Annotated in this window: 93 protein-coding genes and 7 pseudogenes (1 of these 100 running past the window's edge); 58 read left to right on the forward strand and 42 right to left on the reverse strand. The window is 70.8% G+C overall.

Annotated elements, in window-relative coordinates; genetic code table 11:
• Positions 1-378 precede the first annotated feature (378 nt).
• The 4 genes from ACFYP4_RS28615 (at position 379) to tpg (ACFYP4_RS28630) (ending at position 8,298) form a co-directional block, all read left to right on the forward strand.
• Positions 379-1,716, forward strand: coding sequence for a hypothetical protein (locus tag ACFYP4_RS28615; RefSeq protein ID WP_388789222.1), 1,338 nt, complete (start codon positions 379-381; stop codon positions 1,714-1,716).
• Entirely contained in the window at positions 1,713-4,388 is a 2,676-nt protein-coding gene (locus tag ACFYP4_RS28620; RefSeq protein WP_388789224.1) for a Helicase associated domain protein, read from the forward strand. Before ACFYP4_RS28615 ends, ACFYP4_RS28620 begins: the two co-directional genes overlap by 4 nt.
• Positions 4,389-4,521: 133 nt before the next feature.
• Positions 4,522-7,500, forward strand: a complete 2,979-nt coding sequence (locus tag ACFYP4_RS28625) for an NACHT domain-containing protein (RefSeq protein ID WP_388789226.1) — start codon at positions 4,522-4,524, stop codon at positions 7,498-7,500.
• Between the two features lie 240 nt (positions 7,501-7,740).
• The gene (gene tpg / locus ACFYP4_RS28630; RefSeq protein ID WP_388789228.1) at positions 7,741-8,298 is read left to right on the forward strand and encodes a telomere-protecting terminal protein Tpg; all 558 of its coding nucleotides are present in this window, start codon (positions 7,741-7,743) and stop codon (positions 8,296-8,298) included.
• 30 nt (positions 8,299-8,328) lie between these two features.
• On the opposite strand, the gene ACFYP4_RS28635 is transcribed toward tpg (ACFYP4_RS28630), so the two are convergent.
• The 4 genes and pseudogenes from ACFYP4_RS28635 to ACFYP4_RS28650 form a co-directional block, all read right to left on the reverse strand.
• Complete coding sequence (locus tag ACFYP4_RS28635) at positions 8,329-9,438, reverse strand: hypothetical protein (protein ID WP_388789230.1); 1,110 nt, start codon at positions 9,436-9,438, stop codon at positions 8,329-8,331.
• Between the two features lie 13 nt (positions 9,439-9,451).
• Positions 9,452-10,195 carry an AAA family ATPase gene (locus tag ACFYP4_RS28640; protein ID WP_388789232.1) on the reverse strand — a complete coding sequence of 248 codons (744 nt, stop codon included), beginning with the start codon at positions 10,193-10,195 and terminating at the stop codon, positions 9,452-9,454.
• A gap of 98 nt (positions 10,196-10,293) precedes the next feature.
• Positions 10,294-11,797, reverse strand: a pseudogene (locus ACFYP4_RS28645) (Mu transposase C-terminal domain-containing protein); the annotation flags it as partial.
• A 166-nt stretch (positions 11,798-11,963) separates the two neighbouring features.
• Entirely contained in the window at positions 11,964-13,196 is a 1,233-nt protein-coding gene (locus tag ACFYP4_RS28650) for an AAA family ATPase (RefSeq protein WP_388789235.1), read from the reverse strand.
• 727 nt (positions 13,197-13,923) lie between these two features.
• Here ACFYP4_RS28650 and ACFYP4_RS28655 point away from each other — a divergent pair.
• The 5 genes from ACFYP4_RS28655 to ACFYP4_RS28675 all read left to right on the forward strand — a co-directional run bounded on the left by ACFYP4_RS28655 (position 13,924) and on the right by ACFYP4_RS28675 (position 19,637).
• A complete protein-coding gene (locus ACFYP4_RS28655) occupies positions 13,924-14,952 on the forward strand; it encodes a TniQ family protein (RefSeq protein ID WP_388789238.1) in 1,029 nt (342 codons plus the stop codon).
• 109 nt (positions 14,953-15,061) lie between these two features.
• Complete coding sequence (locus tag ACFYP4_RS28660) at positions 15,062-15,925, forward strand: TnsA-like heteromeric transposase endonuclease subunit (protein WP_388789241.1); 864 nt, start codon at positions 15,062-15,064, stop codon at positions 15,923-15,925.
• The gene (locus ACFYP4_RS28665) at positions 15,922-17,814 is read left to right on the forward strand and encodes a Mu transposase C-terminal domain-containing protein (RefSeq protein ID WP_388789244.1); all 1,893 of its coding nucleotides are present in this window, start codon (positions 15,922-15,924) and stop codon (positions 17,812-17,814) included. The genes ACFYP4_RS28660 and ACFYP4_RS28665 overlap by 4 nt, the downstream gene beginning before the upstream one ends.
• 161 nt (positions 17,815-17,975) lie before the next feature.
• Positions 17,976-18,320 carry a hypothetical protein gene (locus ACFYP4_RS28670; protein ID WP_388789247.1) on the forward strand — a complete coding sequence of 115 codons (345 nt, stop codon included), beginning with the start codon at positions 17,976-17,978 and terminating at the stop codon, positions 18,318-18,320.
• Between the two features lie 846 nt (positions 18,321-19,166).
• Positions 19,167-19,637 carry a hypothetical protein gene (locus tag ACFYP4_RS28675; RefSeq protein ID WP_388789250.1) on the forward strand — a complete coding sequence of 157 codons (471 nt, stop codon included), beginning with the start codon at positions 19,167-19,169 and terminating at the stop codon, positions 19,635-19,637.
• Between the two features lie 861 nt (positions 19,638-20,498).
• On the opposite strand, the gene ACFYP4_RS28680 is transcribed toward ACFYP4_RS28675, so the two are convergent.
• The 5 genes from ACFYP4_RS28680 to ACFYP4_RS28700 all read right to left on the reverse strand — a co-directional run bounded on the left by ACFYP4_RS28680 (position 20,499) and on the right by ACFYP4_RS28700 (position 25,270).
• Complete coding sequence (locus ACFYP4_RS28680) at positions 20,499-21,707, reverse strand: hypothetical protein (RefSeq protein WP_388789253.1); 1,209 nt, start codon at positions 21,705-21,707, stop codon at positions 20,499-20,501.
• 333 nt (positions 21,708-22,040) lie between these two features.
• Positions 22,041-22,361, reverse strand: a complete 321-nt coding sequence (locus ACFYP4_RS28685) for a hypothetical protein (protein WP_388789256.1) — start codon at positions 22,359-22,361, stop codon at positions 22,041-22,043.
• A 258-nt stretch (positions 22,362-22,619) separates the two neighbouring features.
• On the reverse strand, positions 22,620-23,063 hold the full coding sequence (locus tag ACFYP4_RS28690; RefSeq protein ID WP_388789259.1) for a hypothetical protein: 444 nt from the start codon (positions 23,061-23,063) through the stop codon (positions 22,620-22,622).
• Positions 23,064-23,685: 622 nt separating this feature from the next.
• On the reverse strand, positions 23,686-24,762 hold the full coding sequence (locus tag ACFYP4_RS28695) for a helix-turn-helix transcriptional regulator (RefSeq protein WP_358853993.1): 1,077 nt from the start codon (positions 24,760-24,762) through the stop codon (positions 23,686-23,688).
• An 85-nt stretch (positions 24,763-24,847) separates the two neighbouring features.
• The gene (locus ACFYP4_RS28700) at positions 24,848-25,270 is read right to left on the reverse strand and encodes an ester cyclase (protein WP_388789262.1); all 423 of its coding nucleotides are present in this window, start codon (positions 25,268-25,270) and stop codon (positions 24,848-24,850) included.
• A 462-nt stretch (positions 25,271-25,732) separates the two neighbouring features.
• Here ACFYP4_RS28700 and ACFYP4_RS28705 point away from each other — a divergent pair, with 462 nt between their 5' ends.
• Positions 25,733-25,957: a hypothetical protein gene (locus ACFYP4_RS28705; RefSeq protein ID WP_388789265.1), complete on the forward strand. Its 225-nt coding sequence runs from the start codon at positions 25,733-25,735 to the stop codon at positions 25,955-25,957.
• Here ACFYP4_RS28705 and ACFYP4_RS28710 read toward each other — a convergent pair.
• Both ACFYP4_RS28710 and ACFYP4_RS28715 read right to left on the reverse strand, forming a co-directional pair.
• Positions 25,950-26,150: a cold-shock protein gene (locus ACFYP4_RS28710; RefSeq protein WP_358853990.1), complete on the reverse strand. Its 201-nt coding sequence runs from the start codon at positions 26,148-26,150 to the stop codon at positions 25,950-25,952. The genes ACFYP4_RS28705 and ACFYP4_RS28710 overlap by 8 nt on opposite strands.
• A gap of 368 nt (positions 26,151-26,518) precedes the next feature.
• Positions 26,519-26,722, reverse strand: coding sequence for a cold-shock protein (locus tag ACFYP4_RS28715; RefSeq protein WP_388789268.1), 204 nt, complete (start codon positions 26,720-26,722; stop codon positions 26,519-26,521).
• 462 nt (positions 26,723-27,184) lie between these two features.
• Here ACFYP4_RS28715 and ACFYP4_RS28720 point away from each other — a divergent pair.
• From ACFYP4_RS28720 to ACFYP4_RS28745, 6 genes and pseudogenes are all read left to right on the forward strand, one after another.
• Positions 27,185-27,493: pseudogene (locus ACFYP4_RS28720) on the forward strand (hypothetical protein); the annotation flags it as partial.
• A 53-nt stretch (positions 27,494-27,546) separates the two neighbouring features.
• Positions 27,547-28,068, forward strand: a complete 522-nt coding sequence (locus ACFYP4_RS28725; protein ID WP_388789271.1) for a hypothetical protein — start codon at positions 27,547-27,549, stop codon at positions 28,066-28,068.
• Between the two features lie 995 nt (positions 28,069-29,063).
• Positions 29,064-29,561, forward strand: a complete 498-nt coding sequence (locus ACFYP4_RS28730) for a hypothetical protein (RefSeq protein ID WP_358853989.1) — start codon at positions 29,064-29,066, stop codon at positions 29,559-29,561.
• 82 nt (positions 29,562-29,643) lie between these two features.
• Positions 29,644-30,147, forward strand: coding sequence for a hypothetical protein (locus tag ACFYP4_RS28735; RefSeq protein ID WP_388789274.1), 504 nt, complete (start codon positions 29,644-29,646; stop codon positions 30,145-30,147).
• 181 nt (positions 30,148-30,328) lie between these two features.
• Positions 30,329-31,846: an NlpC/P60 family protein gene (locus ACFYP4_RS28740; RefSeq protein WP_388789277.1), complete on the forward strand. Its 1,518-nt coding sequence runs from the start codon at positions 30,329-30,331 to the stop codon at positions 31,844-31,846.
• A 337-nt stretch (positions 31,847-32,183) separates the two neighbouring features.
• Complete coding sequence (locus ACFYP4_RS28745; protein WP_388789280.1) at positions 32,184-36,152, forward strand: helix-turn-helix domain-containing protein; 3,969 nt, start codon at positions 32,184-32,186, stop codon at positions 36,150-36,152.
• A gap of 141 nt (positions 36,153-36,293) precedes the next feature.
• Here the strand turns inward: ACFYP4_RS28745 and ACFYP4_RS28750 are convergent, their stop codons facing one another.
• On the reverse strand, positions 36,294-36,566 hold the full coding sequence (locus ACFYP4_RS28750; RefSeq protein WP_358853985.1) for a hypothetical protein: 273 nt from the start codon (positions 36,564-36,566) through the stop codon (positions 36,294-36,296).
• A 19-nt stretch (positions 36,567-36,585) separates the two neighbouring features.
• Positions 36,586-38,808, reverse strand: a complete 2,223-nt coding sequence (locus ACFYP4_RS28755) for a helix-turn-helix domain-containing protein (RefSeq protein ID WP_358853984.1) — start codon at positions 38,806-38,808, stop codon at positions 36,586-36,588.
• Positions 38,809-39,159: 351 nt separating this feature from the next.
• On the opposite strand from ACFYP4_RS28755, the gene ACFYP4_RS28760 reads away from it, so the two are divergent.
• Together ACFYP4_RS28760 and ACFYP4_RS28765 are read left to right on the forward strand one after the other, a co-directional pair.
• Positions 39,160-40,146: a ribosome-inactivating family protein gene (locus tag ACFYP4_RS28760; protein ID WP_358853983.1), complete on the forward strand. Its 987-nt coding sequence runs from the start codon at positions 39,160-39,162 to the stop codon at positions 40,144-40,146.
• Between the two features lie 158 nt (positions 40,147-40,304).
• Positions 40,305-40,799: a hypothetical protein gene (locus ACFYP4_RS28765; RefSeq protein ID WP_388789284.1), complete on the forward strand. Its 495-nt coding sequence runs from the start codon at positions 40,305-40,307 to the stop codon at positions 40,797-40,799.
• Positions 40,800-40,904: 105 nt separating this feature from the next.
• Here the strand turns inward: ACFYP4_RS28765 and ACFYP4_RS28770 are convergent, their stop codons facing one another.
• The 4 genes from ACFYP4_RS28770 to ACFYP4_RS28785 all read right to left on the reverse strand — a co-directional run bounded on the left by ACFYP4_RS28770 (position 40,905) and on the right by ACFYP4_RS28785 (position 46,349).
• Complete coding sequence (locus ACFYP4_RS28770; RefSeq protein ID WP_358850495.1) at positions 40,905-41,960, reverse strand: RNA polymerase subunit sigma-70; 1,056 nt, start codon at positions 41,958-41,960, stop codon at positions 40,905-40,907.
• Positions 41,914-42,657, reverse strand: a complete 744-nt coding sequence (locus tag ACFYP4_RS28775) for an SDR family oxidoreductase (protein ID WP_388789287.1) — start codon at positions 42,655-42,657, stop codon at positions 41,914-41,916. Before ACFYP4_RS28775 ends, ACFYP4_RS28770 begins: the two co-directional genes overlap by 47 nt.
• Positions 42,658-43,104: 447 nt before the next feature.
• Positions 43,105-43,257 carry a hypothetical protein gene (locus ACFYP4_RS28780; RefSeq protein WP_358850497.1) on the reverse strand — a complete coding sequence of 51 codons (153 nt, stop codon included), beginning with the start codon at positions 43,255-43,257 and terminating at the stop codon, positions 43,105-43,107.
• Between the two features lie 1,652 nt (positions 43,258-44,909).
• A complete protein-coding gene (locus ACFYP4_RS28785) occupies positions 44,910-46,349 on the reverse strand; it encodes a NucA/NucB deoxyribonuclease domain-containing protein (RefSeq protein ID WP_358850498.1) in 1,440 nt (479 codons plus the stop codon).
• Positions 46,350-46,571: 222 nt separating this feature from the next.
• On the opposite strand from ACFYP4_RS28785, the gene ACFYP4_RS28790 reads away from it, so the two are divergent.
• Together ACFYP4_RS28790 and ACFYP4_RS28795 are read left to right on the forward strand one after the other, a co-directional pair.
• Positions 46,572-47,177 carry an SMI1/KNR4 family protein gene (locus ACFYP4_RS28790; protein WP_358850499.1) on the forward strand — a complete coding sequence of 202 codons (606 nt, stop codon included), beginning with the start codon at positions 46,572-46,574 and terminating at the stop codon, positions 47,175-47,177.
• A gap of 367 nt (positions 47,178-47,544) precedes the next feature.
• Positions 47,545-48,003 (forward strand): annotated as a pseudogene (locus ACFYP4_RS28795) (IS5 family transposase); the annotation flags it as partial.
• 424 nt (positions 48,004-48,427) lie between these two features.
• Here the strand turns inward: ACFYP4_RS28795 and ACFYP4_RS28800 are convergent.
• Positions 48,428-48,733, reverse strand: a complete 306-nt coding sequence (locus tag ACFYP4_RS28800; RefSeq protein ID WP_358850500.1) for a hypothetical protein — start codon at positions 48,731-48,733, stop codon at positions 48,428-48,430.
• 663 nt (positions 48,734-49,396) lie between these two features.
• Here ACFYP4_RS28800 and ACFYP4_RS28805 point away from each other — a divergent pair.
• A pseudogene (locus ACFYP4_RS28805) lies at positions 49,397-49,576 on the forward strand (ADP-ribosylglycohydrolase family protein); the annotation flags it as partial.
• A gap of 23 nt (positions 49,577-49,599) precedes the next feature.
• Here the strand turns inward: ACFYP4_RS28805 and ACFYP4_RS28810 are convergent.
• On the reverse strand, positions 49,600-50,574 hold the full coding sequence (locus tag ACFYP4_RS28810) for an alpha/beta hydrolase family protein (RefSeq protein ID WP_388789292.1): 975 nt from the start codon (positions 50,572-50,574) through the stop codon (positions 49,600-49,602).
• A 167-nt stretch (positions 50,575-50,741) separates the two neighbouring features.
• Here ACFYP4_RS28810 and ACFYP4_RS28815 point away from each other — a divergent pair, with 167 nt between their 5' ends.
• Positions 50,742-51,338 (forward strand): TetR/AcrR family transcriptional regulator, encoded by a 597-nt coding sequence (locus ACFYP4_RS28815; RefSeq protein WP_358850502.1) that lies wholly within the window; start codon positions 50,742-50,744, stop codon positions 51,336-51,338.
• 74 nt (positions 51,339-51,412) lie between these two features.
• On the opposite strand, the gene ACFYP4_RS28820 is transcribed toward ACFYP4_RS28815, so the two are convergent.
• Both ACFYP4_RS28820 and ACFYP4_RS28825 read right to left on the reverse strand, forming a co-directional pair.
• The gene (locus ACFYP4_RS28820; protein ID WP_388789295.1) at positions 51,413-51,970 is read right to left on the reverse strand and encodes a hypothetical protein; all 558 of its coding nucleotides are present in this window, start codon (positions 51,968-51,970) and stop codon (positions 51,413-51,415) included.
• Positions 51,971-52,349: 379 nt separating this feature from the next.
• Positions 52,350-53,423, reverse strand: a complete 1,074-nt coding sequence (locus tag ACFYP4_RS28825; protein ID WP_388789298.1) for an alpha/beta hydrolase family protein — start codon at positions 53,421-53,423, stop codon at positions 52,350-52,352.
• 112 nt (positions 53,424-53,535) lie between these two features.
• On the opposite strand from ACFYP4_RS28825, the gene ACFYP4_RS28830 reads away from it, so the two are divergent.
• The 8 genes and pseudogenes from ACFYP4_RS28830 to ACFYP4_RS28865 all read left to right on the forward strand — a co-directional run bounded on the left by ACFYP4_RS28830 (position 53,536) and on the right by ACFYP4_RS28865 (position 58,444).
• The gene (locus tag ACFYP4_RS28830; protein ID WP_358850505.1) at positions 53,536-54,171 is read left to right on the forward strand and encodes a GNAT family N-acetyltransferase; all 636 of its coding nucleotides are present in this window, start codon (positions 53,536-53,538) and stop codon (positions 54,169-54,171) included.
• Positions 54,172-54,206: 35 nt separating this feature from the next.
• Entirely contained in the window at positions 54,207-55,055 is an 849-nt protein-coding gene (locus tag ACFYP4_RS28835) for a PaaX family transcriptional regulator C-terminal domain-containing protein (RefSeq protein ID WP_358850631.1), read from the forward strand.
• A 41-nt stretch (positions 55,056-55,096) separates the two neighbouring features.
• A pseudogene (locus ACFYP4_RS28840) lies at positions 55,097-55,724 on the forward strand (class I SAM-dependent methyltransferase); the annotation flags it as partial.
• A 233-nt stretch (positions 55,725-55,957) separates the two neighbouring features.
• Positions 55,958-56,638 (forward strand): adenosylcobinamide amidohydrolase, encoded by a 681-nt coding sequence (locus ACFYP4_RS28845; protein ID WP_388789301.1) that lies wholly within the window; start codon positions 55,958-55,960, stop codon positions 56,636-56,638.
• A 525-nt stretch (positions 56,639-57,163) separates the two neighbouring features.
• The gene (locus tag ACFYP4_RS28850) at positions 57,164-57,406 is read left to right on the forward strand and encodes a hypothetical protein (RefSeq protein ID WP_388789304.1); all 243 of its coding nucleotides are present in this window, start codon (positions 57,164-57,166) and stop codon (positions 57,404-57,406) included.
• Positions 57,407-57,414: 8 nt separating this feature from the next.
• Positions 57,415-57,870, forward strand: coding sequence for a hypothetical protein (locus ACFYP4_RS28855; protein WP_388789307.1), 456 nt, complete (start codon positions 57,415-57,417; stop codon positions 57,868-57,870).
• Positions 57,871-57,884: 14 nt separating this feature from the next.
• A complete protein-coding gene (locus ACFYP4_RS28860; protein WP_388789309.1) occupies positions 57,885-58,178 on the forward strand; it encodes a hypothetical protein in 294 nt (97 codons plus the stop codon).
• A complete protein-coding gene (locus ACFYP4_RS28865) occupies positions 58,082-58,444 on the forward strand; it encodes an FKBP-type peptidyl-prolyl cis-trans isomerase (RefSeq protein ID WP_388789312.1) in 363 nt (120 codons plus the stop codon). Before ACFYP4_RS28860 ends, ACFYP4_RS28865 begins: the two co-directional genes overlap by 97 nt.
• 82 nt (positions 58,445-58,526) lie before the next feature.
• Here the strand turns inward: ACFYP4_RS28865 and ACFYP4_RS28870 are convergent, their stop codons facing one another.
• The 4 genes from ACFYP4_RS28870 to ACFYP4_RS28885 form a co-directional block, all read right to left on the reverse strand.
• The gene (locus ACFYP4_RS28870; protein WP_388789315.1) at positions 58,527-59,099 is read right to left on the reverse strand and encodes a hypothetical protein; all 573 of its coding nucleotides are present in this window, start codon (positions 59,097-59,099) and stop codon (positions 58,527-58,529) included.
• 13 nt (positions 59,100-59,112) lie between these two features.
• Entirely contained in the window at positions 59,113-61,284 is a 2,172-nt protein-coding gene (locus tag ACFYP4_RS28875; RefSeq protein WP_388789317.1) for a DUF3289 family protein, read from the reverse strand.
• A gap of 338 nt (positions 61,285-61,622) precedes the next feature.
• The gene (locus ACFYP4_RS28880; RefSeq protein ID WP_388789320.1) at positions 61,623-62,621 is read right to left on the reverse strand and encodes a YdcF family protein; all 999 of its coding nucleotides are present in this window, start codon (positions 62,619-62,621) and stop codon (positions 61,623-61,625) included.
• Positions 62,622-62,975: 354 nt separating this feature from the next.
• Positions 62,976-63,710, reverse strand: a complete 735-nt coding sequence (locus ACFYP4_RS28885) for a D-Ala-D-Ala carboxypeptidase family metallohydrolase (protein ID WP_388789323.1) — start codon at positions 63,708-63,710, stop codon at positions 62,976-62,978.
• Between the two features lie 500 nt (positions 63,711-64,210).
• Between ACFYP4_RS28885 and ACFYP4_RS28890 the strand changes: the two genes are divergently transcribed.
• A complete protein-coding gene (locus ACFYP4_RS28890; RefSeq protein WP_388789326.1) occupies positions 64,211-65,776 on the forward strand; it encodes a carbohydrate-binding protein in 1,566 nt (521 codons plus the stop codon).
• Between the two features lie 234 nt (positions 65,777-66,010).
• Here ACFYP4_RS28890 and ACFYP4_RS28895 read toward each other — a convergent pair whose 3' ends face one another.
• A complete protein-coding gene (locus tag ACFYP4_RS28895; RefSeq protein ID WP_388789329.1) occupies positions 66,011-66,736 on the reverse strand; it encodes a dienelactone hydrolase family protein in 726 nt (241 codons plus the stop codon).
• Between the two features lie 121 nt (positions 66,737-66,857).
• Complete coding sequence (locus tag ACFYP4_RS28900; RefSeq protein WP_358850512.1) at positions 66,858-67,265, reverse strand: peptidase inhibitor family I36 protein; 408 nt, start codon at positions 67,263-67,265, stop codon at positions 66,858-66,860.
• Positions 67,266-67,765: 500 nt separating this feature from the next.
• On the opposite strand from ACFYP4_RS28900, the gene ACFYP4_RS28905 reads away from it, so the two are divergent.
• From ACFYP4_RS28905 to ACFYP4_RS28925, 5 genes and pseudogenes are all read left to right on the forward strand, one after another.
• Complete coding sequence (locus ACFYP4_RS28905; RefSeq protein WP_388789333.1) at positions 67,766-68,407, forward strand: RICIN domain-containing protein; 642 nt, start codon at positions 67,766-67,768, stop codon at positions 68,405-68,407.
• Between the two features lie 341 nt (positions 68,408-68,748).
• Entirely contained in the window at positions 68,749-70,506 is a 1,758-nt protein-coding gene (locus ACFYP4_RS28910; protein ID WP_388789336.1) for an aminotransferase class I/II-fold pyridoxal phosphate-dependent enzyme, read from the forward strand.
• Positions 70,503-71,306, forward strand: coding sequence for a phosphatidate cytidylyltransferase (locus ACFYP4_RS28915; RefSeq protein WP_358850515.1), 804 nt, complete (start codon positions 70,503-70,505; stop codon positions 71,304-71,306). The genes ACFYP4_RS28910 and ACFYP4_RS28915 overlap by 4 nt, the downstream gene beginning before the upstream one ends.
• Positions 71,306-71,515, forward strand: a pseudogene (locus tag ACFYP4_RS28920) (NAD(P)H-dependent oxidoreductase); the annotation flags it as partial. The gene ACFYP4_RS28915 and the pseudogene ACFYP4_RS28920, both read left to right, overlap by 1 nt.
• A gap of 190 nt (positions 71,516-71,705) precedes the next feature.
• Entirely contained in the window at positions 71,706-72,329 is a 624-nt protein-coding gene (locus ACFYP4_RS28925) for a hypothetical protein (protein ID WP_388789339.1), read from the forward strand.
• 51 nt (positions 72,330-72,380) lie between these two features.
• On the opposite strand, the pseudogene ACFYP4_RS28930 reads toward ACFYP4_RS28925, so the two are convergent.
• Positions 72,381-72,618, reverse strand: a pseudogene (locus tag ACFYP4_RS28930) (IS110 family transposase); the annotation flags it as partial.
• Positions 72,619-72,677: 59 nt separating this feature from the next.
• On the reverse strand, positions 72,678-73,091 hold the full coding sequence (locus tag ACFYP4_RS28935) for a MarR family winged helix-turn-helix transcriptional regulator (protein ID WP_358850517.1): 414 nt from the start codon (positions 73,089-73,091) through the stop codon (positions 72,678-72,680).
• Between the two features lie 54 nt (positions 73,092-73,145).
• Between ACFYP4_RS28935 and ACFYP4_RS28940 the strand changes: the two genes are divergently transcribed.
• Complete coding sequence (locus ACFYP4_RS28940) at positions 73,146-73,922, forward strand: alpha/beta fold hydrolase (protein ID WP_388789342.1); 777 nt, start codon at positions 73,146-73,148, stop codon at positions 73,920-73,922.
• Positions 73,923-73,976: 54 nt separating this feature from the next.
• Here the strand turns inward: ACFYP4_RS28940 and ACFYP4_RS28945 are convergent, their stop codons facing one another.
• The 4 genes from ACFYP4_RS28945 to ACFYP4_RS28960 form a co-directional block, all read right to left on the reverse strand.
• Positions 73,977-74,486, reverse strand: coding sequence for a hypothetical protein (locus tag ACFYP4_RS28945; RefSeq protein WP_358850519.1), 510 nt, complete (start codon positions 74,484-74,486; stop codon positions 73,977-73,979).
• Positions 74,487-75,033: 547 nt separating this feature from the next.
• Positions 75,034-75,504, reverse strand: coding sequence for a hypothetical protein (locus ACFYP4_RS28950; protein WP_358850520.1), 471 nt, complete (start codon positions 75,502-75,504; stop codon positions 75,034-75,036).
• 120 nt (positions 75,505-75,624) lie between these two features.
• Positions 75,625-75,963: a thioredoxin domain-containing protein gene (locus ACFYP4_RS28955; RefSeq protein ID WP_358850521.1), complete on the reverse strand. Its 339-nt coding sequence runs from the start codon at positions 75,961-75,963 to the stop codon at positions 75,625-75,627.
• A gap of 185 nt (positions 75,964-76,148) precedes the next feature.
• Positions 76,149-77,288, reverse strand: a complete 1,140-nt coding sequence (locus tag ACFYP4_RS28960) for a helix-turn-helix domain-containing protein (protein ID WP_358850522.1) — start codon at positions 77,286-77,288, stop codon at positions 76,149-76,151.
• Positions 77,289-77,374: 86 nt separating this feature from the next.
• Here ACFYP4_RS28960 and ACFYP4_RS28965 point away from each other — a divergent pair, with 86 nt between their 5' ends.
• Both ACFYP4_RS28965 and ACFYP4_RS28970 read left to right on the forward strand, forming a co-directional pair.
• Positions 77,375-78,430 (forward strand): ferredoxin reductase, encoded by a 1,056-nt coding sequence (locus tag ACFYP4_RS28965; protein WP_358850523.1) that lies wholly within the window; start codon positions 77,375-77,377, stop codon positions 78,428-78,430.
• A 7-nt stretch (positions 78,431-78,437) separates the two neighbouring features.
• The gene (locus tag ACFYP4_RS28970; protein WP_388789347.1) at positions 78,438-79,556 is read left to right on the forward strand and encodes a fatty acid desaturase family protein; all 1,119 of its coding nucleotides are present in this window, start codon (positions 78,438-78,440) and stop codon (positions 79,554-79,556) included.
• 231 nt (positions 79,557-79,787) lie between these two features.
• Here ACFYP4_RS28970 and ACFYP4_RS28975 read toward each other — a convergent pair whose 3' ends face one another.
• Positions 79,788-80,753, reverse strand: a complete 966-nt coding sequence (locus ACFYP4_RS28975; protein ID WP_358850525.1) for an ankyrin repeat domain-containing protein — start codon at positions 80,751-80,753, stop codon at positions 79,788-79,790.
• Between the two features lie 190 nt (positions 80,754-80,943).
• On the opposite strand from ACFYP4_RS28975, the gene tap reads away from it, so the two are divergent.
• Both tap and tpg (ACFYP4_RS28985) read left to right on the forward strand, forming a co-directional pair.
• Positions 80,944-83,199, forward strand: a complete 2,256-nt coding sequence (gene tap / locus ACFYP4_RS28980) for a telomere-associated protein Tap (protein ID WP_388789350.1) — start codon at positions 80,944-80,946, stop codon at positions 83,197-83,199.
• 15 nt (positions 83,200-83,214) lie between these two features.
• On the forward strand, positions 83,215-83,772 hold the full coding sequence (gene tpg, locus ACFYP4_RS28985) for a telomere-protecting terminal protein Tpg (protein WP_388789353.1): 558 nt from the start codon (positions 83,215-83,217) through the stop codon (positions 83,770-83,772).
• A 152-nt stretch (positions 83,773-83,924) separates the two neighbouring features.
• On the opposite strand, the gene ACFYP4_RS28990 is transcribed toward tpg (ACFYP4_RS28985), so the two are convergent.
• Positions 83,925-84,497: a VanZ family protein gene (locus ACFYP4_RS28990; protein WP_388789356.1), complete on the reverse strand. Its 573-nt coding sequence runs from the start codon at positions 84,495-84,497 to the stop codon at positions 83,925-83,927.
• A 188-nt stretch (positions 84,498-84,685) separates the two neighbouring features.
• Here ACFYP4_RS28990 and ACFYP4_RS28995 point away from each other — a divergent pair, with 188 nt between their 5' ends.
• The 3 genes from ACFYP4_RS28995 (at position 84,686) to ACFYP4_RS29005 (ending at position 91,011) form a co-directional block, all read left to right on the forward strand.
• Positions 84,686-88,891 (forward strand): amino acid adenylation domain-containing protein, encoded by a 4,206-nt coding sequence (locus tag ACFYP4_RS28995; protein WP_388789359.1) that lies wholly within the window; start codon positions 84,686-84,688, stop codon positions 88,889-88,891.
• 114 nt (positions 88,892-89,005) lie between these two features.
• Positions 89,006-90,040, forward strand: coding sequence for a DUF6215 domain-containing protein (locus ACFYP4_RS29000; protein WP_388789362.1), 1,035 nt, complete (start codon positions 89,006-89,008; stop codon positions 90,038-90,040).
• Between the two features lie 263 nt (positions 90,041-90,303).
• Entirely contained in the window at positions 90,304-91,011 is a 708-nt protein-coding gene (locus ACFYP4_RS29005) for a hypothetical protein (RefSeq protein WP_388789365.1), read from the forward strand.
• A 1-nt stretch (position 91,012) separates the two neighbouring features.
• Here the strand turns inward: ACFYP4_RS29005 and ACFYP4_RS29010 are convergent, their stop codons facing one another.
• Positions 91,013-92,041: a hypothetical protein gene (locus ACFYP4_RS29010; protein WP_388789368.1), complete on the reverse strand. Its 1,029-nt coding sequence runs from the start codon at positions 92,039-92,041 to the stop codon at positions 91,013-91,015.
• A gap of 60 nt (positions 92,042-92,101) precedes the next feature.
• Positions 92,102-92,245, reverse strand: coding sequence for a hypothetical protein (locus tag ACFYP4_RS29015; RefSeq protein WP_358850533.1), 144 nt, complete (start codon positions 92,243-92,245; stop codon positions 92,102-92,104).
• Between the two features lie 318 nt (positions 92,246-92,563).
• On the opposite strand from ACFYP4_RS29015, the gene ACFYP4_RS29020 reads away from it, so the two are divergent.
• Both ACFYP4_RS29020 and ACFYP4_RS29025 read left to right on the forward strand, forming a co-directional pair.
• Positions 92,564-93,556 carry an ArsR/SmtB family transcription factor gene (locus ACFYP4_RS29020; protein ID WP_388789371.1) on the forward strand — a complete coding sequence of 331 codons (993 nt, stop codon included), beginning with the start codon at positions 92,564-92,566 and terminating at the stop codon, positions 93,554-93,556.
• 144 nt (positions 93,557-93,700) lie between these two features.
• Positions 93,701-94,126 (forward strand): hypothetical protein, encoded by a 426-nt coding sequence (locus tag ACFYP4_RS29025; RefSeq protein WP_388789374.1) that lies wholly within the window; start codon positions 93,701-93,703, stop codon positions 94,124-94,126.
• A gap of 116 nt (positions 94,127-94,242) precedes the next feature.
• Here the strand turns inward: ACFYP4_RS29025 and ACFYP4_RS29030 are convergent, their stop codons facing one another.
• The 3 genes from ACFYP4_RS29030 to ACFYP4_RS29040 all read right to left on the reverse strand — a co-directional run bounded on the left by ACFYP4_RS29030 (position 94,243) and on the right by ACFYP4_RS29040 (position 98,323).
• Positions 94,243-95,448, reverse strand: coding sequence for a hypothetical protein (locus ACFYP4_RS29030; protein ID WP_358850536.1), 1,206 nt, complete (start codon positions 95,446-95,448; stop codon positions 94,243-94,245).
• 295 nt (positions 95,449-95,743) lie between these two features.
• The gene (locus ACFYP4_RS29035) at positions 95,744-97,015 is read right to left on the reverse strand and encodes a hypothetical protein (RefSeq protein WP_358850537.1); all 1,272 of its coding nucleotides are present in this window, start codon (positions 97,013-97,015) and stop codon (positions 95,744-95,746) included.
• Positions 97,016-97,210: 195 nt separating this feature from the next.
• A complete protein-coding gene (locus ACFYP4_RS29040; protein ID WP_358850538.1) occupies positions 97,211-98,323 on the reverse strand; it encodes a PAS domain-containing protein in 1,113 nt (370 codons plus the stop codon).
• 434 nt (positions 98,324-98,757) lie between these two features.
• Between ACFYP4_RS29040 and ACFYP4_RS29045 the strand changes: the two genes are divergently transcribed.
• Genes ACFYP4_RS29045 through ACFYP4_RS29055 form a run of 3 tightly spaced genes read left to right on the forward strand, consistent with a single transcriptional unit; the run spans position 98,758 to position 103,600 of the window.
• A complete protein-coding gene (locus ACFYP4_RS29045; RefSeq protein WP_358850539.1) occupies positions 98,758-100,131 on the forward strand; it encodes an ATP-grasp domain-containing protein in 1,374 nt (457 codons plus the stop codon).
• On the forward strand, positions 100,128-102,137 hold the full coding sequence (locus ACFYP4_RS29050; protein ID WP_358850540.1) for a PEP/pyruvate-binding domain-containing protein: 2,010 nt from the start codon (positions 100,128-100,130) through the stop codon (positions 102,135-102,137). Before ACFYP4_RS29045 ends, ACFYP4_RS29050 begins: the two co-directional genes overlap by 4 nt.
• Positions 102,134-103,600, forward strand: coding sequence for an MFS transporter (locus ACFYP4_RS29055; protein ID WP_388789380.1), 1,467 nt, complete (start codon positions 102,134-102,136; stop codon positions 103,598-103,600). The genes ACFYP4_RS29050 and ACFYP4_RS29055 overlap by 4 nt, the downstream gene beginning before the upstream one ends.
• Before the next feature lie 147 nt (positions 103,601-103,747).
• On the opposite strand, the gene ACFYP4_RS29060 is transcribed toward ACFYP4_RS29055, so the two are convergent.
• Positions 103,748-104,368, reverse strand: coding sequence for a hypothetical protein (locus ACFYP4_RS29060; protein ID WP_388789383.1), 621 nt, complete (start codon positions 104,366-104,368; stop codon positions 103,748-103,750).
• Positions 104,369-104,650: 282 nt separating this feature from the next.
• Between ACFYP4_RS29060 and ACFYP4_RS29065 the strand changes: the two genes are divergently transcribed.
• Both ACFYP4_RS29065 and ACFYP4_RS29070 read left to right on the forward strand, forming a co-directional pair.
• Positions 104,651-105,307 (forward strand): hypothetical protein, encoded by a 657-nt coding sequence (locus ACFYP4_RS29065; RefSeq protein WP_388789386.1) that lies wholly within the window; start codon positions 104,651-104,653, stop codon positions 105,305-105,307.
• 5 nt (positions 105,308-105,312) lie between these two features.
• Entirely contained in the window at positions 105,313-106,644 is a 1,332-nt protein-coding gene (locus tag ACFYP4_RS29070; RefSeq protein WP_388789389.1) for a tetratricopeptide repeat protein, read from the forward strand.
• Here the strand turns inward: ACFYP4_RS29070 and ACFYP4_RS29075 are convergent.
• Positions 106,619-108,067, reverse strand: a complete 1,449-nt coding sequence (locus tag ACFYP4_RS29075) for an FAD-linked oxidase C-terminal domain-containing protein (RefSeq protein WP_358850545.1) — start codon at positions 108,065-108,067, stop codon at positions 106,619-106,621. The two genes, ACFYP4_RS29070 and ACFYP4_RS29075, sit on opposite strands and share 26 nt — an antisense overlap.
• 162 nt (positions 108,068-108,229) lie before the next feature.
• Between ACFYP4_RS29075 and ACFYP4_RS29080 the strand changes: the two genes are divergently transcribed.
• From ACFYP4_RS29080 to ACFYP4_RS29110, 7 genes are all read left to right on the forward strand, one after another.
• On the forward strand, positions 108,230-109,249 hold the full coding sequence (locus ACFYP4_RS29080) for a beta-ketoacyl-ACP synthase III (protein WP_358850546.1): 1,020 nt from the start codon (positions 108,230-108,232) through the stop codon (positions 109,247-109,249).
• A 107-nt stretch (positions 109,250-109,356) separates the two neighbouring features.
• Complete coding sequence (locus tag ACFYP4_RS29085) at positions 109,357-109,596, forward strand: phosphopantetheine-binding protein (protein ID WP_358850547.1); 240 nt, start codon at positions 109,357-109,359, stop codon at positions 109,594-109,596.
• Positions 109,596-110,816 carry a beta-ketoacyl-ACP synthase II gene (locus ACFYP4_RS29090; protein WP_358850548.1) on the forward strand — a complete coding sequence of 407 codons (1,221 nt, stop codon included), beginning with the start codon at positions 109,596-109,598 and terminating at the stop codon, positions 110,814-110,816. The genes ACFYP4_RS29085 and ACFYP4_RS29090 overlap by 1 nt, the downstream gene beginning before the upstream one ends.
• Positions 110,817-110,847: 31 nt before the next feature.
• Positions 110,848-112,689, forward strand: a complete 1,842-nt coding sequence (locus ACFYP4_RS29095) for an acyl-CoA dehydrogenase (protein WP_388789394.1) — start codon at positions 110,848-110,850, stop codon at positions 112,687-112,689.
• Between the two features lie 5 nt (positions 112,690-112,694).
• Positions 112,695-113,117 carry a thioesterase family protein gene (locus tag ACFYP4_RS29100; RefSeq protein WP_358850550.1) on the forward strand — a complete coding sequence of 141 codons (423 nt, stop codon included), beginning with the start codon at positions 112,695-112,697 and terminating at the stop codon, positions 113,115-113,117.
• A gap of 1 nt (position 113,118) precedes the next feature.
• Positions 113,119-114,084, forward strand: coding sequence for a fumarylacetoacetate hydrolase family protein (locus ACFYP4_RS29105; RefSeq protein WP_388789397.1), 966 nt, complete (start codon positions 113,119-113,121; stop codon positions 114,082-114,084).
• A gap of 48 nt (positions 114,085-114,132) precedes the next feature.
• Positions 114,133-115,343, forward strand: partial view of an acyl-CoA carboxylase subunit beta gene (locus tag ACFYP4_RS29110; RefSeq protein WP_358850552.1) — the 5' portion only. 403 nt of this gene lie beyond the right edge of the window; only the first 1,211 of its 1,614 coding nucleotides appear in the window; it begins with the start codon at positions 114,133-114,135; its stop codon lies beyond the right edge, outside the window.

A 115,343-nucleotide genomic window follows, 5' to 3' on the forward strand; every position in this document is an offset into this window, starting at 1 on the left:
CCCCGCGGAGCGGGTACCACATCGCTGCGCGATGTGCAAGCGAACACCCCCGCTGCGCGGGGGTGTTGCGCTCCCGCTCCGCGGGAGCGCTGGCGGGCGGCTGCGCCGCCCGCTCACCCCTCTTGCTGCGCAAGAGGGGTGACGGTCCGTCCGCTGCGCTCCCGGACCGGCGGGACTGCGTCCCGCTACCAGGCTTCCGCTTCGCTCCAGCCTGGTCGGCGGGTCCGCTGCGCTCCCCCGCCTGACGGTCCTTCCGGCTGCGCCTCCAAACCCGTTGGGGCCCGCTGGCGCGGGCCGGGCTGGCTACGAGGGTGGGGGTCGCTCGTTCGTGTCGAGTTCTAGTGTACCGCGTGGCTCAGGTTGATGCACCATGTACCATTGGCAGAAACACGGGACACCCCCAACCATTCGGGCGGGGCCAGAAACCGGGGATACAACTTGAATTCGCTGAGTGTCGAAATGCGCCTGAAGGCGCGGGAGGAAATCCAGCGTGAGGTTACCGGATTGACGGCGGAGCAGATCCACGAGCGGTATGTGGCTGCGGGTGGCCTGGAAAATAGTGACGACCGGCCGAGGCCGCTCAGTACGGAGGAGCGGCTGGCGGCGGTCCGGCGGAACGAGCTGCGGCGCATCTGGGCCTTGATGGGCGGCACGGGGTGGGACGCCTACTCCTCCGAGAATGACGCCCGAGCAGACCGCTGGCGCCAGGCGCTGCGGGACCGTCAGGAAGGTGAGGGCGGTGGGGCGGTGGAGTCTGACTCCAGGCTGATCCGCTATCGGATCGTGACGCAGCGGACCGACCCGGCTCATCCCGGGGCCTCGGTGGTGACGAACTACACCTACGCGCGGTCCGTTGAGGAGGCCGTGGCAAAGGTGCGCCGGGCGAAGGAGAAGCCGGGTGGCCTGTACGGGGACCAGGGCTTGTACCGCGTTGTGGAGGCTGTCGAGGAGAGCCCGCAGAGCGAGGCGCGTCAACTGCAGGCCGCTCGCGGGCGGTTCCTCACTGCGGTCATGGACGCCGCTGTTGCCGCGCTGGACGACCAGTCGGCATCTGCCCGCCCGGAGCTGGTCGGTGTCCTGTCCGAGTTCTTCTTCGACACCGTCTTCACTCGAGCCATCGTCTCCTCCGACAGCGGAGAGGAGCACTCTCAGCTGTACGCCCGGGACGGGGAGGTCCTGTCCCGCCTGCTCCTGGCCCACTTCGCCCATCACGGCCTGGACCTGGTGGAAGCCGACGCCCGGCTCCCCGTGCGTCTGTTGGAAGCCGAAGGCCGGCGCCCCCGCGATGACGAGGACAGCGAGGCCCCGGCGGAGCTCATCGAGCAGGTCCTCGCCGTCTGCGAGCAGCACTACGCGGCCGTGACCGGCACCAGCTCGGAGCAGTGGGACAGGGAGGCGGCCCGGGAGCTCGTGGACGTCGCCCTGCGGACCGTGCGCATGGCGGAGCGGGAGACCTACCCGCAGGCGTTGGAGGCGTACCTGCACGAGCACCGGGCACGGCTGGAGCGGCTGTGGCGCCGCTACGGGCCCGGCGGCATGTTCGCGGGCGAGTTCGTGCTGATCGACCTGCCCGGGTTTCTGGCGCTGTGCGAGAGGATCGAGACGTCCCCGCTCTGGCTTGAAGGGATTTGGGCGAAGCATGGGCAGGAGGAAACCGCGCTCGAAAGGCTTCAGAACAGCTGGCTGTACGACACGGGGGAAAGGGACGGGCGATGAGCAGGATTCCGCTCAAGAAACACCAGGTCGATCAGAAATCTGCCTTTCGTAGGTGGGTGGGATTCCCTGCAAGGTCATCTGTACCCCCTCAGGGTGCCCGTGGCACGATCGTGTCAGCGACCGGCTCAGGCAAAACGATCATGGCTGCCGCGAGCGCGCTGGAGTGCTTCCCGGGCGGCCGGATCCTCGTCACGGTGCCGACCCTGGACCTGCTCGTGCAGACCGCCCAGGCGTGGCGGGCGGTGGGCCACCGCTCCCCCATGGTCGCCGTGTGCTCGCTGGAGAACGACCCGGTCCTGAACAGGCTGGGGGTACGAACCACTACCAACCCCATCCAGCTCGCCCTGTGGGCAGGGTCGGGGCCTGTGGTCGTGTTCGCCACGTACGCCTCTCTCGTGGACCGCGAGGACTTCGACGACCCGATGGGCCAGCGGAAGGTCCGCGGGCCGCTCGAGGCCGCTCTGGCAGGCGGAGAGAGCCTGTACGGACAGCAGATGGCAGGCTTCGACCTCGCGATCGTGGATGAGGCCCACGGAACCGCAGGTGATCTTGGCCGTCCGTGGGCGGCGATCCACGACAACGCCCGCATCCCCGCCGACTTCCGGCTCTACCTGACCGCAACCCCGCGCATCCTCGCCGCGCCCCGCCCGCAGCGCGGGAAGGACGGCCAGGAGCTGGAGATAGCGAGCATGACCGACGACCCGGACGGGACGTACGGGGCGTGGCTGGCCGAACTCGGGCTGAGCGAGGCGATCGAGCGGGAAATTCTCGCCCCGTTCGAGATCGACGTGCTGGAGATCCGCGACCCCTCACCGGTCCTCGGGGAGTCGGAGGAGGCGCGGCGGGGCCGGCGCCTGGCGCTCCTGCAGACCGCGCTCCTGGAGCACGCAGCCGCGTACAACCTGCGTACGGTCATGACCTTCCATCAGAAGGTTGAGGAGGCCGCCGCGTTCGCGGAGGCGCTGCCGAAGACCGCTGCCGAGCTGTACGTCACCGAGACCGATGACGCGACGATGGTCAAGGCGGAGAAGGAGCTCCCCGCGTCGTCGATCGACGCGGAGTTCTACGGGCTGGAGGCCGGCCGCCACGTGCCGCCGGACCGGGTGTGGGCGGCGTGGCTGTGCGGCGACCACCTGGTGGCCGAACGCCGCAAGGTCCTGCGGCAGTTCGCCAACGGCATCGACGCCAACAACCGGCGCGTACACCGGGCTTTCCTCGCCTCCGTACGGGTCCTCGGGGAAGGCGTCGACATCACCGGCGAGCGCGGAGTGGAGGCGATCTGCTTCGCCGACACCCGCGGCTCTCAGGTCGAGATCGTGCAGAACATCGGCCGCGCGCTCAGGCTGAACCGCGACGGCTCCACCAAGGTCGCGCGGATCATCGTGCCGGTCTTCCTCGAGCCGGGCGAGGACCCGACCGACATGGTCGCCTCCGCGAGCTTCAAGCCCCTCGTAGCCGTACTCCAAGGCCTGCGCAGCCACGATGAGCGCCTGGTCGAACAGCTCGCCTCCCGCGCCCTCACCAGCGGCAAGCGCAAGGTCCACATCCGGCGCGACGAGGACGGCCGGATCATCGGCGCCGTCGGCGAGGGCGACAGCGAGGACCAGGGCCACGACGACACCCAAGGCGCCGCCGAGTCCGCCCTGCTCCACTTCAGCACTCCCCGCGACGCGGCGACGATCGCCGCGTTCCTGCGCACCCGCGTATACCGGCCAGAGAGCTTGGTGTGGCTGGAGGGCTACCAGGCCCTCATCCGCTGGCGGGCCGAGAACGAGATCACCGGCCTGTACGCCGTCCCGTACGACACCGAGACGACGGTGGGCGTCACGAAGGACTTCCCGCTGGGCAGGTGGGTGCACCAGCAGCGCAAGGCACTGCGGGCGGGTGAGCTGGAGCCGCGCCGCAAGGAGCTGCTGGACGCGCCCGAGGCCGGGATGGTGTGGGAGCCCGGCGAGGAAGCCTGGGAGAGCAAGCTCGCCGCGCTGCGCTCGTACCGACGGGCCACGGGGCACCTCGCCCCGCGTCAGGACGCGGTCTGGGGCGAGGGCGAGGCCATGGTGCCCATCGGGCAGCACATGGCCAACCTCCGGCGCAAGGGCGCGAAGAACGGCCTGGGCAAGGACCCGAAGCGGGCGGAGCAGCGTGCGGCGCAGCTCACCGCGATCGACCCGGACTGGGACTGCCCGTGGCCCCTGGACTGGCAGCGGCACTTCCGCGTCTTCGCCGACCTCGTCGACGCCGACGGCAGCCTGCCCGACATCGCACCCGGCGTGCTCATGGACGGCGACGACATCGGCCGGTGGCTCCAGCGGCAGAAACAGCCGGGCACCTGGGCGCAGCTGTCCACCGAGCAACAGGAGCGGCTGTCCCGGCTGGGCATCACGCCTGCTGAGGCTCCGTCTCCAGCCCCGGCGACCAAGGGTGCGAAGGGCCCGAACAAGGCGCAGCAAGCATTCCAACGCGGCCTTGCGGCCCTCGCACAGTGGGTCGAGCGAGAAGGCGCCCACCGGCCCGTGCCGAGGGGTCACAGCGAACAGATCACGGTCGACGGCGAGACGGAGCCAGTGGTCGTCAAGCTGGGCGTGTGGGTATCGAACACCCGCGCGAGGTGCGACAAGCTCACTGGGGAGCAACGCGCCGCACTGCGGGAACTGGGCATGCAGTGGGCGTGAGCACGTCTGCTGGCCATCGGAATGCGGTCCTGGCCATGTCCTGTCAGGTGTTGGGGCCCGCGTCTCCTCAGCCGGGGACCGAGGCTCCTCCCTCAACCCACGAGCAATCCTCGATTCTGGCAGAGTGAACCACGTGCCCGACTATGACCTGACACGCCTTGGAACTCGCGCCTTTGAGCAGCTCGTGGTTGCTCTGGCTCGTCGGGACATCGGGCCGGGGGTGCAGGTTTTCGGTGACGGACGCGACGGCGGCCGTGAGGCAACGTTCGAAGGCACGATCAACTGGTCCAGCACGTCGACCGGGGGCGCGGACCGCTTGGACTGCTGGTCGGGGTACACCGTCCTGCAGGCCAAATTCCATGTGAAACCCGGGCAGACCCCACACGACAACGCTCTGTGGTTGCAGGCGCAGATCAAGAACGAGATCGACGGTTGGATCAGAGCTGCGCAAGCGAGCACCCGCTCTCGTCTTCCCGATTATTTGATCTTTGTCACCAACGTCGACCTGTCCGCTGTTGCCAAGGTTGGCGGGATTGACAAAGTGAACCAGGCCGTGAGGAAACGGCTGACTGAGATGGAGACCACCCGTAGCGGCCTGCGGGTCAAAGACTTTGCGATCTGGCATGGGGACCAGATCCGCTCGATGCTGGATGCCAACCAGGAAGTTCGCTACGCCTTTCCCGCTCTTCTGACGGCCGGTGACGTTCTGGCGAAACTGGCCCCCGACTGGGTCAGCCTGGGGACCTTCGATGCACAGGACCCGTTGCGCGAGCAGCTCCTTCATGCGATCAAGGACGACCGCTGGATCCGGCTGAGTCAGTCAGGCGGTCCGGGTGAGGCGAAGCTCTGGCTCGACGACATCGCGATTGACCTGCCCGCAACTCTCGGCAGTCCCGACGGCGACCTGACCGTCCGAGCCGTTCAGCGTGTGCTGGAGCTTGGCGACATGGTGTTGCGTCAGCGCCAACCAGACCGCATCAAGCGATCCAACGTTGTGCTCGTCGGCGGCCCGGGACAGGGCAAGTCCACCCTCAGCCAACTCATCGCGCAGGCCTACCGGGTGGCACTACTCACGGGCGCCAGTCCGGGGCCTTCAGTCCAGGAAGTCATCGACGGCACACGCTCGGCTCTCGCCCGACTCGGACTGTCAGTCCCCAGCAACCGTCGCTGGCCGACACGTATCGACCTCGCCAAGTATGCCGAGGAGCTGGCCAGCGGCGCCGAGGTTTCCCTGCTGCGATGGATCTCCACACGGCTGTCCGAACGCACCGACCGGGATATCTCTCCCAGCGCGCTCCGTGGGTGGCTCCGAGCATGGCCGTGGGCTCTGATCCTCGATGGCCTTGATGAAGTTCCCTCGGTTGACGCTCGCCGTCTCATCTACAGCAAGATCGACGACCTGCTCACCAGTGCCGAGGACCTCGACGCCGATCTCCTCATCGTGGTCACCACCCGCCCCACCGGCTACGACGAACGCTTCCCCGCAGACCGCTTCGAACACCTGCAGTTGCAGCGACTCCCTGCCGGTGAGGCAGCAGCCTTCGCTCAGCAGATCACCGACAAGCGCTTCACCGACGATGACGAGATGCGGATCAAGGTGGCAGCACGCATGCGAGACGCTGCTCGTGACCCGGTGACGATCCGCCTGATGGAGACACCGCTGCAGGTGACGATCATGTCGTTCATCGTGGAGAAATTCCCCACGCTGCCCCCTGACCGGTTCACGCTGTTCGACATGTACTACCGGACGATGTTCGATCGGGAAGTCGCCAAAGACATCCCCATCGCACGGTTCCTTTCCCAGCACCGCACCCAAATCGACCGTCTCCACGAGCACGTCGGGCTCATCCTCCAAGCCGCCTCCGAAACCGCGGACGGAGCCGAAGCAACGATCAGCCCTCATGGTCTCCACGACATTGCCCTGCAGCGCCTGTTGGACCGCGGATTCACACCCGCCGACGCTGAAACCCATGCCGGAGCCCTAGTCGAAGCCGCCACCCACCGGCTCGTCCTACTTGGTCCCCGGGACAACGGAGTCGGCTTCGACATCCGCACCCTCCAAGAGCTGATGGCCGCGCGCGCCATCGCCGAAGGCGATGACGCTGTCGTGATGTCCCGGCTACGACTGATCGCCCACCACCCCCACTGGCGCAACACCTGGCTGCTCGCCGCTGGCGAGCTCCTCCTACGTTCCGAACGCTTCGAAAAGAGAATCCTCGACCTACTCAAACAACTCGACTCCGATCCCCACCGGCTGAACGCCCGCTACCCCGCCGCGCCAGCACTCGCCGCGGATATCCTCGATGACAACCTCGCCGCTAAACGGCCCCGCTTCGAACGAGGTCTCATCGAACGGCTGCTCAGCGTCCTGGACCGCCCACCGGTCGTTGACGTACCGCGCCTCGCCACAACACTCCTGCGCATCGCCAGCACAGACACCTACCGTCGGCTCGTCTACGACCGCATCAGCTCCGCTGCGTCAGCCGGAGCCGCACGCCGAGCCGCTGCCGCCCTTGTGCTGGAAGAGATGGCCATGGAGGTTCCCTCTCACGACGCACGGCTCACCAGCATGCTCAATGCCTACCGCGCGCTGGCGATTCCTGAGACTGAGGTGCAGGCGATAGGCGCCTGGCAGGGTATGTCAACACGGAGCATTCCCCTTGAGGGCGCCGACGGTACGGAAGCCCATTTCCGTGTACTGGGTCACGTCACTCTCTTCTATGGTCCAGACCCGAAGACCGTCTCGTTGCCTGCCTACCTCGAGGAACTCGTGGAACCTGTCGGCCTCAGCGACAAGGATCTACAAGTCCTACGAAGCGGCCTCGCGACGCTGTCGGACTCTCGCTTCTGTCTCTCCGGCCCTCCGCCTGGAACCGCCATTCCTGTCGTCCTACACAGCGGACCGGCGGAACCTCTTGTGCAGGCCCTTCAGAACGAGGATGTTGCAGCCTCACTCGACCTCGCCCTCAGCGCTTTGCCATCCACGCACTGGACTATCGAAGCCATGCTCGGTGCCACCTTCAAACCCAGCCAGAACCGGCAACCTGTCGGACCCACACTCCTGCTCGCCATCGCCGAGGACCACACCACAGACAACTACTACGCCGACTGATCCGCCTTTCTTCGAGGCCTTTTCTCCACTCGGGCAGCCCCGCATCTGGTGCGGAGTCCGAGCAAGGCGCAGCAGGCCGGCCCGGGGGTCGGGACACCCCATCCCGGCTCCCGTAGCCGACGTCGGCCGGTGCTGTCCCGAAGACGCTGGAACTGGCGGGCGGGGGCGAGCGGTGTGGGAGGACTGAAGTCACGGGCTGCAGGATGCCGGCCTGTCGACTGGCCGCATGGGGAGGCGCACGTGGGGCATATCGAGCAAGGGCTGGGGCAGGCGCTGCGCACCCGGCCCGTTCCCTTGAGCACCGAGGCTCGCCTGCGGTTTCTGCTGGCAACGCATCGGTATTCCACCCAGAAGGTGGCCGCGGTCCTTGGGGTGTCGCAGCGCACCGTGCAGAGGTGGGTGACAAAGAAGCCCGGAGCGCGTCGCACGCCGGGCCCGCTGCATCTGCGGGCGATCGAGGAAGCAGTCCTGGCTCGGTGGCAGCCTCGAATACGAGCCCGCCGGCGCGCCCGGGCCGAAGCGGAGGGCTTCGTCTTCCACACCAGGGCGCGATTCGGGTTCGCTGCTGCGGCCGGTTCCTCGGACGACCCGCGGGTGCGGTGGATCACCCAGTACCTGCCGGGAGAGGTAGCCCGGGAGTTGTTCGCCGCCCGGGACGCCGGCGCGGGTGAGCAGCAGCAGATGGTGATCCTCGCCCGCGCGCTGGGGCATGCCTACTTCCGCGATGGGGGTCGCCGCGCCCACGGCCTGCACATCGCCTTCAGCGACCTCGAGTTCGCCGACTTCTCGATCGGATGAGCGTGCCCTGTACGGACGCGTCAGGGGCCTTCAGCGCCGCGAGTGCCTGGTGCGTACGGCCAGCATCGCTTCGTACCTGTTGGCTTCCTGCCGCTCGCGCCAGTCCCACTCCACACGGCCGGCCGGGCCTTGGCGGCGGGCCACAGGCGGCTGGGACGGGCGCAGCCTGGCCGTCTCGGCCACGCGCAGCAGGAGGGCACGGCCTCCTGGCGTGGCGAACAATTCGTGGTCCTCGCCGGATACGAGCCGGGCGAAGCAGGCCGCGGCCCGCAGGAAGACACCCGCCCAGGGCGGTACGGGGTAGGCGGCGCAGCCGTCGGTGTAGCGGGCGCGGTCGTGCAGGGCGAGTGTGGCCGCAGCGTCGTCGTAGTCGCGAGGGCGTGCGGTAGCAAGTTGCTGGAGGGACGCACCGGTGATCAGTGCAGCGGCAACGGTCGCGGCCAGGCGAGGGTGCGCGGTCACCCCATGAAGCCGATGAGCGACTTGCTGGGCAGCGTACGGGGTGAGCGGTGTGGGCGGTGGGCGGTGCCGCCAGACGATCGGCGGCGGCGTGCACGGGGGGGCGCAGGGGCTGGGACTGTCGTAGGAGACGAGGCGGTCGAGTGCAGGCAGGGTGAGCCATCGGCTGCTTGGCCGGCCCGGTTGGTCTGCAGGCAGGGGCACGGGGGCGGTCGCGCCGTAGTAGTGGCGGCGGGCGGTCTGAAAGTCGGTAGTGATGATGTGGTCGGCCGCTTGCAGGGCTTGGTGCAGGGCGGCGGGCAGGTGGGGCCGGTGGCAGACCAAGATCAGGTGGATACCGGTGAGCGTGCGCAGTTGCAGGAGGCGCATCGCGCGGCGGGCGGTGAGGCGGTGGGCGCGCAGGACGATCAGCCGGGTGACGGGAAGAGCAGTGATCCAGGCCGTGGCGGCTTCCCACGCCGGCTGACGGCCACCAGGGAAACGGCCTGGAAGCAGGGGCGGCTTTTCCAGGGCGGCGAGAAGGTCGTGGGCGAGGCCGGTTTCGCTGGTGGTGCCCGGGCCGGGGTGCAGGGTGATCCGGCCGGACGGCGGATGGTGGGCGGCCAGGGCGGTGTGCGTGTGAATCACGTCGTCATGGCGGTCGATGACCACGGTGACGGGAGGTGGCGCGGCGAGCGGCATGGCGGCGTGGTGGTCAGGCGAGGCGGCTGAAGGCCCAGCGCAGCAGTTCTTGGTCGACGCGTGGGCGGCCGGTGCGAGCCAGGGCGGTGCGGGTGTGGGCGGTCAGCTGGGCCCAGGCGCGGAAGTTGCCGTGTGCGGCGTGGCTGTCGGCGAAGGTGATGTCGTCGGGGTCGGCGTCGGCCCAGATGGGGTGGAACAGGGGGATGGCTTCGAGGACTTCGCTGGGGGTGAGGCGGGTGAAGTGCTGCCAGATGAAGATCCGGGAGGACAGCATCGGCTCGCGGCGCAGCACGGTGTGGCAGCCCTCCCCGCCGACGAAGATGATCGCGAGCTGGGTGGAGGGTTCGTCCCACAGATAGCGGAAATATTCGAACGCCTCCCCGTTGAGCCACTGGGCCTCGTCCACCAGGAAGGTACGAGAGCGTTCAGCCAGAGCGGTCTTCAGTAGACGGTCGAATTCACTGGGGTGGCGCGGCGGTTCACCGGCCAAGTCGAGCGCGGTGAACAACTCGTAGCGCACCGCGCGGGCGGTGGGCCGGGCACGGAAGGTGATCTTGCGGACGTCCTCGTGCGGTTCGAGTCCGCGCAGGCAGGTGTTGACGGCGAGGGTCTTGCCGAAGCCGGCCCCGCCGTGGATGCACATCATGGCCCGCGCGGCGACCGTGTCGGCGATGTTCTCCCGGGCGGTGAGCAGGGCGCGGGTGGTGACCACAGAGGCATCGGGCAGGTCGACGTACTGGTAGGTGGCCGCGGTCACGAGGCGTCTCCGTCTTCATCGGTGGTGAGAGGCGTAGCCCTCCCGTCGCGGCCGTCCGGGACGGAAGCGCCACCACGGCCGGACGGGTGCAGGATGGGCGGGCCTGGCGTGGTCAGCGCGGCTAGGGAAGCAGGGGTGCGCCAGTCGGCCGGGGGCGCGGCGTGCGGGATGAGGTCCGGCATCGCGAGCTGCGCGAGGTCGGCGTCGGCGGTCTGGGCGAGTTCGGCCTCGGCCTGCGCGGTGGTCAGCGCGCCGAGCCGCTGAGGTGCCTCGGGCTGGTTCACGGCGGCGTAGCGCTCGCGCTGCGAGGCCTCCAGGTCCTTCTTCAGGCGGCGGGTGCGGGCGGACCGCGCCCTTCGTACGGCGCTGATCTGCTCGTCGGTAGCCTGGTCGGCCAGGTCCGCGGGGCCCAGGTAGCGGCCGGTGGCGGCGTGGTAGACCTCGATGCGGTGGTCGTGGTGGGGCATGAAGCGGACCCTCACCTGGATCCCGGCCTGGCCGGTCATCCACGGCCCCACGTAGTCGCGTTTCCTGAAGCGGATGCCGCGGGTGGTCAGCGTGCGGGTGCCGGCCTCCTCCAGGGTGAACGTCCACAGATCTGTCGCGGGCACGTCCCGAAGCGGGGTGGGATCGTCCTGCCACGCCTGAAGCGGAGTCTTGCCTCGCAACGGCGCCGGGCGGTGCTCGGTGTTCCACCAGAGCGTCCAGGCCAGAAGCTGGGTGGTGAAGTCCTCGAAGCCGAGCAGCACTTCGTCCTTCGGACGGGAGGCGCGTTTGCCGGGGCGGGGCGTAGCCGGGCAGCGAGGCCAGGAACATGCCCTCCACCGCCCGGTTCAGGCCCTCCACGGTGCCCTTGAGGTGGGGGGTGTAGGCGGGCAGGTACTCCACCGTCACGTCGAGGAGATCGAACGCTGCGGTCACCGTCCGGGACAGGAAGTCTTTGCCACGGTCCACCCGTACCTTCTCGGGCACGCCGCCGAACGGGCCGTAGGGTTCCTCATGCAGGACCGCGGAGCGCAGCGCGGAAAGCACCGACTCCCGCGACGGATCCCCCGGCGTTACCGCAACACCGGTGATCGCGTTCGTCGCGCAGTCGGTGAACCAGGTGATCCACGGCCTGCGGGCCCTGCCCTCGACATCGACCAGCACCGGCGCCTGGACGTGGTCCGTCTCCCACGCCTGGTTGCGCCAGCCCCGCGGCCGGGCCAGGAATACGTCGTGCTTGCGCGCCGCCCGCTCGCCTCCCGCAAGTCCGGCCCGCTCCCCCGGCGTCAGATCACGGCGGATCGCCCGGTGCAGCGTCGTCAGCGACGGTGCGTCTGCAGGCGGAGAGTGCCTGGCAGCACGCAGGACCAGTTCGCGGTGGACCGCCCGCACGTTCCCCTTCCACAGCGCCAACAGTCCACGGACCTCGGGCGTGACCGTGAACCTTGCATCGACCCGGGAGCGTGCGCCGGGGTTGGCGGCCGCGGTCTCATCGCTCTGAGCGGTGGCCAGCCAGCGCCACACCGTGCGCTCCGACACTCCAAGCGCATCCGCGGCCACCCGTACATGGACTGCTGTCAGCTTCTTGGCTGCCCGCAGTGTGAGCAGCCGCCGCACGGCCGGACCGCGCAGCGCCGTCCTCGACGCCGCAGGCAGTCCGCCGTCTGGGCGGATGGCGTCGCCGTCCTTCATGTCAGCTCCCCTCACACGGGTGGGACGTTGTGTGCTTGCCGGTGGCCGGGAGCATGCGATCGCCCTCCCGTTGCTTGCAGGAGCGCTCTGTTCACAGTGGCGGCGCGACCCGCTGGAACAGCCGCCTCAGCAAGGCCCGGTCGATGGATGCATCAGCGGTGGTGAGCAGCGCGTTCTGCAGGTGCGCAGTCAAAGCGGCCCACGTGCGGAACGTGCCGTGCGCGCACGACCGGTCGATCCACGTCAGGTCCGGGGCCGGTACGGTGCGCCACAGCGGATGGAAGCCGGTCACCACGGTCGCCACTTCCGCTCCGGTCAAGCGTGGAACCTCCTGCCATGCGCCGATACGCGATGCCAGCTGCGGCAGCCGGGACAGCGCCCGCTCGCTGCCCGCCCCGACGAGCACCAGCGTGATCCGGGTGCCGGGGTGGTCCCACAGGCTCTGCAGGTACTCCAGGCACGGCACGGGCAGGCGCTGCGCCTCGTCGACCACCAGCACCCGCGCCTCACCCAAGGCCCCCGTGACCGCGGCGTCGGCCAGCGCCGACGTGTGCGGGAAACGGCCCGCCAGCGCCAGCGCGTCGAATACCGCACGCCTCATGCCGGCCACCGACGGGCGCACCGGTACCGGCACCCACGTCACCTTCCAGCCCGGCGGGACCTCGTGGAGCGCCATCCGCACGGCGGCGGTCTTGCCCCGGCCCGGATTGCCGAAGACACACACCGCGCCCTGGCTCGCCATCGCCTGCCCGACCGCCTCGGCCACGGCCCGCACCGACGACGTCCGCACCAACTGCGCGCCCGCCGGCAACACCACACCCGCCACCGCGCCGCTCTCCCTCGAGCCTGCGACCGCACCTGGCTCAGAGGGCGGCAGCCGACGCGCAGCCACTTTCGCTGCGCCTGCCTCACTCGGTCCGGCCAGGGCGAGGTCAGACAGGGCCTGCCGCGTTTGCTGTTCTTCACGCTCCCGCCGCGCCACCGCGCGGTCCGGCAGGACCCTGCCGGCCTGAAGGTCCCGGCGCACCGCCCGGTGCAACGAAGCCAGCGAGGACACCTCGCCCCCGGCCTCCTTCAAATGCCGGTGCAGCGCCGCCACGTTCCCGCCCGCCTGAGCCAGCACCTCCCACGCCTGGTCGGACAACTCCAGCCGGGCCCGCGGCCTGCGCTCCACGCGGCCCTCCGTCCGCGCCGCATCCAGCCAGCGCCACACCGTGCGCACATTCACCCCGCCCACCTGGGCGCCCGCACGCACATGCGCCGTCGTCAGCACCCCCGCCGCATCCAACTCCAGCAGCCGCGCAACCAGCACCGGTCTGGACACCCTCAACCCCGCCGTGACCTCACCCCACGCGCCCGGCTCCCCCACCCCACACCCTTCCGCCCGCGCAAAACCGACATCGACCACCGTGCCGCCGCGCAGCTCTCGGAAGGATCAGAAGTGCCGTTCTCAAGACAGTGGAACGGAGCGGGGTGTACCGCCCCACGACAGCCGCGCCGACTGCCGATACCGCCCCACGACAGTAACCACGCCCTACCTCAACACCCCACCAGCGGAAACACCCAGTTCTGATGTGCCGTCACTGACACCCACCCACCGACACCAAACCGGCACATCGCACCCAGGAGGGCGGCGCGGGCGGCGGGTGGGAAGAGTGCGTCGGCTAGCTCCTGCCGGTAGGCGCGGTCGGGCGTGCGGCGCAGGCTTCGGCAGTCTGGGCAGCGGCTCACCGAGCCGACAACGGGGCGATGGCAGTGGTGGCAGCGCCGCGAGGTGGACGACGGTATGGGGTCAGACATGCGGACCTTCCTCACACACGCGCGGACTGCAGGACCTTCTTGCTCCGCGACTGTTCCCCGCACACGCGGGGACTTTGCTGGTCAGGAACTGTTTAGGGCTCGATTCCCCCGCGCGTGCGGGGAGCAGCGGCACGGGCACGGTAGCGCAGCAGTGGGTGGTGGCGGGCCTGTTGCGCGTAACGGTGGTGCGTGTGGGTGGCTACGGGCCATTCCCCCGCCCGGGCCGGCAGGACGGGGGCAGTTTGAGGTTCGTGAGGGGTGTGCTGAGGGTGGCTCCGCTGGGCGGGGAGACGACGTGGTCGTACCTGTGCCGGCTCGCCGCCCGATACGGGATGGACAGCGGGATGCTGCTGGACGGCTGGCGGCAGGCCAACCGCCATCCGCGGCCGCGCAGGGGCCGCCCCCTCTCGGCGGTGGTGGAGGCGCTGTTCGACGAGGCCGGACAGGAACAACTGGAAGAGCTGAGCGGCATACCGCAGACCAGGCTGGCGCGTGCCCTGCCGACGTGGCAGCAGGGACCGGCCGCGTTCGCTCCCGCCGGCGGCGCACGATGCGCAAGCGGCGGCCGCGCAGCGGACGGGCCCTGGCCGGGCGGGCTTGCAGCGGGGCGGGTGCGCTTCCAGGACGCCCGCACATTCGGGTCCGTGGCCATCGCGTGCCGGCTGTGCACGGCCCGGCGCACCGGCCACCCGGTACACGCCGTGCGGTACCTGCCCCTGTGGCGGCGGGTCTGCCACCGGCACCAGCACTGGCAGAGCGACGCCGAACCAGGCCATGGCGAGCAGCCCGGCTGGCTGGACGTCGCCACCTGCCCCGAGATCGGCCACGCCCAGCAACGCTGGCCGGCGCTGGCCCGGCACGCCGCCCGCCGCGGACACGATCCGCGCCGCGCGTTCACTCTGGCCCGCACCATCGTGCTCGGATGGTGGCAGCAGGCCCCCGCCTGGCAGGCCGAACGGATCTGGCCGGCGCGTGTGCACCGCCTCACCCACGGCGCGGCCGATGGCCCGGAAACCGTATGGTCCGCGGCCGTACGCGACGCGGCCGTCCTCCCGGAAACCATTGCCCTGGCGCAGGCGTTGACGCACCCCGCCTGCATCCGGATGGCGCACGCCGACCGCGACCGGGTGCGCCCGGCCGGCTGGGGCGCAGGAGGGCGCCTCGTCCACCACCTCGGCCACCGCCTGAACCGGCCCTGGCTCGGCCCACTCCTCACCGTCGACTACACCAGCCCCCTACACACCTGGGTCACGGCGGGCAGGCAGGAGAACGGCGGCTGAGAGCGATGCGCCGACGGGCAGGTCGGCTGTTAGCTGATACGGCACTCGTTCGTGGCAGAAACACTGAAAACGGCCGTCCGGGTGGGCGGGAGCGGCTTGGCTGGCGCGGGTGACCAGCACAGGAGCGGCCCGGCCCAGGAGCCTGGCAGGGCGAGCGGCCGTGGACCAGGGCAGCGGGTTCGAGGTGGTGTTCCTCGACCCGGTGGGGCAGGCGGTCCAGCAGCGGTGGGCGGATGCCGCCATGACCGTGGCGTTCGAGGACTTGCCGCCGGTGTCGGCGTTCCCGGTGGTCCCGGGGCGGCGCTGGGGGCCGGGCCTGGGGTGGTCGGCGACCACCGGGCGGCACGTAGCCGCTGGGTCGAACGCGATGCGTGTCCAGCTGATGGTCCTGGACCGCGACCCGGACGTGACAGGCCTGGCGGGGCGGCCCGTGCGGCTGCTTTGGCGTAATCCCCGCGGGCAGGTGCGTTCCTGGGTGCCGCAGCTTTTCGCCCGCCGTGCCGACGGCACCGCGCTGCTCGCCGACTGCCCCAGCCACCCGGAGGCCGGGGGCGAGCGGGCGGTGAAAGCCGCCCAAGCGGTGGCGCAGGCGTGCGCGCACATCGGCTGGACCTACCGGCGGCTCGCCCCGCTGGACGAGGCAGCGGCGGCGAACCTGAAGTGGCTGGCCGGCTACCGCCATCCACGTAACGCCGGCCGCCTCGGTCTGATGCCCGCGGTCTTTCAGGCGTTCACGCGGCCACGGCCGCTGCTCGAAGGCGCCGTCGCGGCCGGTGACCCGATCGAGGTCCTCCCCGTGGTCTTCCACGCCCTGTGGCACGGACATCTGACAGCCTGCCTGGACTCGCCGCTGCACGAGCGTGTCCTGGTCGGCGCCTGGGACGGGGAAGTCCCGAACAGGACGGGAAGTGCGCGCGGCACAATGCCCGCCCGGCGGTTAGGGTCGGGGCGCACATCCGCTTCCGCGGCGTGAAGTGGCAGGTGGTCGCCCTGGCTGGGCAGGACATCCACCTCGTCGGCCCGGACGGCGGCGGCCAGGCCGTGCTCGCCGGGCACCTATTCGCTGACCCCGGCTTCACCGTCATCGGGGCCGACGTGCCCCAAGCAGCTCCGCAGTGGGGCCTGTTCGAGACCGCTCCCGCCGCGGCGCGCGAGAAGGCACTGGCCTGGCAGCGGCACGTCAGGGAAGTCGAATGTGGGCTGCCCGGCGGGCCCGGCAGCGAAGGGGCCCTACGGCCGCAGTACGACCCCGAACAGCACACGCTGGCCCAGCGCGAGCAGGCCAAGGCCGAGGAGCTCACCGCGCTCGGCTTCGGCCGCGTCTCGCGCACCACGGTGCAGCGCATGCGCCTGGCCTACCGCAAGCAAGGCTTGTGGGGGCTGCTCGACCACCGCACCACCCGCGCCTCCAGCCCCACCGGCCGGGCCGACGAGCGGGTCGTCGCAGCCGTCCGCGAAACGCTGCGTCGCCGCCGCGGCCGCTCCAACGGCACCATCAACGGCCTGTTCCCGCTGATCAACCAGATTCTGGAGGACCGGCACGGTCCCGGCACGGTGCCCGCGCCGTCGCAGGCCACGCTGTACCGTCTGGTCACTACCTTGGCCCGGCCCGGCGAACTGCCCACAGGGCCCGTGAGGCAGGTGCCGGCGAGCGTGGACGGGCGGGCCTTCACCCCCGCCACGGCGCTGCGGCCCGGCGAGCAGGTCCAGGTCGACACCACCCGCCTGGACGTCCTGGCCCTCTTCGACGACGGGCGTCTGGCCCGGCCCGAACTCACCATCGCCGTCGACGTCGCCACCCGCGCCATCCTCGCCACCGTGCTGTGCCCGAGCGTGACCAAGGCCGTGGATGTGGCCCTGCTGCTGGCGGAGATGGCCGTCCCCCACCCCGCCCGGCCCACCTGGCCGGACATCCTGCGCATGGACCACGCCCCCGCACTCCCCCACCAGCGGCTGGCCGCACTCGACGAGCGGCTGGCCGGCGCGGCGGCCCGGCCCTTTGTCCTGCCCGAGACGATCGTCGTCGACCGCGGCAAAGTCTTCGTCTCCGCCGCGTTCACCGCCGCCTGCGAACACCTCGGCATCAGCGTCCAGCCCGCCCCGCCCCACGCCCCCACCGCCAAAGGCATCGTCGAGCGGACCTTCGGCACCATCAACGCCCTGTTCTGCCAGCACCTGCCCGGCTACACCGGCTCCGACGTCACCCGCCGCGGCCCCGACACCGACAAAGACGCCTGCTACAGCGTCCCCCAGCTCCAAGACCTCCTCGATGAGTGGCTGGTGCACTACCACCACCGGCCCCACGAAGGCCTGCGCCACCCGATGATGCCCCGCAAAGCCCTCAGTCCGAACCAGATGTGGGCCGCGCTCGTCGCCGTCGCCGGACACGTCCCCGTCCCGCTCACCGGACGCGACTACCTCGAACTGCTGCCCGTGCGCTGGCAGGCCATCACCCCCGCCGGCATCACAATCCACCACCGCACCTACGACCACGACCTCCTCGCCCCCTACCGCGGCCAGGCCTCCCCCGTCGCCGGCCGCGGCGGGAAGTGGGAGATCCACTACAACCCCCACGACGTCCGCCAGATCTGGATCCGCCTCACCGACGGCCACCTCACCGAAATCCCCTGGATCCACCGCGACCACGTCCACCAGCCGTTCAACGACCACACCTGGCAGCACATCCGCACCCACGCCCACCACAGCAACCACGACGACAGCCAGCAGCAGCCCGGACGCCCATCACCCGGGTCCCGCCCGCCACATGTCACGTGTGGCGGGCGGCCGTGCGCCAAGCCCTCCCGGGGAGCGCCGCCCGGCCCGGCAACTACCGGTTCGCCCCGATCGGCCGACCGGTGGTGACAGACGGCCCGAGCACATGACCCGGGAAGGTGGGGGGCCGGGGCCTTTCGGGGTATGCAGGTTCGTTTCTTCACCGCCCGTACGGGTGGTGTGCAGATGCGATCTCCCCCGACGGGGCAGGGAGGTCACGGCAACGTCCCCCACCAGCAGAAAGACTCACCATGCGTCTCCGCTCCGCCCGCGCGGCCCTTCTCGGTGCCGCCCTGCTCGTCACCCTCGCCTCCGCCCCGGCCTCGGCTGCCACCGGGCAGTTCCGCTATGACTACGTGACCGCTGAGGGGTACCAGGCCACCGGCTTCCTCAACAGCCCGCCCAGCGAGCAGTGCCTCGACCTGCCCGGCGTCGGCCAGGACAACCCCCAGCCCGCCCATTCACCGAAGAACCGCACCGACGCCACCGCGACGGTCTTCGCCGAAGCTGGCTGCCAGGGCAACTACTTCACCCTCCGCCCCCACACCGGCGGAGTTTCCGAACGGCTGAAGGTACGCTCCGTCGTCTTCAGCTGACACACCATCATGGCCGGTCCCGGCCGGGCAACACCCCCGGACCGGCACGCTCGCAAGCGAACATCCGCTCGCACGCCTGAGCCAGTGATCCCCCGGGCCGACTTCGACGCCGCCGACCACACCCGCCAGGACAACGCACCCGCGGCCGAAGCAGGCCCCCTTCGGCCGTATCCCTCCGCCGGGTGATAAACGCCTGTACCCGGGGCTCTACCGCCGGGCGAGGCAGGGCAGAGGCCAGACGGCGGCACGAGGAGACCTGCAGCGACACGGTGGACGGCTCCGGCACTCTCGCCGCATCGTCCCCTCACGCGAAAGACCGGGCGGCATCGTGGGCGGCAGAGGCCGGCCACGCCCGAGTGCCTGCCGAAGTCGAGCAACGAACGGTCACCTGCGCCCGTCCCGGCACCCCCGTCCGGAGGCGGGTGATCGTTTTGCAACCGGAGCACCCCGCGGGCCACCCCGTGATTACAGCCCTGATGCACCCTGCCCGTTCGTCTGTCACCGGAGGTGGATCCTCGTGGTCCTTATCATCGTCGTCGCCGTCATCGCCCTGATCACCGGCCTCGCGGCCAACCGCTTCCTACGGCCGAGGCTGCTCGCCGAGGACGACGACACCGGCATGGCGGTGAAGGACCTCGTCGGACCCCTGCTCACCCTCACCGTCCTGCTCCTGGCCTTCGTCCTGGTCACCGCCAACGGCTCCTACGGCAAGGCCGAGGTCGCCTCACGCGGCGAGGCCCGCGCCTTGGACCAGCTCGTGGAGACGGCCGAGTACGCCCCCACGGCGCAGCGGGCCCGCATTCAGGCCGACGCCGTCTGCTACGCCCGCGCCGTACGGGCCCAGGAATGGCCGGCCATGGCCACGGCGGCGGCTCACCGGCGCCCAGCGTGTGGTCGACCGACTTCCGGCAGACGTTCCGCACCATGGCCGACAAGCCGGCCTTCGGCATGCTCGTCTCCGCGGACAGCAAACGCTCCGACGAACGCGAGGAGCGCCTCACACAGGCCAGCGCGAGCATCCCCAGTGCGATCTTCTGGTTCCTCCTCGCCACCCTCTTCATCACCGTCGTGGCGCTCGGCGTCTGCTTGCCCCGCAGGAACAACCGCGGGCAGTTGATCACCCTGACCGTGATCACCGTGCTCCTGACGGCCATGCTGATCATCATCCGGGACGTCGACCGGCCCTTCGGCGGCATCATCGACGTCAACCCCACCGCGATCGCCGAAGTCGAACGCCAGGCCACCCGCGACTTCCTCGCCCACAACGGCGCCGACGACATCCCCTGCGACGACCAGGGCGACCGCCGCCCCGCTTGAACCGGACGCAGCCCGCGCCATCCTCCTGCCGGCAGATCCACCGGCCCGCCCGTACTCGCTCCCGCGACAGGCCGGGCGGCTCCGGCCGGTGTCGGCAGTCGGCGGCTGCCGACTACCACCTCCGCGGCATCCACCGCCCAGCCACGAAGGAGCCCGCAGCGCCGCCCCCGTTCGACACCGCCTCGCTGCCCCTTCCCGACCCAGCCGCGCCTTGCAGCCGTGACACGCACCGGGCCGTTGCGGTCAGCCTGAGGCCCGGTCGCTAGGTCCTCCGCCGGCTCCCAAAGAGCGGCGAGGCCCTGCGGGGACTACGACGCGCTTTCCCAGGACCCCGCGGGCTCGCATCTCTTCGATGTCGGTGAGGCGGACTCCGGGCAGGGACGTATGCAGGTCGACCTGGGCAGCACGGATCGCGGACGCTTCAGGGCCAGCACCAAGCGGTCGACGGGCAGTCACATGATCATCGTACGGGCGGTTGGTGTCGATCCCATCCGGGTGCACACAGGTGCTGGCAGTACGGGGAGCGTGGAGACTGAGCTCTGGCGGGGTTCGGAAAGCAGCTCCTGCTGTGGAGTCCTCCGGAACGTGGTGCCCGGAGGACTTCCTCGATGCCCGCTCTGGCTGTGCTCACTGGCGTTACGCTCTCCTAGACGTCTGTTTGCGAGGCACGTTCGCGAAGCCGGCGCGGTATTCACTCGCCGCGTCGTGAAGAGCCGTGACCGCGGTCTGCGCGTGTTCCGTGTCCTGGGCGTTGTCGTTGGCCTCAGCGCCCAGGCTGCCGCAACTTGTACCGAGCTGGGCACGCCGTCGTGGGGGCAACCCGGTAGGCAATGGTGCGCCGGGCCTGTCGCTCATCCATGCTCACGCCTTCCGGCCGCCCTCCGTCCGCCGTGCCGCCCGCTCGGCATCAGAGGTGGCGCGGCCGGTCGCGGCGAGGAGGGAGAGCAGCGCGAGTACGGCGAGCAGGATGATGACCAGCAGCAAGATGGTCAGGGCCGTCGGATGGTTCCAGAGCGCGAAGAGCAGGGCCACGATCAGCAGGGCGGCCACGGCGATCCACCGGCGGTGGGCCTGGGTCCAGGTTCCCACCCGGCCGGTGCGGACCTGGTGGGCGTACGCCCACCGCGCCGCGGAGCCCGCGGCGTGCTCGGACGTGCCCCGGACGGCGCGTGGCAGCCGTCCGGGGCCGATCAGGTAGGCGCCGAGCGCGACGACCACCCCGAGCACGATTGCCGTGCGCAGGCTGACCCGCAGGAAGTGCATCAGGGTGTCGAAGACGGCTGCCGCGGCGGCTTCCGACTGGACCTGGGGCGGGAGGTGGTCCAGGTAGTAACGGCGGGCGATGATCAGAACGATGGCCACGACCAGGCAGGCGAAGGCCGCGCCGAGAGCCGTACGGGCCAGGGCGCGGCGGCGCCGGTGTGCCAGCAGCACTCCGGCCGCGCCGATCACCACGACGAGTACGGGAAGCCAGTTCCCGACCACGTCCAGCAGGTGAGCGCCCTTGCGGATCTTCTCCAACTGGTCGGACTGGAAGAGGACCATCTGCTTGTCGACCTCGGGGATCTTGGCGGCCGGGGACAGCCCGGCGTCCACGAGCGCCTGTTTGACCTGGTCGACGGCTTCCCCGACGTCGAGGGTGACCGTCCCGTCGTCCACACCCACGGCGCCGCGGCCCTCGCCGGTGAGCGCGTGCACGACGGCGTTGTGGGCGGCCCGGTTGGCGTTCGTCCAGATTTGCTCGAAGCGGTCGCTCTGTACGAAGCGGGTCGCCACCTTTGTGACCGTGCTGTTGACCGCGGTGTCGAGTTGGGGGCCCAGTCCCTTCACAGCCTGCGCGGCGCGGGGCGGCAGACCCTCTGCCTGCAGCCACGCGGCGATGTCCGAGGCGGCTTGGCTGCCGTCCACCCGCACATCCGCGGCATGGGTGATGCGTGTGATCGCCGCGTCCTCGATCGCCGGGTCCGAGGCCAGCGGTGAGACCGTCTCCACGTACCGGTCGGTGTCCAGCGCGATGTCGTGCACCCACACCGTGAGAAGTGCGACCGGCACGAGGATGCAGGTGAGCACGATGAGTACCGCCGAGGCGGTCTTCCGCGTGATCCGCGTGGCCGCCGAGCCGTGCCTGGGCCCGCCCCCAGCGCGTCACCCCCGCCGGCCTCCGGGACGGCAGCAGGCTCGGACGGCTCGTGCGAGCTGGTCATGGGTGCTCCAGGGCTGCTGAGGGATCGGCCTGCCTCCATTTCCGCCGCTTCGCTGCGAGACGGCCCGCCCAGGTGGGCCGTACGGGCGAGACGCGGTCGCCCCCGGAGGAGCAGCTCCGGCAGGCGAGGATGGATCACGACGTCATGGGACGGTATGGGCCCGAGCGGGACCCAAACCGTCCTGGCTGATCCCTGCGGCTTATGGTGCGTCCGGCGGAGGGTCGGGGAAGTCAGCGCCGGGCACCGCTTGGCGCAGTGGTCCCAGATCGCCGTACAGGGCGGCATGGAAGGCAGCAGCAAGCTCGCGTGCTCGCTCCCGCCCGGTTACGCCGTGCAGCATGAAATAGACCGGACCCGCAAAGGCATCGACATCAGCCTCCCGATCTCGGACAAGGCAGGCGATGGCGGCGTTCACAGCATCCTCGACGCTATGCGCTGGGCCTGCGGTGAGCGTATCCGCTTTGACCGTCCAGTGGCAGCCCTCGCGTTCAATGCCTACGAACACAGCAGACTGAGCCATAGCCGCACGGTAGACGGCATCGAACCGATTAGTGGTAATCGGGATCAAGTGGCTAGGGCAGGGAATTGGCAGGCGTTCCACACCATGCATCGTGTCAGGGGGAAGTACTGTCCGCGCGGTACCAGGCCTAAAGAACGAACATGTGCGGAGGCGGTGCGGGTCATCATCCCAGAGGTAGGAACTCTCTCCTCGAGCACGCCGTAGCGCCGGCCGCACCTGGCGCGTCTTGTCGGTGGGGCGGGTGGACCCCCATGCCCCTCACTGCAGGGCTCCTGCGCGGCGGCCCTCGGTGAGCAGCGCTTCCACCAGTCGCGATTTCACGCCCGGTGCCAGGAACATGAGGGGTTTGGCAGTCTGGTTCCGGTGGATCTCCATGCGGTGTGCTCCCATATAGAGTTCCACGACCGTTGTCTGCTGGATACCGGTCACGTCGCTCCAGGCCACGGCATCGGCCACCCGGCCGAAGCGGTTGGTCACGGCCACCCCCTCCGCCAGGAGGTAGCACCGGTTCATGCCGAGCCGGGCGGTCAGCAGACGCCATCCGAACGTCACGGTGTAGACCGCGATCACCACAGCCGTCGTCCAGATGAGGTTCCCGTCGACCTGGTCGGGGGTGAACACGGTGAAACCGGCCATGACGACCCAGAAGATCAGCAGGAATCCCCGAAATATCTGCAGCAGGGTGCCCGCGAAAGGGGTCATGACGGTGTAGTCCCCTCGGATCGGACCGAGGCCCAGTCCGGACACGCGAGTGCGCACGATTCCCCCATCAGCCAGCTCCGGTCCGAGCCCTGACGTTCGGTCGGCAAGGCAGGACATACCCCTACGCACGAGGGATCGAACAGGCTTGACCTGGATCGTGCCTGCAGGTCCCAGCGCAGGGGCACGGAGGCGGGACTGGCCGACGCGGCCGTCGCGGGCATCACCGTGCTGGACCTGTTCGAGGCGATCCCCGTCCAACACCACGCGAGCGCGCTGTACGGGAACTACGCGACGTCGTGGTCGGCTGACGACTACGGCTCCCACACTGGGAGGGCAAGCCCGGTCCCCTCGCAGTGGAAGTACTGGCCGCCACCTGGTGTGTTGCAGCCGCCGATGGTGCCAGCAGCAAAGCCGTATCACTGTAATCCGGCGAAACCGCTATGCGGAGGGACTATCCGTCACCGGGGACGGAACCGCTTCCGTCGTGGGCGCTGGAACATTCCCCGTGGCGATGCGTTCCTTCCGCCATGGCAGGAGCAGCGCGCTCGCCATACACAGCAGCCCGCGGCGGGCAGCCGCGTACTCCGGAAGAGACGTGTCCCGCACGGGTTTCAGCCGCGGGTCAGGAACGGCCACGGTCCGTGAGTACCGTCGCGACGAGCTCGCGGCGACTGCGTACGCCGACCCGGTCGAAGACCGCGGTCAGGTGCTCCTGCACGGTGTTGGCGGAGATGCGCAGCTCCCGCACGATCTGGCGGGTGGAGCATCCCCGGACGACCAGGGCGGCGACGCGGGTCTGCGCCTCGGTGAGGCCGTACGCGCTCAGCAGCAGCGAGCCGGTCTCGGCGGGGGAGGCCGGTTCGATCACGATGCCGATCTGGGGTTCGCTCTGCCCGTGCAGACGGGTGGCGTGCAGTGTGAACCATCGTCCCGACCCGCCGCGCAGCCGCACGGTGGCCGAGGCCGGCAGGGTGGGGGCGGTCTGCTCCAGGGTGCTCAGCCGGGCGGCCGCCGCCTGCACGGCCAGCGGCAGTCCGCCGGGGCCCGCACGCCCCGCGTCCCCGGTCTCCGCCAGCCAGGCGTGCGCCTCCGGATTCATGGACACGACGGCCAGGCCGGCGTCGAGCACGATGATGCCCGGGGCGGCCGGAGCCGGGGCACCGGCGTCGGTGGACTCGACGGTCACGCCCCGGCGCAGGCCCTCCGCCAGGTGCGGTGCGATGCGCCGGACCAGGGCGAGGTCACGGGAGTCGAAGCCGCTGGAGGCGTCCTCTCGGTGGAGGCACAGCACACCCCAGCAGCCGGTGCCGCTGACGAGGGCCGCGCGCAGTTCGTCGCCGAGTCCGAGCGGCGCCATGATCTCGCGGTAGCGGGCGCTGGCGGACCGGTCGCCGAGGGTGGCGCGGTCCAGCGAGCCCACCGGGTCGGCGGCCCCCGCGAGCGCGGTGAACTTGTTGACGTCGGCCCGGCCGAACTCGTTGTCCAGGAACAGCGTCCGCGCCTCGGCCAGGGGTTCCTCGGCGACTGCCGAGGTGAAGAGCAGTGTTGCGGGGTCGACGGTCGCGAAGAACGCCGCGTCCACGGACATGAGACGCCGGATCCGGCGCAGCGCCTCCGTGCGCAGACTCGTGACGTCCAGGCCTGCGTGGCACCGGTCGATCAGGACCTCGGCCCGGCGTGCCGTCGCTGTCGCGACCATGTGTACGACGCTACTCCCCGCAGCCGCCGCACGCACCGGACGGGCACGGGGCCGGCCGGTGCGACCACCTGGCGCGCGCATCCGCTCAGGGTGTTGGGACGAGACCGAGCGCGCGCAGCAGGCCCAATTCGTCGAGGCGGCCCCAGCGCTCCACGATGCGGCCGTCCCGGAGCCGGAAGATGTTGATGCCGGGAAGGCTGAGCGTGCGCCCGGTGGGAGCCACCCCCAGGACCTCGCCGCGTTGCGTGCCACTGGCGGTGAACTGCTCGACCACCAGATCGCCCTCGCCGACCATGAGCCCGGTGTCGCTGTGCCAGTCCGGGAACGCGGCGCGGAACATCGCGCCCGCCGCGCGCATCCCCTCCCGGTCGGGCGGGCCGCCGAAGGGCGGGTCGTGATCGACGAAGTCCTCGGCGAGCCAGACGTCGACGGCGCCGAGGTCGCCCTTGGTGAACAGCGCTTCGATGAAGTCGGAAACGGTCTTCTTGTTCTGCTCGATGATGTCCATGCCGTCAAGTCTTCGACCGCGGGCACGCTCGGGGTACCCCAGAAACCTGGGGTACCGCAAGGTGCCGGGGTCACCCGGCCCGCAGTGCCCGCGCGATCCCGGCGACGGCGTCCGGGCCCACGTCATCGACATGCCCTTCAGCGTCCACCCCCCGCACGCCTACCGGGCCCAGAGCCTGGACCTGCGGCCCGGCGACCGGCTGGTGATACTCACCGACGGGAATGCAGGAACGCAACGTCACGTCCCTGAACCTGTCCGGCGTGATCGTCCGCACCCGCGCGCTTCATCCCCGCGAAGCGCCCGCGCTCTGATCGGGCCGACAAACTCCGCTGGAACCTCACCGCCGACCCCACCGAACTCGACACCCTCACCCGCCTCGCGCACCCTCTACAAGGTGCTCGCCGTGCTGATGGTCGTCGTGGCCGCCGCCCTGGCGGTTACCCAACCGCCGAGCTGGACGGCATGGGCCTGAACGGCCCGGTGCGGGTCGCCGCGGGAGTGGTGGCCGGGTTCGGGATCGGCGTGGTCGCAGCGGTCATGGGCGTCGCCGGGGGTGAGCTGCTGATCCTTACGATCATTACGATCATGCTGCTGTACATCGTCGACATCAGGCCCCGGCGGGAGTATGCCGACCGGGGCTACGTCCAAGCGGCGGCCCCGCGACGGCCGAGCAAAGGGATCAGGTGACGATGGTCTTCGCATACGGGCATCTCCTCCCGTGCACGACGTCATAGGTGACCCGCTGCCCCTTCGAGAGGCTCAGGAGTTCCTCGTCGGCAAGGTACGAGTAGTGGGCGTACACGTCCGCGCCGCCGTCGTCCTGCTCGATGAAGCCGAACCCCCGTGCCTTGTTGAACCACTTCACAATTCCAGTCGCCATGTCGTTGCCTCCTCGTGCAGTCAGTCCGGCACACGGTGCGCGCCGCGGCACCAGCTGACGAGCATTCGCCACGTATGCGCATATAAGAATTGCATTGAGAACACCCATACGGAGCGCATCTCAAAGGACGGTAGCACGGCACGCGTGATTGATTCGCAAATCGCTTTCATGATCCCGAATCAGCGCATCGTAATCCTCTATTTCTACGACTGCGCCTGCACATATCCCATTCCGTGACTCTCACGGAGGCGCGGAGAGTGGCACCGAGACAGCCCCAGTGGACTTCCCTATGATCCGCGCCGCCCGGGGAAGAAAAGGCTGGGGCCCGCACCAAGAGGTGCGGGCCCCAGTCAGAAAGCGCGTGCGCGTCAGGCGGGAGTGATGTTCTCCGCCTGCGGGCCCTTTTGGCCCTGCGTGACGTCGAAGTTCACCTTCTGGCCTTCCTGGAGCTCACGGAAGCCCTGGGCGGCAATGTTGGAGTAGTGGGCGAAGACGTCCGGGCCTCCACCCTCCTGCTCGATGAAGCCGAAGCCCTTTTCCGCGTTGAACCACTTCACGATGCCAGTAGCCATGTCATATCTCCTTCGGGGCAGTACCCGTGAGACTTGCACTGTGCGAGTCCCGCGTCGCCGCAATGATTACCCCGTCCGGAATACAAACCGGCAGTGCAAAATGCACCTGTGAATGCGAGGAGACACAGGAGCACTTGAAGTTTTCGGGAACCACAACTGCAACTGAGAAGAACCGTAGCACGACATGACCCGGTCGAGCGATTCCTGATACGGCGAACAACATTGTCTGAACTGTGCGGCGATATACCCTCAACACGCTTGCAACAAATTACTGCATCGGCGGCGACAGATATTCGCTCCCACTGCAGGACGCGAGCGGTGCCGGCAGACCCAACCGACCAAGGAGAGGGCTCGTTTCGGGCAAGACGGCGAGGGTGTTCTGATCTGGGGCCATGAAGAGGGTCATGGCCGTCCCGGCACAGGGAGGCCGGCCCGGGCGTTCGCTTCCCACAGGGGCCGGTAAGAGGCGGCAACCGACAACTCGAACGCGCGATGTTCCTCTCCGCGTTCGCCGCCCTCCTCGATCCCGCCTCCCGCACCTACTACGACCGATGCCGAGCCCGGGGCAAAACCCACACCCAAACCCTCCTCCGCCTCGCCCGCCACCGCATCAGCGTCCTGTTCGCCATGCTCCGCGACGGAACCTTCTACGAACCCAGAACCCCCAACCTCGCTCGACGGCACCCCCGCGCACCAACAAACCCCCTCCGAGCGTCACCGGGGCGCCGCGACAGAGCCCCGCAGCACCCCATGCACATTGACTCTACGTAGTCATTATTTTACCCTCCGTATCGACCATTGGATCCGGAAAGTAAAGGCTCGCAATGCGAATCTCCCGTGCTCTCCGCGCCGTCGTGGCCGGAGCCCTGACGGTCTGCGGCGCGTTCGCCGCGCTCCCGTCCGCCGACGCCGCCACGCCTGCGTCCCCGCACCGCGCCGGCGCCGCGACCGCGGCCAGGGCGAATGTCACCGTCATCACGCAGGTGCAGAACGCGATGGACTACCCGGCGTGGATCTACATCGGAGAGAAGGACTCCTGGTTCGGTCCCATCGACGCCCACAGCACGAGAACGAGTGACATCCAGGTTCCCTGGGTCGGCAACTCGGACGAGGTGTCGCCGAAGAGCATCAGGGTCTACAAAGAGGGCCTCACCTGTCCACCCGGTGAATCCTGCCGCGCGCAGAAGTTCCACCTGTACTACGTCTTCCAGGACTACTGGCAGCCGAACGACCAGGTGAAGTACACCGCCAACGGCATCTACGACTACGCCCAGCCCGTGTCCGGCCCCAGCACCGGCGGCGGCGCCAAGCGCCTCATCATCGCCCCCGACAAGCCGTACATGTAAACGGCCCCGAAACCTCGAGCAAGCAAGGCCCGGACCAGGAGTCCGGGCCTTCGTCATGCCCCCCAATCTTTCCTCCCCGTCGCTGCTGTCCGGGTCCCGGCTTCCAGCCCTACGGGGTGAAGGAGCCGTGCCCGCCAGGACGAGAGGCAAGCACCTGAGTCCTGTCACTGTCCCGCTCGCTCAGCCGAACTCACGCCGGAGGCAGCACCGATGACCAACCGCCAGACACCCAGGGCAACATCCGCGCCGATCGCCACTACGCTGAACACACCCCCCTGGGCTCGGGCAGAAGCCCCGCAGGGACGCTCTCAGGCAGAGAGCAGCAGGACCGCCGACCGCGGGGCGCGCCACCCCACGCGGACGACACCACCACAGGTGTCCGCCGTCTCTGTTCCTCCGCCTCGTAGGAGACTCCCGATGTCTCGGGACCCCCACCCGCACTCCCCCATACCCGCCCGACCCGAACCGCCCGGCCCGCCCAACGCAGGGATGCCGTCCGGGCCCCACTGCTGTCGATGCACGCCACCGTGCTTATCGAAAGTCTTGGTCGCGGTCTCGAAGCACGAGGGGGGGCATTGCGGCCGCGTGCACGGCGGAAGAAGTCCCGGCAAGGACGGAGGCGGACATCACAGCTGCGGTGAGGAAGGTCTGGGCGGTACGGAACTGAGCCCTGGCGGAGGCCATGGTTGTGGAGGGTGATGGTGGCGCCGTCGGGCCCCAAGCCGCGAACACGCGCGGTGTCGGGCTGGGTGGTGGAATCCGCGGTGAACGGTGCCGTGGCGAGTTCGGAGGCACAGCAGGCACGCCTCGGCCTCCTCGTGGTCGGTCTGTGGAGTAGTGACCGCCGTTTCCCACCGCACGGGCAACGGGAAATCCCCGGGAAACGCCTGGCGGCTCCACGCAGTCGGCGTCAGCGTGGGTGCCGTCGATCCCCAGGGGAGGCCTTCGCGGCGTGCGTCGGTCCCTGGGCGGCACTCACTTAAGGATCTGTGCCAGTGATCAGTTGGAAGTGTGCTTCGTCCATCGGGCGTCGGTTCGTCGGGGGCAAGGTCTCGTCCGCGGTGACGGCCGCGGTGCTGCTGGCCGGTGGCATGACGCTCCTCGGTCCGGCGGGCACCGCGCAGGCAGCGGCATCGGACTGCGAGGGCGGCCGCAACGGGTTCATCGACATCTCCGACAGTGCCTACGACACCATGGCCCGCCAGGTGACGCTGTACAGCGAGGGCATCAACATCAGTGTCCAGTACGGCTACATCCGCGGCGTTCAGCGCGGATGGGCCCTGATCGCCGGTGACGTACAGCCGGGCAACCAGGTGTGGCTGGACTGGACCCGGGACGGGGGCCGGACCTGGATCCAGTGCGGGCCGTTCACCTCGCAGGGCGGCGAGAACAAGACGAGCGCGGCTCAGCGCACCAGTACGGACGCCAACTGGAAGTTCCGCGCCTGCGGTTCGACCCGGTCCGGCATCCACTGCACAGACCCCTGGTGGTAGACCGACGCACGACCACGCCCACGTCCGGCTCGCAGCACTCCTGTCCGACTTCCCTGACCCCCTCCTGGAGATTCGAGTGAACATGTCACGCACCGCGCTCGCGCTCGCCTCGGCCGCCTGTCTGCTGGCCGTGGGCAGCCCCGCGCTCGCCGCGTCGGGCGCCGCCGCCGGCACGTCCGCCAAGCCGACCCACTGCGTCCTCGTCCTCGACGAGGTGAAGACCGGCGAAAGCGCCTCCGACGTCGACTCGTACACGTGCTTCAGCGGTTCCGACGCCTCCAGCCGCGCCGCGGCGGCCGTACCGGCGGCAGCGCAGACGGAGCTGATGACCTGGGCCGAGCACGCGAGCTACGGCGGCACGTACACCAAGGTCTACGGCAGCGCCGGGCCCTGCGACGCGGCCGGCTACAGCTTCAGCCCGAACAACTACTGGTCCGCGAACCTTTCGTCGTTCCTCATCGACGGTGGATGCAACAAATCGTTCCTGCGCGGTCCGAGGGGCAACGGCTCCTTCACCGGTGACGTGCCCTACGTCGGCGACACGCTCAACGACGCGGTGACGTACGTCAAGATCTGGCGCGGCTGATCCACTCCGAGCAGGGGTTTCCCGTCGTCGTGCCAAGAGGCAACGGGAAACCCCTGGTTCTCACCGCCCGCCGAGGCCACGGTGAGGCCTGTTCCGCCCCTGAGCCACACGGGGGCGTTGTCGAACGCGGTCGGACTGTCGGCGCCACGGACACGTGGCACGGCCGCGAGAGGAGAACCGGATGAGAACACTGCGCCGAGGAGCAGGGCTGGTCGCCATGATGGTGACGGCCCTCCTCCTGGCCCTGCTCCCGACGACGGCCGCCCAGGCGGCCGCCACGGGCGAGCAGAACTGGTGCGGCGTGCAGGGCATCGCCTCGCCCGAGGCGCGCCGTGCCGTGGACGGGGCCTGCGCGGAGTGGCGTGCGCGCACGGTGTACACGTGGGGCGGCGGTCACGGACCGGCTCCGGGCCAGAGCTACGGCTCCGTGGACTGGTCGAGTCTGGAGGGCATCAGGGAGACCCGGCTCGACCCCCAGACCCGTGGGTTCGACTGCTCGGGCTTCGCGCGGTGGGCCTGGTACAAGGGGGTCGGGCACGACATCCTCGGTGGCAGCACGGCCGAGGACATGTTCCGGGCCGCGGGACGGACGTACAAGCAGGTCAACGGAGTCGGCGGGGGCAAGCCTGCCGTGTCCGACATGGAGCCCGGCGACCTGGTGTTCACCGGCGTCGGCGGCACGGTGGACAGCATCACCCATGTGATGCTGTACCTGGGGGACGGCTATGTCGTCGAGGCGCACCAGTCGCAGTTGCCGATCCGCGTGATCGACATCGCCCAGCGCATCAGCAACAACCGTCTCGTCGGGGTGACACGGATGCCGCAGGGCAGCCCGTTCACGGAACCCACGGGCTACGACGGCACGCTCCAGGTGACCTGGGGCACGGATGTCGCCGTACGCCAGCACCCCAACCGTTCGGCCGCACTGGTGACCCGGCTGTCCGGACCGGACATCGTGTACGCCAAGTGCCAGCAGCGTGGGGAGCGCATCAGCGCGGAGGGCTACACCAACGACGCCTGGACGTATCTGTCCAACCGTGGCGGCTGGATCAGCAACATCTTCCTGAGGGGCCCGGCCTGGCTGCCGGAGGTGCCCACCTGCTCCGGTTCCGACTACGACGCGCAGATCGGTTCCGGCGGCGGAGGCAACGCCACCCAGGGCGGCACCTACAGCACCTGGGGCACGGGCGTGGCGATCCGCTCCCAGCCGTCCAGCGTCGACGGGACCACGGTCGCCCGTCTGGCCGGCCCGGCCTCGGTGGCCGTCAGCTGCCAGATGCACGCCCAGACCGTGACGTCGGAGGGCTACACCAACAACGCCTGGTCCTACCTTCCGCAGTACGGCGGCTGGATCACCAACATCTACATGCAGGGTGACGCCTGGCTCGCGGGTGTCCCGGCCTGCGACGGCAGGGGCACCGCGACCCCGGTCGGCGCGCACGCGTACAGCACCTGGGGAACCGGGGTGACGATCCGGAGTTCCCCCTCCGCCGGTGCGGGCGTGGTGACCCGGCTCTCCGGCCCGACCGGCGTGGCGGTCTCCTGTCAGAAGCACGCGGAAACGGTCACGGCCGAGGGATACACCAACGACGCCTGGTCGTACCTGCCCGAGTACCAGGGCTGGGTCAGCAACATCTACATGCAGGGTGACGCGTGGCTGATCGGCGTCCCGAACTGCGTGAATCCGCGCGTGGTCTGATCCGTGTCGCCGGTTCCAGTGGCCTCATGGGCCCCCTGGTCCCACTGGGGCCGCCGGGGTCACTGGCGCGAGTGGTGCTGCCGGCATCGCTGGTTGACCTTGCGTTCCGCCGCTCCGGTACCCGGGCCTTCGGCCCGCGGCGCCGGAGCGGTTTCATGTGGCGGCCGCCGGGCCCGGCCGGACGTTCGACGCCTTGTGTGACGCTGGTCACTTCATGTCATGTCGAAGTTTGCCGCCCCTGTCCCGTGCGTACCATCCCAGACGCACGTTCGCCGAGCTGACCAGTCGGCGTCACAAGGCGGTGCCTGACGCCGTCGGCCTCGGGGGCATACCAGTTATGGACCACAAGGACGGCGGGGCTGCGCACCCGCCGGCCGCCGGTCGACGGCGGCCGCAGCACTCGTCTTTCGGCTCCGCGCTCCGAGAGCTGCGCCTGGCGCGCGGCTTGTCGCTGGCGGACCTGGCGCGGATCACGCATTACAGCAAGGGCTACCTGAGCAAGATCGAGACCGGGAGGAAACCGGTCAACAGCGATGTCGCGCGGCTGTGCGACGAAGCCCTGGAGGCCGACGGAGCCCTGCTGGCCCTGCTGCCAACCACGCGGGAGGGATCGGACGTACAGGGCGACGACGAGGACTGCCCCTACCCCGGCCTGTCCGCCTTCGGTCCGCGGGACGCCGGGCTGTTCTTCGGGCGGGAGCGGGCGGTCGCCGCCCTCGTCGAGCGCCTCGCTCAGCGGCTCGGCAAGGGGCCGGTGGCCGTTGTCGCGCTCTCCGGGGCGGGCAAGTCCTCGCTGCTGGGGGCGGGCCTGGTTCCCGCGCTCGCCGACGGTGCGCTCCTCCCCGACCGCGACGACGGGCTTCCCGTCCACCCCGACGGCCCAATTGTCATATGCACCCCCACCGCACGCCCGCTGTCCGCTCTGCGGAACGCGCTGCGCACCGCACTTCCGGCCGGACTGCTCGACCACCTGCACGACGACGGCCCGCCCGGTGACCAAGCGGACCAACTGGTCGCGGTCCTGCGTTCCTGGGCCGCCACCCGCGACGCAGCCGCTCCCGGCACCGCTCCCCGCACGACCACCGGCACGCCGCCGCGCCCGGGCCGCGTCATCATCGTCGACCAGTTCGAGGAGGTCTTCACCCTCTGCGACGACGAGGCGGAACGCCGCTCCTACATCGCGGCGCTCGCCGCGCTGGCCGGCGACGGCAGCGGCAGCGGCAGCGCCGACAACACCAACGGCAGCAGCAGCCACAGCGGCGAACCCGCGGCGCCTCAGGGGGTCTTCGCCGTCGTCCTGGGGGTGCGTGCCGACGTCACAGGGCGCTGCCTGGAGTACCCGGCCCTGGTCTCCGTCGTCAGTGACGGACTGTTCGCGCTGGGCGCGATGACCACGGACGAGCTGCGGGAGTGCATCGTTCGTCCGGCGAGGGCGACGGGGACCTCCCTGGAACCGGGACTGGTCGAGCTGCTGTTGCGCGATCTGGGTGCGGCCGACACGCCCGCCTCAGCCGGGAGCGGCCCGGACACGGCCGTACCGGCCAGCCGTCCCGGGGTGCTTCCGCTGCTCGGGCACGCACTGCGGGAGACCTGGCACCGGCGCTCCGACTCCGGCATGACGGTGGCGGGTTACCTGGCGACGGGCGGGATACACGGCTCCGTCGCCACCGCGGCCGAGACCCTGTTCGCCGCGCTGTCACCGGCCCGGCAGGACGTCGCCCGCAGAGTGCTGCTGCGGCTGGTGCGAGTCGGTGAGGACAACGAGGCCTCCCGGCGCCCGCGCACCACATCCGAACTGCTGGACGGGCTGCCGGATCCCGCAGCCGCACGGACCACCCTCGACGCACTGGTGACGGCCCGCCTGCTGACGCTGGACGCCGACCGCGTGGAGATCGTGCACGAGGCACTGCTGCGGGCCTGGCCAAGGCTGCGCACCTGGATCCGGACGACACGGGCCGATCTGCTCCTGCACCAGCAACTGGGCGCTGCCGCCCGGGAATGGGACCGCGGGAACCGCGACACGAGTCTGCTCTACCGCGGGGCCCGGCTGACGGCCGCTCGGGAATGGACGTCCGGTCCCAGCGGCCGGGACAGCATGCCGACACCCGTGGAGGCCGACTTCCTGCGCGCCTCCGAGCGGGAGGAGGACCTCCGCCGACGGTTGGCCCGGCGCCGGGTCCGCCAGCAGCGCGCGGGCGTCGTCGTCCTCACCGTCCTGCTGGCCCTGGCTCTCCTCGCCGGCGTCACGGTGTTCCAGCAGCGCACCTCCGCCGACGAACAGCGCAGGACGGCTCTGTCGCAGGCCATGGCGGCGCGCTCTGCCCAACTGGCGTTCGGACAACCGGAGGCTTCGATGCTGCTGGCCGGGTCCGCCTACCGCACCGCGCCCACCACCGAGGCGCGCAGCGCGCTGCTCAGCACGCAGGCCAATCCTTTCGCCGGCCGGCTCACCGGCCACCGCGGACCGGTGAACGGCGTGGTCTTCGGCCCCGGCCGGCGGCTGCTGGCCTCGGCGAGCTCCGACGGCACCGTACGGCTGTGGGACGTCGCCACCCGGCGCGGCGCCGGGAAACTCGTGGGCCACCGGGCGCCCGTGCGGTCCGTGGCCTTCTCGGCGGACGGGCGCAGCCTGGCATCGGCGAGTTCTGATGCGACGATCCGGCTGTGGTCGGTGTCGGGCCGGACGCAGACCGCCGTCCTGACCGGACATCAGGGGGCCGTCCGCGCGGTGGCCTTCTCGCCCGACGGACGTACCCTGGCCTCCGGCGGCGAGGATGGCACCGTACGCCTGTGGGACACCCGGACCGGCCGCCAGACCGCACAGTTGAAGCAGCACTCCGGTGAGGTCCTGGCGCTGGCCTACGCCCCCGACGGTTCCCGGCTGGCCAGCGCGGGTGCCGACCACAGGGTACTGCTGTGGGATCCGCGCATCCTGCGGGCCACCGGCGTCCTGGGCGGACACAGCGGCGATGTCCTCGCCGCGGCGTTCAGCCCCGACGGCCGGCTGCTCGCCACCGGCGGCGCGGACCGCACCGTACGGCTGTGGGATCCGGTGGCCCGCCGCCAGACCGCCGTTCTCGCGGGCCACGACGACGACGTGAACGGGCTCGCCTTCGGACCCGGCGGCCACACGGTGGTCTCCGCGGGCGGTGACGGCACAATCGTCCGCTGGGACGTCCACAACCGCCGCGCGGTCGACTCCTTCTCGGGTCACACCGACTACGTGATGGCCGTCGCCGTCGCGGCCGACGGCGACCTGCTGGCGACCGCGGGCTTCGACGGGACCATGGCACTGTGGGACCTCGCAGGCCACACGCTCAGCGCCTACCCGGTCGGCGAACTGTGGAAGGCCGCATTCAGTCCCGACGGGCGGCTGCTCGCCTCCGCGGCGGCGGACGGCGTCGTCCAGCTCTGGGACGTGGCGCGCCGGACCCGCATCCGCTCCCTGACCGGTCACAGCGGCGCCGCCTATGCCGTGGCGTTCAGTCCGGACGGCCGATGGCTCGCCTCCGCCGGCGCCGACCGCACCGTACGACTGTGGCGTGTCGCGGCGCGAGGAGGTGCCCCCGTCGTCCTCACCGATCACACCCATGCCGTGTTCGACGTGGCGTTCAGTCCGGACGGCCGGTGGCTCGCCTCCGCCGGCGCCGACCGCACCGTACGGCTGTGGCGCGTGTCCTCCACGGGCCGCCCGGCCGAGACGCCCGCCAGGGTGCTCACCGGGCACACCGACTTCGTGAACTGCCTCGCCTTCAGCGCCGACAGCGCCACCCTCGTCAGCGGCAGCGACGACCTCACCCTGCGGCTGTGGAACATCTCGCGTGCCCGCCAGGGGGCCGTGCTCACCGCGAACGGCGGCTCGGTACGCGCCGTGGCCTTCGCTCCCGACGGCCGCACCCTCGCCAGCTCGGGCAACGACGGGGTCATCCGGATGTGGGACGTGGCCCGGGCCCGCGTGGCGGGGCTCCTCGGACAGCACGCCGGGTCGGTGCGTGGCCTGGCCTTCAGCCCCGACGGACGTTCACTCGCCAGCAGCGGCAACGACCGCACCGTACGGCTGTGGGATCCCCTGCGGCGGCGGCTCGTCGCCACCCTGACCGGACACACCCGCGCGGTGTGGAGCGTCACCTACGGCCCGGACGGCAGGACGGTCGCCAGTGCCGGCAACGACGGCACGATCAGACTGTGGGATCCCGGCATCCCCGATCGCGTGAAGGACCTGTGCCGCGTAGTCGGCCCCGTCGACCGCCGACGGTGGCAACGGCTGCTGCCAGGACACGATTACACGGGGACGTGCGCGGCCTGACCCCGGGAGGCGCCCACACCGGCACGGCCGTTCCCCGTCCTGCCCCTGACGACGGGTCAAGGCCCCGCTCGCCGGGCACGGACCACCTTCGGCGCCGCGCCTGCCCGGAGTCGGTGCGCAGTGGTCACCTCAGTGGTCGCCTCAGTGGTTACGGAAGTCCTTCGGGGCCAGGTACGTCACGTGGGTGCGGCGGCGCCGTTCGGTGATGTCGTCGACGTACGCGTGGAACAGCGCGGGCAGTGCCTGGGATTCGAGGAGGTTGTCGTAGGTGTAGCCGGTGCTGACGGCGTGTGCGGCCGGCTTGCCGTCGCAGACGGCAGGAGGCGCACCAGGCTCCGTTCGCAGTGAGCGGCCGTTCCCGCTTCGATGATCACGTCCTCGATCTCGCCCCTGGCGAGGCGCCCTACCCGTCATGGGCGCCCGCCTGTGGGGGTCAGGCCCGAGTGGTGAGTCGTGCGAGTGCTGTGTCGTAGCGTGTCTGGATGGCCGTGTCCAGTGCTGTGCGCAGGAGGGCGGCGAGTGCCCGTACCGCGCCGTCGTCGTACCCGGCGGCTTCCGCTTCGCGGGCGGCGAGGTCGAGTTGGGTGATGCCCTCGGTGCGGTGGCCGAGTCCGAGCAGCGCTTCGCCCTTGATGGTGAGCAGCAGGATGTGGGGGATGTCGGTGGTGCCGGGTCGGTAGTGGGAGTCCAGGGCGTGGTTGGCGGTGGTGAGGGCTTGGTGCCAGTTGCCGGCGTCGGCCTGGTGGCGGGCGAGGTGCTGGGTGGCGAGGCGTTCGATCCTGTGGTCGCCGATCTGGCGGGCGAGGTCGGCGGCGCGTTCGCAGTTCTTCGCGGCCTGGTCCAGCCGGCCGACGGTGGCTCGGGCCTGGGCGAGGACGATCAGGACGTTGGCCTCGGCGAATGCGTCGCCGGCGCGGGCGGCGAGCGCGGAGGCGCCCTCCAGGTGAACGAGCGCCTCGGTGGTGCGGTCTTCCTCGGTGAGGACCCAGCCGAGCATGTTGAGTACCCGGGCCTCGCCGTGCTCGTCGGCGTCGGCCCGCGCGGCCACCAGGGCGGTCTGAAGGAGCGGGGCCCAGCCGTCCCGGACGCGCCACACGACGAGCGGCCACATGGTCATGACGATGCGCCAGGTCCTGTCGTGCAGGCGGGCGGTGTGGGCGGCGGCGACCGCCTGGGTGAGGTTGTCGCGCTCGGCGGTGAACCAGGCTACGGCGGCGGCCCGGTCGGCGAACTCCCGCACCGTGGCTGGCGGGAGGAAGTCGGCTGGGAGGGGGAAGCAGTCCTCCGAGCCGGGCTCGGCCGCCGCGATGGCGGCCGTGGCGGTGGTGGTGTAGTGGTCGAGGACGCGCTTGAGGGTGTCGGGGTGGGCGTCCAGGCTGCGGGCGTAGAGCCGCACGAGGTCGTGCATCGTCCACCGGCCGGGCGCCACCTCGTTCAGCAGGTGTGCGGCCGTCAGGTGTTCCAGGGCGGTGTCGGCGGTGGCGGGGTTGGTGCCGGCCAGAGCAGCGGCGGTGTACCGGTCGGCGTGGCTGCCGGGGTGGCGCCCGAGGGTGGCGAACAGGCGGGCGACGGGCTCGGGGAGCTGGCGTAGCGTCAGGTGCAGGGCGGCGCGGACGCCGGTGTCCTCCAGGTCCAGCAGGCCAAGCCGCCGTGTCTCGTCGGCGAGTTCGTCGGCCATCGCGGTCAGTGACCAGTCGGGCCGCCCGGCGAGGCGGGCGGCCACGACGCGTAGGGCCAGTGGCAGGCCGCCGCACAGCTCGGCCAGGTGCAGTGCGGCGGCCGGCTCGGCGTGCACCCGGTCAGCGCCGAGGACCTGGGTCAGGAGCGTGGTGGCGTCCTGGGGGCCGAGGACGTCGACGGCGACGGGCTGGGCGGAGTCGGTGACGATCAGCCCGGCCAGGTGGTGCCTGCTGGTGACGACGGTGACGCAGCGGTCACCGCCGGGCAGGAGCGGGCGGACCTGGTCGGCGTCGCGGGCGTTGTCGAGGACGACCAGGAGCCGGCGGTCGGCGGCCAGCGAGCGGAACAGGGCAGCAGCGGCGTTTCCCGACTCCGGTATCCGCTCGCTGTCCACGCCCAGGGCCAGCAGGAACTCGCGTAGCACCTCGATGGTGGCCGGCTCGCCGGTGTCGCTGAAGCCGCGCAGGTCGGCGTAGAGGCGTCCGTCGGTGAGTCCGTCGGGGTCGTGGTGGGCCCAGTGCAGGACGAGGGCGGTCTTGCCGACCCCGGCGGGCCCGACGACCAGGCAGACCGGGGCCTCGCCCGCGGTGGCCCGGGTCAGGGCAGCCAGCTCCAGGGCCCGGCCGTGGAAGCCGCGCGGTGCGCGCGGCAGCAGGTCGGGTGCGCTCGCGTTCGCGGTGGCCTCCGGTACGGCAGCGGGCACCGCGATGGTGGCCGTGCGGGCGTTGCGGGGCCGGCCCGCGCTCGCGGCCTCCTCCAGCTCCCGGGCGCCGGCCGCATCGAGGCCGAGGGCTTTCGCCAGGGCCTGGACCGTGCGGCGCTGCGGCCCCCGGGAGTGGCCCTGCTCCAGGTTGGACAGGGCCCGCACGCTCACCCCCGAGGCATGGGCCAGGTCCTCCTGGCTGAACCCAGCACCCAGGCGTAAGGACCGAAGGCGCGGGCCGAAGCCGTCGCCGGCAGATGCTGCGGTGCTCATGGTGAAGGCCCATCCCTTGTTCGTCGCGGCCCTGCCCGAACGCCGAACCCACCGGAAGAAGTATGAGGTACGTACTTTTGCCGGTGAAACTGCCTGGTCCGCCCCGTCCCGGACCGGTTGGGTTGAGACCTGAGCAGGAGGACGCCCGGAGCCCATTCCGCAGACCCCGCCCCGTCCGCGCCCGTGTCCCACAGAGACACACGGCCCGGCCCCGGGGCGGGAGCGCCGTCTTCCCGCCTCGCCGTCCATCCCCACGAGAACATCCCTGCCCCGATGCAGCGGCAGGCGTTCCCGGGGGTCCTAGCCGCGCGCTTCACACCCGCGCGGAACAGCTTCCAGGAGAACCAACCGATGCGCCTGCATCCGACATCCACCGTGCGCCGAACCGGAAGGCAGCTCGTGGTACTGCTGCTCGCCTTCGTATCCGCGTTCAGCCTGCTGTACGGGGTCGCCGCCCCCAAGGCCCACGCGGAGACCCGCGAGCGGTGGACCGACATCGACTGGCGTATGAACGGCTACACCGCCTGGCGCCAGAGCCCGGAAGCGCGGGAAAATTACAACGACTACAACGCCATGGTGAACGCGCTGCGTAGTGCTGCGGCGCACCAGATGGAAGGCGTCAGCAACAGCCCGGGGTACATGGACACCCCCACCCGGACCAACACCAACCGTGTCATCCGGGTCCTGGTCTGGACCGATGAGCCGGAAGGCTCAAGGGCCCACCTGGCGTTGTACTTCAACGTCGACAACCTCTATCTGATGGGCTACTCCGCCCGCGGGGTGCACTACCGCTTCAACGTCGACGAAACCGCGCACCTGGCGAGGGAAATCCAGCGACACGAGGGCCTCGATGATGCCCCCGCCGTCCAGCGGATCTCCGCCGATGGCAGCTACGGCCAACTGTCGGCCCCGGACAGCTGGCGGGCGAACCAGCGGTACACGTCGCTCACGATCGAGCAGCGGGCGAGGACCCTCATCAACGCCTCGCCGGGACAGCGCAGCACCTCCGAAGTACGTCAGGCCCTCGCCTACCTCATCGGCGCCACCTCCGAGGCCGCCCGCTTCGGCTGGATCCAGAACCGCATCGCCCAGACCATCTTCTACGACGGCGACATCACCGAGCCGGGCTCGCCGGCCCACATCGGTCCCTTCGGCACCGACCTTGAAACCAACTGGGCCGCCCTGTCCCGTATGGCGCACCGAACCGCGGCCCACCTCACCGACCCGGGTGTACAGATCGACGGGCGCCGGTTCAACACCGTGGAGGACATCGGGATCCCTACCAACAGTCGTCCTCGCCTCACCCCCTTCCTTGCCCTCTACAACAGCGGACGCTGACCGCCACACTGCCCGGCAACCGGCCGGGCCCGGTCCACCAGGGACCGGGCCCGGCCGCCGCATACACCCCCACATCCCGTGGCCAACCAAATCACGCCCAGCGCGCGCCCAAGCACGCCCCGTATTCCGTGCAGACGCCAACGACCTGCCATGGCAAATTGTCCGAGCTCATACGGTGGTTCAGGTGGCGGGGCATCACCGACCTGGAACAGGTCACCAACTACCACTGCACCGCGTACGCGGACTTGCGGGCCGAGAAGCTCGGCGACGACGGTGAAGCGGTCGCCGACTCCCCGTCGACCAGAGCCGTCGCGATGGGCGCGCCGATCGGACTCGCGCAGTACCGGGAGCTGTTCAGAGGGCAGAGACTCCGAGCCGATCTCCGCCCCGTCGACGGTGCGAGCGCCGCCAGGGGCTCCGGCCAGACGCCGGAATTGGGCGGCGCGAACAAGGTGCAACCGCTGTCGTCCGAAGCGCAGCAGCCTCTGCTCGCCGCCGTGCTGCACATGATCCAGACTCTGGCCCCGCACATCCTGAGCGAAGCCGAAGCCGAAGCCGAGGCCAAGCGGCAGCGTCGCCGCGGACCGCAGCCTCACCTCCAACAAGCACCTCAGGCAGGAGGCGTTCCCGCACAACCTGGAGCGCCGGGTTGAATCCGGCTGAGCGGTGGCTAACGCTGCACGTCCGTTCTGAGGAGGCCGGGTCGCGGCAACGTGATCCGGCTACCCGACCGGTAAGGCTGGGCGAAGGTGGCCGGTTCAGACCGCTAGGGCGGGCGCGAGACCGAACGTGGGCACCAGTCTCGGGTCGTTGAACGCCGTGATGCGGGCAATCCGGGCCCCGGTCAGGGTCAGGACCTGGACGCCGTACGCCTCGTACCGGCCCTCGCCTCCGCGCGTGTAGGCGACGAGGGCGGGCTGGCCATTGGCGCGGGTGGGCACCAGGCGCCACAGGTCCCTGTGCAGGACCCGGTTGGTCAGGAATCCGATGACAGCGTGTCGGCCGGTGAACCACGTCGGGGTCGGCGGCATCTCCATCTCGACGTCCGCCCGCAGCAGGTTCACCAGCGCGTTGGGGTCGGCCCGGGTGAACGCGTCGACATAATGGTTGAGCAGGGTCCGCCGGGTCTCCTCGTCCGGCTCGGCCAGGTCGTCCCAGACTGGTCCGGCCTCGGCCAGGCGGGCCCGGGCACGGCGAAGCGCGCTGTCGACGGCCGCGGTCGTAGTGTCCAGCAGGGCGGCGACCTCGGCCGTCCGGAACGCCAGCACGTCGCGCAACGTCAGCACGGCCCGCTGACGGGCGGACAGCAGCTGGAGTGCGGCGATGAAGGCGAGCCGCACTCCGGTCCTCCGCGCCACGACGGCCGCCGGGTCGTCGGCGCCGATCAGCGCGTCGGGGGCCGGCTGGAGCCACGCCACCGACGGTTCGCGAGCAGCCACGGCGACCCGGTGATCGTTTGAAGGTGCGCCCAGTCCTGACGGGAGCGGCCGCCGGGCGCGTGTTTCCAGCGCGGTCAGACAGGCCATGGTGGCGATCTTGTACAGCCACCGCCGCACCGAGGAGCGGCCCTCAAACCGGTCGAATCCGCGCCACGCTCGCAGGTAGGTCTCCTGCACGAGGTCCTCGGCGTCATGGATCGAGCCGAGCATCCGGTAGCAGTGCGCGAGCAGCTCCGCCCTGAACGGCTCGGCCAGGGCGGCGAATTCGGCGTCCGATGGCATGGCGGCCTCTCCTGAGGGTGCGGTGATGTCCACGGTAGAAGGTGGCTCAGCCGATCGGGTGCAGTCCGGTACCGCTGAGCCGGTACTCCGCATGGCTACCGGGGTCCTGGACGACTTCCATGACGGCCTTGGCGACCTGGTCCGGGGTGAGGATCGGCTGCTCCCGGCCAGCGACGAAGGTGTCCCGGTCGACGCCCTGGCGCGCGGCGTAGCCGTCGATCGCGACCGAGCCGACGCCACCGGTCGGGGTCATGTTCGGGAGCAGTGTGTGGAACCGGATGCCGAGGCCCGCCCGCTGCGCTTCGTCGGCCGCGTACCCGCGGATGTAGCGGACGGCGGCCTTGGCGCTGGCGTATCCGCCGCTGAGCGGGGAGCTGGCCAGGGCGGCTCCGCTGGACATCGAGATGACCACGCTGCCCGGCGTCAGCGGCTCCAGCAGCACCGCTCGAATCCAGGTGAAGACGTGCCGGGTGTCGGCCTGCCAGTTACGGCTGAAGGATTCCCAGGTCTGCTCGTGCACGGGTGCCATGTGCGGCGTTGCCCCGGCGTTGAGGACGAGCAGCCCGGGACGGTGTTCGCGGATCACGTCCTGCGCGAGCACTTCGTCGGTGGCATCGGCGCAGACGGGTATGAAGCCCTCGCCGAGTTCATCCTGTACGGCGCGCAGCTCCTGCTTGTTGCGGGCGATACCGACGACGCCGGTGCCCGTGGCGACGAGCGCGGCGGCGATCGCGCGCCCGAAGCCGCGGCCGGCACCGGTAACGACAGCGGTCCGGAAGAGATCGGACATCGGATACTCCGTAGTGGTGGTCGCGTTCGGTCGCCATCAAGACCAGGCGTCGGAGGAAAAACCGTCGGGGCCACCAAAAACAGGGAAGTGATGTAGGCCACAAGCGCCCGGCCGGAGCCCTCGAACGAGCGCCGGAAACGACGGAGATCCCACCCGGTCTTTCGACCGGACGGGCTCTCGTGACGATTCGCCAGAACTAGCTCGAGAACTGTCGTCTGGAGGCATTACGATTTTAGTCTCCGTAACAGTCCTCGCGGCTGAGCAGTCTCGCTGCGGTGCACGCTCACGAAGCGGCGCACGCTGTGTCGCTTCGGCGAGTACTACGCCGAGGAAGGCCGAAGGCCGGGTGCCGGGAGCGGGGACGGCGACCTTCAACGGGCGCCGGGCGGCGGCCCGGATCCGGTCGAGCCAGGTCTGGTGGGGCACCAGGATCGTCAAGTCTTTCGGCTACCCGGCGAGTGCCTCGGGATCAGGGCAGACCAGACCCGCCAGCCGGCGTACCGGCTCCCGGCGTCGCCCGGCGTAGACGAGCAGTCCGTTGCCGTACTCGGGGCTCTGCTCGCCGTAGATGACCGCCTGACCCGATGCCGATCTGACCATCTCTGTAAAGACCTCCCATACCGCCGCGTCTATCCGCGCGTATGTGAAGAAGCCCGCCAGGCGGTGCAGTTATGTTTGTCGTTCCTCTTCATTGCGGTCGCCCGCCATGGCTTCCCCGCAGCCGCTGTTCGGCTGCCCGGGCGCGCTCCTGGGCATCCTGGGCCTCCTGGCGCAGACGGTCAGCGATGACGGACCGCTCGATGGCCTCCGCTTCGACCTTAATCCGGTCGTCCTCGATGGACAGTTGCGTATACGTGGGAGCGGTCCCCCCCCGTCCCGTCGGCCGCGCTGTGGGCGTGAAGGCGTCCTGTGGGGATCCATTCGACCGTCTCGCCGAGCGGGCGCTTGACGGGATTCCACTTCGCGCGGGCCTTCAGCGTGCGCGGGGCCTAGTCGAAGCGCTCCACGCCCTGCCACACCATCCAATCGTCACCCCGCTCCCTCGGTGCGCGCACCAGAAGCGAGGCACCCTACGCTGCCGGGGACGCGGTTCCAGGCCGATCCAGCACACCGCGACGCTGTCGTGCGCATAGCGGTCCGTGCGCATTCGCGCGTCGTCCGGCGTCATTGGTGGCAGCTGCGCCTGTGAGGCCAGGAACGGCAGGCCTTGCTGGTCGTAGACCAGGACGTCGGCGCGCCAGTCACCGGCTTGGCTGGCGACCTCCATCACCGCACGCCACCCGGCCTCGGGGGCCGCCATCGCTAGTTCCAGCTTCAGCAGTTGGTGTCCGGGCGACTCGTTCGCCAGCGCACGATCCGCCGGTCGGACCTGATGGTAGGAGTAACGCTGGCAGTGCTGCGAGATGCGGGCGAAGACCCGGCCCCGGCGCTGCGGACATGTCAGCTCTAGACCGGTGACGCGATGGACGTCCGACCACGCGCGGCCACAGCCGAGATCGTCCCGTGACGCATCGAGCCGTCCCCACTGCGGACGCACTGTGGAGTATCCCAAAATTCCCCCTGCCCGCACGCTTCGACGCACGCGACCTACCGGACAAGGCACGTGCTCGGTTGTGCGTCATCGACGAGCTGGAGTGCCTGAAGGAGACCAGCCCACCGCAACCCGGCGGGCGGGCACGGCAGGCTGTGGCCGTCCTCGACCGGGTCCTCGCAGCAGATGGCCGCGGCACGCTGAAGACGCCGAGGCGGGCCGTGCCTCCGTGTCCGTGGAGTCGTCTTCGACGAGCCCGGCCGTACCCGACTCCCGCATGACAACGACGAGATCGTCGCAAGGAGCGGCGGGCCGCCCTCGGAGAGCAGTCGCGACCGAATAGTAGTCATGGAGGGGACTTCCACTATCCCCGCAGAGTCGATGCTTCCCGGCAGGTGGCCGAGCTGGTGGTTCGTAGACGGCCTTCGTAGGCCGCGTGACGCGGCCACAGGACAGCTCCGGCCGCACCCTGGCCGGAGCTGTCCTGTGTATGTGGTGAAGGGTGTGAACCTTGTCCTGAACCGTCAGGGGCGCAAAGGCGCCGGGTTTGGTTTTCGGATGGTGAAGGCCAGACTCTCCGAGCAATTGGCGAGGAAGCTGAGTAACCCGTGGGCGTGCGCTGCGGTGTCACGGCGTGCTGTCCTTCACGAGCATGAGCAGGACCGTGATCACACGCATACCGGCAGGGATTTGGCTTTGTGCTTGGTCGCCCGGGGGCGTCCTAGTCGCGGATCTCGACCCAGAAGGCGTCCGTCCCGTACAGAATGCGGTCGCTGAAGTAGTACCAGCGCAGCAGGCCGCCCGCGGATCGGTTCTCGCCATTCGGCACCGCGCGGACCGAGAAGTCCCAGGTGAAGTTGCCCGCGCCCTCCTCGGTGGACTGGAACGGGTACTCGTCACAGTCCTGAGTGGCGGTGTCGTAGGGGGGCAGGCCGCGCCAGTCCTCGTACGGGGGCTTGCGGTTGCAGGCGGCATCCTTCATGGCCTCGTTGGCCTGAGCGGAGGGGCTGCCGTCGGCGACACGGTGCAGGCCCTGGTCGTCCCGGTTGCCGGTGTACTTGCCGGGGATGTGCTTGGGCTCCAGCTCGATTGGATAGGTCTTTTCGGGGGTGTCCTGGGCGACCCGTATGTGCCGGGCGACCGAGCTGACCCGGGTGTCGCTGATGTCGTACTGAAGGTGCGGGATCACCTCGTAGTTGACGCATGCCTTGGGGTACTCAACGCCGAACTGTGAGAAGTAGGTGGCGGAGTCGCAGCGGAAGGTGCGGTCGGCGGTGGTGGCATCGGTGACCACGTAGCCGCCGCCGGAACCGCCGAAGCGGAAGTGCCAGTGGTGGAAGAGGACCTTGTCCGTGGCGGTGGAGGCTGCCTCCTCGGAGTAGATGTCCCAGTGCAGCCACTCGCGGTGGTAGTCCCACTCGTCGAAGGTGTGCTCGATGCCGCTGCCGGCAGCGAAGCAGTAGTCGTAGCCCTCCGCGCAGTCCGAGAGGATGAACATCTTGAGTTTCGGGGCGGTGAAGAACCGGTCCCACAGGCTCCAGTCGTCGTACTCCACCGAGTCGTACTGGGCTTGGAGGTAGGTGCGTAGGACGCGCTGCTTGCCGTTGCCGACCGCCACGGCGTGGATGGCGACGCTGTTGGTGCCCTGGTACTCCGGCTTACCATTGATGATCTTGAAGTATTGGACGCCTACGCGCATCTTCTGGCACCACAGCCATCGGTTCAGGGTCTCCCCCTGAGCCGAGGAAGCCGCGTCGCGGTCCAGGCACTGGTTGGTGTCCTGCGCCGGGGGCTCGTCACCGAGGTCGGTCGGAGGGAGGCCGAGGGCGACGGCTCGAGCGCTAGGCCGGCCGTCTGTCGCCAATGGCACTTTGGAGGTGTCGAGGTAGGACTTGGCGCCCGCCTTCCTCGCCTCGTCCAAGGCCTCCCTCATGGCCTGCTCCGGCGAGAGGGGCGCCGTCTTGGCCTTGGGCGCGAGGGCGGCACGCCACGCCGACCGCGGCCGCTTGGACTTCTTGTCGACGCCCTCGCCGGTGAGTATGACCGGCTTCCCGATCCACTTCCCGTCGGCCGCCGTCCGTTGCCCCCTCTGGTCACCGGGTGCGGGCGCGGCGGACACGGTCGGCGCCCCCATTCCCAGGATCAGAGCGAGCGCCGCCACGACGGCGGACAGTAACGTTCCGCCTCTTCCGCGCACTACGGTTGGTCGGCTCACGATGGTGCTGTCCTCTCGTTGCCCAGGTATGGCGGGGTCCTCACACCTGCACTTGAATGGCCGCAGACGAACAACGTTGGTACGGGCAGCAGAAGCAGACCAGGACGGAACCAGACGTTCCCCATGTGCACGAGGTCTGTCCCCGGCCCTGAAGGGTGGTGAAGGTCCATGCCGAATGAAGCTGTTGACGTGGTGTGGAGTCACATCGAGCGCTGGCTCTCCCGGAACGCTCCTGCCTGTCACGCCCGGCTGAATCCGCCCGCTGACCCGGTATCCCTGCGGCTGGCGGAACGGGAGACCGGCCGTCCCCTGCCCGAAGGACTGGCCGCCTGGTGGCGCGCCGCCGACGGAGTCTCCCCCGCCCAGCCGACCGACGGCGAAACACCGTTCCGGCTCTTCCCGTTCGGATGCGATCCGTACCCGGTGGCGGAGGCACTGGCGCGTCGGGAGCTGTATCTGCGCTCGTTGCGCGACACCGTGCCGCCGCCACTGGCCGACGCTCTGGAAAAGTGGCTTGCCCGCTGCAGCCGGGACCAGGCCGGTACGTACTACTCGCGTGACGCGGCGCCGCTCTGGCTTCCGCAATGGCTGCCGTTGGGTGGGGACGGCATGGGCGGCGGGCTCTTCGTCGACCTACGCGCAGGTGACCAGTACGGCTGCGTCGTCCGCCATGGCACCACATCCCACGGTCCGGAACCGTCCTGGCCGAGCGTTGAGAGCCTCCTTGCCCAGGTGGCTGACACGATGGGGGAACTCGGCGGGGACAGTGACTAAGAATTGCGTGGGGTAGATCCCGCCAGCCGCGTGAGGAGCGGGGGTCGGGTCCGTTTCCCCGCAGACCAGATTCGGGACTTCCAGCCTGAAGCTGTGGTGAGGGAGGCGGGCACACAGAGGCCGCCTCCCGTCAACGGCGGCCTGCGGGGAGGGCGCAGGTCTTGGTCCAGCTCCCCTTCCCATCGATCTGTCCAAGACCCGTCGGCAGGGCTGAATCGAGCTGCAGCTGTGGGTAAGCGGCCCTGGCTGGTGACCCGTTGGGACACTGACGAAACAACCGTCGCCCTCCCCGAGGCCCGGACCGCGCCGCAACATTCCACACCGCCACCGCCACCGGCGGCGGTGGGGGAACTCCGGCGCCCCAACGGGGGCTCACACCGGACCTTCGCCGGTCGACCGGGCCCGGCCCGGCAGCTGCACCACCTGATCACCGACCGGCACGGCACTCCCCTGGTCGTCTCGTTGACCAGCGGAAACCGTCACGACGTCACGCAACTGATGCCCTTACTGGATGCGAGACCCCGCATCCGAGGAGTTCGTGGCCGGCCTCGCCGCCGGCCACGTCGACTGTTCGCCGACCGGGGCTACGACTACGACGAGTACCGCCGTCTCCTCCGTGCCCGCGGCATCACCCCGAAGACCGCCCGCAAAGGCACCGTCCACGGTTCTGGGCAAGACTCGGTGGGTCGTCGAGCGAACCTTCGCCTGGCTCCATCAGTTCAAACGACTACGGATCCGCTACGAAATACGCGCCGACCTCCACCTCGCACTACTCCAACTCGCCTGCAGCGTCATCTGCTTGAGACGACTCCGAACGTCACTTTGAAACGGTCAGTTAGTCAGAGCTGTGCCAAGGCACCGCCCGGCAGAGGAAACGAGGTGGCTGGGAGGACTCACCTCGCCCCGCTGGGCAGCGGGGCAAGCAAGCGCCTGCAAGCCGGTCCGGGACGGACTGATCGTCGCAGTGTCCCGGCACGACGAGTTCAGAGCAGTCGGGCCAAAGCTTCTTCCGCACGGTCGTGCACTGTGATCACGCAGTGGTGCCGATCCGCGCCCCATACCCCGAACCGGCCGGGCGCTGACGGGGGGAGTGGCTCGCTCGGCACGCACGAATCGGTGTACGCGGTGATGGCCCGCGCCGAGTGGGTTCGGCACGGGCCATCACCGTATCTGTCCGGCGTCTCGTGCTCGTGTCAGGGTGCTCGAGACCAGACCGTGCGGTCGCCTTGGCGGGCTCTGTACTGGAGGCGTCAGCGCGATTCGTCGTAGGGGTCGCGGCTTCCGGACTTGGCCAGCCCGCGGCTGATCATGTAGCCGACGGTGAGGATCACGATGTACCACCAGGCCTTGTCGGCGCGGAAGTAGTCGAGGTGCCCGTCCTCGCTCCCCACCACCAGGGAGGCGATCAGGACCGCGACGACCGCGGCGACGTAGGCGAAGAACTCGGTGGTCTTGAAGGCGGCCTTCGTTTCGGTCGAGAGCCGGCGCGGCCGGTGCGTGGCAGCGTCCGGGCCCGTGTGCTGGCCTGCGTTACCGACCGGGTTCACAGCGCTCATGAGAAGGCACCTTTCTTGCGTTGGGGGCCACTTGGTGCACCCCCGCAGTCTCAGGAATGCGTCGAGGTCGACGCGCATCGACCGAGTTGCCCGCGCTCACCAACCTAAACAGCTCATCAACCCATGGACATGACATGGCCGGTCGGCATGGCCTGAAGATCGTCATGCGGCAGCCGCACCGCTCACAAGCGGCGCTCACGGGACCAGATGGAGCCGGAAGGCAGGGTCATTGCATGGTCACCTGGAATTCAGATGACTCGATGCCCTGACACCCTCGGGCGATACACCGCGTTCCAGAAGCAAACCATCGACCAGTTTCCTGAGCGGTTGGCGGGCAAGCACGCAAGTCCCGCCAGGCCCGGCACGGCACGTCGGCTCTCCTTCCTCACGAGCGGTACCGACGTCGTCAGGCTGCACGATCTCCCCCGACCCGCCGACGGCCGAGCAGAGCAACGCCCGACTGGCCGCCTCGGCACACCCGTCGCCACCGCCGACGTGACCTCGGATGACATCGCCGTCACCGGCCTGCGGGTGGTCCGTGCACTGGCTCCGGGGCTGCAACCGCTGCGCTGCGGCGCCGGCCTCGAACGTCTGGACAACAGCCGACAGCGCTACGGAGTACAGACCCTGTGCACTGACCCACATCCGATGTGCTGATGGCGGATTCAGCGAGCGGCCGCCGCGGGCGTCGCCTCAGCGGTGGGCAACGCCCAGGGCACCCCCTTCGACTTCGCCCCCCCGGGAGCGTTCTCCGCACGGTTTCCCGCGCCCGGTGCCGGTGGCGAGATGTGCGGAGGCGGTGGCCGGGACCCCGGCGAGGCCACTGACGACACGCAGATGGCCGGGACGTGGCTGGGTGGGAGGGCCTACTTGGATTCGACTCGTCCTGTCGGTTCGGGGTCGGTCGTCAGTGTCCCGCACGCGGTCTGCCACGTGGGGGCACCAAGACGAAGCTGGGTGCGAAGCTGGGTGCGGAGGTAGACCGCGGTGAGCCGGGCGAGGACGGCGACGCGTTCGGGGTTCTCGTCGGTGGTCTCGGCGGCGTCGTATCCGGCGATCCCGCCAAGACCGTGCTCCGCGCCGAACAGGGTGAGCAGGGCTTTGGGTCCGGGGGCGAGGGTGTAGGGGTCGGCGTGCCAGTCCGGCCCCATGTCCGTGAAGTGCCGGGAGTCGTCCTTGTCGCCGACGACGACCAGCGCGGGTGTGGTCATCGTCGAGAAGTCGATGGTCCGCAAGACCGGCAGTGCGTCAGCCATCGGCCCGTTGAGGACGTCACCCCTGCCGGGCGCGGCGAGCAGTACGCCCGCCTTGATCCGGGGTTCGAGAAGGTTCACCCCTCCCCCTTCGTCGGGGTCGGTGACCTGAGCACCGAGCAGGAGGCTGGAGGTGAAACCGCCGAATGAGTGCCCGGCAACGGCAACCTTGGTGTGGTCGATCCGCCCGGAGAGCAGCGGCACGGCCTCCTCGATGACGTCGAGTCGGTCGATGATGTGCGACATGTCCTCGGCGCGCGAGCGCCAGAAGAAGGGCGCCCCGCGGGTGTCGGCGACCAGGTGGCTCAGCGTCCTGGAGCTGAGGTGGGTCGGCTGGATGACCACGAATCCGTGGCCGGCCCAGAAGTCGACGAGTGGCGCGTAACCGTTGAGCGAGGAGAGGTGGTTCGAGGGGCCTTGACCGTGGGACAGGAGGATGACGGCCAGACCGGTTCCGGTCGCGGGTGCGGAGACGCGTACCCGGAGGTCCACGGGACGTCCGGGCACGGAGAGGGTTACGGGGCCGAAGGACAGTACCGGGACGGGCGTGTCGAATGCGTCGACGCTGGTGACAGTGGATGTGCTCACGATGTGGGTTCCCTTTCGGTGGCACCTGCTGCCCGGCGGGCTCTGCGACCGACGACGGACAGGGTGGTCAGGGGCCTCCCGCTTCGACTAATCTGAAACGGAGCGCCGCTCCGCTAAGTATCCGGAGCAACGCTCCGTTTTGTCAATCAGTGTGGGAGGAGTACGTGATGGCCACCGACAGCGCTGCAGGGCAGTCGCCGTCCCGAGGCAAGCGTGCCGACGCCCAGCGCAACCGGCAGACGGTGCTCTCCGCCGCCGCCGAGGTGTTCGTCCACTCCGGCGTCGACGCGCCGATCCGCCAGATCGCCGCCCGGGCGGGCGTCGGGATGGCCACGATCTACCGCCACTTCCCGACCCGGGCGGATCTTGTCACCGCCGTTTACCGCCACCAGATCGAGGAATGCGCCGAGGCGGGCCCCAACCTGCTGGCCAGTACCGACTCCCCGCTCGACGCGCTGCGTCAGTGGATCGACCTCTTCGTCGACTTCCTGGTCACCAAGCACGGACTCGCCGACGCCCTGCAGTCCGACAACGACCGCTTCGCCGCGCTGCACGCCTACTTCCTCGACCGCCTACTGCCCGTCTGCGCCCAATTGCTCGATGCTGCGGTCGAGTCCGGCGACATCAGGCCCGGCACGCAGCCGTATGAGCTGATGCGAGGCATCGGCAACCTCTGCATCGGAGGCGACAACGACCCCCGCTACGCCCCCCGACGCCTGATCGCTCTCCTTCTCCAAGGACTCCAGCGGCCTCACGCGTCCTGATGCCGAAGTGCCTGCACCGCTGGCCGGCTACGGGTCCGAGCATCCGCGGGCCGTCGTCGCCCACTGCCCCCGGGTCAGTGTCCGGCCGCCGCCTTCACCAGCGCCACGGCCACACCGATCGCCGCGTCCGCAAGGCCCGCGACGACGGCCGGTACGGCGTCACCGCCCATGCGCAGCCCGCCGGCACAGCCCCACAGGAAGAGGGAGAGCACGCCGACGCCCGCCGCGGCGAACAGCGCGGCATCCAACGACAGGACGTCCAGCGCCGCCAGGCCGATCAACACGGCGGGGCCCACGGCGCAGGACAGCAGGGGACTGCTGACGTACAGCATGCGGCGCAGTTCGCGGGCGGTGGCCGGGTGGCGGTGGACCGTACGATGCGCCTGCTGGTCGGCGACGAGCGCGGCCAGCCACAGGCCCACGGCAGTCGTCAGGACCGTGGCGACGGCTCCGGGGGCACTCACGTCGCCGAAGGAGAGACCGACCACCACGGCGATCATCGTGATGGTCGCGTAGATGCGCTCCTTCAGGCGGTCCACCAGGACACCCGCCTCCGCGCCGTGCGGCAGCTCCGCTCGCCGGTCCTCCACCACCTGGCACCCCTCACCCGTCACGGGACGCACGTCGCGCATGCCCGCCGAGCCGCCGTGGCACGCGGGACGTCCGGCACCACCTCCGCGGTCGTCCTCAGCATGCCTCGGACCGTCAGCCGTACCCGGCAACCGCGGGGGGTGTCACGCAGTCGAAGACGGAGTCACGGCCGTCCCGAACGCGGTTACGGCCGTTCGGCCGGCCGAGAGCAGGCGGGGCGAGGGAGGGCCGGTGCCAGCCGACGGGAGGTCGGAAGGTCGGGAGGGAGAGCCGGCACCGCGTTCGACCTCGCGTGTCCCCGGCGACTGCACCCTGTCCGTCTCCCCTTGTCCTGCGCTCCGGCCCTGGCAGGGCGCACCCCCGGCGGACCGGGGCGGTCCGCGGTCGCCTGTGCCCGCCGTGCCGGGTTCCGCCTCTCGATCAGTGCCGGCCCTCGGCATTCCCGCCGGAGCCGGCTTCCTCGAGGAAGTGCTGCTGCTCGTCCAGGAATCCGTCCGCGAAGAGCGAGCGCGGGGCGAAGACGGCGGTGAGCGTCAACATGAGGTCCGACCGTTCGACGGACCGCTTCACCAGGGAGTGGGTGGCGTCCGGGTAGTGCCTGACCGTCAGTGCGCCGCCCGCGTCCAGCACCTTCCGGTAATCGCGTTCCGTCTCGGCGGTGTCCACGTTGACGTCGTGGCCCGCCAGAGTCAGCAGCACCGGCACGCCGTGCAGGGCCCGCAGGTCCCGGGTGGCGTCCGCGGTGTGGTTCTTCGAGACGAAGCGCCACCGGCCGGGCGTCATCCCGTCCGCGTTGCCGCGCATCGCCCGGACGTACTCCTCGAACGTCGCATGCCGCTCCAGCAGGCGGCGAATGGTGTCGCTCCGGGCGATCTCGGCCTTGGTGCGGGAGGCGGACGCACCGTCGGCCCGCAGTTCGGCGAGCAGGTTGTAGCGGCCCTGTCGGAGCCAGTTGATCGCGGGCGAGACCGCGATGACGAAACGCACGGACGTCCTGGCGGCGACCTTCGGCAGGACCCAGCCGGCCTGGCTGGCGCCCCAGAGCCCGATCCGGTCACCGTCGATGTCCGGGCGGGTGCGCGCCCAGGCGATGGCGGCGGCGGTCTCGTCGGCGCGGTCGTCCATGGACTGGTCGAGCCAGTCGCCGGGCGCGCCCGCGACGCCGGGCTTGTCCCAGGACAGGGAGGCGTACCCGGCCCGGGCGTTCGCTTCCCACAGGGGCCGGTAGCCGCCCTCGTGCGTGGCGTCGAGCGGTCCGTCGCCGTGGACGTACACGACCAGGCCGTGGCGTGCGCGGCCGTCCCGGGGAGTGCTCAGCACGCCGTTGAGGGTGTGCTTGCCGTGGCGGATCGAGACCCGCCGTTCGTCCATCGCGTAGGAGTTCTGCCACAGCGCCACGCCGGTGAGGCCGGCTGTCACGACCAGGACCGTGACGAGCGACCACACGGCTGCGCGGAGGCCGCGGCGACGCCGCGGCCCGGTCCCCGAAGTCATGGGAGTGATCACCTCTGGTGGGTTCATGGCGCCGAAAACTATCACTCTTTCTACGATCGTATTTGCGATGATAGTTTCGCACCGAGATCGTGAAGCGAGCGAGGGGAACGGCATGGAAGCGGATGCAGTGGGCGGCGATGCGGGAGCGGTGACGGTCCGGCGGGGCGTTCCGGCCGGCGCGGAACGGCGCGCGGCCGAGCTGTACTGGGACGCCTTCGGCCGCAAGCTCGGACCCGCGCTCGGTCCGGCGGACAAGGCGATGCCCTTCCTCGCCGCCCACCTGAACGCCGATCGCGCGGTCTGCGCCCTCCTCGACGGACAGCTCGTCGGCCTCGCCGGCTACCAGCTCGGCGGCCGGGGCCTCACCGGCGGGTCGGCCGGCGCCGTGCTGCGCGCGTACGGACACGTGCGGGGGATTCACCGGCTGCTGCTCCTCGCCCTGTTCGAGCGTCGGCCCGCCCCCGGGCAACTCGTCATGGACGGCATCGCCGTGGACGCGCGGACGCGCGGACGCGGGGTCGGCACCCTGCTCCTGGAGGAAGTCGCCGCGGTCGCGGCCGAGCAGGACTGCCGCGAGATCAGACTGGACGTCATCGACACCAACCCGCGGGCCAGGGCACTGTATGAACGGCGCGGCTTCACGCCCGTGCGGACCGAGCACACGCCCTACCTGCGAAAGTTGCTGGGGTTCGGCGCGGTGACCACGATGCGTCGGCCCGTCGGGACGAGAGGAGCGGCAGAACTTTGAGCGACGAGACGGACCGCGTGGAGGTGCCCACGCGCATGCTCGTCCACGCGTTGATCCGCGAGGACGGCACCGTCGGCGCGGACGAGCTGTACACCGTCGCCGGCACCCTCGGCATGAGCGACCAGCAAGTCCGGCTCTGCGTGAAACGCCTCGTGGCCGAGGGCCGGTTCACCCACGAGGGCCGGGGCCGCAAGGCCGAGCTGCGGGCGACGGCGGACACCACGCGCGCCCTCTCCCCCAACGCGGACTTCCTGCGCCACGCGTTCCGGCAGGATGCCGGACTCGCACCGTGGGACGGTGTCTGGCACCTGGCCGCCTTCGCCGTGCCCGAGTCGGCGCGCACGGCCCGCGACTCACTGCGCGAGACGCTCCTCCACCTCGGCGGCGCCCCCCTCCAGGGCGGGCTGTACGTGAGCGCCAACCGCTGGGAGCCGTATGTCGAGGAGGCGGCCCACCGCCTCGGCGCCCACGACGCGCTCACCCTCCTCACCACGACGGACCTGCGCAGGGGGGACGTCCGCGAGCCCGCCGAGCTCGTCCGCCGCCTGTGGCCCCTGCGGGACATCGCCGAGCGCTACCACCGTCTGAGCCGTGTCGCCCGGCCCCGCCTCGCCCGGCTCACCGAAGGGGTCGGCCTCTCCCCCGCCGCGGTCCTGACGATCGCCGTCGAGCTGGCCGCCGAACTCACCCGTGCCATGGAGCGCGACCCGCTGTTGCCGCCCCAGCTCCTGCCCCGGCCCTGGCCCGGCACCCAGGCCCGCGAGCTGGTGGCCCGGTGCTGGGCGGCGTTGGGGGGACGAGAAGGCGACGAGGCACGCCCCGTCCTCTTCCGCCGCTACGCCGACATGGCCCGGGAGGCAGTGGAGCGCACCGCGGGCCTGTGATGCCCCGGTCCGCCCCGGCGCACGGGAACCAGGGTCGGGGCATGGTCGAGGACGATGCCCTCAGCGCCACTCGAGGTTTACGACGCCGCCGTCCACACCTACGCGCAACTGTTCCGCGACTCGCTGCGAGACTGACCCTGACCGGGCGATCCTCCAGGTCTTCGCCGAGGTCGTACGCGCGCGTGGGCATCGCCAGGTCGCGGATGCGGGGAGTGGGCCCGGCCATGTCACCGCTCACCGCCCACCTGGCCGCGTCGGGGCTGGATGCCTTCGGCGTCGACGTCTCTCCGGCGATGACCGGGCCGCCGGCCCGCCGCACTCATCCGGAACTGGGCCTTCCACGTGGGCCCGATGGCCGCGCTGGACATCGGCGACGGGGTCCTGGGCGGCGTACTCTCCCGGTGGTCCGTCATCCACACCACGCCGACCGGACTCCCCGCCATCCTGGCGGAGTTCCACCGTGCACTGGCATCCGGTGGCCACCTTCTGATCGGCTTCTCGGTGAGTGATGACGCGTCACACCTGGCTCAGGTCTTCGACCACGCGGTCGCGCCGGCCTACCGGTGGTGGCCCGATCACCTCGCCGGGTTGCTGCGCACGTCGGGCCTGGCCGAGGTGGCCCGACTGGTTCGCGAGCTGGAGCCCACGGACGAGCGGGAGTTCAAGGAGACCAGCTGCTCGTCCGCAAGACCTGACCGCAGGCCGCCCGACGCCCGGACTCGCGAGCCTCCGCAGTCCTGCGAGCCCCGCGCCGACGCGCTCGCCGTGCCCGCGTGAGCGGCGGCGGGCCCGAAGACAGGATCGGAGTGCGCAGATCCGTGGGCCTGCCGAGGCCGGGACCCCCAGCTCCGGGTCCGCCACGTAGGATCGACCGGTTCCCACCCCGCAAGGAGTACTGCCCGGTGACCGCCGTCGTCCCGCACCCGTGCACCACCACCGGTCTGCTGCCGGTGGAGCACCTCACGCGCGTCGAGGGCGGCGAGCGCTTGCACGCCCTGCTGTGGCGCGCGGGAGCCGGCTGGCGGATGATCGGCAGCTCCGTGCTCGGCGGAGACATCGGGGAACGGTCCTGGGTCCTCAACGCCCAGGTCGCGCACGGCTACCGACGCGTCGACCCGGACCGGCACCTCGCCGGTCTGGCCCGTGACGCCGGAGCGGACGGGCCGGGCGTGGGACTGATGACGGCGGCGGACGTCCGGGCGTGCGGGCATGCTCGGGACGGCGGGGTGGCCGCGCTCGCCACCGTGGGACTCGGGGTGCGGGGGTGGGCCGCTTCCCCGGACGACGGCAGCGCCGCGCCCGCCGCACCCGGCACGATCAACATCGTGGTCGCGCTGCCCGTGGCCCTGAGCGACGCAGCCCTCGTCAACGCCGTGGCCACCGCCACCGAGGCCAAGGTGCAGGCTCCGCTCGACGCCGGTCACGACTGCTCGGGCACTCCCACCGATGCCGTCTGCATCGCGGCCCGGGTCCCGGGTCCCGCCGCCGAGGTCCACGGCTTCGCCGGCCCCCGTTCGACCTGGGGCGCCCGCCTGGCACGCGCCGTGCACCAGGCCGTGCTCGCCGGCGCCTCCCGTTCCTGATGCACGTTCCCCGCGGCTGCCCCCCGCCCGCTGAGCCTCCCGTCGCGCCTCACCCCGCAGGCGCACGGTTCGCACACTGCTTCGCGGCCGCACCGGGGCTCCTGCCCGGGCCCCCGGGGGACGCCGCGACACGTGCTTCACCCGTTTGCGCTGCAACCGTCCGCGCCAGCTCGGGCGAATACGGGGCACGTCGACCGCACCACGGTGCGCCCCCCCACGGCGGGCGAAGTCCTGCGCCAGGGTGAGGATCTGGGGCGATGGGTGCAGTCGGTGAGGCTCGGATGGGACCAGCTCACCACGGTGCAGCAGTGGATGTGCGAACAGGTCCTCGGAATCACACCCGCAAGCAAGGACGAGAAGCCGCGCCCACGCCGCACACAGGCCTTCAGGACCGGCACGGCCCCGGCACCGTGCCCGCGCCGTCCCAGGCCACGCTGTACCGGCTCGTCACCACCCTTGCCCGCCCCGGCGAACTACCCAGGGGCCCCAGACCCCGCGAGCTTCGACCTCACCATCGACGGCGAGGTGCAGTCCGCCGACGCGCCCGCACTGACCCAGCGGCTGACCTTCACCGTCGTCATTGACGGCGTGCGTCGCGATCTCGTCCAATCGCAGGTGTATCTGTTTCTGTCGGATGTCGAGGACCCGGAAAAGCGCGCAGTGATCCGGTTGGTCCTCACCGCCACCGCAGCCCAGCACGACGCTGTACTGGGAGACTTCCAGTACTTCGTCCGCACCGTGCGGCCGGACACCGAGGCGGGGGCGTAACGATGGGGATGTGGGACAGACTGACCGGCACCAGGCGGCCCGGCAGCAGTGTCGCGCCGCTGCCACCCTCGGCGGTCCGGGCCACGCTACTCGGGCTCAACGGGCCGGACGTGCCGTACCGCGTGCGCAACGCCTCCCCCGCCGAAAAGGCCGACCTAGTGGCCGAGTGCGAGATCCGGCGGGTGGGCGTGAGGCTGAAGTCCCGCATGCGCCTGGTACCGGACAAGTATGAGGTACGTGTCCTCCACGAACGGTGGGAGAACCGTACCCACACCAACGCCGACAAGCAGTACGGGCTTGGTCACGCGCCCGCGGTGTTCAAGCAGTGGGGGCACGAGCAGGGTCCTGACGGCAAGCGGCGACGGACGGAGGTGTTCCGTTTCGACACGCGGGAGATGACCGACCCCCTACAGGATGCGGTCCTCGGCGCCGGTTGGACCTGGCGCGGTGTCTTCAAACTCTGAGAGGCAAAAGGCTCGTGCTCCCCATCGGCACCGCGTACTCCGGCGAGGAGACAGCGGTCGCCGGAGCCCCGCGGGTGCTCGCCCTGGCCGAGCGGCTGGCCGGCGCCGTCACACTGCCCGTGGACGCCGTACCGGCGGGCGAGAACCTCGCACTGACCCTGTGGTTCCTGGGGGGCGGGGCGGAGCGGACCGCCCGGGTGCGACCGGGACCGTGGGCCGAGGACCGGGACGCGGCCTTCTACGTGGCGCTCTACCTGCGCGCCGCGCAGTACTCCCTGCGGTACGGCTGCCCGATGACCTACTCCTGAGCCACGGCGGCGGCCGAGCGGCCGCAGAGCCCGTATACGGATCCGGATCCGGGCCTGGGCGCTTCCTGGAACGATGGACCCGCGCCCTCGTCATAGGACGGGGCAACCCCGTCAAGAGGCTCGACCGCGCAGTCGTGGGGACGAAGGTCGGCAGCAGGCTTCTGATCGTCATGCCGCCCAGCTCCGGCTACGGCGACCAAGAGCAAACGGGCATCCCGGCTCACTCAACGCTGGTCTTCGTCGCGGATGTTCTTGCCGCAACCTGACAGGCGTCGAGCACCCGGTTCGCGGGGGTGGGGGTCTCCTCTCGTGCCTGCTGCTTTCCGGCATGGCGTTCCGCGAGCCCTCCTACGGGAACTGCTTCTCCTCGCGGCTGATGTCGTCGATGGGGCCGAGGATCGTCCAGCCGGGCCCAAGGGGGCGGGTGGAGCGGAAGCCGTGGGCGTCCGCGTACTCCTCGGCCTCCTCCGCGGTGTCCTCGGGGGCGCGCATGATCGTGTAGCGCGGAGGGTCCTCGTGGTAGAAGCGGTAGAACGTGCGGCCCTCGTCCTTGCGCTGGTGGAGGATCACGCTGACGCCCCAGAGGGCGTCGTACACCTTCTGGTCGCGCGGGGGCGTCGTCGTGCACGTGTCGGAGGGGCGGCCGGGCTCGCGGACGCAGGTCCGGTACCGGCTCCAGTCGATGCGTTCGGCGCGGGGGTGTTCCGCGACCAGCTTCCGCATCCGGGCGTCGGCCCGGGCGAAGGCGTCCTCGCGGCGGTCGTACTCCTGCTGCAGCCGGTTGAAGCGCTGCTCGTCGAAGCCGCTGCCGAAGTGGGCCTCAAGGCCCGCGAGGACGGCGACCCGCCAGGCCAGGTATCCGGCCGTCACGACGAGCAGCGTGACGACCAGGACCCGGCCCGGCGAGCGCCTGCGGGGCATCGGGGCGGCGAGGTCAGAACGTGCCGCTGATGGGGATCTCGATGTCCGCCTGCGCGATCGGCGGGGGGTACTTCCCGTCGAACCGGTCATAGTGCTGGAGCGTAAACCAGTCGATGAAGCCGTACTCCGTGATCTCGTCGTCCGGGTCGAGACCGAAGTGGTCGTAGGAGTGGAAGACGAGCTTGCCGGAGAAGGAGTTGTTCTCGACCTTGTAGTCCTTCAGCGCGATCGTGTGGCCGTGGAACTGGTGGATCGCGATGGAGAGGGCGCGCTGGTTGGCGTCCCAGAGCGAGAAGTCGTACACCGGGTACTTCACGTCCTGGCGGAGGAACTCCTGGAAGAGGAAGTTCGTGGAGAGGTCCTCCTGGACCTTGAGCTGATCGGTGCGGCCCTTGTTGTCGATGAGGGACTGCTTGATGATCTGGCCGGCCTTGTCGGTGTACGTCTTCTCCTGCGGTGAGGCGCCGACGGCGCGGGAGAGGGCCGTGCCGGAGCCGCGGTAGAGGTAGCGGCCGGGGTCGAAGTTGTCGTCGACGGTGACCGTGCCCGCGCTCTGGCCGCCGCGGCCGTAGCGGAAGGCGTTGCGGAGGTCGTCGACGGACTGGGCGTAGTCGGCGTCGGTGCCGAGCTTGCCGAAGTTCATGATGTCGTTGAATTCGGCCCACATCCAGGACTCGGGCGTGATGCGGGCGACCCAGAACTCCGAGCCGAGGTCGGTGAGTTCGCCGAAGTCGTAGTCGTTGAAGGTGAGGTCGTCGGCGACGCGCGGGTCGGCCGGGACGGGCGGGTGCTGGGGGTCGGGGGCCTTGCGGTGGCCCTCGAGGAAGGACGACTGGTGGATCAGCATGTCGGTCGGGGGCGGGTCGCCCGGGTCACCCGGGTCTCCGCCGTCGCCGGGGTCGTCGGAGAGGATTCGCTTGCCAGGGGCCTTGGGGCCCGCCTTGTCGAAGGCGTGGCTGTCGAGGACGACGTACTTGGCGGAGCCGTCGGCCGTGGCGGCCGTGATCGTGCTGCCGCTGCGCTGCTGGCCCGGCTGCTTGACGAGGTGGCGGGCCTTCTCGTCGTAGCGGTAGAGGGCCGGTGCGGTGCCCTCCGTACGGTCGGGGTCGAGGCGGAAGTTGAGCCTTGCGGCGCGGTCCGCGGGGGCGGAGACCTGGAAGCCGTTGCCGAGGTAGCCCGGAGTGGACTCGGGGAACTCCCGTTGCTCGGCAGGGAGCCTGGTGACCTGGAAGCCGCCGACCTGCTTGGCGCGCAGGCCGGTGAGGGTGGCCTCGGCGGCGGTGGCGCCGCCGTCCGCGCGGCGGGTCACGTCGAAGGCGGAGTTCTTAGCGCGGGGGGAGGCGTTGAGCCTCGTCTCCTCGCCGTCCTGGACGCCGTCGCCGTCGGTGTCGGCCTTCGTGGGCTCCGTGCGGAGCTTCAGCTCGCGGGCGTCCGCGAGGCCGTCCTGGTCGGTGTCGGCGCGGGTGGGACTGGTGCGGAGCTTCAGCTCGCGGGCGGCGGTGAGACCGTCCTTGTCGGGGTCCTCGGCGCCGTCCTTGGTGCCGTCGCCGTCGGTGTCCGCCTTGAGCGGGGTGCTGAAACGGTAGCCGAGCTCGGCGAAGTCGGAGAGGCCGTCGCCGTCGGTGTCCTCGGACTTGGGGTCGAGCTCGGCGCGGACCTCCAGGTCGTCGGGGAGGCGGTCGCCGTCGGTGTCCTCCGTCGGCGAGATGCCGTGCTTGGCGAAGGACGCCCAGGTCGGGGTATCGGCCTGGGCGCCGGGCTCGGCGCGGTACCAGACGGTCTCGGTCCTGCCCGGCTGGAGGGTGTTCGTGGGGCCGACGCCCTGGAGCGTCGTGCGCGCGTCCTGGGGGGCGGCGAGCTTCGCGGCGGAGGTGTCCGTGATGCGGTCGGAGAGCTCGAAGGTCAGCGACCATTTGGAGACGGGGTGATCGGAGACGTTCTCGAGCTGGAGCCGGGCGACGTACGAGGCCTCCGTCGCTCTGCCGCGGAGGGCGGCCGGGACCTGGCTCCACGCCGCGTCGCCGGGGGCGACCTGGCGGTAGGAGACGTCGACCGTGTTGTCGCGGTAGAGCGTCGCCCCGTCGGTGGCCGTGCCGTCGCCGGGGGTTCCCGCGGCGGCGGGCACGGCGGTGCCGAGGAGAAGGAGTAAGGCTGCGCCGAGGGGCACGGCGGCGCTTCCGTTCATGGGGCCTCCCATGTCTGAAGCCATGTCCGAAGACATGCCTGTCGTCTCGAAGCTGCCGTCGTGTCAAGGCAGTTCGGAATCGAACGGGGAAGCTAGCAGACGTGGGGGATGGTTCCCAAGGTGTGGTGGAGGCCAATTTGAGACGTTTGGGAGATTGGTAAGACCTGTTCCGCTTGTGGTCCTGCTCTGCCTGCCTGGGCACCGGCCCGGCGACCGAGGAGGAGCTCGCGGCCGGCGGCGGTTACGTGCTCTTCCCGAGCAGTCCGACCTTCGAGTCCTGCAACGTGGTCCTCCCCCGGCGTTTGTGAGGACCTCTTGCAAGGTGTGCGGCCGGCGCTTCAGTGCTCGAAGACCGCCGTCGCCACCGGCACTGCCAGCAGCAGGCTGAGTCCGATCAGGGGGAGGCGGTCCAGCCACAGGACGGCGGCGAATTCGCGCAGTGTCGCGGCCAGCCAGTAGGCGGGCGAGGTCGGCGCGCCCACGACGTGCACGGGTACGCCGACGCGGCGGGCCAGCAGGGTCGTGCGGTAGACGTGGAAGCCGCTGGTGACCACCGTGGCACGGTGGCCGGGAGTGGTGCCGTCCACGAGGGCCGCGCTGAAGCGGAGGTTCTGCCCGGTGTTGACGGAGCGGTCTTCCCGCGCGATCCGGTCGGCGGGCACTCCGCGTCCGCGCAGATAGTCGGCCATCGCGTCGGCCTCGGAGCGGACCTCGTCGTCGCCTTGGCCGCCCGAGACGACGAACACCACACGAGGCGTGTCCGGTGTGCGGGCGGCGTCGATCGCGAGGGCGCGCTCCAGCCTGCGGGTCAGCAGCGGGCCGGGCCGGTCGCCGTCGAGCCCGGCGCCCAGGACGACGACATGGGTGGTTCCCGGCAGGGGGGTGCTGCGGCCCCGGAGGAACACGTAGCCGGCGAAAACGAGGAAGAGCAGAGTGAGGTGTCCCGCGGCCGCGTTGACCGCGACCACGAAGGCACCGAACGCCTCGCCGCCGACCGCGTGGAAGGCCGCGTCGAGGCCGAGCACCGCCAGCACCGCGCAGCCGGCGCCCCCCGTTGCCAGCAGGGCTGCCTGCGGTCCGTAGCGCCGGACCAGGAGGACGCCGTCGGCCAGCAGCAGCAGGCCCAGCGCGAGCGCCAGGAGCAGGGCAGCGACGGCGAGGACGGTGGCGACGGACGGGTGGGCTGCCGCACTGCGAGCGGCCACGCCGAGTCCGGCAGAGGTCACCGCCAGGCAGAACAGGACGGCGGTGGAGAACCGGTGCGGTGCCAGCAGAGCGTTGACGAGGCCACCCGCGGCGAACACGACCGCGGCGAGGTACTCCGGGTACTCCGGCATGTGCCGCACCGCTTCGCTCTCCCGCCCGCCGGGCCGCTGCCCGTACCCGCTCGTTCTCGCGCCGCCCGCGGGTTCCCGGACCCGTGCAGCAATACGGGGACCCGCTACGGACGGTCGCCGGTCATCCTCCCAGACCCGCTGTAGTGCTCCGAACCCGGGCGGGCGGTGGTGCGTTCGACGGGACCGGCATGTCGTGCCGGTGGTGGTGCTGCCCGGCCGGACGTGGACAGCGCGGTGTGTGAGCGCCGGTGATCGGCAGGGCACCGCGGGGGGTTGTATGGCCGCCGGCGGCGCGCGGTTGTCCCGAGAAGCCTCGTTCACGGGCACTGCGTCCGCCGGCACCGACGACGCGGCTCAGATGCCGCAGGCAGGGGCGGACCAGTACGGGGAAGGGTCGAGTGCGACATGGGTGTGGTCGTTGTGATCGGGGTAGCCCGGACCGAGGATCTCCGAGAAGCCGTGCGTGCGGGCCTGCTGGGCGAGGCGGCAGAGGGTGAGTGAGCCGGTCAGATCGGCGGCGTCGCCGTACAGGTGGCGGCTGGTGGACGAGCCGCCGACGGCGCTGTTGCAGGCGTAGGAGCGGAAGCCACTGGAGACGGTGAGCGGGACGTCCCCGAGCGCGTGACGCATCGCCTCCAGTTTCCACATGGTCTTCAGCGCGTTCGCCTTGGCGGTAACCGCGGGGACGGCACCGCCCGACCAGTCGGAGTTGCAGCGGTTGAGTTCGGCGTAGGAGAAGTGGATCGGCGTGCAGTCCGCGTCCTGCAGCGCGTAGAGCTTGCTGAAGGTCGCCGGCCCCGCGACCCCGTCGGCGGCGAGGCCGTACGCGGACTGGAACGTGCGCACGGCGGCGGCCGTGCGGGCGCCGTACTGGCCGTCGTAGGAGAGGCGCTCCCCGGACGTCACCCAGCCCGCGACCCGGATCTGCAACTGGGTGACGTCGCTGCCGGAGGCGCCCTGGGAAAGGGTGCGACTCCAGGAGTAGCACTCGTCGGCGTGTGCGGTGCCCGCGGTGGCGCCCACGCCGACCATCACTCCTGACGCGAGCATGACAATCACAGCGAGGAGGCGTGCGAACCGTCTGAACATCCAGACCTCCGGGTCGTCGGTGCGGCCACCGCTCTCGTGACGGCCGTTCGGCCCCAGCCTGAGCCCAAGTACTACGCGCGTCAACGGTGCGGCTGCCATCAGGCGGCGCGCTTCACGTGGCGGACCAGACACAGCACAGGGCGTCCAGGCAGGTGGCGGCCGAGAGGGCCCTGCCGACCGCCTCGAGGTGTGCACCAGAGCGATCATCGGCGAGGATCCGACTGACCACCGAGCGAGCCGGTCTGCCCAATTCCGTATCGGAATCTCGGATCCTAAGCGTTCATGTCACTGAACAACAACCACATGCACGACCGTTGACGCGGCCATGGCAAGCGCTTACCTTCCAAAACACAAGCGCTTTGGTCATCTGCGCGTGCCGCCCAGTCGTCTGCCATGTTCACGTCGTCGAACCAGCCGTATGGTCGCACCGGGCCCGCCGCAGAGAAAAGGGGTCAGCGAACCCCCCGTCGGACGAGCCGCAACCACCTGGAGAGAGAACGATGCAACGGAGACCCGTCATCGCGTGCGTCGGCCTGCTGGCCGGCACACTCGTCGCGTTGTCCGGCAACACGGCGGCGCAGGCAGCGTCCACCCGCTACGAGGCCGAGAGTTCCCCGGCCGTCTGCACCGGCACCATCGACTCCGACTGGGCCGGCTACTCCGGCAGCGGATTCTGCAACGCCACCAACGCGGTCGGCGCCTACGCCCAGTTCACCGTGAACGCCTCCACCGCCGGGACGGCGACACTGAGCATCCGCTTCGCCAACGGGAGCACCGCAGCCCGCCCCGCGACCCTCACGGTGAACGGCGCCTCGGTCACTTCCGTGTCCTTCGAGAGCACGGGCGCCTGGGGCACCTGGTCGACGAAGACGCTGTCGGTACCGGTCAGTTCGGGCGGCAACACCGTCCGGCTCAGCCCCACCGCCGCCGCCGGGCTGCCCAACATCGACCATCTCGACGCGGAAGTGGGCGGCACCACCACCCCGCCGCCCTCGGCGACCGCTCTCTACGTGGCGCCGAACGGCACCGACGGCGCGGCCGGCACCCAGGCGGCGCCCACCACGCTCACCTCCGCGATCAGCCGCATCACCTCCGGCGGCACCATCTACCTGCGCGGCGGGACGTACAACCACGCGCAGACGGTCACCATCCCGGCGGGCAACAACGGCACCGCCGCCGACCGCACCGAACTCCTCGCCTACCCCGGTGAAACGCCGGTCCTGAACTTCTCGGCCCAGGCCGAGGACCCCGCCAACCGCGGCCTCGCCGTCAACGGGTCGTACTGGCACGTCAAGGGAATCGTCGTCGAGCGCGCCGGGGACAACGGGATCTTCGTCGGCGGCAGCAACAACATCTTCGAGCGCACGGTGACGCGCTTCAACCGCGACACCGGCCTCCAGCTCTCACGGATGCTGTCCAGCACCCCCAGCAGCCAGTGGCCGTCGAACAACCTCATCCTGAGCGCGGAGTCGCACGACAACGCCGACTCCGACGGTGAGGACGCCGACGGCTTCGCCGCCAAGCTCACCACCGGTCCCGGGAACGTCTTCCGGTACGCCGTCTCCCACAACAACATCGACGACGGCTGGGACCTCTACACCAAGACCGACACCGGCCCGATCGGCCCGGTGACCATCGAGGACTCGCTCGCCTACGACAACGGCACCCTCAGCGACGGCTCCCAGGCCGGGAACGGTGACCGAAACGGTTACAAGCTCGGCGGCGAGGACATCGGCGTCAACCACATCGTCCGGCGCAGCATCGCCTACCACAACGGCAAGCACGGCTTCACCTACAACAGCAACCCCGGCTCCATGAAGGTGTCGGACAACATCAGCATCGACAACGCCCAGCGCAACTTCAACTTCGACGCCGGTACCTCGGTGTTCACCAACAACACCTCCTGCCGCAGCGGCAGTGGCACCAACGACCGGATCATCGGCACCGCCGACGGCACCAACCAGTTCTGGTCCGGCACGAACGGCTCCCGCTGCTCGTCGTACGCCGGAGCCCTGCACTGGTCGTACGCCTCGGACGGCCGCCTGGTCGTCACCTTCGGCGGCTGAGCCGCACCTTCAGCGGCGACCAGGCCGCGAGAACGGCCTTCCTCGCGGCCCCGACGCCCCGACGGCCCACACCGGCCGCCGGGGCGTCACCGCCTCGCCCGGGCCGCCGGTGCCGCGCCCGCGCTTCTCTGAGCCGAGAACCGCAGCGCGCATTCCCAGGAAGCATGCGTCATGGACCGGGTTCGGCTTGCCCGTTGTCCGGCGAAGAACGCGCAGGCATGTCGACGAAGGCGATCACTCCGTTACGAGCAGGCACTCGGCGAGCAGGTCGAGGACGTCGCGCCAGGCTCGCTGCGCGTGCTGTGGGTGGTGGCCGACACCGGGGACCGTGGGGTGGTCGACCGGCGGGTGGTGGAAGGCGTGCAGGGCGCCGCCGTAGACCGTGATGCGCCAGTCGACGCCCGCGGCCTGCATCTCGGTGGTGAACGCGTCCCGTTGCGCGGGCGGCATGATCGGGTCTTCCGACCCGACCCCGGCCCACACCGGGCAGCAAATGCGCGCTGCCTCGCCCGGTCGGCCCGTGGTGGTTGCGTTGACTGTCCCGATCGCGCGCAGGTTGACGCCGTCGCGCCCGAGTTCCAGCGCGACGGCGCCCCCGGTGCCGTAGCCGACGGCGGCGATCCGGTCGGGGTCGGTCCGCGGTTCGGCGCGCAACACCTCGAGTGCCGCATGGCCGATGCCCCGCATCCGGTCGGGGTCGGCGAGCAGCGGCATGCAACGGGCCAGCATCTCCTCGGGGTCGCCCAGATAGCGCCCGCCGTGAAGGTCGAAGGCCAGCGCTACGTATCCCAGCTCGGCGAGAGCATCGGCCCGGCGGCGCTCGACGTCGCTGAGTCCCATGCCCTCCGGTCCGAGCAGCACCGCGGGCCGGCGGTCGACACCGGCCGGGAGCGCGAGGTGCCCGATCATCGTCAAACCGTCCGCCGGGTACTCGACCGTGCGTGTTGTGATCGTCGTCATGGGACTGGACGGTAGTGATCATCGAGCCCGGCCGGCGACTCCTGGCCCGGCCGCCGCACCGTCGGCGGCCGGGCGTGGCGGCTCCGCCCGGCGTGCGACACCTGGGGAGGAGCAGGCTGCGTTATCCGATGGTGTACGGGAGGAACTGGACGGAGGAGGCCACGTCGTTGAAGCCGTTGCCCCGGTTGAAGCTGATGGACTCGCCGGGCAGGAGTGTCACGGGCACTCCCTTGAAGTCGTAATCGGGATAGATCCGGACGAGGAAGCGGCTGTTGTTGACGACGGAGCTGGTGACGTCGTTGAAGTTGTAGTCGTCGAGGTGGGTGTTGTCCTCGGTGGTTCGCAGGAGGCGGGCGTTCGTGGGGGCGTTGTAGTCCCAGTTGTCGTAGAGGCAGACGTAGTTGCGGGTGCATGCGTCGCGGCCCTGACCTCGGAGGATCGAGGCGTCGGCGGAGGCGGGGGCGGCTGCCGTCAGCATGGCGGCGGTGGTGAGTGCGATGCTTGCCGCGAGGCGGACTGGAGTCTGCATGGTCGGCGTCATCCTGCCTTTCCGGTAGGTGGAGGGACGGGGCGGGGCCGACGGCAGCACTGGTGCGGCGCGACCCGCGACGTCGCGACCAGCATTTCGGTGACCGTCAGTAGCGGCAATACTACAAATGGTGGTCAGTGATGAATTGAGACATCATCAGGCCGACACGGCCGACAGCTGCATGTCTTCTCGCCCCCACCGCCGGCAGTCCTCACGGCAGCAAGAGCACCGGCGGGAACAAAGGACTCCCCGTCCTGGTGGCGGTTCAGCCGCAACGGTCTCCCGGTTCCGCGAAACCCGTTTCACGCCCCCTTGTCCCGTCGCTTCGAGCACGCGCGCCCAGCAGCGTTACCGACCAGGACGGACACTCAACCGACTGGCCCGCATGCGTGACGGGAAAGTGATCGCCCGATCGGATGGTTGAGGCGTCGAGGCGTGTCATGAGGGTGGAGCGGGACAGGTTGCGGGCGTCCTATTCGTTCTCTCCGGAGGAGCACATCATGCGTGTACGCAGGTCCATGACCGTGGCCGCCGGCAGGGCTGCCGCCTGCCCGAGCCGCCGGTGGTGGCGCCGCGCGGCTGTCACTGCTGCTGCGGTCTGTGCCGCGCTGGGCGGCGTGCTGGGCACCGCGACGTCCGCGCCAGCTGAGGTGTCAGGGGGCACCGGAGAAATCCGCAACGCCGGCTCTGGCCGGCACATCGGCACCTACGGCAACTACGGTCAGGTACTTGCCGCGTTCACCGATGCGAACTGGTCTGCCTCGTCCGACCGGAGCTGGACCTTCACTCCGCGCGAGCACGGCAGGTACTACAGCATCCGCAGCACCACCAAGGGGACCTGCTGGACCCGCAGCCCGAAGCCGGCGGCCGGCGGCGACTGGGACCGGTACGGCCCACAGGTCGTCACCCTGGCCCCGTGCAGCCCGAACGCCACGAACCAGCAGTTCCAGCTGCGGTCGGAGCCCTACCCGGCGCCGCACGGGACGGTCTCCATCCACCCCCGGGACGACATCTCCACCGTCCTGAGGCAGACCACCCCCCTCGGTGACGGCGGTACCTGGAACGCGCTGAGCCTGGAGGAACCCCAGCACACCAACGACGAGCTCTGGACGGTGCCCGTCACCCCCAACGTCGGCTGGTGATCCCCCCGTCCCAGTCAGGCGCCTGCCCGGGCGCCGCACTCCATTGACTGCCTGTCAGGCCCCGAAAGCGCCAGCGCGCTTTCGGGGCCTTCCGCCGTCCCTCCGACGCGGCGTCAGGAAGCGGTCTCCGCAGGCTTCTTGCGCGTAGTCGATCCTGTTCGGGCCCTTCGTCGCGTGCCCCGGTCACCGAGGCGGGAGGCGGCGCTTCAGGGCGGCAGACCGTGTCGGGCGTGAGCGCCTGAGTACGCGTACTCAAACCGTCCGAGCTGTCCTGCCCTGCACCTCGGAGACCGGTCGCCGTCACACTGAACCGCCTTTGCCCCCGGTACGAAGAGGTTTCGATGAGCCGTCCGCTCACCCTGCGCTCCGCCGATGCCGGCGACATGACGTGGATCCATGAACTCCGGCACCGCGTCTACGCGGAGGAGCTCGGCCAGCACGCGCCCAACAGCGAGGGGCGGCTGGTCGACGGGTTGGACGGTGACAACGTCTACCTGGTCGCGGCTCGGGGTGCGGACCGTGTCGGGTTCGTGAGCGTGACGCCGCCGTGGGCGGGACGGTACGGGCTGGACAAGTACCTGACCCGGGCCGAGCTTCCGCTCCTGGACGAGGCCGACGTCTTCGAGGTACGGCTGCTCACCGTCGAGCCGCAGGCCCGGACAGGCGCAGCCGGGGCCTTGTTGATGTACGCGGCGCTGCGCTGGATCGCGTCCCGGGGCGGGCGGCGGGTGGTGGCGATGGGCCGTTCCGACCTCGTCGACATGTACCGGGCGGCGGGCCTGCGCCCAGTCGGCCGTACCGTGCGCAGCGGGGCGGTCGACTTCGAGGTGCTGACCGCGGAGGTGACGGAGCTGTCCCGGTGTGCGGCGGGACAGCATGCGGCGACCCTCACGCGGCTGGCGGTCTGCGTGGACTGGCGGCTGGACGCTCCCTTCGCGTCCGGGCCCGACGGCTGCGAGCACGGTGGTGCCTCGTTCACCGCGATCGGCGCGGACTTCCGCACGCTTGAGCGGCGTCACGAGGTGATCACGGCCGATGTGCTCGACGCGTGGTTCCCCCCGGCCCCCGGGGCGCACGCCGTACTCACCGAGGACGCCGGGTGGATCGCCCGCACCTCTCCCCCGACCGGTGCGGAGGGCTTGCTGGCGGAGCTCGCCGCGGTGCGCGGCCTGCCTGCGGAAACGCTCACTGCCGGCTCCGGCTCCTCCGACCTGATCTTCCGGGCCTTCGGGCGGTGGCTCACGCCGTCGAGCCGGGTCCTGCTGATGGACCCCGGATACGGCGAGTACGCCCATGTCACGGAGCGGGTGATCGGCTGCCGCGTGGACCGGTTGCGGCTGCGCCGCGAGGACGGCTGGCGCATCGATCCGGTGAGGTTGGCGGCGGTCGTCGCGGATGGCTCGTACGACCTCGTGGTCGTGGTCAACCCGAACAACCCCACCGGCCGCCACGCACCGGCCGCCGAGCTGGCCGCGGTGATCGCTGCGGCGCCCGCCAGGACCCGTTGGTGGATCGACGAGGCATACCTCGGATACGTCGGTCCCGCCGAGTCACTCGCCTCGTTCGCCGCGCGGGATCCGCGCGTGGTGGTCTGCACCTCGATGTCGAAGACGTACGCCCTGTCCGGTGTGCGGGCCGCCTACCTGGTGGCCGAGCCGGGCACGGCGGCGGAGCTGCGACGGTGGACGCCGCCGTGGGCGGTGAGCCTGCCGGCCCAGCTCGCGGCGGTGGCGGCGCTGCGCGATCCGGCCTACTACGCGGGCCGGCTCCAGCGCACGCACGAGCTGCGCGCACGGCTCGCCGCACACCTGGCCGCCGTGGACGCCTCCGTCACGGTCGAGGAGTCGGTGGCCAACTTCGTTACGCTCACTCTGCCGCCGGGCGGACCGAGCGCCGCGGCCCTGGTCGCGGAGTGCCGGCCCCACGGTGTGTACCTGCGGGACCTGTCACCGCTGTCGTCGGCGTACGAGGGCCGCACCGTGCGCGTCGCGGTCCGCGACACCGGCGAGAACGCGCGCATCGTGGACGCCTACCGAGCCGCCCTCGACGCACTGCGCACGAGGGTGGGCACGTTGTCCACCATCGGGGCGGCACGGTGACCTCGGTGGCCGCGCTGGCACCATGGCTGGGCGGTGCCCTGCTGGTCAGCGGTGCGGCAGTGGGGGCGTCACGGCGGCGGGAGTTGGTCGTACGGTGGTGCGCGTGGGCGGTGGGTGTGCCGGTGGTGACTGCCGCATTCTGGTGGGGGCGGCCCGGTGTCGCCCTGCTTGCCGGAGTCGTCGCGGTGGTCGCGGTACTGGAGTTCGGGGCACTGGCCGGACTCCCCCGCGCTGATCGGGCGGTGCTGGTGGCGGCCGTGACAGGGCTGATCGTGGCCGTCGCGTGGACACCGGACCAGGTGGGCCGGGTCATCGGCGCCGGGGCGCTGGTACTGGTCGCCGTACAGCTGACGAGTGGCGACGCGGACGACGGACTCCGACGGCTCGGCACCGGTCTGCTCGGCCTGCTCTGGCTTGGTGTGCTGGCCGCCTTGGCGCCGCTGGGGGCACTCGGCCTGGCGCTCTTCGCCGCGGTGTCGATCGCCGACGTGGTCGCGTACTTCGCCGGCCAGCGGCTGGGCGGGCCCCGGCTGTCTCGATTGTCCCCGGCCAAGCGGTGGAGTGGCACAGGGTGCGGCGCGGCAGCGGGCCTCGCCGTACTCGCGCTGCTTTCGGCGTGGAGCTGGCAGGCGGCGGTTGCGGTGGCCGTGGGCGGACCGGCGGGCGACCTGCTGGAGTCCCTCGTCAAGCGCGGTGCCGGGGTCAAGGATTCGGGTAGGTGGCTGGCGGGAGCCGGAGGACTTCTGGACCGGATCGACTCGCTGGTGGGTGCGTTGGCGGTGATGGTCGTCCTGGGGTGAAGGTACGGTCCCACACGCGGCGCATCGACCGTGCCGACGTCATCGTGTTGGTCTTCCCCGTCTGGTGGTTCGGACTGCCCGCCATCCTCAAGGGCCGGATCGACCGGGTATGGAACTACGGCTTCGCCTACGGCCGGAGCCGCCCGCGCCTGAGCGGCAAGCGGATTCTGGGCGCCCAAGCCGGTTCCCTCGGTAGGTCCGCACCAGGTCGTCCTGGAAGGGCACTCGGCGAAGGACTTCCACTGGCACCCGCGCCAACCCACTACACTCCCCACGGCCCTTCTGACCGGGCCGGAAAGCGAAACGCTGCGGGAGTACCAGGCCGTGCGCCGGTCGGTCCCAGGCGCAGGGTCCCAGGGGGCGGGGAACATGATGTCCGTAGAACGTCACATAGCGGGGATGCTCCGGCAGATCGCCCGTCAGCAGGCCGTCGTTGAGATCGCCCCCCAGGGCTCCACGCTGAAGGCGGCCGCCCTGGCGCACGTGGCGGAGCAGTACGGCTACACGTACGGCACGGCGTACAGGACCGGGTTCAAGAACTCCCTCATCCAGGTCCGGATGTACCGGGACCCGCGGCCCGACGCGCGCGTCCGCGAGGCGGCCACCATCACCGCCCATCCACAGGCGGGCAACGGCGGGACAGTGCCGGGGCTGGAGCAGGGCTCGCTGAAGCCGCTCCCCGAAGCGGTCGGTGCCGTGGCCGTGCTGAAGGACCTCGTCACCTTCGACGTCATGGCCCAGTACGTCGCCGACCGGAAGCAGAAGGCGCTGGGCTACCTCGCCTGTGCGGTCCTGACCGTCCTCATGCTCATCGACAGCTCGCCGGTCGAAGCGGTCGCCTCAGGCGGGACGGTCGCGCTGCTCTTCACCGTGGCGTTCAAGGTGGGCTCGATCCGCCGCGAGAGGATCGCACAGCGGCTGACGGACGCCGGGTTCCTCACGGTGCGCGACGAACACGGCGCCCAGCGGTTCCTGCGCCCGGGGCAGCAGTTGCCCGGCCACACCAACCCGTTCGCCGCCTGAGGCCCTGGGCCGGGCAGGCTCCAGCCAGTAGAAACCTTGCCGGGCCTGGATCTGCAGCAGGGCCAGGAGCTGGTGGCCGAAGGCGTCCTGGACGGCCGGGAGTTGCCGGGCGTACCGGAGCGGAAGATGTCCCGCAGGCGTGTGGTCCCGGTGTCGAAGGCAGGGGTGCGGCCGCTGCGCCTGAGGGCGGCGTGCAGCTGGGCGAGGGTGAGTTCGCCGCCTTGGCCGGGGTCGGGACGAGGGTGCGGACCGTCCGGGCGTCTGCCCTGGTCAGGCCACCGTCCTTGCTGCACCCTCCCCCGTTTCTCGAGGTGGCGCCCCGGGGTGACTGAGCCGCGTGATGTCCGATCACGTGTCCTCGGTGAGTTTCCGCAGCGATCGCAGCAATTCCCCGCGTTGCGCCTCGTCGAGAGGGGCGAACAGGTCCTGCAGCACGCCGGTCGACAACTGTCGCCCCTCCGCGAGTGCGGTATGCCCCGCCTCGGTGAGAACGTGCTCCAGGCGTCGCCCGCGGCCTGTGGACCGGGCGATGAACCCACGATCCACAAGGCGGCTCGCGAGGGTGCCGAACGCCTGGTCGCTCTGGAACGTCGCGACGGCGAGTTCATGCCCGGAGGCCCCCGGCATTCGCTCGATGGCGCGCAGGGCATCCCACTGGACCAGGCTGACCCCGATCTCGCGCAGCGCGGCATCCATCGTGCGGTGGTTCCGGTACTGCGCACGCTTGATCGCCTGCCCGAGGACTTCTAGGTCGGTTGCCATGGTGCTACTGTATCAACATCAGTATATAAACATGTTGATTTACTGGAGGCCATCATGGACATCTCCCTTCCCGCGGACCTTCCCGTCGTTCAGGCCGGCGCCCCCGAGTCACGCACCGCACTCGTGCTGCACGGCGGCGGCGGGCCCCGGACCGTCGCGCCCATAGCGGGGCACTTGGCGGCCACCATGCACGCGTTCGTGCCGACACATCCCGGCTGGGAGGGCACAGCGCGCCTCGACTCCATCACCTCGGTCGCGCAGCTCGCGGCCGGCTACCTCGCCCGCCTGCTCGAGCACGGAGAACGAGACGTCGTACTGATCGGGTCCTCGATCGGCGGGTGGATCGCACTCGAGATGGCGGTGCAGGCGGCCGATGACGAACGGTACGCAGGACTGATCGGGTCCGTGGTCGATATCGACGGCGTCGGTGCGGTCGTGGAGGGCGAGCCCGTCGCGGACTTCTTCGCCCTCGACGCCCGCGGACTCGCCGAGGCGGCCTGGCACGACCCGGAGCGCGGGTACGTCGACCCGGCCGGCTGCACCGATGCGCAGCGCGCGATCCAGCAGGCGAACGGACGCACGATGGCCGCCATCGCCGGCACGGGCATGAGCGACCCGACGTTGCTCGGCCGGCTCGGCGCGGTGAACGTCCCCACGCTCGTGGTGTGGGGCGAGAGCGACCGGATCGTCACGCCGGCGTACGGGCGTGCTGTCGCACAGGCGGTGCCAGGCGCACAGTTCGTCGAGATCCCGGAAGCCGGGCACCTCCCGCACCTCGAAGCCCCGGACGCAACCTGGGCGGCGATCGACCCGTTCCTGGCACGGTCTTAGTACCGCAGCGGTGCGTGTACTGATCGCCGGCCCGGTTCGCGTGCTGTCGGTGGACTATATGAAGGTCCTGCAGTACACGCCGTGTCCGTGATCACGCGCTCGGCGGGCCAGGGCGCGGAACTCGACGATCGCGGCTTGGACGTCATGGACGTCGGCGAAGTTGGCTTCGGGGATGTCGGCCCATCGACGGGCGAGCGGTGGCAGCTGTGCGTCCTGGATGCCGGCGAGCGTCGCGACCCACTCGTCGGGCAGCCGCTGAAGGAACAAGCCGCTCTCCCAGGGAGACGTCCGTCCCGGCCTCACCTCTCCATGCGGCCACACCCTCTCGTCCGGCCATACAAGCGCGGGTGCGGTGGCACCGGGGGCGAAGGGGATGTCCTTGACGAGGGCAATGAGCTGCCCCAGCACGATGTACGGATCAAGGCCCTTGGCGTCGAACCAATCGATGCCGTGATCGTCGAGCAAGGTCCCGGAATGCTCATCGATGTCCCCGCCTGGACCGACGGCGACTTCGATCGCGGCACTGGCGCCCGGTGCCCGGAAGTAGTCGTGCAGTATGCCCATGACCCGAAGCGTAGTGACTGCCTCCTGGACCGTGTCCCACGTGGCCAGTGGGCGGTGCGCTGGGCATGGGGAGGGACGGTGGGGATGGATCGTTCCGGACGGCTCCGTCGAAGAGACGGACTGGTTGGCTGACCGATGACGTGTGACGCACCGGCGCCGCCCTGCCGGCCGGCCTTGCCAACTCCCAGAACCCCGGGCAGCGGGCGGTGACGGTTCGCTCACGGCCGCCGCCGCGGCGCACGCGCGGGCGAGGCGCGGCACCTGCATCCGGCGGCATCCGGTCATGACGCCGTTTCAGAGATGCGGCAGCGCTTCGAGATGTCCGTCCTCCGACCCCTGCCCGGGGCCGGCCAGGGCAGGACCGGGGGGCGGTCGTCAGCCTTCGGCAAGGGCGTCGCGGACAGCGCGTTCCACGGGGGGAGCGGCGCCTGCCGGGATCGCCCTCGGGGGGCTGCACCGGGCTCATCGGCTGCTGCCTGTCGCTTGTCGCGAGGAATCCTCCGACAAGTCCCATGGCCGGGGGTCTCCGTGCGCTCATGCCCCCGCGTCAGATGCCGGCGCCGGCAGAGGAGGGACGAACGAGTGTGCGCAGCTCAGTGGCGCATGCCAGAGCGATGCTCATGCACGTCGCCGTGGCGGCGATGACCTTCAGCGCGTCCGGCCTGAAGGCCTCCCCCGCGGTCTTGGCCAGGAAAGCGACGGCGACGGCGACTTCTCCCAGGGCGAGGACCGCGAGCCAGACGATACTCACGGCACGGGGTGTGCTTGTCCGCGCTTCGTCCAGTCCCAGGAGTGCGGCTCCGCCGGCCCATGTGAGGACCACGGCGACGCCGACCGCGGCATACAGGATCCCGCCCGAGCTCGAAGGGTCGGTGTGGTCCAGCTCTGCGGTGTCGGGTGCGAGAGCGAACATGGCTTCGAGCAATGCGACGTACGCGAGCTGGACCAGGATCAGGACGGGTGCAATGCGTCGGCTGAGCATGTGCGACATGGCCAACGCCGTGAATCTTCGCTTCATGTTCCCCCTGTGCACTTCGCCGATCAGCCACAAGGGTGATCAAGTCGGGGGACAATACCATGATCATTCCGCTGGAAAACCGAGGTCGACCCGGCCGCGTCCTGTTCACCCGGCCCGTGCTCAGAGGTGGCCGTCCAGGAACTCCCGTACCTCGGCGATGGTCATGGGCCCCGTGCCGTGCGCCACCGCCTCCCCCTCCTTCAGCAGGACGCAGGACGGGGCTCCGGTGATCCCGTAGCGCTCGGTTGCGGCCGGACAACGCGTGATGTCGGCGCGGACGGCCGTCAGGCGGCCCGCGTAGTCGTCGGCGATGCCACTAACGACGAGGTCCATCACCCGGCAGGGCTCGACTGCCTTGGGCCATGTCCCGGTGAAGTACGCGAGGACCGGAACTGCGCTCATCCCGAGGATGAAACCGAACTCCGCGTCCTCACGGGGTCGGTGAACCCGCTTCGCCATGGAAGCTCCTGACCTCACGTCCGTTGTCACCTCCCCATCATCCCCCGCGCGTGGGCCGGGCCGGCCCGGTCGGTCGTCCGGCTGACTGTCGGAAGGGAGGCACAACCCCCGGTCTCAGCCCGCTGATACCGCTCTTCCGCGGGCCGCATGAGCCGGCTGACGCACCGAGCACCAGGCAGTACGCGTCAGCTGACCCGAAGACCGACCGCCAGCGTCAGTTCAAGGACCCGGTGTGGCGATGCGAGGTCCGGAAACAGCCCCCGCAGCTGCGACATCCGGTACCGGACCGTCTGGGGATGGACGAACAACGCCGCCGCCACCTCCTCCCGCCTGCCCTGGTGCAGCAGCCATGCCCGCAACGTCTCCTCCAGCCGCCGTGAGGTCGCGACGGGCAAGGTCCGCAACGGTGCGAGGGCTCGGGCACGCAGGTCCGCGAACGCGTCCACGTCGGCGCTCAGCACCAGCTCGGGCAGGTGGTCCTCGGTGTCGCGAATGTCAGAGGTGAGGGAGCGCGCGCGTACGGCTCGTGCGTACGAGGCGGACGCACGAGTCCATGGCCGGGCCGGGCCGACCACGGCGGTGCGGTCGGTCAGCTGCCGCACGAGATGTGATCGGTCGGCATCGGGGACGAGCAGCACACCGGTGGCGTCCGGCAGATCGTCGAGGACGAGGGTGCTCGGGTCGAGTGTGCGGTAGGCCGGCCGGGCCTGGGCGGCGGGCAGCAGGACCACGGTCAGGGAAACCGGAGGCTGCCACCCGGCCCGTTGGGCAGAGGCCCGCAGCACGTCCGGGCTCGCGCCGGCGAGGAGGTCGCGGGCCAGGTGTTCCAGGTGGCGCTCGTGGGCCCTGCCCCGGGCGGCCAGTTCGTCGGCGTGGCCCGCGGCGCTCGCGGCGGAGAGCTCGTCGATGTAGGCGAAGGTCAGCTCGGCGAACTTGGCGACCTCAGTGGCGGGCAGACCTGCGGGTACGGCACCCGCTGCCAGACATCGCCAGGCCACGCGGGCGCCGACGCGGTAGGCGCTGAGCAGGGCGTCCATCGAACGGCCGTCGCGCACCTCGCCGCGGCCCAGCTCGTAGGCTGCGTCACCGGCGTCGCCGCCTGTGGCGTTCCCGCTCGCGAGGTCCAGGTAGTGCCCCAGGGCGGTACGGACGGCTCGGCGCATCGTTGCGCCCATGCGGCCCGCGAGGGCGTTGGCGTAGGGAGGGACCTCGTCGATGATCGCCTGGACGACCTCGTCGGCGGTGGTCTTCAGCGCGGCCCGAAGTGCGGTGACCGTCGTCTCGTCCAGGGCCAGTTCGCCGGCCTTCCGGATTGCATGGTTCACGTTTTGTTCCCTGCGAACAATTCAGTCGATCAGATTTACGTCCTGCGGTCAGGACTTTACGCCTCGGGGCGCAGCAAGCTGGAGTCATGACGAGTGCAGCCCTCCGCAGCAGGGCGTGGAAACTGCTGGAGATGGTCACGACGCCGCTGCTGCCGTCGGACTACCTCGACCTGGTCAGCCCGCTGCGTGCGGGCGCCGACCTGCGGGGGCGCATCGAGGCCGTGCACCCCGAGACGGGTGACGCCGCGACTGTCGTGATCAGGCCGGGACGAGGCTGGCGCGGCCACACAGCCGGTCAGTACGTGCGGATCGGGGTCGATGTCGACGGGGTGCGCCTGTGGCGTGCCTACTCCATCACCTCGCCGACGAACCGCCCGGACGGCCGCGTCACGATCACCGTGAAGGCGATCCCGGACGGCAAGGTCAGCAACCACCTGGTCCGCAGGGCGAAACCGGGCACGCTGATCCAGCTCGACCAGCCGACCGGGGACTTCGTGCTGCCGCAGACCAAGCCCGCCAAGGTGCTCTACCTGACGGCCGGCAGCGGCATCACGCCCGTGATGGGCATGCTGCGCGACACCGAGTTCGACGACGTCGTCATGGTCCACTGCGCGCCACGGCCGCAGGACGTGATCTTCCGCAGCGAACTGCACGACCTGGTCGCGGACAAGAAGCTGCGGCTCACCGAGGTGCACACCGACACGGACGGCACGCTCGACATCGCCCGCCTCGGCGAACTCGTGCCCGACTGGGCCGAGCGCGAGACCTGGGCCTGCGGGCCCGCGGGCCTGCTCGACGCCGCCGAAGAGCACTGGGCCGGGCACGGCGTCCAGGAGCGCCTGCACACCGAACGCTTCCGCCCCGGCGTCGTCGTCACCGGTGACGGCGGCGAGGTCACGTTCAGCGCCACCGGCAAGACCGTCGACGCGGACGGCGCCACGCCGTTGCTGGACATCGGCGAGGAGGCCGGTGTGCTCATGCCCTCCGGGTGCCGTATGGGCATCTGCTTCGGCTGCGTCACGCCGCTCAAGGCGGGAGCCGTCCGCGACCTGCGCACCGGCGAGATCACCGAGGCCGAGCCGGGCGTCCTCATCCAGACCTGCGTGTCCGCCGCGGCGGGCCCCTGCGACATCGAACGGTAGGAGCACCTTGACCGCCATCGACCCCACCGCCCACCTGACCACGGAGCAGATCGAGGAGCTCGGCCGCGAACTGGACGCGATCCGTGACGAGGTGATCGCCGACCGCGGGGAGAAGGACGCCGCCTACATCCGCAAGGTCATCTCGGCGCAGCGCAAGCTCGAGCTGGTCAGCAGGGGCGTGCTGCTGTTCTCGTTCTTCCCGCCCGCGTGGCTGCTCGGCACCGCCGGTCTGTCCGTGGCGAAGATCATGGACAACATGGAGATCGGCCACAACATCCTGCACGGCCAGTGGGACTGGATGCGGGACCCGAAGATCCACTCCACCACCTGGGAGTGGGATCACGTCTCGCCGGCCGACCAGTGGAAGCACTCGCACAACGAACTGCACCACACGTACACCAACGTGATCGGCAAGGACAACGACCTCGGCTACGGCATCATGCGCGTCGACGAGGACCAGAGGTGGCACCCCTTCCACCTCGGCCAGCCGCTGTGGAACTTCATCAACGCCTGCTTCTTCGAGTACGGCATCGCAGCGTACGACCTGGAGCTCGGCAAGAACCTGAACAAGCGCCGCCGCAAGAACCCGGAGTTCCGGGCGCGGGCCAAGGCCGTGGGCCGCAAGATCCGCAAGCAGGTGCTCAAGGACTACGTGATCCACCCGCTGCTGTCGGGCCCGTCGTTCCTCAGCACGCTCGGCGCCACGTTCACCGCGAACCTGGTCCGCAACATCTGGACCCACTCGGTGATCATGTGCGGGCACTTCCCCGAGGGCGTGCAGGTCTTCGAGCGCCGGTCGATCAAGGGCGAGACGCGCGGCCAGTGGTACCTGCGCCAGATGATGGGCTCGGCGAACATCAGCGGCAGCAGGGCCATGCACTTCATGACCGGCAACCTGTCGCACCAGATCGAGCACCACCTGTTCCCGGACCTGCCGAGCAACCGGTACGCCGAGGTCGCGGTGAAGGTGCGCGCGCTGTTCGAGAAGTACGAGCTGGAGTACGTCACCGGCCCGCTGCCCAAGCAGGTGTTCTCCGCCTGGCACAAGGTCTTCCGGCTCTCGCTGCCGAACAGGAAGCCCCAGGTCAAAACGCCGGACCGTGAGCAGGAGCTCGTCGCCGCCTGATCCCCGGTGTTGGTGCGGCCGTGCCGGCCGTGCCGGCGGCACCGCCGGGTTCGTCACGCACGCGCGGAGGGCGGGGCTCAGCCCTGAGTGCGGAGAGACATGACTACTTCGGTGCGCCCAGCGGGCCTTCGGGCCATTCGCGGACCCTGCCGGTCCGCGGATCGGGGTCCACCTGATGGCCGCTCGCGTTTCTCACCTCCACGCCACCGAGCGGTGGTCCGGAAATCCGAGTCAGTGACTCCAGTAGTCGCGTCGGGGCAGTTCCACCCACACGTCGGGCGGTCCGGTCACGGCGCGCCTGTCGGCGGGGCGCAGTCCGGCGAAGGCGCAGGCGTAGGCGACGGCGTCGTGCAGGTAGAGGTACGAGGCCAGCACCTCCCCCGGGCTGTCGTCCTCGTCCGGTCCTCCGCCCGGGTGCAGGTCCGAGCCCTCGATCGTTCCATGGCGGGCGATGCTGCCCTGGTTGCCGCTCTTGGGGTTGGCGTAGAGGCCGTAGCAGAGAGTGCCGGCGGACAGCCGGGCCAGCACGCCCGGCATGCTCGGCGCGTACCCCCAGGGCTGGGTGACGACGCAGCCGCCCGGCACGGACGTCACGCCGACGATGTGCAGGCTCTCGTCCGCGTCGTACACGTAGGGTTCCTCCAGCAACTCCTCCAGCTCATCGAGGAGTTCGCCGTCCACCGGCGTCGCCTCGAGACGGCGCACCGCCTCGGCCGCGTCGATCCCGGCCACGCAGGCCAGCCCAATACCGTCGTCATAGAACTCGCCCAGTGCCGTGGTGAGCCGATGGGCCTCCTGGGCTGCCGCACGCTCGGCGTCGGTCAGGGTCACCCCTTCCGGTACCGGGAACAGCTCGGGCGTCGGTCCGGCGAGGCTCAGCCGCCCCGGTGACCAGCCGCCGAGCGACAGCCGCCAGGGATCGGCCCCGGCGGCGGCGAGCGCCCGTGCGTTGGCCGGCTTCCTGGACACGACGGCTTCCCACAATGCCGTCACCCCGTTCTCCAGCGCGTCCACATCCGCAACCCGGCGGGCCAACTCCGCGACGACCTCCGGGGAGCCGAACACCGCTGCCCGATGCAGGGGCCTGCTCCCGTTCCAGCTCTCCGGATCGGCTCCTTGGTCCAGGCGTCGGCGGATGCCGTCGGCATCCGTCCAGTCCCAGCCCATGCCCGCCCAGCCGTCACTCGCTGCCGCCACCGCTCCCCCTCGAACACGTCGCATTCTTTCGCGCTGCACGTCGACCCCGCCCCAACGACATCCGCTCAGGACCGCCGGCGTATGACTTTATCACCGCAGGACGCGGGATGTACGCTGAATGTGCGTGATCAGTACGCTATTCGTACGCGTCAAGGGTGTTTTCGGGTAAGGTGCGGGACGGAGGTGTCCCATGTCCGAGTTGTTCGACGCGGTCGACGCGCTGGTCGCGTCCCGTTCCCCGCTGCCGCCGCCGGCCGAGCGCAGGCGGCTGCGCCAGGCGCACGCGCTCACCCTGGACGAGGTGGCCGCTGCCCTGGGCGTGCGGCGGGCGACCGTCGGCGGCTGGGAGACGGGCAAGGCCGAACCGCGGCCCCCGGAGCGGGAGGCGTACGCGCGCCTGCTCCAGCAGCTCGCCAAGCTCTACCCCGCCCCCGAGAGCACCGGCGCCCCGCAGAACGACACGGACACCACGGCGGCGCAGACCGTCACCCCCGCCCCACCCGCAGCACGGCCCCGGCCCACGGGCGGGGCGCCGGAAGCCGCTGCCGTACCGGTGGCCAAGGAATCCCCCGCCGCGCCCCCGGCCACTGCCCCGGCGGCGGTCGGCGCACCGGCCGCTGGGTCGCTGCCGCGTGCCGAACGGGCCCCGGATCCGCGGCGCCCGGCTACGAAGAAGGCCGCCCCGGCGACCACCCCCACGCCCGGCGGGGCGTACGCGCACGGGCCGCTGCTCGTCCTGGACGCCGACTCCGAGCGGAATGTGACGGGCTACGGTGTCGGCGGTCTGATCCTGGACGTGCCCGCAAAGTCGTTGTCCGCTCTGGTGGAGTGGACGCTCTCCGAGGCGCAGCTCGGGTCGGAGAAGCTGCACGGCTCGGGGAAGGACGGCGATCCGCTGCTGGTGCTCACCGAAGCGGCGTGCGAGCGCTACGGCCTGCCCGCCGTCCTGTCCGAGAGCGAGCGGCTCGCCGGGCGGCTCCCGGAGGGGCACAAGGTCATCAAGCAGCTCCAGCGCGCCGACTGGCAGCTCACCAAACGGGGGTTGGGGCCGTGGGCGCGGATCTACCGCCCCGCCCAGGGCAGCCGCCGGCAGTGTGTGCAGCTGTGCGTCCCCTCCTGGCGTGCCCTGGACGGCCGCGCCTGGGGACATGCCGCGCAGCTGGAGCCCGCGGAGCTGGCCCGGGTGCTGGGGGTGTACGCGGCCCGGGTGATGACGCCGGTGGGTTCCACCGCTGTGACGGGGCTGCAGCTGATGACCGCGCTCAGCCCGCCGACCCGCGCGAGCGAGCCGGACGAGAACGGCAAGCGGCACCGGGAGCACCGGCCCGGGTCCCTGGGTACGGAGCCGGTGGACCCGGCGCCGTGCGAGGCGACCGACGGGCACCCCGTCCTGGCCCACCTGCCCCGCTTCCACGTCCGCGGGCCCGACGAGCGGCTGTTCGAGGAGGCCTACGACTGGGCGCGGGACCTGACCGACGCCGAGTGCATGAAGCGGCACCTGGTCGGCATCGACGTGAACCTCGCCTTCGGTGCGGCCGCCAACGGCGCGGTCGTCGGCCTCGCCACGCCTGCCGTGCACCTCACCTGCCCCGCCTTCGACGCGGCGGTGCCCGGTTCCTGGCTGGTCGACCTCTCCCACGTCGACCTGGCCCGGGTGAAGGTCGCCAAGCAGTGGCGCGACGTCGACGCCGCGCTGCTGCCCAGCCCGTTCACGCCGACCGGCGAACGCCCGACCGGCCCGGCCTGGTACGCCACGCCCACCGTGGCGTACGCCGTCGAACTCGGCTACGACGTCGCGCCCCTGGAGGCGTGGGTGCGCCGGGAGAGCGGCCGGTTCCTGGACGGCTGGTACAAGCGGCTGCGCGACGCCTACGTCGCCACCATGGCGGACCTCGGCGTCGCAGAGAAGCTGCCCCCGGCCGATTTCCTGGCGGCGATGGACGGTTACAAGCAGCGTGATCCGGAGCTGGGCATCGTCGTGGACGCGGTCAAGATGACCGTGAAGGGCGGCATCGGCAAGCTGCAGGAGAAAGCGCGCGGCGGCGGCTGGAAGCCGGGGCAGGCCTGGCCCGCTCTCGCCCGCCCGACCTGGCGCCCGGACATCCGCGCCACGGTCATTTCCCGGGCCCGCATCAACATGCACCGCAAGATGCTCAGTCTGGCGGCGGCCACCGGGCGGTATCCGGTCGCGGTCCTCTCCGACTGCGCGGTGTACGCGGCCGACGGGCCCAGCCCGCTGGACGTCCTGCCCTACGGCGCCGACGGCAAGACCGTGCCGGGCAGCTTCCGGCTCGGGGTGTCGCCCGGGATGGTCAAGCACGAGGGCACCCGGAGCGTGCTGTGGGGCGCGGACGTCCTCGAACAGCTCGACGGAGACGGCCGTGTCGCCAACCTCGCCCGCTACATCAAGACCGGCGAAGTCAGCGCCAAGGACACCGGAGAATAGGGAGCGTCACGGGCGATGGTCACCGTCGGGGAAGAACTCGACAAGGCGCTGCAGGGCGCGTTCACGCGCCCTGTCCCCAAGTCCGCGGGGGCGCAGATGCGTTACCTGCTCAGAGCGCACCAGCACAGTACCCGGCGCGTGGCGGAGCTGCTCGGCATCAGCCAGCGCACGGTCGAGCGGTATGTGAGGAACCAGATCAAAAAGCCCCGGCCGCACCTCGCCGAGCGCCTCGAACGCGAAGTGCGCACGCGCTGGCAGCCGCAGATCAGAGCCAGGGCGAAGGAGGCCGCGGCCACCACGAGCGGCATCATGATCGATGTCCAGGCCCGGTTCGGCTACACCGCCGCTCCCGGCAGCACCGACCAGGCCCGCGTGCGTCACCTCACCCTCGCCCTGCCGCCCCGCCACGCCGCTCGTCTCCTTGCAGCCCGGGAGGCCGGGGTCGACGAGGACGAGCTGCGTCAGGTCGCGGCCGAGGCGCTGGGCGAGGTGTACTTCCGCGACGGCGGCCGCCGCGCCCACGGCCTCGAAGTGGAACTCAAAGACCTCGTCGACCTGCAGTTCGAGCTGTAGCGGGCCAGGGCGCCGGACAGGAAGGAGGAAAGGGCACTGGAGGGGGCTGTGGCAGCAGGGGGGGGTTACGGACCGTGCCGCCGGCCGGGGAGCTGACCGCGTCACTGCCGAGGCTGTCCGGGACGGAGACGGCCTCCTGCGAGCGAGCCGTCCTATGCCGGGTCTTCGGCAGTCACCTGGCGTTGGGTGAACCGGTGCCACCAGTGGCGGCGTCGGGGATGCACTGCGAGACCCATCCGACGGCCGATCAGCAGGTAACCGATGAGGGCACCCGTGGTGTTGAGCACCACATCATCGACGTCGAAGGCGCGCCCGGTGATGAGGGCGCCTTGGACGAGTTCGACGAGGATCATCACGAGAGCTGTGGCCGCCGCCACGCGGACGAGTCCTCGCGTTCGGGGTACCAGTACCGGCAGCAGCACACCGAACGGTATCCCCATCACGATATTGCCGCCGAGCTGCTTGACCGTGTCCGGGGCCATGGGCTGCTCGAGGTACGCACGGATGGAGTCACCAGGGCGCAGGTTGTTGTGCGTCAGCGGCCCAGCCGGTGGAGGGGGCGGGACGCCCCCGCGTGTGACCCGTCCACGTCCTGGGCCACAAGGGCTACAAGGGCTACAGCTCCAGGGCAATCCGCAGCGGCTCCGGCGCGGCAGCGCGGTGGGCGCCCGCCGGGGTTCAGACACCTCCTCGGGGGGAGGACGGCGTCGGCCGTCACCTGCCATGGCTGCTCATCGTTGCTTCCGTCATGACAACACCACGGATCCTCGCGGGCAGGCCGCCATGGCCCGCCCGCCAGGGTCCGCCGCCATACCACCACCGCATGGTCAGACATTTCGATCCACCAGCCTTTGGGGAAAACGTGCGACCCGATCCTCTCGCCCCGTCCGGCCTCCATGGAATGCGCCTGCCATTGTCGACCAGCCAGCGCGAGATCTGGTTCAGCGAACAGAAGCACGTGCACGGCGCGGCGTTTCGTGTGGGTGAATATCTGGAGATCAAAGGCCCGGTGGACGCCTGTCTGTTCGAGGCGGCGCTGCGCAGGGCGGTGGCGGAGGCCGAGCCGTACAACGTGCGGTTCGAGGAGGTCGGCGGGGTCCCGTGGCAGGTGCTCGAGCCGGTGCGGGACTGGCCGTTCCCGGTGATCGATGTCAGCGGTGAGCCGGACCCGCAGGCCGCCGCCGAGAAGTGGATGCGGGAGGAACTGCGGCGCCCGATGGATCTGGGGCGCGGACCACTGTTCTCCTACGCCCTGTTCGTGTGGGCACCGGATCAGTACGCCTGGTACCAGGGTGTCCACCACATCATCACGGACGCGGCGGGGTCCGCTCTGGTGGCGCGGCGGGTCGCCGAACTGTATTCGGCCCTGGTCGACGAAGCCGCCCTGCCCGGGCAATCCTTCGGTTCGCTCCGGTCGCTGCTCGAACGCGACGCGGAATACCAGGCATCGCCGCAACGCGCTGCGGACCGCGCGTACTGGACCGACCGCTTCCAGCACCGTCCCGAGCCGCCTCGGCTCTCCCGGCGCCCCGGCGGCACCCCCTCGCCGGTCGCCCTGCGCGAGACATTTCACCTGTCCGGGGCGGAGGCAGTGCAGCTGCGGGGTGCGGCTCGGGACGCCGGGACGCACTGGTCGGCCATGGTGATCGCCGCCACCGCGGCCTACACGCACCGGATCACCGCGGAACGCGATGTCGTCATCGGACTGCCGGTCACCGCGCGCACCGACGCCGCCCTTCGCGCCATGCCGGGCATGTTCGCCAACGTCGTGCCGTTGCGCCTGGAGGTGTCGGCGGACATGCCCGTACGGGAGCTGCTCAGGCAGGTGTCGCGCGAGGTCCGCGGCGCGCTGCGCCACCAGCGCTACCGCGGTGTCGACCTCGCCCGGGACCTGCGGCTGCCGGACAGCGGACGCGGCCTCGTCGGCCCGCAGGTCAACATCATGCCCGCGCACGACGTGACATTCGCCGGACACCAGGTCACTGCCCACAACATGTCCAACGGGGTCGTCGACGACCTCGCCGTGATGGCGTACGACATCTCGGACGGCGCGGGCATCCGGATCGACCTCAACGCCAGTGCCGACCTGTACACCAAGGACGACCTGGCCGGGCACCGGACCCGCTTCGCCACGCTGCTGGCCGCCTTCTGCGACACCTCCCGCCCCGAGCGCACCGTGGGCGACGCCCACCTGCTCTCCGCCGGTGAACGCCGGCGGGTGCTGGTCGAGTGGAACGACACCGCTCGTCACGTGCCCGACACCACCTTGACGGAGCTCCTCACCGCGCAGGCACGGCGCACCCCCGGCCGCCTCGCGCTCGTCGCCGAGAACGGTGACACCGGCGCCCGGCGGATGACGTATGCCGAGCTGGACGCCGCCGCCGGACGCCTGGCCCGCCTGCTCGCGGCCCGTGGCGCCGCCCCGGGGCGCACCGTCGCCGTCGGGCTGCCGCGAGGGACGGACCTGGTCGTCGCGCTGCTCGCCGTGCTCAAGACCGGAGCCGCCTACCTGCCCCTGGACCCGGACCAACCGGTCGAGCGGCGGGGCCGCATGCTCTCCGGCGCGGAGCCGACGCTGCTGATCACGGGGTCGGACGACGCGGCCGCCGCGCCGCTCCTCCCGGGCGACGACGTACCCCGGCTGCTGATCGACGCCCCGGAGAGCAACGGCACGCTCCACCACCGGACTGGGAATCCCGGGGTGTCCCGCCCGGCATCCGGCCCGCTGCCCGCCGCACGCCCGCGGGATCCGGCGTACGTGATCTACACCTCGGGCTCCACCGGGCGCCCCAAGGGGGTATCCGTCCCCCACCGGGCCATCGTCAACCGGCTGCTGTGGATGCAGGACACCTACCCCCTCACCGGCGACGACCGGGTCCTGCAGAAGACACCGGTCGGTTTCGACGTATCCGTCTGGGAGTTCTTCTGGCCGCTCATCAGCGGCGCCACGCTCGTCCTGGCCCGGCCCGGCGGCCACCGCGACCCCGCCTGCCTGGCCCGCGTCCTGCGCGAACACCGCATCACCACGGCCCACTTCGTGCCGTCCGTGCTCGACGCCTTCCTCGCCGAACCGGGCGCCGCCCGCTGCGCGGACCTCCGGCGCGTCTTCAGCAGTGGTGAGGTGCTGCCGCGCGGGACGGCCGACCGGTTTCACGCGCTGCTGCCGCGGGCGGAGCTGCACAACCTGTACGGGCCCACGGAGGCCGCCGTCGACGTGACCCACCACCGGTGCGTGCCCGGCGCCCGGGGGCCGGTGCCGATCGGAAGGCCGGTGTGGAACACGCGGCTCTACGTCCTGGACGCCGCCCTCCAGCCGTGCCCGCCCGGCGTGCCCGGAGAGCTGTATCTGGCGGGCGCGCAGCTGGCCTCCGGCTACGTCGGCCAACCCGGTCTCACCGCGGAGCGGTTCCCCGCCGATCCGTTCGGGCCTCTCTTCGACGAGCCGGGCGCCCGGATGTACCGCACGGGTGATCTGGTCCGGTGGCTGCCGGACGGCAGCGTCGATTTCCTCGGCCGCACCGACGACCAGGTGAAACTGCGCGGCGTACGGATCGAACTGGGCGAGGTCGAGGCCGCCCTGCGCACTCTGCCCGGTGTCACCGGGGCCGCCGCAGCGGTAGCGGGCGAGCAACTGGTCGGGTACCTCACCGGGGCCTGGACGACGAGTGCCGGCGCAGGGGGAGTGGGCATCGCGGCGGTGCGCCGCCGACTGGCGCGCACACTGCCGGAGCCGATGCTGCCCGCCACCCTCGTGGTGCTCGACGCGCTCCCGCTGACCGTGAGCGGAAAGCTGAACCGCAAGGCCCTTCCGCCGCCGCGCGTGGAACCCGCCACGGCCGGCTCCCGTTCGCCGCGCGACGAACGGGAGGAGCGGCTGTGCGCGCTCTTCGGCGAGATCCTCGACATCGGCCCCCCAGGCGTCGACGACGACTTCTTCCAGCTCGGCGGCCACTCGCTGCTCGCCTCCCGCCTGGCGGCACGCGTCCGCGCGACGCTCGGTGCACAGCTGTCCGTTCGTGACGTGTTCGAGGCGCCCACCGTCGCGCAGCTCGCGGAGCGGCTGGGGGGCCCGCGCGGGGTGGGGCTCCCCAGCCAGGACCGGGGAAGGACGGCAGCGCTTCCGGAACGCCGGGAGGAGCCGCTCTTCCGACGGGCCCCCGACGGACCGGAACCCGGCCACCGGCTCGACCCGATGCTCACGCTCCGCGCGGGGGGCGACAGGCCGCCCCTGTTCTGCGTACACGCCGGCACCGGCCTCGGCACGCCCTACGCCGGCCTGCTGCGCCACCTCGGGCCGGACCGGCCCGTCCACGTCCTTCAGGCGCGGGGGCTGAGCGACCCCGGCGCCGTACCGCCGGCCAGCGTGGAGGAGATGGCCGCCGACTACGTACAGCGGATCCGCTCGGTCCGGCCGGCCGGCCCCTATCACCTGCTGGGCGCGTCCTTCGGCGGCATCGTCGCCCACGCCATGGCGACCCTGCTGCAGAGCGAGGGCGACCGTGTCGGTGTGCTCGCGGTGCTCGACGCCTACCCGGACAACAGGAGGGCCTTCACCGCTCTGCCCGAGCTGAACCGGCGACAGTGGCTGCAACTGCTCGTGGCCCACCTCCAGGACGAGACGGACGGCCTCGCCGGCGTGGACGGCAGCTTCCTGCGCACCACCGCCCCAGCCGGCATCGGGGAGACGACGGACACCGGTGACACCCCGGATGCCGACCTGCTGACGGCGGTCCTGATCCGCGAGACCGGCCTGCCCGCCCACCTGTTCCAGGGACGGTCGGCTTTCCCCCTCATGGACGTCGTACGCACCAACATGCAACTGATGAGCACGTTCGTGCCGGGTGTCTTCCGGGGCGACCTGCTGCTGTTCACCGCGGACGAGACGATCCCCGGTCACCGGCGCGACCCAGCCCACACCCCGCAGGAATGGCAGCGGCACGTGGACGGCGCCGTACGGGTCCACGGGGTACCGGCACACCACTTCCACTTGATGAGGGCCCGGCCCATGGCGAGCATCGGCCCAGTGGCCGCCGCGGCGCTCGACGGAGCAGAAGAAGGCGGAACGGGTGCTGCGCCTGGCCCGGCCTCGGGGGCCGACGCACGACGCGGTGCTGGATGAGCTGCTGGAGGCCACCACGCGGCAGCTGAACCCGCGAGGCGTCCGTCCGGGCACGTGCCCGGAACTGTGGCCTCCATCACAGCGAATGTGATCTTGACCTGGTGAGATCGTCGGATGCTCGGTTTCCTCATCCGTCTCCTGCCGTTCTGGGTGCGCGAGCCCCTGCTCATCGCGGTCGGGTCCGTTTTCGGCGTACGCATCGCGTATCTCGCCGTACGTGATCACGATCGGGTCGCGGCCGGTCTCGGCGCGGTGTTCCTCGTGTTCACCGCGATACGCGTCCACACGGTGGTCCGGGCCCTGCGCGCACGCCGGAACCCGGGTCCGGCGGCCTCCGCGGACGGGGCGGCGGCCGGCGCCGGCACCCAGCCGCAACCACAGCCGCAGCCCGCGCCCCGATTCGAGGCCCAGGCCGGAACCGAGCCCCTTCCCGGCCCCGACACCGCGGAGAAGGAGCACAACGCGTGGGGCCAGGCCGTGGCGGCCGTGGCCGTGTTCGGGGCACTCGCGGCGGCACTGTGGCTGGCACCACGCTTCACACCGTCCGACGACAACTCCCCGAAGGCCGCCTCGTGTTCGGGCGGGTCCCACGAGAAGCTTCCGAAGGTCTACAAGGACACACCGCACCCGGTGACCGGTGAGGAACTGTGCAGGGCACTCAACCGCCCAGACCTGGCCGAACTCCTGGGAACGCCCCAGGAGACCGCGACCATCGCTTCCGGCACCAACAACACCGCTCCCCTCACCGATGGGAGGGTCGCCCAACCGGAGGCCGAGGTCGCCTTCGACACGTACACCGTGAACGTCTCGGCCACCTACAACCATCTGACGACCGGCCAGTACGTGAAGCTGATGAAGTTCGGGAACGAGAGGGACATCAAGACGCTCACCGTTCTCGGCCGGCCCGCGGTCCTGTCCTCGGACCACACCATGAAGTTCGAGATCGATCTCGGGAGCAGCGGGTCCGGCGGACCCGTCGAACAGGGCCCCCTGGCCCGGACGCTGTCCGTGGCCCTGGACCGTCATGACCGGGGCGGCTACTGCGACATCACCGTGTGGAGCACGTCCGGAGCCCTCCCGGACGACAGCGCTCTGCGCGGCATCGCCGAGAAGGTTCTTCCGAAGATCCCCGAACGGCCTCTCCGGTGAGACAGCGTCAGCCCCGCGCGGATGTGCCCGGGTGAGATGACGTCCTCTGCGTTTCGGCCGCTCTTCCCCGCCGTGAGCCGTTCCCTGTCGACGACGCGGAACAAGAGGAATTTCTTCTTCCTGTGAGTAGGCCGATCCGCTGGGTATCCGGGGTGATCTACGGCCGCAGGGGTCGTAGGTGCACGGGGACGCAACTGCGCCTCATGGGAGGGAACTTGATGGGCAACAGGACGTCAGCGCTGGCCGCCTTAGCGGGAGCTGCGGTGTTGGTCCTCACCGGATGCGGGAACGGCTCCGGCTCCGACTCCAAGGAGCAGCCGTTCGAGGGCAAGAGCGCCGACAGGATCGCAGCCGAAGCGGTCAAGGCGACCGAGCAGGCCGACTCGATGCACGTGCAGGGCAACCTGCGGCAGGCCAACGGGGCGGCACTCGACGTGGATCTCTCCGTGGACCAGCGCAAGAACTGCGAGGGCACGGTGAAGACGGCGGGAACGACGGCCGACGTGCGCCACGTGAACGCCACGCTGTACCTGCGGGGGAACGAGGCGTACTGGAAGAAGGCCCTCAAGGACCAGCCCCAGGGCGACAGGATCGTGCCGAAGGTGAGCGACAAGTGGGTGAAGGCTCCCGCCGACGACTCCATGACGCAGGGCCTGTGCGACAAGCAGGGGCTGGTGGCGTCGATGGACGAGGACAAGTCCGAGCGCAAGGGGCTGAAGAAGGGCGCCACGACGACCGTGGACGGCAAGAAGGCCATCCGGCTGACCAAGAAGTCGGCGGGCGGTGAGACGCTCAGCCTGTTCGTGGCCACCGAGGGCAAGCCCTACATCCTGCGAACCACCACCAGCGGCGGGAAGAGCCCCAACACCGCCACGTTCAGCGAGTACGGCAAGGCCGTGAACCCCGAGAGGCCCGCTGCCGGTGACACCGTCGACCTCAAGGAGGTCGCCTCGGGGCAGGGCGGGGCTTGAGCTAGGGCCGGTACCGAACGATCACGGCGCGGCTGAAGTTGGCGTCGCCGGACGCTCCGAGTTCGGCCGCGCCGACGCCCCAGGCCTCACCGGTCCCAGGAACCGGGACGATCCCGGTCAGCCGGAACGCCTGTTTCCTGTCGGCCTCGGTGACCTTCCCGGTGGTCCCGGGGACGTAGGGCGGCCGTGCGATGCGGCTGACCTTCCCGTTCTCGCCGCGTACCCTTCTGGCGTCGAGGACCATCGCAGGCAGTGCGTGCGACTTGTTCCAGCGCTTGCCGTCCCAGTGCAGAGCGCAGGGACGGTCGCCCGGAGGGGCGTATTCGGTGCCGGTGTACGGGCCGTACTCGATCCCCATGGCCCACACGTCGTCGGCTCCCCGCGCGAGGAGCGTGTGCACCTGCGTCCGGCAGCCGGGAAACCTCGCGTCCGCCGTCTCGACGTCCGGCATCCGCTCCTCGCGCCACTGCCGCCCGTCCCAGCGCGCGGCCGCGAGCCGAAGCGGGCGCCATGTCGGGTGGTCCGGATCCGGCTCGTCCGCCAGGTCCGCCTCCGGGTCGGGGACGTTCCCCGCCACCCGGAGATCCCCGCCGGCGGTCTCCGTCGTGATGGCCTGTGCCTCCAGTGGCAGCCGGGTGGCGGTCCAGCCGCGCCCGTCCCAGTGCCAGGCCGTCCGTTGCCTGGGCGGGCCGAGCGCCCAGACGTCGGAGGACCCGAGCACCGCGACACCGGTCAGGTCGCCTCTTCCGGGCGGCGTGACGGCCAGCCAGCGGGTGCCGTCGAACCGGGCGGCGATCGCAGTGGGGTACGTGCCCGGCCCGTGGCTGACGCGCGCGAAGAGCCAGGCGCTGCCCGCGCCGGCGTACAGGGTCGTCGAACTGAGCGTGCCGCCGCCGAGTGCGTCACGCAGATCGGAGGTCAGGTCGTACGGCTGCCACCGTGAGCCGTCGAACCGGAGCATCTGCATCGGCGGGGCGGAGGCGCCGGCATCCTGGAGCGACGCGATGGCCCAGGCCTCGCGCTGGGACACGGCGGCGATGTCAAGCACCTGATTGCCGACGCGGTCGACGTCGGAGACGTACTCGTACGCTCAGGCCCCGTGGACGGGTGCTTCACCGGCGCGGGAAGCACTCGGCGTCGGACCGGCCGGGTGGGGCCCCTGCGTGCCGCATCCGGCGAGCAGCGCGACGACGGCGAGGAGTGCGACCCTGCTGGTGACGCGTGGTGTCGGCATTCGCGGGATTGTACGGCCCGGCGCGGCCCGCCCCTGTGCCGTCACGAGCACCAGCGTAAGGACCATGCCGGGCCGTCCCTGATGAGCGGTCGCGCAGCACCGCCGGCCCCGAGCGCGAAGTCCGCCCGGCGGACGGCGGGATGCGTGCGCTTCACGCGAACCCGGAGCCTTGGAACACCGCGTGGCGAAAGGTCCGGAAAGGGCGTTGTCGGTACCGCTCGCCCCGTCCGACAATTGCACGGCCGCCACCGAGGCGGCAGCCGGGACCGGCACCGCACGCACCTGAGGGTGTCCCCCGCTGCGTGACGGGGGTCTGTGGTGCTGCGCATCCACTTCACCGCGGAGGATCTCGCCCGCACCCGGGTGGCCAGTACCATCGGGGCCGCCGCGGAGACGTATTACAGCCTGGAGATGCTGTGCGGGCGCTCGCTCCCGCTGCCCTTCCAGCGGTGGCGCGCCACGGTGGCCGGCCGGCTGGGCCAGGACGCCGGGCCACTCACCGCGCTGCTGCCGGCCCGGGGCCCGGGCCTCGACCTGCTGGCGCTGGCAGGTGACTCGCCCGACATCGACCACGCCGTGGAGGCTCTGCTGCGGGCACCGCGCACCCTGGTACGCCGCGAACTGGAACCCGTCGCCGTCGGCCCCGCCCACATGCCGTGGGCGCGGGCCCTCGCCGACGGGGACGTGGATGCCCGGCGGTTGCTGGCGGCCGGCCTCGTGGCCTGTCACCGGGTGGCCGTCGCGCCGTACTGGGCGGCTTTCCGGTCACAGCTGGAGGCCGTACGGGCGCAGTACGCCCGCACGTTCCTGGAAGGCGGAGTCGACGCTCTGCTGGCCGCTCTGAGCCCTTCGCTGGTGCGCTGGCGGCCGCCCGTGCTGGAGATACGCCACCCCCGCCCGGTCGAGATCCATCTGGGCGGCAGAGGTCTGATCCTGGCGCCGACGCTGTTCTCCTGGCGTGCGTTCAGTCTGCTGTACGACCCGTACGACGACGCGTCGGTGCCGCGGCTCACCGTGCCCGCGGTGACCGACGCGGCCACCGGCGCCGCGCTGTGGCACCCCAGGGGCGCCGTGAGCGGCGATCCCCTGGGCGCCTTGCTCGGACGTACCCGGGCCACCGCGCTGCGCGTGGCCGCCGGCGGTTGCAGCACCACCGAACTGGCCGCGCGTCTCGGTGTGTCGCCGGCGGCCGCCAGCCAGCACACCAGGGCGCTGCGCGAGGCGCGCCTCATCACCACCAGCCGGCGCGGTGGTTCCGTGCTGCACATGGCCACCGCCCTGGGCCGGGAACTGCTGGACGGGAACCGGTAGTACCGCGCAGCGGGCCGGGGCCCTTAAGCCGTGGCTTAAGGGCCTGGCCGCGTCGACGGGTTCGAGGTCCTCTGGACTTCCTGACACGCAGCCTGAGGAGTGGAGCGTGTCTGAACAGCCGGCCATCAATTTTGGGAGACCTCATTGGGTACTCGTCTCGCGGCCATGCTCTGCGGCGTCGCACTCACCGCAGGAACGCTGCTGAGCGCGCCAGCCGCCACCGCCCAGGCGTCCGCCTACCCGACCAGCAAATTCGACGTGACCGTCGGGAACACCTTCACGAGGGGCACCATCACCTGGTACGCCCGCTCAGTTACCTTGACGGGCGTACACAGGTCCGTGGACGTGGACTACTGCCGGGGCACCTCGGCGTTCACCCTCACCACCCGTAATGCCGAACTGGGCAGAGGCTTCAGTGACGAGAGGGTGTGCGGCACGAGCAGGGAGTTCACGCTCCCTGTGGAGGCGGATGTCCAAGGCGGTGCGGCCGTCGTACGCGTCTGTCTCGATGACGGTGGCGCACCCGACAACATCACGTACTACAAGTGCGAGCGGTACGGGCGCCCTTGAGCGCCGGCAGGCGCTGAGACGGCCCGTACGCTCCGGGAGCCCTGGGCGCCGGGGGGGAGAGTAGCGGCCCCCGCCCAGGGCTCCCGGCTGTCCGGCGGTACCTGTCCGGGTCTCGGTCAGTGGGGGAGCCGCTCCATGAGCCAGCGGCACAGCTCTTCGGTGACGGCGGTGTGTGCGGTGGTCGTGGACGAACAGACGAATTCGTCCAGCTCGCTCTCGTCCTGGTTCAGTTCGTGGATGTTCGCGTACAGGTCGTCCTGCTCGTCGATGTTGCGGATCGCGACCGCGCTGACCGAGGGGACGAAGCAGACGTCCTCGTGCCGCAGATCCGCCTTGCCGCCGAGCTTCTTGATCGTGTCGGCGAGGATCTTGTACGTGTGCAGGGTTCCGCCCGGTGCGCCGTCGACTTCCGGGAAGCCGTTCGTCGTGATGGTCTTCTCGGCCTTGGGGAACCGGCGGTTCAGGTACGCGGCCGTGACGTCGTCGCCCTGGGCCTGGGCGTAGAAGGCGGTGCCCGGGTAGATCCGGTCGATCCGCAGCGCGACATCGCCGGGCTTCACGTCCGGCAGGCCGATTCCGTCGGCCCGGCCGTTGGCCACGGCGATCTTCATCGGGATCGCGGGCCAGTCGCCGACCCGTTCCAGCTCGGCCAGGAACTCCGTGCGCTCCGGCGCGATGCCGATCTTGCCGGTGTCCTTGTCGTAGTGCCGCCACAGCATCTGGCGCGCGGCCGGGCTGTTCATCTGCTTCGCGAAGTCGTTCGCGAAGGGGATGAAGTGGGAGAACGCCTGCACGCCGACCGGGATGGAAGCGCCGCGGTGGGGGCTGTCGTAGGAGAAGTACAGCGCGGTCCGGTGGTCGACGTGCTCCTTCTCCATCTTGGCGAGTGCGTAGCGGGTGACGATGCCGCCCATGCTGAAGCCGCCGACGACCAGACGGTCGTCGCCCTGCTGCGTTCCGGTGGCCTGCGTGACGGCGGCCACGACCGTCTCCGCGTTGTCCAGGATCGAGGCGCTGCGCTCCTCGAAACCGAGCAGGATCACGTCCCTGCCACGTCGGCGCAGCTCGCTGATGAACGCGAAGTCGCCGCCCTCCAGCCCTTGGTAGAGCACGTCGAGCCTGCTCCGCCCGAGGTTGAAGCCGTCGGCCATGATCACGGGCCGGGTGAGACTGCGGTTGCCCTCGCCGAGGAACACCCACGCGAAGCCGTTCGGCAGGGGCCACTCCTCGTGCTCCGGTACCTCGGCGGTCCCGGCGGGTCCGGCGGTCAGCGGACCGCCGAGAGTGAACGAACCGACGTTGGGCTCGGTCGTCTCAGACATGGACGTACTCCTCGTGAGGGGGTGGGTGAGACGACGCCATCATGGGGGGCGATTCGGGCGTATCGCCCTTCTGGGCTGCGGAGTTCACCACTTTTGGTGGAGCACGCACGGGAAGTGTTTGACACGCCCGGCATGTGCTGCCGGCATGGCGGGGCAACGGGTCGGCCCCCGCTCCCCCGGCCCGCTCGCACCGGGGCCACGCCTCCGGTGCGGTCCCGGACGCAACGCTGCCGACGCCGGCGGTGTCCCTTCCCACGGTGCGGGTCCGCGTCCGGTGACCCGGTGGGCGGCGAGGTCAGCCGCCGCGTACGAGGCGGACGACGACGGGGGCGCCGAAGGGGGCGCCGGACTGGTTGACCTGGACGTGTCCGGCGCCCAGCCACGTGCCGGTGCCGGGCACCCGGTGGATCTGCGACAGCCACAGCGACTGACGCGAATCCTCGCGGGCCCCGGTCGAGGTGGGCAGGCGGTGGCGTTCCACCTTCACGCACTCGCCGTCGTCGGTCAGGTACCAGTTGCCCTGGAGGAACAGTCCCTTGTCGTCCTGCCCCACCGGGGTCCGCACGGCGCACTCGCCGGGCGCCGGCTCCTGCTCGGCCCACTTCGAGCCGTCCCAGCGCAGTCGCAGGTACTGGTCCGCGGGTTCGTCGTCGATCTCGCCGTGGTTGAAGGTGTTGGTGCCGTACGCGCGCACCTCGCCGCTGTCGAGCGGGAAGACCTGGACGAGTTCGGCGCTGGGTTCCGGCGGGAGGGGTTCGTCGAAGCGGGCCTGCGGAGTCCTGACCGGCTTCCAGCTCGTGCCGTCCCAGTGCATGGAGGCGGGCTGGCTGTAGCGCAGGCCGTAGGCTTCTTCGGTGCCCGGGCCCGTCGAGCGGCTGCCGACCGCCCAGACGTCGTGCGGTCCCGCGACGGCGAGGTCGGTGGTGCGGTACGGGAGCCGGGTCGTGGTCCAGCCGGTGCCGTCCCAGTGCCGGGCGGACTGCTCTCCGGTCTGCAGGGCCCAGATGTCGTCCGGGCCCGCGGCCTCCAGGTCCATGACCGGGCCCGGCGGGGGATCCGGAACCGCGGACCAGCGGGTGCCGTCCCATCTCGCCCAGGAGTTCTCGGCGGTGTCCTGCCCAGAGGACTGCTGTCCCAGCCAGAGGGCCTGGTCACCGATCTCTTCGAGCACGAGGGGAGCCACGACGGCGCCGACAGCCTCGGGGACCGGCTCACGCTTCCACCGCGTACCGTCGAAGTGCAGCAGATACGGGCGGGACTCGGCGGTGTGGCCGCTCCCGACGGCCCAGATGTCGTCCTCGGCGAGGGCGGCGACATCCACCAGGTTGCCGCTGCCCTCCTCGATGTGCTCGAACTCCCAGGCCAGGGAAACCGTGGAGGGTTTCGACGGGCCGCCCGTGCCGCCGGGGCGCTCCGTGCCGGCGGGGCGCTCCGTGCCGGCGGGGCGCGTGCTGCGGGAGGCGGCCGGCTCGGAGTCCGCGCCGCACCCCGCCGCCGTGAGCACGGCGGCCAGTACGGCGACGGCCGCCGTTATGCCCGTGGTCCCAGGTCCCTCAGTTCTGCGCATGACCGCCGTCCCCTTCCGCTCCCCGTGTCGACGCCCATCCTCCCCGACCGCGTGAGCCGTGCGGAGGCGTGACGCCGCTTGCCTGCCGCGGGAGTTCTCCCCCGTGGCGCCGTTGGGGCAGGTACGCCCACCGGAATGCGGTGTGCGGCGCGGCCGGGTTCCGCCCGGCGTCTGGCGGGCCGGTGGCCGTGCGGGTCAGGCGGTGCTGAGCGGGTGGGCCGCCGTGGCGGAGCGTGGGGGCCATGCGTGGGGGGCGAGGATGCCGAGGACGTAGGCGCGGGCGACGAGCGCGGGGCGGGTGGCGGCGCCCAGGAGTTGCCGCAGGCGGCTGAGGTGGTAGTCGAGCGTCTGCCGGGACAGTTTCAGCGAGGTGGCGATGTCGCTGTTGCTGCTGCCCTGGGCCAGGAGGGACAGGATGCGGATCTGTGCGGCGGTGAGCGGCGGGTGGGCCTCGTGGGCGAGGCTCTGGTGGGTGACGACGGCCCAGACGTGGCGGGCCCGGCTGGTGGAATGGCCGATTGTCGTCAGGTGGAGCTCCGCGCGGCGTTGCAGCCCCTGGGGGTCGACGAGCAGGGCGGTTGTCTCCACGCGCCGGGTGCGGCGGGCTATGAGGCTGTTCCACCGGTGGCGCAGCGTGTCGAGGCCGGGGGCGGGCTCGGGGGCGAGCAGGGTGTGGGCGCGGCGGCCGACCAGGTCGGGCAGGCTGAGGTGGAAGAGTTCCGCGGCTGCCGCGCTTGCTTCGATCACGCGCCCGTTTGCCGACAGCAGGGCGCAGGGCAGTCCGCTGTGGTCGCGCAGGGCGCTGAGGTTCTCCTCGGCCTCCTGGCGCTGAGCGGTGGCGCGCAGGTGGTCGGTGATGTCCACGTAGATCCCGGCGATGCAGGTGCGGGCGTGTTCCCGTACCGGGAAGCGGTGGCCGAACGCCCGGCCCGTGCTGCCGTCCGGGCGCCGGTAGCGCAGGGTGTGGCGCACCGGCGTGCCCCGGGTGAGGATCTGTTGGTCGAGGGCGCGGAAGCGGTCGGCCTCGGCGGGAGTGTCGAAGTCCTCGATGTACTTGCCGACCAGTTGCCGGGGGACGGTGCCGTAGAGGTGCGCGTAGGCGTGGTTGGCCCACAGGTAGCGGCCGTGGCGGTCCCGGATGAAGGCGGCGGCCGGGGCGAGGTCCACGAGGTCCGCGAAGGCGGTGTAGCCGCGGGGCACCGCGGCGTGGGTGTCGGGTTCTGTCGTGCAGAGGCGGGCGCGGTGCTCGGGGTGATGCCGGACCACGGGGAGGTGCTCGAGCAGTGTCTTGGGGCTGGGATCGTCCACAGCGGTCTCCGTCCGTATACGACTGGCTGACGCACAGTCACCTGACGTTGGATATCCCGCCCGGTCCGGCACAAGCTCCGTTCCCGGCCGAAGTGCCGAAAGTGGACGGTGGGCCGAGGGGCTGGTCCACGGGCGGGCGCGGGGGCGGTTCGCGGCTGCGTACGCGGGCCGGGGCGCGGCTTCACCCGCTCCGCAGGACTCGGCACGTATGCGCAGATCGCGCTGGGCGGCCCGGCACGGTGGCGCGACTCAGGCATTTGCCTGAACGGCGGGCGCCCTGTGCGGTGTTGGCGGCGGGTGCCGCCTGGTCCCCTTGAGTGTGCGGGTGAACACGCTTCCGGCGTCCACCCGCACGCGATGTTCCCCGGGCCCGCCACCGCACCAGCGGTGCGGGCAGGGGTCCGTACCGGATGAGTGAATGGAGACGGATTTCTGTGAGCACGGTGCTGTTGGTGCATGCCAAGGGTGGTCCGCCGCTCGGCCATGTCCTGTCGCGGACGGCGGCGAAGGCGGACGTGCACCTGCTGGCGCTCAGCGCTCTTCCGCCTGCCGTGACGGGGGCCGCCGCCGGACTGTGCGCCTCGGTGGTGACGCCCGGCGACGCGGAATGCTCCGACCTGGTGTCCCTGATCGTGGCGCGGGCCAGGGAGGTGGGCGCGGACGCGGTGCTCACGTTCTCCGAGTACGCGGTCGTGGCCGTCGCCGCGGCCTGCGAGAAGCTCGGTCTTGCGGGCGCGGGCGGCGCCGTCGAACTCGCCCGCGACAAACGGCTGATGCGCAGCACCTGGGAGCAGCACGGTCTGCCGCAGCCCGCGTTCCGTGCGGTCGCCACGGAGGCGGACCTGCGTGCGGCGGTGGATTCCCTGTCCTGCCCGCTGCTGCTCAAGGCGGCCTGGAGCGCGGGGTCCACCGCGCACCAGATCATTCGCTCCCCCGGTGAGGCGTCCGCAGCCTGGGCCCGTTCGCGTGAAGTCATGGCGGAGTCGGCCCGGTTGGGATTCGCGGAGCTTCATGTCGCTGCGGCCGACGCGGACTTCGTGGTGGAGGAGATCGTCAGCGGTTCGGCCGCGGACTGGTTCGAGGAGCCCGGCTGGGGCGACTACCTCAGTGTCGAGGGTGTCGTGGCAGGCGGTGTCTTCCACCCCGTCTGCCTCAGCGGCCGGATGCCCACCGTCGAGCCGTTCACCGAGCGCGCCGGTATCACCCCCGCCCTGCTCTCCCCCGCCGCGCAGGACCGGGTCGTGGCGCTGGCCCGTCGCGCCGTCGACGCTCTGGGCCTGCGCGACTGCGGGACGCACACCGAGATCAAGCTCGGTCCGGACGGCAGCATGTGGCTGATCGAGACGGCCGCCCGGTTCGGCGGTGCGATGACGGTGCCGCAGATCGAGGAGGTCTTCGGGCTGGATCTGATCGGCATGCTCGTCGATCACCTCCTGGGGCGGCCGGTCGCGTGGCCCGAGCAGGCTCTGACGCCCGCGCAGGCGCGCGGTGCGGCGGGTTCCCTGGTCGTCCTCGCGGTCGACGGGCGGGGCGAGGCCTGGCAGGGCCGCAGGGTCTGGGACTTTCCCGTGGTCGCCTCGAACGTGCCGCTGAGCCGGGGCAGTGAGCTGTCGGTGGTGGCGGAGAGTTCGCTGACCGACGGCAGCGTCGTACCGGTCTACGACCCGGCTGCGGGCGCCAACACCATGGCCGCGCTGTGTCTGCTGTTCGCCGCCGACCCGCAGACGGTGCTGCGGGACTTCGAGGCCCTGGTGGACGCCCTGCCCCGGGTGCTGCCCGCCGCGCGGTGCGAGGAGGTCCCGGCATGAGCGCCCCGCTGGTCACCGGTGCCGCCGAGCCGGCCACGGACCGCACGGTCGTCGGCGAGAACCTCTCCCTGCCGTTGTTCCGGACACTGTCGGGGGTGCTGGCCGGTCACCCCTATCTCAAGGTCGTCGTCGACCGTGTGGAGAACACCTGGCACGTGCTCGACACCAGCGCGCACCCCTTCCACGTCAACTACGTCGCGACCCGGGTGCTGGGGATGGACCTCACCGCGCTGGACGAGGACCTGGACGCGTTCAACGCCTCCGTCTACACCGACCCCGGGCGCCGTTTCCTGCTCGGTGTGCTGTCCCTGCACAGCGAGCAGGACACGGAGGGCCGCGAGCGGCTGTTTCTCGTCCTCGAGACGACCGAGGCCGACACCATGCACGGCGAACTGCTGCAATTCTTCTACGAGTTCGTGCGTGCGCGGGTCGACAGCAGGCTGCCGCTGCTGCTCAAGCCCGCCAACCACGGGCAGGAGGAGGAGCTGTCGGCGATCAGCGAACAGCGTGTGCCGCGCATCCTGAGCCATGAGCTGTTCGGGTCCCGGGAGCGGACGCCGCTGAACCCCGGCGAGGCCACCGGACGGCTGCGGTTCTTCCGTACGCACCAGGAGTACGCGGCTGCGGAGGCGGGCCTGGGCTGGTCGGACATCGTGGCGATGCCGTGCCTGCCCGACGACGTGCCGCGGGTCGCCGGATTCGTCAACACCGCCCCGATCACGCCGCTTTCGCACACCAATGTCCTCGCCTCCGGCTGGGGCATCCCCAACGCGATCGTGCGCGACCTGGAACAGCTCGTCGAGCAGGACGGCCTCGACGGCGCGTGGGTGCGCTACCGGGTCGGCGAGGACGAGATATCCCTGCGGCGGCTGGACCACGAACCGGAACTGCGGGCCCCGGCCTGGCATCAGCAGCGCATCCGCCTCGAACCGCCGCTGCTCGAGGACGCCCCCGTGCTGTCCCTGCACCGGCTGCGCAGCGCCGACCGCGACCGCTACGGCACCAAGGCGGCCAACCTCGGTGAGCTGCACCATGTGCTCGACAGCCGTACGGCGGATCTGACGTCCTTCTACGGACGGCCCCGGCCGCCGCGTGAGGACCTCTACGGGCACCTCGCGGCCCGGCTCGGCCTGAGCGCGCCCACCGCCGGACAACTGCGCGCCAGGGCAGCGGAGTTCGTCGCCGGCGCGGTCAGCGCTCCGGAGGGGGTCGCGGTTCCCTTCGCGCTCCAGCAGCGTTTCCTCGCCTCCTCCCCCGTCCTCCAGCAGGGCATCGGCAAACTCAAGCTGGCGCTCGAACTCGATGCCACCGACGTCCTGGACTCGCTCTGCCTGCACCTGCAGCACCTGATCCGGCACACGCCCGTCCCCGAGTCGGTCACCCGGCAGATCGACCAGGCGTTCCCCGCCGCGACGGCCCCGCGCGGGCCTCTGGTGGTGCGCTCCTCCTCCAACGCCGAGGACCTCCCGGGGTTCTCCGCGGCGGGCGTCTACGACTCCGTCACCACCGTCCACGGCACCGGCGAACTCCTGGACGCCGTACGCCAGGTGTGGGCGTCCCTGGTCTCACCCCGCAGCGTGCGGCTGCGCCACCAGGTCGGCATCTCCCTCGACGACACCTACATGGGCGTGATCATCCAGGAGTACGTGCCGGCCGTTCTGGGCGGTGTCCTGGTGACCTGCAATCCGACCCGCCGGGAGGACTTCCGCAACGTCTACCTCAACTGCTCCCCCGGCTCCCCCGAGCAGGTGGTCGACGGCTCGGTCCTGCCCCAGCAGTACCTGTACAACACCGTGGAGGGCGGCGGCCGCACCGTCGCCCTGGGCTCCTGGGGCGAGGGGCTGCCCGCCGCCACCCGCGCCCGGCTCGCCGACCTGTCCCTGACCGGACGGCTCCTGCAGTCCCATTTCAGCGGGGCGGACGTGGACAAGCCGCTCGACATCGAGTGGCTGATGACCGAGCGGGGCGACTTCCGGCTGGTCCAGATCCGCCCCTACGCGCTGTGAGGACGCGTCCCGGCCCACCGCGCCCCGGCACGGGGGCGAGCGCGGGCCCGACGGACACCGCCCGCCGGATCATCCGGCTCAACTACGGCTTCCAGCTGCTGTTCAACCTGCTGTGGTGGATGCCGGTCTTCTACGCCTACCAGAAGGCGGCCGGCCTCTCGGACGGGCAGATCTTCGGCATCCAGAGCATCTACTACGTGGCCTTCTGCCTGCTGGAGATCCCGACCGGGCTGATCGCCGACCGGATCGGCACCCGCAACTGCCTGCGGGCCGGAGCGGTGGTCATGACGGCGGCGAACCTGGTCCCGGTCGTCAGCGCCTCCTACACCGGATTCCTCCTGCACTTTTTGGCCATCGCCGCCGGCCGGTCACTGACCTCCGGAGCGGCGAGCGCCTACCTGTACGACGGGCTGCGGGCGGAGCGGTGCGATGAGCACTATCTGCGGGCGGAGGGCACCGCACGGGCCCTGGGACTGGCGGCGAAAGTGGTGTGCTGGCCGCTGGTCGGGCCGCTGATGGCCCTCGCCCACCCGGCGCCGTACGTGCTCAGCGCCGCGAGCGCCGCGGGCTCCCTCGTCTGCGCCGCGATGCTGCCCCGGCTCGCGGGAACAGGCGCGGGTTCGGGCCGGGCCGAGGGGGGACGGCGGGGCGGCGCGTTCCTGCGGGACGCGGGTACCGCGCTGCGCTGTGTCGCCTCCTCGCGGTGGCTATCCCTGGTGATGGTGCAGGGCGTGGCGGTGTTCACGCTGTCCCGGATCTGCCAGGTCAACCTCTTCCAGCCGATCCTGCTGGACCACGGCATCGCCGAGGCCTCGCACGGCGGGGTGCTGGCCGCGATGACGGTGGCGGAGGCGCTGGCCTCGGCCCGCCCCCAGTGGCTGAGCCGCCGGCTGCCGCCGGTCGCCTGGGTGTCCGTCCTCAGTCTCGCGCTCGCGGGCACCCTGGCGGCGATGACGCTCGCCGGGCCCTGGGTCGTCGTCGGACTGCTCTGCCTGTTCGCCGCCGCGACCGGTTTCGCGTTCCCCGTCCAGCGCAAACTCGTCAACGACGCGGTGCCGGCACACGCCCCGCGGGCCACACTGCTGTCGGTCGAGAGCATCGTGGACCGCGCGGTGTGCGCACTGGCCGCGATCGCCGCGGGCGCGTACCTGTCGGCCGGGCACCTGGACGCGCTGCTGTGGCACAGCGCGCTGGCGACGGCGGTACTGCTCGGGGTCTTCCAACTCCTCGTGCGCAGCGGGGCGGTTGCGCGGGACCGGGACGGGAAGCAGGCGGTGCCGGTTCCGGACTCCGGCCGTACCGGGACCGCGGGTACCGGGACCGCGGATACCGGGACCGCGGATACCGGGACCGCGGATACCGGGACCGCGGGTACCGGGACCGCGGGTACCGGGACCGCGGGTACCGGGACCGCGGGTAGGGATGACGGCGGCCCGGAGGCCGCGGACCGGCTTCCCGGCTGACCGGAGGAGGCCAGGCGGGTCGTGGTCGGATCCGTGGCCCTGGTGCCGGCGCCGGCGTGGGCCCGCGGCCGTACGCGCCGGGGCGGGAGGGGGGCGTACGACCGCGGACCCTGCGCGTGGACGTCCGTCAGCGCCGCTGCCGGGCCACTACCGGCCGAGGAGTTCGACCAGCCCGGCCGGCAGGAACGCGGGCCGGTGGGGCCGGCCGACCTGGTAGGCCACGAAGCCCAGCGAGGAGGCGACGGCGACCTCCTGGGCCGTCTCCGCCTGGTAGACGACTCGGCAGCGGCCCGAGTCGGCCTTCGCGCGCTGCCACAGGACCGGCGAGGGCTTGCGTTCGGCCTCGGTGCGCGGCGTGCGGATCCGGTCGCCGAAATCCTCCCAGGCGAACGGCACCGGGCCCCGCCACGTCGCGTCGACCTCCTGCTTCAGCCGGGCGGCACGCTCGGCGTCGGTCGCGCCCCAGGAGGGCGGAACGTTGGTGATCAGGCCGACTCTGACGTGGCGTTCCCGCAGGGTCCGCAGATACGAGGCGGCGCCGCTCAGGTAGGCGGTGCTGCCGTCGTCGGCGGTGTGCACCAGGGTCTCCCCCAGGTCGAAGTACACGACGGGACAGGCGTGTTCGCTGCCGGCAGGCGCAGTGCGGGCGGTACCCGTGCCGGTACCCGCGTCCCCGGGGGCGGCCGCAGCCACCGGGGCGCAGAGCAGGGTCGACACCAGGACCGCGCCCAGCGCGAGGCGCGCACGGACCGAACTGTTGGAGGTCATATCACCCTTCACCTTCTCTTGCCGCGGACATGACACGGTATCCGGCGGATGGCCCGGCGGTGGGACGAGCGCGTCATCCGCCGGCGTGGGAACGAACGGCCGGGCAGCCCGGCACGAGCCAAACGTGTGAACGCGGGCCGCGCCCCCGGGCTGCGGCGTGCCGCACCCACCCCGTCGAGGCTTCACTCTTAGCTAGGAGTCGTTTCGTGGCTCGGCACCTGCCGGCCTACCTGATCGACGCGACCGGAGAAGAAGACATTGGGCGCACAACGATCCACCGTGATGTCCCGTACTGCGACCGTGCGCCGCATCGACGCACTGTTCCAGGCCATGGAGGGCGACTTCCTCCTGCGGGAGCAGTTCATCACGGGTCCGTCCCAGGTCCTGATGGAGTACCTCCAGGGCCCGGCCGTCTCGCGGGAGCAGGCGGCCCTCACCGACCGGCTCATCTACTCGGTGTTCGCCAACCCGAAGCTGCTCCAGTGGTTCCAGGGGTACGTGCACCACCACACGGACGAGGTGCCCACCGCGGGGCAGTTCCTCGCCGACTTCTGCGAGGCGACCGTCAGCCACGGTGGCCAGGACGTCGTGGCCGCCCTGCTGGAAGGGTGCGTGGCGGAAACCGGGATCCGCGGACTCACCGATGAGCTGCTGCACTACTTCGTCAACCTCCATGTCGCGCACACCCTCTGCGGCAACGGGGACGGCAGCGGGAGCGGGGATCCGGGGGCGGATCAGGAGAACGTCGGCATGCAGGCCCGCGGCACCACCCCGTTCGTGACGTCCATCACCTGGACCACCTTCGTCCACGTCCAGCAGGCGGACGGTGACCAGGCGATCAGCGCGCACTTCGTGCCACCGTACGCCGCGGTGACCCTCAACGGTCTGGCCCGCTACGCCGTGGAACTCCGCGCACGCGACGCCTTCCGGTTCGGGTGATCCGCGTGGGCACGCCGTGGGACGCCGGATCGGCGGTGGCCCGCGCGAGGGAGGCTGTGGGCGCCGGCCGTGCGCGGGACGCGGCGCGTGATCTCGCCAACGCCCTCCGGGCCGGTCCCGAAGACCGCTATGTGCGACGCGAGTTGGCGCTCCTGCTGATCGCCTCGGGGCGCCGGGACGAGGCGCTGCCGTTGTTGCGTGACGAGATGCGCACGGGTGCCGACGGCCTGGCGTGGGCGCCGGACGTGTTCAAGGCGGCCCTGGAGCAGGGTGACTTCCCGCTCGCCGAGGGGTGCGGCTCGCTCTTCGCCCAGCTGCGCTGGGGCGCCTTCTCCGATCCGGCCGAGCGCTCGGCCGTCCCCCTGAGCGTTCCCAAGCTGCAGCACGACATCGACCAGATGCACTACCTGCAGCATTTGGGTGTGCTGGGCACGGAGTACAGCCGCGTCATCGACGCCTACCGGACCGTGCGCGACCGACTGGCGGCCAGAGGTCCCGCAGCGCGCGAACCCCTGTCCCTCGACGCCGACTTAGGTATCGCCGACACCTACAACCGCCTGCTGCATGTACGCGACACACCGCGCGTGGCGCGTGCCCTGTCCCGACGCTGGGACCCCGCGACCGTCGAGGAGCGGTACCTGTCGACCGCACCCGGCGTGGTGTACGTGGACGACTTCCTCACCGCGGAGGCGCTGGGCGAGCTGTACCGGTTCTGTCTGGAGTCGACGGTGTGGTCCGGCAACCGCTACGCCCACGGCCGGCTGGGCGCGATCATGCAGGACGGGTTCGTCTGCCCGCTGCTCATGCAGATCGCCGAGGAGCTGCGGGACGCCCTGCCCCGGCTCATCGGCGACCGGTACCCGCTGCGCCAGATGTGGGGTTTCAAGTGCGGCCCCGAAGTACCCGCTGACGTCACCACGCACGCGGACTTCGCCGCCGTCAACGTCAACTTCTGGGTCACCCCGGACGAGGCGAACACCGACGAGCACTCGGGAGGTCTGGTGGTGCACGACATCGACGCACCCTTGTCCTGGGGTTTCGACACCTACAACGGCCGCCAGGACCTGATCCATCCGTTCCTGCGATGCCGGCGGGCCCGCAGCATGACCATCCCCTACCGGCAGAACCGGGCGGTGATCTTCAACTCCGACCTCTTCCACGCCTCGGACGCCATCCGCTTCCGGCCCGGCTACGAGAACCTGCGCATCAACGTCACGATGCTCTACGGCGACCGGGAGGAGGAAGCACACCATCCCCGGCTGTCCGGGCCCGAGGCGGCCGCCGGCAGGCCGGCCTGGAGATCGGCTGCTCTCACCCGGGCGCGGGCAAGGAGGTGAAGACCTTCCCCGGGTTGAGGATTCCGGCCGGGTCGAACACCTTCTTGATCCCGCGGTGCAGGTCGAGCACCGCGGGGCTCAGCTCCCGGGTCAGACCGCGCATCTTGAGCAGCCCCACCCCGTGCTCCCCGGTGACGGTGCCGCCCAGCGCGATCGCCTGGTCGACGACCTCCTCGAACACCGAGCGCCCCCGGGCCAGAGCGGCCTCGTCCCCCCGGGGAACGACCATCATCGGGTGCAGGTTGCCGTCCCCGGCATGGGCCAGGCTCGCGATGTGCACGTCGTGCGCCGCGGCGATCCGCTCCAGGTGGGCGAGCATCGGCGGTACGAGCATGCGCGGCACGCAGATGTCCTCGCTGAGCACCAGGCCCAGCCGCTCCAGCGCCGGATAGACCAGGCGGCGCGCGGCGAAGAGGGCATCCGCCTCGGCAGCGTCGGTCGAGCGGGCGCTCCAGGTCGCGCCCGCGCTCTCGAAACAGCTCAGGACGGTGTCGGCCTCCTGGTCCCCGGCGGCTCCGGGGGCGTCGCAGCGGGCCAACAGCAGGACGTTCCCGGCGTCGGTGAGGCCCATGTTCTTCCAGTCGTCCACAGCGCGCAGGCAGTAGCGGTCGACGAGTTCGAGGGCGCTCGGCACCACTCCGGAGGCGACCACGCGGGCGACCGCACGTCCCGCGGCGGGCAGGTCGTCGAAGTAGCCGACGACGGTCCGCTCCCTGGCCCGGGCACCGCGCAGCCGCAGGGTGACCTCGGTGACCAGGCCCAGGGTGCCCTCCGAGCCCACCATCAGCCCGGCCAGTTCGTAGCCCGCGGTGCCCTTGGCGGTCTGCCGCCCCAGCCGGACGGTATCGCCGCGTCCGGTGACGGCCTCAAGGCCGAGGACGTAGTCCCGGGTCACCCCGTACTTCACGCAGCACAGCCCTCCCGCGTTGGTGGCCACGTTCCCGCCGATCGTGGACCACGGGGCGCTGGCCGGGTCGGGCGGATACCACAGGCCCTTCTCGGCGCAGGCCGCGCGCAGACGGTCGTTGACCACTCCGGGCTGCACGACGGCGAGCCGTTCGTCGGGGTCGATGCGCAAAATCGCGTCCATCGCGGTGAAGGAGACGACCACACAGCCCTCGATGGCGTTGGCGCCACCGGACAGCCCGGTGCCCGCGCCGCGCGCGACCAGCGGGACGCCCCGCTCGGCGCAGTACGCGACCACGGCGGCGGCCTCGGCGGTGTCGTGGGGGCGTACGACGGCGGCGGGCATGCCGAAGGGGGCGCCCGCCGCCTCGTCGTGGGCGAAGGAGGCGCGGGTGTCCCGGTCGGCGATCACCCGTCCCGCGGGCAGGAGCCGCGCCAGCTCGGAAGCGGTCGTGGCGGCCGAAGGAGCTTCGGTGGCCGAAGAGGTCGTGGTGGCTGAAGGAGTCGCGGTGCCCATCTTGGCGACGCTTTCACTGGCCCCGCCGGGGGTCAATTGGCCTTTGGTCCAGGCGGATCCGCAGGTGTACGAAAGGCCAATTGCCGTGCCTCGGAGGGCTGCGCGAGGGTGGTTGGACGCCAGGTCAGACAGTCAATGGCGGCCAGCAGGGGGGAAATTCACATGGCGGTGGTGCTCTCGGGTATCGGGGGATTTCTCCCTCCCAGGGTGGTCACGAACGACGACCTTTCCGCGACGCTCGACACGAATGACGAATGGATCAGGACGCGGACCGGAATCAGTGAACGCAGGGTCGTCTCGGACGGCCTTTCGACCGGCTCCCTGGCCGTGGAGGCCGGTGCCCGGGCGCTGCGGTCCGCCGGGGTGAGCGGGGTGGACCTGGTGGTCGTGGCGACCACCTCCCCCGACCGGCTGTGCCCCGCGGTGGCACCGGAGGTCGCGTCCCGGCTCGGCATGGGCACGGTCGCGGCCTTCGACCTCACCTCGGCGTGCAGCGGGTTCCTCTACGGACTCGCCACCTGCGCCGGACTGATCGCCTCGGGGACCGCGGACAGCGTGCTGTTCATCGGCTCGGAGGCCTTCACCACGCTGGTCGACCAGCAGGACCGCGGAACGGCGCCGATCTTCGGTGACGGAGCGGGCGCGGTGGTGCTGCGCCGCGGTGAGGACGACGAGCCCGGCGCGCTGGGCCCCTTCGACCTCGGCAGCGACGGCTCGCTCGCCGACCTGCTCGCCATCCCGGCCGGCGGTTCGCGCCAGCGGTCCGCGGACGCGGGCCTCGGCCACGAGGTGGTGCCCACCGGGGACTGGTACCTGCGGATGGAGGGCCGCCCCCTCTACACGCAGGCGGTCGAGCGCATGACGCAGTCGGCCAGGGCGGTGCTCAAGCGCACCGACTGGTCCGTGGCGGACGTCGACTGGTTCGTCGGCCACCAGGCCAACGTCCGGATCGTGCGTGCGGTGGCCGAGGAACTCGAAGTCCCCATGGAGCGCGTCGCGGTCAACATCGACCGGGTCGGGAACACTCTGTCGGCCTCGGTCCCCCTGCTACTGAACGACATCGCCGCCGACGGCGGCCTCAAGGCCGGCGACCGGGTGCTGCTGTCGGCGTTCGGAGCCGGTCTCTCGTGGGGCTCGACGACCCTCGTCTGGCCCGACATCCCTGCCGAGCACGTGAACTGACCGCGCACGCGGACCGACCGCGCACGTGAACTGACCGCGCACGCGGACAGACCGCGCACGTGAACCACCCCGCCTTCACCCACACATTCCGAACCAGGAGACACACCATGAGCACCGTTCAGGAATCCGTCGTCGAGGTCTTCGTCTCCCGCTTCGACCTCGACGCCGAAAGCGTCGTCCCGGAAGCGACCTTCGACGACCTCGGTCTCGACTCGCTGTCCCAGATCGAGCTGGCGACCGCGCTGAAGAAGCGCCTCGGCGTCGTCATCACCGACGCCGAGCTGTCCGAGGTGGAGACCGTCTCGGACATCATCACCCTCATCGAGCAGAAGCCCGCCGCCGTCTGATGAGCGGCTTCACGGCTCCCGTCACCGGTATCGGGCTGATCACCCCCGCGGGCATCGGGGTCAAGGAGAACTGGGAGCGCGTGGTCGACGGGCGGCCCACCGCCGCCCACCACGACGACCTGGCCGGCCTGCCGGTGACCATGGCCTGCCGGGTGCCGGACTTCTCGCCCCGGCGGCTCGGGCTGCGCGGCGCCTGGCAGTTCGACCGCTACTCCCAGTTCGCCATCGCCGCGACGCGCGAGGCCCTCGCCCAGGCGGGTCTCGTGGCCGGGGAGTGGGCGGACAGCGCACGGGTGGCCGTCATCGTCGGTTCGGGTGCCGGTGGCACCGCGACGCTGGAGGAGCAGCACCGGGTCCTGATCGAGGAAGGACCCGACGAGGTCTCCCCGATGACCCTGCCGATGGGGCTGCTGAACATGGCGGCCGGGCAGGTCGCCATCGACATCGGGGCCAACGGCCCCTGCCTGGCGCCGTGCACCGCGTGCGCAGCCGGAGCCAGCGCGATCGGCCTGGGCCGGGAGCTGCTCCGGTCCGGGCTGGCCGACATCGTGATCGCGGGTGGCGCCGAGGCTCCGATCACCCCGCTCTACGTGTCCTCCTTCGCCCGGATGCGGGCACTGTCCAGGCGCCTGGACGACCCGGCGACGGCCTCCCGCCCCTTCGACGCGAACCGCGACGGGTTCGTCCTGGGCGAGGGCGCGGGGATCGTGGTCATGGAGTCCGAGGAGCACGCCCGGGCCCGCGGCGCCCAGACCCTGGCCCGCGTGATCGGGTACGGCGCCTCGGCCGACGCCCACCACGTGACGTCCCCGCATCCGGAGGGCAGGGGCGCGGAGCTGGCGGTCCGTGCGGCGCTCGCCGACGCGGGCCTGACCGGCCGCGACGTGGACTACGTCAACGCCCACGGCACCTCCACCCCCCTCAACGACGTGATCGAGGCCGGGGTGATCCGCCGGGTGATCGGCCCGGACGCCAAGGTCAGCTCCACCAAGGGGGTCACCGGGCACCCGCTCGGCGCGGCGGGCTCCATCGAGGCGGCGTACGCGGCGCTCGCGGTGCACCACGGCGTGATCCCTCCGACGGCCTCGCTCACCGAGGTCGACCCGCGGGTGGACGTCGACGTCGTGCACGGTGCGCCGCGGCTCGGGCCGGTGGACATCGCCCTGAGCAACTCCTTCGGGTTCGGCGGCCAGAACGCCGCCCTGCTGATCTCCTCGTGAACCGCACCAGAACCGTGAAAGGACCTCCCAGATGAACCCGGCCGCCACCGCCGACCTGGCCAGGCTGCTCTTCGACGGCAGGTACGAGCAGGCGCACAAGGACATCAGCGAGCTGCTGCTCGACCCGGTCTTCGATCCCCGTGAGGGCCTCACGATGAACGAGGCCGGGAAGCTCGCCTACGAACGGTCCCGGGTGGTGCACGCCGGACTGGAGCGGCCCACGGAGATCCTCAAGGACCCCTGGCGGCTGTTCGCGCTGGCCGAGTGGCCGTCGCTGGTCGACGTGTCCACGTTCTCGCTCCTGATGGTCCACTACAACCTCAGCTTCGGCACGGTCGTCGAGCACGGCGACCGGCCCGAACTCAAGGACCTCGTCGACGAGCTGGACCGGCTGGACTCGTTCAGCCCGTACATGGCCACCGAGCTGGGTTACGGCAACAACGTGGCCGCCATGCGCACCGAGGCGGTCTACGACGCCGCCTCCCAGACCTTCGTCCTGAACACCCCGGACGCGCTGGCCCAGAAGCACATGTCCTACAGCGGGTTCCAGGACGTCCCCAAGCTCGCCGTCGTCATGGCGCGGCTGAAGGCGGACGGCAAGGACCACGGGGTCTACCCCTTCCTCGTCCCGATCAGCGACGGCACCCGCCTGCACGAGGGAGTCCACGCGGCTCCCTGCCCGGAGAAGCCCGTCCAGGGCCTGGACAACGGCGTCACCTGGTTCGACCACGTCCGCGTCCCGCGCCGCAACCTGCTCCACGGCGACATGGGCGGCTTCGACGAGAACGGCACCTTCCGCCCCACCTCGGGCAACCAGCGCAAGCGGTTCCTGCGCGCCATGAGCCGGATCCTGCCCGGGCGCCTGTGCGTCTCCAGCTCGGCGGTCGGCGCGGGCCGGGCCGGCGTGTACATCGCGCTGCGCTTCGCGGCGCAGCGGCTCACGAACGCCCCCGGCCGCAACGACCTTCCGGTGATCGAGTACCGCAGCCACCAGCTGGCCCTGTTCACCGCGCTGTCCAAGGTCTACGCGATGACCCTGCTGCTCAACCACGCCAAGCGGGAGTTCGTGGCGGCCCCGGCTGCCGTGCCGGCCGAGCTGAACCACCTGATCTCGATCACCAAGGCCCTCTCCACCTGGGAGATGACCGAGGTCATCGCGGTCTGCCGGGAGCGCTGCGGGGCCCAGGGCATCTTCAGCGTCAACCGGATCGCGGACTACGGCTCGCTGCTGCAGGGCCTGGTGACCGCGGAGGGCGACAACCAGGTCCTGCTCGCCACCACGGCCGGCCAGATCATCGCCCAGAGCCAGGCCGAGGAGGAGGCGCCGTCCGAGGCACCCGACCCCGCCGGGCGCGACCTGCGCGACACCGCGTTCCTGCTGGCGGCCCTGCGCCACCGGGAGCGGGAGCTGCTCGGGGCCGCCCGTGCCGCCATGGCGGACGAGACCCGTGAGCGTACCTATCTCGAGGCGTGGAACGACACGATGAACACCGGGCTGGCCATGGCCCGGGTGCGGGGCGTGCGTACGGCACTCGAGTGCTTCACCGAAGCGGCCGGGAGTGCCGGGACCGCGGAGGCACGGACCGCGCTCGGCCTGCTCGCCTCGCTGTACGCGCTCACCGAGGTGCAGCGCGACGCGGGCTGGTACCTGGCCCGCGGGGTGTTCACGGCCGGCCAGGTCGAGGAGCTGCCGCAGGCCCTGGACGCCCTGTGCGCCCTGATCCGGCCGTACGCGCAGACGCTGATCGGCGGTTTCAACCTGTCGCCCGAACTGCTGCGCGCCCCGATCGCCGCGGACGACTACGTGACCGCCTTCCAGCAGCGGACCGGAGCGTTCGGCCCCGCCGGCGCCCAGCTGACCACCGGGAACTGATCACCATGACACGGCACACCTATCCCTGCCCGATCCGCTGGTCCGACATGGACATCTACGGGATCGTCAACAACGTCTCCTTCGTGCGCTATCTGGAGGAGGCCCGGGTCGACTTCATCTTCCGGATGGCCCCGACCGAGGGGGACGCGTTCTTCCGGGACGGCTCGGTGGTCGTCTCCCACCAGATCCGCTACCGGCGTCAGCTCGTCCACCGCCACGAGCCGGTCGACATCGAGATGTGGGTCTCGGACCTCCAGTCGGCGACGGTGACCGTCGACTACGCGGTGCGGGACGGCGACCTCGTCTACGCCACCGCCTCCACCACGATGGCCCCGTTCGACTACCGGGCGGGCCGCCCCCGTCGGCTCACGGACGCGGAGACCGGCTTCTTCGAGAAGTACCTCGAAGAGACCGGGCCGGCACGCTGACATGCGCCTGCTCCGGATCGGCCCGCAGGGCGGGGAGCGGCCGTGCGCGGTCGGTCCCGGTGGAGTGGTCCGCGACCTGTCGTCCTGGGTCGCGGACTGGACGGGCGAGAACCTGGACCCGGACGTGCTGCGTGAGCTGGACGCCCGGCTGGCGCGGGAGTCCGGCACGCTGCCGGTGGCCGACCCGGCCGCCGAGCGGGTCGGCCCGCCCGTCCGGCCGGGCGGGCACCTGCTGTCGATCGGCCTCAACTACCGTGCGCACGCCGCCGAGGCCGGTCTGGAGCTGCCGGACGAGCCGATCGTCTCCAGCAAGGCCCCGATGACGCTGGTCGGTCCGAACGACGCCCTCCTGCTGCCCCCGGGCGGCGAGAGGACCGACTGGGAGGTCGAGCTGGCGGTCGTCATCGGGCGGCGTGCCCAGTACCTGCCCGACCGGGGGGCCGCCCCGGCCCACGTCGCGGGCTTCGCCACGGGCAACGACGTGTCCGAGCGGCGCTGGCTGCTGGAGCGCGGCGGCCAGTGGGTCAAGGGAAAGTCCTTCGAGTCCTTCAGCCCGCTGGGCCCCTTCCTGGTCACACCCGACGAGGTGCCCGACCCGCAGGACCTGCGGCTGAGCTGCACGGTCAACGGCCGGGTCATGCAGGACGCCTCCACCGCCGACATGGTCTTCGACGTGGCCCATCTGGTCTGGTACCTCAGCCAGTTCATGGTGCTGCACCCCGGGGACGTGATCCTCACCGGCTCCCCGGGCGGAGTCGCGCTCGGCCGCCCCGACCAGCCCTACCTGCGCCCCGGCGATGTGGTCGAGGCCGAGGTCGCGGGTCTGGGCGCGCACCGCCAGCACTGCCGCCCGGCCGTGCGGCCCGCCGCGCCGGCCCGGGCGGCGTCGCCGTGCGGCCCGGCGCCGGGAGTCCGCGGGCGGCCGGTGCCGCACCCACCGGCCGCCGGCGGGTCAGCGGCGGTCTGACCGTCACCGCACATCGCCGTACCGGCTCCGGAAGGGGAACGACAAGAGATGCCCGCCCCGCAGAAGACCGCCCCGCAGAAGACCGTCCCGGTGAAGACGCCGGCCCCGGCCCCCGACTCGCACGGGCGGGTGGCCGAGCTGCACGCCATCAAGGAGCTGGCCCGCCGCGGGCCCGGCGAGCGGGCCACCGCGGCCCAGCACGCCAAGGGCAAGCTGACCGCGCGGGAGCGGATCGACCTGCTCCTGGACCCCGGTTCGTTCAACGAGGTCGAGCAGCTGCGCCGGCACCGCTCGGTCGGCTTCGGCATGGAGGACCGCAGGCCGCACACGGACGGCGTGATCACCGGCTGGGGCACGGTCGAGGGCCGCACCGTCTTCGTCTACGCGCACGACTTCCGGATCTTCGGCGGGGCGCTCGGCGAGGCTCACGCCGGCAAGATCCACAAGATCATGGACATGGCCATCGCGGCCGGGGCGCCCCTGGTGTCCCTGAACGACGGCGCGGGGGCCCGTATCCAGGAGGGCGTCTCGGCGCTGGCCGGGTACGGCGGGATCTTCCAGCGCAACGTACGGGCCTCGGGCGTCATCCCGCAGATCTCGGTGATGCTCGGCCCGTGCGCGGGCGGCGCCGCCTACTCCCCCGCCCTGACCGACTTCGTGTTCATGGTCCGGGGCACCTCCCAGATGTTCATCACGGGCCCGGACGTGGTCAGGGCGGTCACCGGCGAAGAGGTCAGCCAGGACGGCCTCGGCGGCGCCGACGTGCACGCGGAACTGTCCGGCGTGGCCCACTTCGTCCACGACGACGAACCGAGCTGCCTGGCCGAAGTCCGCTACCTGATCTCGCTGCTCCCCTCCAGCAACGCCGAACTGCCGCCCGCCGCCCCGCAGTCGGACCCGGCGGACCGGCGCGGCGAGGCCCTGCTGACGCTCGTGCCGGCCGAGGGCAAGCTCCCGTACGACATGCGTCACGTGATCGGGGAACTCGTCGACCACGGGGACTTCCTGGAGGTCCACGAGCGCTGGGCGCCCAACATCCTGTGCGGGCTGGCCCGGCTCGGCGGGCAGGTCGTGGGCATCGTCGCCAACCAGCCCGTCGTCCTGGCCGGTGTCCTGGACATCCGCGCGAGCGAGAAGGCGGCCCGCTTCGTCCGGATGTGCGACGCCTTCAGCATTCCGCTGCTGTCCCTGGTCGACGTGCCCGGCTTCCTGCCCGGCGTGGGCCAGGAGCACGGCGGGGTCATCCGGCACGGCGCCAA

Origin of the sequence: Streptomyces sp. NPDC005551 (assembly GCF_042871785.1) — a bacterium.
Lineage (GTDB): Bacteria > Actinomycetota > Actinomycetes > Streptomycetales > Streptomycetaceae > Streptomyces.

What these genes read in the sequence shown, in the direction of transcription:
- ACFYP4_RS28620 (WP_388789224.1), top strand. Translation starts at nt 1,713, where the DNA reads ATGAGCAGGATTCCGCTCAAGAAACACCAGGTCGATCAGAAATCTGCC.
- ACFYP4_RS28635 (WP_388789230.1), bottom strand. Translation starts at nt 9,438, where the DNA reads ATGCCGCTCGCCGCGCCACCTCCCGTCACCGTGGTCATCGACCGCCAT.
- ACFYP4_RS28670 (WP_388789247.1), top strand. Translation starts at nt 17,976, where the DNA reads ATGCGTCTCCGCTCCGCCCGCGCGGCCCTTCTCGGTGCCGCCCTGCTC.
- ACFYP4_RS28675 (WP_388789250.1), top strand. Translation starts at nt 19,167, where the DNA reads ATGGCCGGCCATGGCCACGGCGGCGGCTCACCGGCGCCCAGCGTGTGG.
- ACFYP4_RS28685 (WP_388789256.1), bottom strand. Translation starts at nt 22,361, where the DNA reads ATGGCTCAGTCTGCTGTGTTCGTAGGCATTGAACGCGAGGGCTGCCAC.
- ACFYP4_RS28690 (WP_388789259.1), bottom strand. Translation starts at nt 23,063, where the DNA reads ATGACCCCTTTCGCGGGCACCCTGCTGCAGATATTTCGGGGATTCCTG.
- ACFYP4_RS28695 (WP_358853993.1), bottom strand. Translation starts at nt 24,762, where the DNA reads ATGGTCGCGACAGCGACGGCACGCCGGGCCGAGGTCCTGATCGACCGG.
- ACFYP4_RS28700 (WP_388789262.1), bottom strand. Translation starts at nt 25,270, where the DNA reads ATGGACATCATCGAGCAGAACAAGAAGACCGTTTCCGACTTCATCGAA.
- ACFYP4_RS28705 (WP_388789265.1), top strand. Translation starts at nt 25,733, where the DNA reads ATGGGCCTGAACGGCCCGGTGCGGGTCGCCGCGGGAGTGGTGGCCGGG.
- ACFYP4_RS28710 (WP_358853990.1), bottom strand. Translation starts at nt 26,150, where the DNA reads ATGGCGACTGGAATTGTGAAGTGGTTCAACAAGGCACGGGGGTTCGGC.
- ACFYP4_RS28715 (WP_388789268.1), bottom strand. Translation starts at nt 26,722, where the DNA reads ATGGCTACTGGCATCGTGAAGTGGTTCAACGCGGAAAAGGGCTTCGGC.
- ACFYP4_RS28725 (WP_388789271.1), top strand. Translation starts at nt 27,547, where the DNA reads ATGCGAATCTCCCGTGCTCTCCGCGCCGTCGTGGCCGGAGCCCTGACG.
- ACFYP4_RS28735 (WP_388789274.1), top strand. Translation starts at nt 29,644, where the DNA reads ATGTCACGCACCGCGCTCGCGCTCGCCTCGGCCGCCTGTCTGCTGGCC.
- ACFYP4_RS28740 (WP_388789277.1), top strand. Translation starts at nt 30,329, where the DNA reads ATGAGAACACTGCGCCGAGGAGCAGGGCTGGTCGCCATGATGGTGACG.
- ACFYP4_RS28745 (WP_388789280.1), top strand. Translation starts at nt 32,184, where the DNA reads ATGGACCACAAGGACGGCGGGGCTGCGCACCCGCCGGCCGCCGGTCGA.
- ACFYP4_RS28750 (WP_358853985.1), bottom strand. Translation starts at nt 36,566, where the DNA reads ATGACGGGTAGGGCGCCTCGCCAGGGGCGAGATCGAGGACGTGATCAT.
- ACFYP4_RS28755 (WP_358853984.1), bottom strand. Translation starts at nt 38,808, where the DNA reads ATGAGCACCGCAGCATCTGCCGGCGACGGCTTCGGCCCGCGCCTTCGG.
- ACFYP4_RS28760 (WP_358853983.1), top strand. Translation starts at nt 39,160, where the DNA reads ATGCGCCTGCATCCGACATCCACCGTGCGCCGAACCGGAAGGCAGCTC.
- ACFYP4_RS28770 (WP_358850495.1), bottom strand. Translation starts at nt 41,960, where the DNA reads ATGCGGAGTACCGGCTCAGCGGTACCGGACTGCACCCGATCGGCTGAG.
- ACFYP4_RS28775 (WP_388789287.1), bottom strand. Translation starts at nt 42,657, where the DNA reads ATGTCCGATCTCTTCCGGACCGCTGTCGTTACCGGTGCCGGCCGCGGC.
- ACFYP4_RS28780 (WP_358850497.1), bottom strand. Translation starts at nt 43,257, where the DNA reads ATGGTCAGATCGGCATCGGGTCAGGCGGTCATCTACGGCGAGCAGAGC.
- ACFYP4_RS28790 (WP_358850499.1), top strand. Translation starts at nt 46,572, where the DNA reads ATGCCGAATGAAGCTGTTGACGTGGTGTGGAGTCACATCGAGCGCTGG.
- ACFYP4_RS28800 (WP_358850500.1), bottom strand. Translation starts at nt 48,733, where the DNA reads ATGAGCGCTGTGAACCCGGTCGGTAACGCAGGCCAGCACACGGGCCCG.
- ACFYP4_RS28815 (WP_358850502.1), top strand. Translation starts at nt 50,742, where the DNA reads ATGGCCACCGACAGCGCTGCAGGGCAGTCGCCGTCCCGAGGCAAGCGT.
- ACFYP4_RS28820 (WP_388789295.1), bottom strand. Translation starts at nt 51,970, where the DNA reads ATGCGCGACGTGCGTCCCGTGACGGGTGAGGGGTGCCAGGTGGTGGAG.
- ACFYP4_RS28825 (WP_388789298.1), bottom strand. Translation starts at nt 53,423, where the DNA reads ATGACTTCGGGGACCGGGCCGCGGCGTCGCCGCGGCCTCCGCGCAGCC.
- ACFYP4_RS28830 (WP_358850505.1), top strand. Translation starts at nt 53,536, where the DNA reads ATGGAAGCGGATGCAGTGGGCGGCGATGCGGGAGCGGTGACGGTCCGG.
- ACFYP4_RS28835 (WP_358850631.1), top strand. Translation starts at nt 54,207, where the DNA reads ATGCTCGTCCACGCGTTGATCCGCGAGGACGGCACCGTCGGCGCGGAC.
- ACFYP4_RS28855 (WP_388789307.1), top strand. Translation starts at nt 57,415, where the DNA reads ATGTGGGACAGACTGACCGGCACCAGGCGGCCCGGCAGCAGTGTCGCG.
- ACFYP4_RS28870 (WP_388789315.1), bottom strand. Translation starts at nt 59,099, where the DNA reads ATGCCCCGCAGGCGCTCGCCGGGCCGGGTCCTGGTCGTCACGCTGCTC.
- ACFYP4_RS28875 (WP_388789317.1), bottom strand. Translation starts at nt 61,284, where the DNA reads ATGAACGGAAGCGCCGCCGTGCCCCTCGGCGCAGCCTTACTCCTTCTC.
- ACFYP4_RS28880 (WP_388789320.1), bottom strand. Translation starts at nt 62,621, where the DNA reads ATGCCGGAGTACCCGGAGTACCTCGCCGCGGTCGTGTTCGCCGCGGGT.
- ACFYP4_RS28885 (WP_388789323.1), bottom strand. Translation starts at nt 63,710, where the DNA reads ATGTTCAGACGGTTCGCACGCCTCCTCGCTGTGATTGTCATGCTCGCG.
- ACFYP4_RS28890 (WP_388789326.1), top strand. Translation starts at nt 64,211, where the DNA reads ATGCAACGGAGACCCGTCATCGCGTGCGTCGGCCTGCTGGCCGGCACA.
- ACFYP4_RS28895 (WP_388789329.1), bottom strand. Translation starts at nt 66,736, where the DNA reads ATGACGACGATCACAACACGCACGGTCGAGTACCCGGCGGACGGTTTG.
- ACFYP4_RS28900 (WP_358850512.1), bottom strand. Translation starts at nt 67,265, where the DNA reads ATGCAGACTCCAGTCCGCCTCGCGGCAAGCATCGCACTCACCACCGCC.
- ACFYP4_RS28905 (WP_388789333.1), top strand. Translation starts at nt 67,766, where the DNA reads ATGCGTGTACGCAGGTCCATGACCGTGGCCGCCGGCAGGGCTGCCGCC.
- ACFYP4_RS28910 (WP_388789336.1), top strand. Translation starts at nt 68,749, where the DNA reads ATGAGCCGTCCGCTCACCCTGCGCTCCGCCGATGCCGGCGACATGACG.
- ACFYP4_RS28925 (WP_388789339.1), top strand. Translation starts at nt 71,706, where the DNA reads ATGCTCCGGCAGATCGCCCGTCAGCAGGCCGTCGTTGAGATCGCCCCC.
- ACFYP4_RS28935 (WP_358850517.1), bottom strand. Translation starts at nt 73,091, where the DNA reads ATGGCAACCGACCTAGAAGTCCTCGGGCAGGCGATCAAGCGTGCGCAG.
- ACFYP4_RS28940 (WP_388789342.1), top strand. Translation starts at nt 73,146, where the DNA reads ATGGACATCTCCCTTCCCGCGGACCTTCCCGTCGTTCAGGCCGGCGCC.
- ACFYP4_RS28945 (WP_358850519.1), bottom strand. Translation starts at nt 74,486, where the DNA reads ATGGGCATACTGCACGACTACTTCCGGGCACCGGGCGCCAGTGCCGCG.
- ACFYP4_RS28950 (WP_358850520.1), bottom strand. Translation starts at nt 75,504, where the DNA reads ATGAAGCGAAGATTCACGGCGTTGGCCATGTCGCACATGCTCAGCCGA.
- ACFYP4_RS28955 (WP_358850521.1), bottom strand. Translation starts at nt 75,963, where the DNA reads ATGGCGAAGCGGGTTCACCGACCCCGTGAGGACGCGGAGTTCGGTTTC.
- ACFYP4_RS28965 (WP_358850523.1), top strand. Translation starts at nt 77,375, where the DNA reads ATGACGAGTGCAGCCCTCCGCAGCAGGGCGTGGAAACTGCTGGAGATG.
- tap (WP_388789350.1), top strand. Translation starts at nt 80,944, where the DNA reads ATGTCCGAGTTGTTCGACGCGGTCGACGCGCTGGTCGCGTCCCGTTCC.
- tpg (WP_388789353.1), top strand. Translation starts at nt 83,215, where the DNA reads ATGGTCACCGTCGGGGAAGAACTCGACAAGGCGCTGCAGGGCGCGTTC.
- ACFYP4_RS28990 (WP_388789356.1), bottom strand. Translation starts at nt 84,497, where the DNA reads ATGGCAGGTGACGGCCGACGCCGTCCTCCCCCCGAGGAGGTGTCTGAA.
- ACFYP4_RS29000 (WP_388789362.1), top strand. Translation starts at nt 89,006, where the DNA reads ATGCTCGGTTTCCTCATCCGTCTCCTGCCGTTCTGGGTGCGCGAGCCC.
- ACFYP4_RS29015 (WP_358850533.1), bottom strand. Translation starts at nt 92,245, where the DNA reads ATGCCGACACCACGCGTCACCAGCAGGGTCGCACTCCTCGCCGTCGTC.
- ACFYP4_RS29030 (WP_358850536.1), bottom strand. Translation starts at nt 95,448, where the DNA reads ATGTCTGAGACGACCGAGCCCAACGTCGGTTCGTTCACTCTCGGCGGT.
- ACFYP4_RS29035 (WP_358850537.1), bottom strand. Translation starts at nt 97,015, where the DNA reads ATGCGCAGAACTGAGGGACCTGGGACCACGGGCATAACGGCGGCCGTC.
- ACFYP4_RS29050 (WP_358850540.1), top strand. Translation starts at nt 100,128, where the DNA reads ATGAGCGCCCCGCTGGTCACCGGTGCCGCCGAGCCGGCCACGGACCGC.
- ACFYP4_RS29060 (WP_388789383.1), bottom strand. Translation starts at nt 104,368, where the DNA reads ATGACCTCCAACAGTTCGGTCCGTGCGCGCCTCGCGCTGGGCGCGGTC.
- ACFYP4_RS29065 (WP_388789386.1), top strand. Translation starts at nt 104,651, where the DNA reads ATGTCCCGTACTGCGACCGTGCGCCGCATCGACGCACTGTTCCAGGCC.
- ACFYP4_RS29075 (WP_358850545.1), bottom strand. Translation starts at nt 108,067, where the DNA reads ATGGGCACCGCGACTCCTTCAGCCACCACGACCTCTTCGGCCACCGAA.
- ACFYP4_RS29080 (WP_358850546.1), top strand. Translation starts at nt 108,230, where the DNA reads ATGGCGGTGGTGCTCTCGGGTATCGGGGGATTTCTCCCTCCCAGGGTG.
- ACFYP4_RS29085 (WP_358850547.1), top strand. Translation starts at nt 109,357, where the DNA reads ATGAGCACCGTTCAGGAATCCGTCGTCGAGGTCTTCGTCTCCCGCTTC.
- ACFYP4_RS29090 (WP_358850548.1), top strand. Translation starts at nt 109,596, where the DNA reads ATGAGCGGCTTCACGGCTCCCGTCACCGGTATCGGGCTGATCACCCCC.
- ACFYP4_RS29095 (WP_388789394.1), top strand. Translation starts at nt 110,848, where the DNA reads ATGAACCCGGCCGCCACCGCCGACCTGGCCAGGCTGCTCTTCGACGGC.
- ACFYP4_RS29100 (WP_358850550.1), top strand. Translation starts at nt 112,695, where the DNA reads ATGACACGGCACACCTATCCCTGCCCGATCCGCTGGTCCGACATGGAC.
- ACFYP4_RS29105 (WP_388789397.1), top strand. Translation starts at nt 113,119, where the DNA reads ATGCGCCTGCTCCGGATCGGCCCGCAGGGCGGGGAGCGGCCGTGCGCG.